General features: G+C 42.4%; 88 protein-coding genes, 3 tRNA genes, 2 rRNA genes and 2 pseudogenes (1 of these 95 running past the window's edge). 58 read left to right on the top strand and 37 right to left on the bottom strand.

Annotated elements, in window-relative coordinates; genetic code table 11:
- Positions 1 to 130: 130 nt before the first annotated feature.
- The 3 genes from E4N65_RS11465 to E4N65_RS11455 form a co-directional block, all read right to left on the bottom strand.
- Positions 131 to 703, bottom strand: a complete 573-nt coding sequence (locus tag E4N65_RS11465; protein ID WP_044014487.1) for a hypothetical protein — start codon at positions 701 to 703, stop codon at positions 131 to 133.
- Positions 704 to 1086: 383 nt separating this feature from the next.
- A complete protein-coding gene (gene efp / locus E4N65_RS11460) occupies positions 1087 to 1650 on the bottom strand; it encodes an elongation factor P (RefSeq protein ID WP_044014490.1) in 564 nt (187 codons plus the stop codon).
- Between the two features lie 290 nt (positions 1651 to 1940).
- Complete coding sequence (locus tag E4N65_RS11455; protein ID WP_044014492.1) at positions 1941 to 2375, bottom strand: hypothetical protein; 435 nt, start codon at positions 2373 to 2375, stop codon at positions 1941 to 1943.
- Positions 2376 to 2468: 93 nt separating this feature from the next.
- On the opposite strand from E4N65_RS11455, the gene E4N65_RS11450 reads away from it, so the two are divergent.
- The 4 genes and pseudogenes from E4N65_RS11450 (at position 2469) to E4N65_RS11430 (ending at position 6126) form a co-directional block, all read left to right on the top strand.
- Positions 2469 to 3233: a BamJ family beta-barrel-assembly machinery protein gene (locus E4N65_RS11450; protein ID WP_044014494.1), complete on the top strand. Its 765-nt coding sequence runs from the start codon at positions 2469 to 2471 to the stop codon at positions 3231 to 3233.
- A 160-nt stretch (positions 3234 to 3393) separates the two neighbouring features.
- Complete coding sequence (gene pgsA, locus E4N65_RS11445) at positions 3394 to 3990, top strand: CDP-diacylglycerol--glycerol-3-phosphate 3-phosphatidyltransferase (RefSeq protein WP_044014497.1); 597 nt, start codon at positions 3394 to 3396, stop codon at positions 3988 to 3990.
- Between the two features lie 415 nt (positions 3991 to 4405).
- Positions 4406 to 4969, top strand: a pseudogene (locus E4N65_RS12320) (YbhB/YbcL family Raf kinase inhibitor-like protein).
- A 206-nt stretch (positions 4970 to 5175) separates the two neighbouring features.
- Positions 5176 to 6126 carry a radical SAM mobile pair protein B gene (locus E4N65_RS11430; RefSeq protein ID WP_235619793.1) on the top strand — a complete coding sequence of 317 codons (951 nt, stop codon included), beginning with the start codon at positions 5176 to 5178 and terminating at the stop codon, positions 6124 to 6126.
- Positions 6127 to 6144: 18 nt separating this feature from the next.
- On the opposite strand, the gene E4N65_RS11425 is transcribed toward E4N65_RS11430, so the two are convergent.
- The 4 genes and pseudogenes from E4N65_RS11425 to E4N65_RS11410 form a co-directional block, all read right to left on the bottom strand.
- The gene (locus tag E4N65_RS11425; RefSeq protein WP_200877770.1) at positions 6145 to 6819 is read right to left on the bottom strand and encodes a restriction endonuclease subunit S; all 675 of its coding nucleotides are present in this window, start codon (positions 6817 to 6819) and stop codon (positions 6145 to 6147) included.
- A gap of 71 nt (positions 6820 to 6890) precedes the next feature.
- Positions 6891 to 8258: a restriction endonuclease subunit S gene (locus E4N65_RS11420; protein WP_253673334.1), complete on the bottom strand. Its 1368-nt coding sequence runs from the start codon at positions 8256 to 8258 to the stop codon at positions 6891 to 6893.
- A 170-nt stretch (positions 8259 to 8428) separates the two neighbouring features.
- Positions 8429 to 10441, bottom strand: a complete 2013-nt coding sequence (locus E4N65_RS11415) for a type I restriction-modification system subunit M (RefSeq protein ID WP_044014500.1) — start codon at positions 10439 to 10441, stop codon at positions 8429 to 8431.
- Positions 10442 to 10603: 162 nt separating this feature from the next.
- Positions 10604 to 10861 (bottom strand): annotated as a pseudogene (locus E4N65_RS11410) (uridine phosphorylase); the annotation flags it as partial.
- Between the two features lie 362 nt (positions 10862 to 11223).
- Between E4N65_RS11410 and E4N65_RS11405 the strand changes: the two are divergent.
- From E4N65_RS11405 to pbp4b, 6 genes are all read left to right on the top strand, one after another.
- On the top strand, positions 11224 to 12126 hold the full coding sequence (locus E4N65_RS11405; protein WP_044014504.1) for a peptidoglycan DD-metalloendopeptidase family protein: 903 nt from the start codon (positions 11224 to 11226) through the stop codon (positions 12124 to 12126).
- 43 nt (positions 12127 to 12169) lie between these two features.
- Complete coding sequence (locus E4N65_RS11400; protein ID WP_044014506.1) at positions 12170 to 13585, top strand: D-alanyl-D-alanine carboxypeptidase family protein; 1416 nt, start codon at positions 12170 to 12172, stop codon at positions 13583 to 13585.
- Positions 13586 to 13676: 91 nt separating this feature from the next.
- Positions 13677 to 15047 (top strand): tRNA (N6-isopentenyl adenosine(37)-C2)-methylthiotransferase MiaB, encoded by a 1371-nt coding sequence (gene miaB, locus E4N65_RS11395; protein ID WP_044014508.1) that lies wholly within the window; start codon positions 13677 to 13679, stop codon positions 15045 to 15047.
- 21 nt (positions 15048 to 15068) lie between these two features.
- Complete coding sequence (locus E4N65_RS11390) at positions 15069 to 15398, top strand: hypothetical protein (protein ID WP_044014510.1); 330 nt, start codon at positions 15069 to 15071, stop codon at positions 15396 to 15398.
- Positions 15391 to 16503 (top strand): SPOR domain-containing protein, encoded by a 1113-nt coding sequence (locus E4N65_RS11385; protein ID WP_044014512.1) that lies wholly within the window; start codon positions 15391 to 15393, stop codon positions 16501 to 16503. The genes E4N65_RS11390 and E4N65_RS11385 overlap by 8 nt, the downstream gene beginning before the upstream one ends.
- A complete protein-coding gene (gene pbp4b / locus E4N65_RS11380) occupies positions 16478 to 18460 on the top strand; it encodes a penicillin binding protein PBP4B (protein WP_044014514.1) in 1983 nt (660 codons plus the stop codon). The genes E4N65_RS11385 and pbp4b overlap by 26 nt, the downstream gene beginning before the upstream one ends.
- A 14-nt stretch (positions 18461 to 18474) precedes the next feature.
- Here the strand turns inward: pbp4b and E4N65_RS11375 are convergent, their stop codons facing one another.
- Positions 18475 to 19131, bottom strand: coding sequence for an MBL fold metallo-hydrolase (locus tag E4N65_RS11375; RefSeq protein WP_044014516.1), 657 nt, complete (start codon positions 19129 to 19131; stop codon positions 18475 to 18477).
- 314 nt (positions 19132 to 19445) lie between these two features.
- Between E4N65_RS11375 and E4N65_RS11370 the strand changes: the two genes are divergently transcribed.
- The 11 genes from E4N65_RS11370 (at position 19446) to E4N65_RS11320 (ending at position 38164) form a co-directional block, all read left to right on the top strand.
- Complete coding sequence (locus tag E4N65_RS11370; protein WP_044014518.1) at positions 19446 to 20066, top strand: TM1812 family CRISPR-associated protein; 621 nt, start codon at positions 19446 to 19448, stop codon at positions 20064 to 20066.
- An 8-nt stretch (positions 20067 to 20074) separates the two neighbouring features.
- A complete protein-coding gene (locus E4N65_RS11365; RefSeq protein ID WP_253673333.1) occupies positions 20075 to 20983 on the top strand; it encodes a hypothetical protein in 909 nt (302 codons plus the stop codon).
- Between the two features lie 66 nt (positions 20984 to 21049).
- A complete protein-coding gene (locus E4N65_RS11360) occupies positions 21050 to 21754 on the top strand; it encodes a vWA domain-containing protein (RefSeq protein ID WP_253673332.1) in 705 nt (234 codons plus the stop codon).
- Positions 21755 to 21781: 27 nt separating this feature from the next.
- Positions 21782 to 23530 carry a Card1-like endonuclease domain-containing protein gene (locus tag E4N65_RS11355; RefSeq protein WP_253673331.1) on the top strand — a complete coding sequence of 583 codons (1749 nt, stop codon included), beginning with the start codon at positions 21782 to 21784 and terminating at the stop codon, positions 23528 to 23530.
- Positions 23523 to 23993, top strand: a complete 471-nt coding sequence (locus tag E4N65_RS11350) for a VWA domain-containing protein (RefSeq protein WP_044014524.1) — start codon at positions 23523 to 23525, stop codon at positions 23991 to 23993. The genes E4N65_RS11355 and E4N65_RS11350 overlap by 8 nt, the downstream gene beginning before the upstream one ends.
- An 18-nt stretch (positions 23994 to 24011) precedes the next feature.
- Positions 24012 to 24737: a PP2C family serine/threonine-protein phosphatase gene (locus tag E4N65_RS11345; RefSeq protein ID WP_253673329.1), complete on the top strand. Its 726-nt coding sequence runs from the start codon at positions 24012 to 24014 to the stop codon at positions 24735 to 24737.
- A gap of 3 nt (positions 24738 to 24740) precedes the next feature.
- Positions 24741 to 26210: a protein kinase domain-containing protein gene (locus E4N65_RS11340; protein ID WP_253673327.1), complete on the top strand. Its 1470-nt coding sequence runs from the start codon at positions 24741 to 24743 to the stop codon at positions 26208 to 26210.
- A complete protein-coding gene (locus E4N65_RS11335) occupies positions 26207 to 29662 on the top strand; it encodes a DEAD/DEAH box helicase (protein ID WP_044014530.1) in 3456 nt (1151 codons plus the stop codon). Before E4N65_RS11340 ends, E4N65_RS11335 begins: the two co-directional genes overlap by 4 nt.
- A gap of 12 nt (positions 29663 to 29674) precedes the next feature.
- Positions 29675 to 31870 carry a hypothetical protein gene (locus E4N65_RS11330; protein WP_253673325.1) on the top strand — a complete coding sequence of 732 codons (2196 nt, stop codon included), beginning with the start codon at positions 29675 to 29677 and terminating at the stop codon, positions 31868 to 31870.
- A gap of 13 nt (positions 31871 to 31883) precedes the next feature.
- A complete protein-coding gene (locus E4N65_RS11325; protein WP_253673324.1) occupies positions 31884 to 34418 on the top strand; it encodes a hypothetical protein in 2535 nt (844 codons plus the stop codon).
- The gene (locus E4N65_RS11320) at positions 34418 to 38164 is read left to right on the top strand and encodes a DUF2357 domain-containing protein (RefSeq protein WP_253673322.1); all 3747 of its coding nucleotides are present in this window, start codon (positions 34418 to 34420) and stop codon (positions 38162 to 38164) included. The genes E4N65_RS11325 and E4N65_RS11320 overlap by 1 nt, the downstream gene beginning before the upstream one ends.
- 137 nt (positions 38165 to 38301) lie before the next feature.
- Here E4N65_RS11320 and rpsU read toward each other — a convergent pair whose 3' ends face one another.
- From rpsU to E4N65_RS11280, 9 genes are all read right to left on the bottom strand, one after another.
- On the bottom strand, positions 38302 to 38511 hold the full coding sequence (rpsU, locus tag E4N65_RS11315; RefSeq protein WP_006188264.1) for a 30S ribosomal protein S21: 210 nt from the start codon (positions 38509 to 38511) through the stop codon (positions 38302 to 38304).
- Positions 38512 to 38606: 95 nt separating this feature from the next.
- Positions 38607 to 39476 (bottom strand): 1-acyl-sn-glycerol-3-phosphate acyltransferase, encoded by an 870-nt coding sequence (locus E4N65_RS11310; RefSeq protein WP_253673321.1) that lies wholly within the window; start codon positions 39474 to 39476, stop codon positions 38607 to 38609.
- 111 nt (positions 39477 to 39587) lie between these two features.
- The gene (locus E4N65_RS11305; protein ID WP_371921818.1) at positions 39588 to 40241 is read right to left on the bottom strand and encodes an HAD-IA family hydrolase; all 654 of its coding nucleotides are present in this window, start codon (positions 40239 to 40241) and stop codon (positions 39588 to 39590) included.
- A 24-nt stretch (positions 40242 to 40265) separates the two neighbouring features.
- Entirely contained in the window at positions 40266 to 41333 is a 1068-nt protein-coding gene (locus E4N65_RS11300) for a DUF7954 domain-containing protein (protein ID WP_253673319.1), read from the bottom strand.
- A 92-nt stretch (positions 41334 to 41425) separates the two neighbouring features.
- Positions 41426 to 41560, bottom strand: a complete 135-nt coding sequence (locus E4N65_RS12195) for a hypothetical protein (RefSeq protein ID WP_016522790.1) — start codon at positions 41558 to 41560, stop codon at positions 41426 to 41428.
- Positions 41560 to 42879, bottom strand: a complete 1320-nt coding sequence (locus tag E4N65_RS11295) for a pyridoxal-phosphate dependent enzyme (RefSeq protein WP_253673318.1) — start codon at positions 42877 to 42879, stop codon at positions 41560 to 41562. Before E4N65_RS11295 ends, E4N65_RS12195 begins: the two co-directional genes overlap by 1 nt.
- Positions 42880 to 42883: 4 nt before the next feature.
- Complete coding sequence (locus E4N65_RS11290) at positions 42884 to 43774, bottom strand: DUF2156 domain-containing protein (RefSeq protein ID WP_253673317.1); 891 nt, start codon at positions 43772 to 43774, stop codon at positions 42884 to 42886.
- 103 nt (positions 43775 to 43877) lie between these two features.
- Positions 43878 to 44267, bottom strand: a complete 390-nt coding sequence (locus E4N65_RS11285) for a hypothetical protein (RefSeq protein WP_044014545.1) — start codon at positions 44265 to 44267, stop codon at positions 43878 to 43880.
- Positions 44268 to 44332: 65 nt separating this feature from the next.
- Positions 44333 to 45916, bottom strand: coding sequence for a hypothetical protein (locus tag E4N65_RS11280; RefSeq protein ID WP_253673316.1), 1584 nt, complete (start codon positions 45914 to 45916; stop codon positions 44333 to 44335).
- Between the two features lie 159 nt (positions 45917 to 46075).
- Here E4N65_RS11280 and E4N65_RS11275 point away from each other — a divergent pair, with 159 nt between their 5' ends.
- Positions 46076 to 46750, top strand: a complete 675-nt coding sequence (locus E4N65_RS11275; protein WP_253673314.1) for a B3/B4 domain-containing protein — start codon at positions 46076 to 46078, stop codon at positions 46748 to 46750.
- 71 nt (positions 46751 to 46821) lie between these two features.
- On the opposite strand, the gene E4N65_RS11270 is transcribed toward E4N65_RS11275, so the two are convergent.
- The gene (locus E4N65_RS11270; RefSeq protein ID WP_371921843.1) at positions 46822 to 49077 is read right to left on the bottom strand and encodes an MFS transporter; all 2256 of its coding nucleotides are present in this window, start codon (positions 49075 to 49077) and stop codon (positions 46822 to 46824) included.
- A gap of 23 nt (positions 49078 to 49100) precedes the next feature.
- Between E4N65_RS11270 and pepF the strand changes: the two genes are divergently transcribed.
- Both pepF and E4N65_RS11260 read left to right on the top strand, forming a co-directional pair.
- On the top strand, positions 49101 to 50933 hold the full coding sequence (gene pepF / locus E4N65_RS11265) for an oligoendopeptidase F (protein WP_253673311.1): 1833 nt from the start codon (positions 49101 to 49103) through the stop codon (positions 50931 to 50933).
- 18 nt (positions 50934 to 50951) lie between these two features.
- Positions 50952 to 51935, top strand: a complete 984-nt coding sequence (locus tag E4N65_RS11260) for a M28 family peptidase (RefSeq protein WP_253673309.1) — start codon at positions 50952 to 50954, stop codon at positions 51933 to 51935.
- A gap of 23 nt (positions 51936 to 51958) precedes the next feature.
- Here the strand turns inward: E4N65_RS11260 and E4N65_RS11255 are convergent, their stop codons facing one another.
- From E4N65_RS11255 to E4N65_RS11245, 3 genes are all read right to left on the bottom strand, one after another.
- Positions 51959 to 52300 carry a type II toxin-antitoxin system HicB family antitoxin gene (locus tag E4N65_RS11255; RefSeq protein WP_044014553.1) on the bottom strand — a complete coding sequence of 114 codons (342 nt, stop codon included), beginning with the start codon at positions 52298 to 52300 and terminating at the stop codon, positions 51959 to 51961.
- Positions 52297 to 52551, bottom strand: coding sequence for a type II toxin-antitoxin system HicA family toxin (locus tag E4N65_RS11250; protein ID WP_253673307.1), 255 nt, complete (start codon positions 52549 to 52551; stop codon positions 52297 to 52299). Before E4N65_RS11250 ends, E4N65_RS11255 begins: the two co-directional genes overlap by 4 nt.
- A 61-nt stretch (positions 52552 to 52612) precedes the next feature.
- Complete coding sequence (locus E4N65_RS11245; RefSeq protein ID WP_253673305.1) at positions 52613 to 53464, bottom strand: Fic family protein; 852 nt, start codon at positions 53462 to 53464, stop codon at positions 52613 to 52615.
- Between the two features lie 333 nt (positions 53465 to 53797).
- Between E4N65_RS11245 and E4N65_RS11240 the strand changes: the two genes are divergently transcribed.
- Positions 53798 to 53886: transfer RNA gene (locus E4N65_RS11240), tRNA-Sec, on the top strand.
- A 16-nt stretch (positions 53887 to 53902) separates the two neighbouring features.
- A complete protein-coding gene (locus E4N65_RS11235; RefSeq protein WP_253673304.1) occupies positions 53903 to 55042 on the top strand; it encodes a sigma 54-interacting transcriptional regulator in 1140 nt (379 codons plus the stop codon).
- Here the strand turns inward: E4N65_RS11235 and E4N65_RS11230 are convergent.
- Positions 54999 to 55769: an RNA methyltransferase gene (locus E4N65_RS11230; RefSeq protein ID WP_253673303.1), complete on the bottom strand. Its 771-nt coding sequence runs from the start codon at positions 55767 to 55769 to the stop codon at positions 54999 to 55001. The two genes, E4N65_RS11235 and E4N65_RS11230, sit on opposite strands and share 44 nt — an antisense overlap.
- Positions 55770 to 55875: 106 nt before the next feature.
- On the opposite strand from E4N65_RS11230, the gene E4N65_RS11225 reads away from it, so the two are divergent.
- From E4N65_RS11225 to E4N65_RS11215, 3 genes are all read left to right on the top strand, one after another.
- Positions 55876 to 56592 carry an SDR family NAD(P)-dependent oxidoreductase gene (locus tag E4N65_RS11225; RefSeq protein ID WP_044014559.1) on the top strand — a complete coding sequence of 239 codons (717 nt, stop codon included), beginning with the start codon at positions 55876 to 55878 and terminating at the stop codon, positions 56590 to 56592.
- Between the two features lie 79 nt (positions 56593 to 56671).
- Positions 56672 to 57229 carry an STAS domain-containing protein gene (locus E4N65_RS11220; protein ID WP_044014561.1) on the top strand — a complete coding sequence of 186 codons (558 nt, stop codon included), beginning with the start codon at positions 56672 to 56674 and terminating at the stop codon, positions 57227 to 57229.
- Positions 57230 to 57542: 313 nt separating this feature from the next.
- The gene (locus tag E4N65_RS11215; protein ID WP_253673302.1) at positions 57543 to 59048 is read left to right on the top strand and encodes an IMP dehydrogenase; all 1506 of its coding nucleotides are present in this window, start codon (positions 57543 to 57545) and stop codon (positions 59046 to 59048) included.
- 62 nt (positions 59049 to 59110) lie between these two features.
- On the opposite strand, the gene E4N65_RS11210 is transcribed toward E4N65_RS11215, so the two are convergent.
- Complete coding sequence (locus E4N65_RS11210) at positions 59111 to 60478, bottom strand: ATP-dependent 6-phosphofructokinase (protein ID WP_253673301.1); 1368 nt, start codon at positions 60476 to 60478, stop codon at positions 59111 to 59113.
- A gap of 180 nt (positions 60479 to 60658) precedes the next feature.
- Here E4N65_RS11210 and E4N65_RS11205 point away from each other — a divergent pair, with 180 nt between their 5' ends.
- From E4N65_RS11205 to E4N65_RS11180, 6 genes are all read left to right on the top strand, one after another.
- Positions 60659 to 62194 (top strand): DUF5312 family protein, encoded by a 1536-nt coding sequence (locus E4N65_RS11205; RefSeq protein ID WP_253673300.1) that lies wholly within the window; start codon positions 60659 to 60661, stop codon positions 62192 to 62194.
- 245 nt (positions 62195 to 62439) lie between these two features.
- Entirely contained in the window at positions 62440 to 63609 is a 1170-nt protein-coding gene (locus tag E4N65_RS11200) for an ABC transporter ATP-binding protein (RefSeq protein WP_253673299.1), read from the top strand.
- Positions 63610 to 63623: 14 nt separating this feature from the next.
- Positions 63624 to 64481 (top strand): ABC transporter permease, encoded by an 858-nt coding sequence (locus E4N65_RS11195; protein WP_253673297.1) that lies wholly within the window; start codon positions 63624 to 63626, stop codon positions 64479 to 64481.
- Between the two features lie 18 nt (positions 64482 to 64499).
- Positions 64500 to 65435, top strand: a complete 936-nt coding sequence (locus E4N65_RS11190; protein ID WP_253673295.1) for an ABC transporter permease — start codon at positions 64500 to 64502, stop codon at positions 65433 to 65435.
- 16 nt (positions 65436 to 65451) lie between these two features.
- Positions 65452 to 66339 (top strand): hypothetical protein, encoded by an 888-nt coding sequence (locus tag E4N65_RS11185; RefSeq protein ID WP_253673293.1) that lies wholly within the window; start codon positions 65452 to 65454, stop codon positions 66337 to 66339.
- Complete coding sequence (locus E4N65_RS11180; RefSeq protein ID WP_253673291.1) at positions 66336 to 67085, top strand: YfcE family phosphodiesterase; 750 nt, start codon at positions 66336 to 66338, stop codon at positions 67083 to 67085. The genes E4N65_RS11185 and E4N65_RS11180 overlap by 4 nt, the downstream gene beginning before the upstream one ends.
- Before the next feature lie 172 nt (positions 67086 to 67257).
- Here the strand turns inward: E4N65_RS11180 and E4N65_RS11175 are convergent, their stop codons facing one another.
- On the bottom strand, positions 67258 to 68988 hold the full coding sequence (locus tag E4N65_RS11175; RefSeq protein WP_253673289.1) for a malolactic enzyme: 1731 nt from the start codon (positions 68986 to 68988) through the stop codon (positions 67258 to 67260).
- A gap of 362 nt (positions 68989 to 69350) precedes the next feature.
- Here E4N65_RS11175 and E4N65_RS11170 point away from each other — a divergent pair, with 362 nt between their 5' ends.
- Entirely contained in the window at positions 69351 to 70382 is a 1032-nt protein-coding gene (locus E4N65_RS11170; RefSeq protein ID WP_253673287.1) for a PTS sugar transporter subunit IIC, read from the top strand.
- Between the two features lie 8 nt (positions 70383 to 70390).
- On the opposite strand, the gene E4N65_RS11165 is transcribed toward E4N65_RS11170, so the two are convergent.
- The 5 genes from E4N65_RS11165 to E4N65_RS11145 form a co-directional block, all read right to left on the bottom strand.
- Positions 70391 to 71425, bottom strand: coding sequence for a hypothetical protein (locus E4N65_RS11165; RefSeq protein WP_253673285.1), 1035 nt, complete (start codon positions 71423 to 71425; stop codon positions 70391 to 70393).
- Between the two features lie 93 nt (positions 71426 to 71518).
- Entirely contained in the window at positions 71519 to 72313 is a 795-nt protein-coding gene (locus E4N65_RS11160) for an ABC transporter ATP-binding protein (RefSeq protein WP_253673284.1), read from the bottom strand.
- Positions 72310 to 73284 (bottom strand): FecCD family ABC transporter permease, encoded by a 975-nt coding sequence (locus E4N65_RS11155; RefSeq protein WP_253673283.1) that lies wholly within the window; start codon positions 73282 to 73284, stop codon positions 72310 to 72312. The genes E4N65_RS11160 and E4N65_RS11155 overlap by 4 nt, the downstream gene beginning before the upstream one ends.
- 62 nt (positions 73285 to 73346) lie before the next feature.
- Positions 73347 to 74369: an ABC transporter substrate-binding protein gene (locus E4N65_RS11150; protein WP_253673282.1), complete on the bottom strand. Its 1023-nt coding sequence runs from the start codon at positions 74367 to 74369 to the stop codon at positions 73347 to 73349.
- Between the two features lie 19 nt (positions 74370 to 74388).
- The gene (locus E4N65_RS11145; RefSeq protein ID WP_044014589.1) at positions 74389 to 74847 is read right to left on the bottom strand and encodes a flavodoxin domain-containing protein; all 459 of its coding nucleotides are present in this window, start codon (positions 74845 to 74847) and stop codon (positions 74389 to 74391) included.
- Positions 74848 to 75415: 568 nt separating this feature from the next.
- On the opposite strand from E4N65_RS11145, the gene E4N65_RS11140 reads away from it, so the two are divergent.
- Both E4N65_RS11140 and E4N65_RS11135 read left to right on the top strand, forming a co-directional pair.
- Positions 75416 to 76840: an AlbA family DNA-binding domain-containing protein gene (locus tag E4N65_RS11140; RefSeq protein WP_044017105.1), complete on the top strand. Its 1425-nt coding sequence runs from the start codon at positions 75416 to 75418 to the stop codon at positions 76838 to 76840.
- 39 nt (positions 76841 to 76879) lie between these two features.
- A complete protein-coding gene (locus E4N65_RS11135) occupies positions 76880 to 77725 on the top strand; it encodes a hypothetical protein (protein WP_044014592.1) in 846 nt (281 codons plus the stop codon).
- A gap of 51 nt (positions 77726 to 77776) precedes the next feature.
- Here E4N65_RS11135 and E4N65_RS11130 read toward each other — a convergent pair whose 3' ends face one another.
- From E4N65_RS11130 to E4N65_RS11110, 5 genes are all read right to left on the bottom strand, one after another.
- The gene (locus E4N65_RS11130) at positions 77777 to 78703 is read right to left on the bottom strand and encodes an NAD(+)/NADH kinase (RefSeq protein WP_044014593.1); all 927 of its coding nucleotides are present in this window, start codon (positions 78701 to 78703) and stop codon (positions 77777 to 77779) included.
- Positions 78703 to 79713, bottom strand: a complete 1011-nt coding sequence (locus tag E4N65_RS11125; RefSeq protein ID WP_044014595.1) for an SPFH domain-containing protein — start codon at positions 79711 to 79713, stop codon at positions 78703 to 78705. Before E4N65_RS11125 ends, E4N65_RS11130 begins: the two co-directional genes overlap by 1 nt.
- 51 nt (positions 79714 to 79764) lie before the next feature.
- The gene (locus E4N65_RS11120) at positions 79765 to 80703 is read right to left on the bottom strand and encodes a hypothetical protein (RefSeq protein ID WP_044014597.1); all 939 of its coding nucleotides are present in this window, start codon (positions 80701 to 80703) and stop codon (positions 79765 to 79767) included.
- A gap of 201 nt (positions 80704 to 80904) precedes the next feature.
- Positions 80905 to 82095, bottom strand: coding sequence for a glycine C-acetyltransferase (locus tag E4N65_RS11115; RefSeq protein ID WP_044014599.1), 1191 nt, complete (start codon positions 82093 to 82095; stop codon positions 80905 to 80907).
- A 46-nt stretch (positions 82096 to 82141) separates the two neighbouring features.
- Entirely contained in the window at positions 82142 to 83116 is a 975-nt protein-coding gene (locus E4N65_RS11110; RefSeq protein ID WP_044014601.1) for an L-threonine 3-dehydrogenase, read from the bottom strand.
- 78 nt (positions 83117 to 83194) lie between these two features.
- Between E4N65_RS11110 and E4N65_RS11105 the strand changes: the two genes are divergently transcribed.
- From E4N65_RS11105 to E4N65_RS11040, 14 genes are all read left to right on the top strand, one after another.
- The gene (locus E4N65_RS11105; RefSeq protein ID WP_253673281.1) at positions 83195 to 83896 is read left to right on the top strand and encodes a queuosine precursor transporter; all 702 of its coding nucleotides are present in this window, start codon (positions 83195 to 83197) and stop codon (positions 83894 to 83896) included.
- Between the two features lie 306 nt (positions 83897 to 84202).
- Positions 84203 to 84688: a pantetheine-phosphate adenylyltransferase gene (gene coaD / locus E4N65_RS11100; RefSeq protein WP_253673280.1), complete on the top strand. Its 486-nt coding sequence runs from the start codon at positions 84203 to 84205 to the stop codon at positions 84686 to 84688.
- Between the two features lie 231 nt (positions 84689 to 84919).
- On the top strand, positions 84920 to 86584 hold the full coding sequence (locus E4N65_RS11095) for a formate--tetrahydrofolate ligase (protein ID WP_253673279.1): 1665 nt from the start codon (positions 84920 to 84922) through the stop codon (positions 86582 to 86584).
- A 22-nt stretch (positions 86585 to 86606) separates the two neighbouring features.
- Entirely contained in the window at positions 86607 to 87947 is a 1341-nt protein-coding gene (gene brnQ / locus E4N65_RS11090) for a branched-chain amino acid transport system II carrier protein (protein ID WP_253673278.1), read from the top strand.
- A 346-nt stretch (positions 87948 to 88293) separates the two neighbouring features.
- Positions 88294 to 90144, top strand: coding sequence for a methyl-accepting chemotaxis protein (locus tag E4N65_RS11085; protein WP_253673276.1), 1851 nt, complete (start codon positions 88294 to 88296; stop codon positions 90142 to 90144).
- A gap of 37 nt (positions 90145 to 90181) precedes the next feature.
- Positions 90182 to 91345 (top strand): peptidoglycan DD-metalloendopeptidase family protein, encoded by a 1164-nt coding sequence (locus E4N65_RS11080; protein ID WP_253673275.1) that lies wholly within the window; start codon positions 90182 to 90184, stop codon positions 91343 to 91345.
- Positions 91346 to 91420: 75 nt separating this feature from the next.
- Complete coding sequence (locus E4N65_RS11075) at positions 91421 to 95488, top strand: FlgD immunoglobulin-like domain containing protein (protein WP_253673274.1); 4068 nt, start codon at positions 91421 to 91423, stop codon at positions 95486 to 95488.
- 129 nt (positions 95489 to 95617) lie between these two features.
- Positions 95618 to 96250, top strand: coding sequence for a dephospho-CoA kinase (coaE, locus tag E4N65_RS11070; RefSeq protein WP_253673273.1), 633 nt, complete (start codon positions 95618 to 95620; stop codon positions 96248 to 96250).
- 8 nt (positions 96251 to 96258) lie between these two features.
- Positions 96259 to 97095, top strand: coding sequence for an SPOR domain-containing protein (locus tag E4N65_RS11065; protein WP_253673272.1), 837 nt, complete (start codon positions 96259 to 96261; stop codon positions 97093 to 97095).
- A gap of 220 nt (positions 97096 to 97315) precedes the next feature.
- Positions 97316 to 99856, top strand: a complete 2541-nt coding sequence (locus E4N65_RS11060) for a hypothetical protein (RefSeq protein WP_253673271.1) — start codon at positions 97316 to 97318, stop codon at positions 99854 to 99856.
- A 27-nt stretch (positions 99857 to 99883) separates the two neighbouring features.
- The gene (locus tag E4N65_RS11055; RefSeq protein WP_253673270.1) at positions 99884 to 101497 is read left to right on the top strand and encodes a hypothetical protein; all 1614 of its coding nucleotides are present in this window, start codon (positions 99884 to 99886) and stop codon (positions 101495 to 101497) included.
- 80 nt (positions 101498 to 101577) lie between these two features.
- Positions 101578 to 102855, top strand: coding sequence for a ribose-phosphate diphosphokinase (prs, locus tag E4N65_RS11050; RefSeq protein WP_253673268.1), 1278 nt, complete (start codon positions 101578 to 101580; stop codon positions 102853 to 102855).
- Positions 102856 to 102872: 17 nt separating this feature from the next.
- On the top strand, positions 102873 to 104387 hold the full coding sequence (creD, locus tag E4N65_RS11045) for a cell envelope integrity protein CreD (RefSeq protein WP_253673266.1): 1515 nt from the start codon (positions 102873 to 102875) through the stop codon (positions 104385 to 104387).
- Between the two features lie 4 nt (positions 104388 to 104391).
- Positions 104392 to 105828, top strand: a complete 1437-nt coding sequence (locus E4N65_RS11040) for a xylulokinase (protein ID WP_253673264.1) — start codon at positions 104392 to 104394, stop codon at positions 105826 to 105828.
- Here E4N65_RS11040 and E4N65_RS11035 read toward each other — a convergent pair.
- Positions 105825 to 107789 (bottom strand): fructose-1,6-bisphosphatase, encoded by a 1965-nt coding sequence (locus E4N65_RS11035; protein ID WP_253673262.1) that lies wholly within the window; start codon positions 107787 to 107789, stop codon positions 105825 to 105827. The genes E4N65_RS11040 and E4N65_RS11035 overlap by 4 nt on opposite strands.
- 193 nt (positions 107790 to 107982) lie before the next feature.
- On the opposite strand from E4N65_RS11035, the gene E4N65_RS11030 reads away from it, so the two are divergent.
- A complete protein-coding gene (locus E4N65_RS11030; protein ID WP_253673260.1) occupies positions 107983 to 110040 on the top strand; it encodes a 4-alpha-glucanotransferase in 2058 nt (685 codons plus the stop codon).
- Between the two features lie 56 nt (positions 110041 to 110096).
- The gene (gene galE, locus E4N65_RS11025; protein ID WP_253673259.1) at positions 110097 to 111065 is read left to right on the top strand and encodes a UDP-glucose 4-epimerase GalE; all 969 of its coding nucleotides are present in this window, start codon (positions 110097 to 110099) and stop codon (positions 111063 to 111065) included.
- A 111-nt stretch (positions 111066 to 111176) separates the two neighbouring features.
- On the opposite strand, the gene E4N65_RS11020 is transcribed toward galE, so the two are convergent.
- Both E4N65_RS11020 and E4N65_RS11015 read right to left on the bottom strand, forming a co-directional pair.
- Positions 111177 to 111410: a thioredoxin domain-containing protein gene (locus tag E4N65_RS11020; RefSeq protein WP_253673258.1), complete on the bottom strand. Its 234-nt coding sequence runs from the start codon at positions 111408 to 111410 to the stop codon at positions 111177 to 111179.
- 52 nt (positions 111411 to 111462) lie between these two features.
- The gene (locus E4N65_RS11015) at positions 111463 to 111909 is read right to left on the bottom strand and encodes a PTS sugar transporter subunit IIA (protein ID WP_006188512.1); all 447 of its coding nucleotides are present in this window, start codon (positions 111907 to 111909) and stop codon (positions 111463 to 111465) included.
- A gap of 136 nt (positions 111910 to 112045) precedes the next feature.
- On the opposite strand from E4N65_RS11015, the gene E4N65_RS11010 reads away from it, so the two are divergent.
- The 4 genes from E4N65_RS11010 to E4N65_RS10995 all read left to right on the top strand — a co-directional run.
- Positions 112046 to 112118: transfer RNA gene (locus E4N65_RS11010), tRNA-Ala, on the top strand.
- A gap of 748 nt (positions 112119 to 112866) precedes the next feature.
- Positions 112867 to 114416 (top strand): 16S ribosomal RNA (locus E4N65_RS11005).
- A gap of 104 nt (positions 114417 to 114520) precedes the next feature.
- Positions 114521 to 114594 (top strand) — tRNA-Ala (locus tag E4N65_RS11000).
- Between the two features lie 194 nt (positions 114595 to 114788).
- Positions 114789 to 115343, top strand: a 23S ribosomal RNA gene (locus tag E4N65_RS10995) (it continues 2410 nt past the right edge of the window).
- Together the 16S and 23S rRNA genes with 1 tRNA gene alongside form the textbook arrangement of a ribosomal RNA operon.

Genomic DNA, 115343 nt, shown 5'->3' with positions numbered 1-115343 from the left:
TATTAGTATAGTACGTCAAGATATCAATTTAATAATTTTAATGAAGAAATGGTAAAAGAAGTAAAAAATTTAATGGGGATGTCCCGAAAGTAACCAACTTTGGGAACATCCCCATGGTAATTTAAGTTTTTTACTTTTTACCTGGAATACGGTATCTTAAACCAATACCGAAGCGAGTAGCATACCATACAGAAGTGTGTATCCTACCATCATAATAATCCGGATGGAAATTAATGGAAACACCGACCGGAGCCCAATCAAGGAATATATTAAAATCAGGGATATTTCCAAAATTTAATTCCCATCTAACCGGTAATAAAACGTATATTGAGCCACCTTTGTAGGTTCCCCCATAATATGGTACGGTGTAGAAGTCAAAACTACCTCCAATAACCGGACCTAATGATAATGGACAGTGTTGATTGCCAAGACCTGATAATACCGGATCCCATACCGTAAAAAGAGCTCCAAGTTGAATATCAATATGATTCCAGCTAAAAAGACCGCTATAACCGGCAACTAAATCGAATTCAACCAAATCATTAAATTCATGTGAATAAGATAAACCGAACGGAGAACCGATATATCCGCCTATTTTATCCTTTCCTCCGTTACCATTACCGCCGCCGGTACCCTTTGCCGCAGCGAAGGTGAATGAGCTCGCTAAAAGTGCAAACATACTAATAAAAAGTAGCTTTTTCATATATCCTCCTGATATATATTTTTTTTAGATTATCTTCTCTTTATCGAAATGTCAAGTAAAAAAAGAGATTCAAAAATTAGCAAGATAAACTTTTTAACAATAATGACTTATATTGTTACTATTATAGTTAAATTGACGAAAAGCGTGCTAAAAAATAAAATAATTAATGAATAGATATTTTATTACAATCTTTTATCAAATGTTTCACGTGAAACATTAAAGAAAACTGTTTGTGAAACTTATAAAAACAAATAAACTTTGATACAGAGTGTATATTGTATAGTGACGGGAAATTAAATTTTCCACATGAATAAAAAAGCCCTTCAATCGTTTGAAGGGCTTTTTGTTAAGATTTCAGTTAAACTTAGAGTTCTTGAGGATAACTATGAATTGATACGTTCTTGGTATTCATTCGATTCGGTGTTAACCAGTATCTTTTCACCCTGTTTGATAAAGAGAGGAACACGAACTACAAGGCCTGTTTCAGTAGTGATGGGCTTTGTTGCTCCTGAAACGGTATCGCCTTTTACATAGTTTTCGCTTTCTGCAACTTCAAACACCATTTTTGCAGGAATTTTTACATCGATAGGGTTACCTTCCCAAATAAGGATTTCGTATTCATCACCTTCCCGCAGATAGTATTTTTTATCGTTGATAATATCTGACGGAACTGAAATCTGATCATAACTTTCCGTATCCATAAAAAGATAGTTTTCCCCATCTTCATACTGATACTGTCCTTTGTGAGTGTCTACTGTTGCATCTTCTACCGTATCAGCTGTTTTAATGGTTTGAGTTAAAACGGATCCGTCTTTTAAATTCTTCATTTTAACACGAGCAAATGCAGCTCCCTTTCCGGGATTTACAAATTCCCGTTCGACTACCAAATACGGACTACCTTTGTGTAATAATACTGTGCCTTTTGCAATATCGCCGCCTCTAATCATATTTCACCTCATATAAAATAAATTAGTATTTCAAAAACTGCGTGAAGGAAAGTTCAAAAAGTGATAATTTAAAAGGATTTTCTTTTCTGAACCATCTGTGAATTTTATAAATCATTATTGCATAACAATTTATTTAATAAACAGGCTTATTTCACAAATAATCTTTTTGAATATACCGAATAAAAAATAATATCAGTTTTTTTTAACTTATACAAGTTGGGTAAATTTTCTTTCTTTTTTTCTTTTTAGATAGCTATATGTCCTAATTTTATACAATAAACCCGTAAACATTACCAAATCAATTTTAGCACTGCGATTATTCCGATCAGAATTATAGCAACAGCAATGGCTAATTTTCGGCGTCTGCGGTATTCTTGCTCGGTTTTTGATCTTCGTTTGAGGAAGAACCGATCAAATAAGATGATTGCTGCTATTCCAAGGATCATTAAGATGATAAAGCCTATAAGACCATAGCCGGTTTTATCTGAATATCCTATAAAGATATCCGAGCCTGATCCGTCACCGATAAATATATCTCTTTTCAGCTTTAGAAGAATTGCAATAAAAGATATGATAAGGATGATTAAAAAAATAAGCGCAGTAAAAAAGTATTGTCGGTGTAGCGGGTCGTCTTTTGCCTTCATATTTAAAAAGTTTTTGACGGTAATTGAGCCGAGAACTGTAAGCACTAGAGCATATATAATGCAAATAATGATAAACTGCATTTTTTCTCCATTTCTACTATAAAAGATTGACTTTTTTAGTCATTGTTAGTATCGTCATAAAACTTAATTTTATTATTTTTATGGATGTGAAAAATGAACAAAAAGATTTTATCGATTATTGCCGCAGCACTTCTTGTGTTTTCTTTTACAATAAGCTGTAAGAAGCAATCAGCAACCGAAACTACTACTCCGGCGGAAGGCGCTAATGCTGCAGAAACAAAAACAGAGGAAGAAAAAGAGCTTCCTCCTCCGACGAAAAAAGAAGTCGGCTATGCGTTCGGCGTTATGATGGGTACATCGCTTAAGGACTTTAAACTGGATGTTGATTACGGTGAATTGGTAAAAGGTTTAAAGGATGTCGAAAAGAATAAAGAAGTAGATATTGCTGCTGCGCAGAAGGTATTGCAACGGGCAAGCGAAGCTTCTTATAAAAAAGAGGCTGCAGAAAATTTGGCGAAAGAAACCGAATTTTTGGAAAAAAATGGAAAAAAAGATGGTGTAAAGACAACCGAAAGCGGTTTACAATACGAGGTCGTAACTGAAGGAACCGGTGCTGCGCCGCTTATTACCGATACGGTAAAAGTACATTACAAAGGAACCTTGCTTGATGGTACGGTTTTTGACAGTTCCTATGACCGCGGGAACCCCGTTGAATTTCCGTTAAATGCAGTTATTCCCGGTTGGACGGAAGGCTTACAGCTGATGAAAGTCGGTTCAAAATATAAGCTTTATATCCCCTCTAAGAGTGCTTATGGAGAACGCGGTGTTTCACAGGTTATCCCTCCGAATTCAACATTAGTTTTTGAAGTTGAATTATTGGAAATCCTCCCGCCGGAAGCAGGAAAACCGGCAGAGTAAGCATAAAAACTGACAGAAAAAGCCGTCTGATATCAACAGGTGCCTCTTGATATCAGACGGCTTTTTTTTTGTGAATTACTGCCGATAATCAATAACAGAAAGGCTCGGTATAACAAGTAAATAATGTGATAAAGCCGTGTCGATATTGGATAGTCAAATTATGAATATTGCAAATTTTTTTACCGCAACAAGAATGGTTGCTGCGCCTCTTTTTATTTGTATTTATTATCTTCCGCGTTATGTAGGAATATCGGAACAAACGGTAATGCTTATTCTTATACCGCTGTTTATTTATATGGAGTTTACCGATTTTTTAGACGGATATTATGCCCGTAAATTGAAACAAGTAAGCAATTTCGGTAAGTTGTTCGATCCTTTTGCAGATGTGTTTGCCAATCTGACTGTGTTGCTTGCGTTTATGTTGTCAGGTTATGTGCCGCTGCCTGTGTTTATCATTATTTTATATCGTGAGTTAAATATTTTATTTTTACGGATGCTTGCACGGGGCAACGGTATTACCATCGGTGCGAAAAAGGGAGGTAAGACTAAAACGGTATGCTATATTCTTGCCGAAGGTTTTACGCTGCTTATTGAACTGCTAATTGCATTTTCGCTTGCAGAAAAAACCGTTACCGATATGATGATTATTATTAACAAAGGTATTTACTGGATTGCTGCCTTATTATCGGTTGGCTCGTTTATCGATTACCTTGTATCATATAGGAAGAGTATCCGTGCCTTACGGAAGGATAAATAAAGAATATAAGAGCGTTGGCGGGATACTTTCCTAACTTTTTCGGAACTAAACTCCCTATAACTCACCATTCTTTTTTGGTAGAATGTCTGCATGATTCACAATATCATTCTTTGCGATGACCACGCGCTGTTGCGGAACGGAATAAAAAGCTGGATAGAAACGCATTCACCCTACAAGGTTACGCACGAAGCCGGCTTATGAGCCCTCGAGCTTTATCATACTGTCCCGTATTAAACTGCACAGGGGACGTTTCCCACGCTGCGCTGCCTTCCTGTACGGCGTGCTCTTCTTTGCGGAACTCAGTTTTTGCCTAACACTGATCAATGTGTAAGACTATTAAAAACAGCCTGATGCGTGTACCCGAAGCAGCCATCGGACTTATTGACTTAAAATGCCTTTGTCATAAAATATCGGTATGAAACATATCTATACGAAAATGCTGCCATTTATGGCGGCGCTGATTGTTATTTCCTGCGGAAGCTGCTCAAGTAAAGACGAAATCAAACCGCTTACCGAAGGAGGTTCTATGAAGTTGACAAGCACGGCTTTTGCCGACGGCGAAAAAATGCCTCAAGAATTTGCAAAACTTGGAGCGAATCACATTCCTCCGCTCGAAATCGACGGTGTACCGGAGGGTACAAAGAGCCTTGCGATTATCGTGCACGATCCGGATGCGCCGCTTCCCGGCGGATTTTATCATTGGACGCTGTGGAACATTCCGCCGCAAACAACGTCGATCGGATAAGGTAATGTGCCATCGGATGCCGTCGAAGGCGAAACAAGCTGGGGTACGAGCGGCTACAACGGACCTCAACCGCCGTTCGGGACGCACCGCTATATTTTTTATCTGTATGCGCTCGATATGAATCTGAGTCTTCCGGCGGGCAGCAGCGTAAAAGAGCTTAAGGCCGCGATTAAAGGGCACGCAATCGAAGCTGCTTCACTTACGGGTATGTTCGGTGCTAAGAATAACCCCTGACCAAAGCAGGCCGCACTATCTTACCGCACCATTCAAAAAAGTTACCGCAGACATTATGCAGTCATTCGCAAATATCGAACTATGCGCTATCAATAATGCACAAGCTCTTAGTGTTAAAGACGGAGTACGGAAGCTGGTAAGTGTAGATAAAGTGTAGATAAAGCGTAAGGCAGTCTAGTGGCTATGGACAAGTAACGGAGTAACCGATGGGCGATATGCAAAATGCAAAGATGGAATTTGATGAGATGAACACTGCCCCTGTTATCAAACACATTGCAGTGCGCAGCGCTATAACGAAATCAAATTTACCCGTAGCGGATTATTCTGTTAATCCATACACCGGATGTACCTATGCGTGCAAATATTGTTATGCTTCTTTTATGAAGCGCTTTACCGGACATACCGAACCGTGGGGAACGTTCTTGGATATTAAAGATTGGCCGGAGATCAAGCATCCTGAAAAATATGCAGGGAAAGAATTATTCTTCGGTTCCGTTACCGATCCGTATAATCCGGAAGAGGCACTCTATGAGCGCACCCGCTCTTTGCTTTTACAGTTGAATGGATGCGCGGCAAAAGTCAGTATTGCAACAAAAAGCGATTTAGTGCTGCGCGATCTGGATATCATTCGGAGCTTCCCTAATGCCCGCGTTTCATGGTCAATTAACACACTTGATAACCGCTTTCAACAAGATATGGATAAAGCCGTTTCAATTGACCGGCGACTTACCGCAATGGAAACTTTTTACCGAGCGGGGGTACGTACCACGTGTTTTATCTCTCCGATATTCCCCGGTATTACCGATGTTGAAGCGATTATCAACCGGGTACAAAATCAGTGTCATTTAATCTGGCTTGAAAATCTCAATTTACGCGGCAGCTATAAACCGGTGATCCTGGACTACATAGAAACGAACTACCCTGATTTGTTGCCGCTCTATCAAAGCATATACGTTGACGGAGACCGCAGTTATTGGAAACAGCTTGATGTGAAACTGCAAGCCTTTACTGCGGACATCGGACTTGACTATGTAACAAATGATGACAGTATGAACCGTCCCTTTGATGCACCGCCTGTTGTTGTCAATTATTTCTATCATGAGCAAATTAAAAAATCGGCGTGGAGAAAACACCTTACAATCGGCTCTACTGTTTGAATAGCAGAATACGCTTCTTTATCCAATTGCCGCTTCTACCGACTTAACAGCCTTTTCTAAAATAGACTTGCTTTCATTCCGTAAAGTCTCGCTTTCAATTAGCAGCTTGCTTATTTGCTCCTGCTTTTCTTTTGCGATAATCGGAATTATCACATTTTCTATTTCGCTCTTTTTCCAATGGTTAATAATTGAACCGCCTGCGTCCTTTTCTGCTTGCATTTTTACCGCTACGGAATTTAGCACCAATGCCAGATAATCAGGTAGCACTCTCTTATCTTTAATATCCATGTGTAGTATGGCAGATGATGTAATAATATCTTCGCTTTTATTCATCTTGTAGGCTATGCCGACAGTTCCATCTTTAGATAAAAGTATCGTGTCTTTCTTCGGTCTAATACAATCTTTGAATTCATTCTCTGACAGGTAAATACTCGTATCTGTCAAACCGAATTTAGTTAAATCCTGTACTCTTATAAATGGTGTTCCTTTTGTCTGATAGCTTTCGCTTCCTGGCTCAATCGACTTTTTGATCGTAACAAGATTAGATAATTTATCACAGTTGTTGTCCGACAGTTTTTCAAATAGCCTGTCATATTTTTCTTGATAGTATTCGCTATCCAATCTTCCGCTCACGGCGAATGTATCTTTAAGATTTTTAACAGTATAATTTGCAGATTTCAGATTATCAAACAAGCCGATTTCTTCATAAAGTTTGAAGATTGCAAGATTAATATAATAGCTTGCTTGCTCTTCATAGTAGGCAATTAGTGGCTGCTGGCTGCTGGCTGCTGGCTGCTGGCTGCTGGCTGCTGGCTGCTGGCTGCTGGCTGCTGGCTGCTGGCTAGAAAATTATGTGCTGCCTGTTCATTTTTGTCAATAGCTATTTCAACACTTTTTGTAGAAATTTCAAGTAATTCTTTTGCTTTTTTTGAGTACTCCATACTCTGCTTGATATAGCTTGCGATTTCATCTTGAACTTCTTTTTTCACAAGTGGAATTGGCATATTTTTTATAGTTGGTAAATCTGTATTTTGTCTAACACTTGCTTGGGCAATATTTCTGTACAAGTAAAAATCCTTTGCTACATTTTGAATATATGCTCCTACAAAATATGGATTAAATCTTTCATCATTTAACCTTGCTCTAATTGTAAATGAAGCGAATAAATAATTTTCTTGTTCTTTTGTCACCACTCCAATATCACCAACAGTTCCCATCTGAGAAATGATAATATCGTTTTCTTTTGTAAAAAACTTATCCTGCAAGTCTTCTGTATTTTCTATTTCATCGAAGTCTCCTACAATAAAACAATTTTTTAAATTCATTCCTTTAATGTAGGGAATGCTTTTGTTATTTTTGACATATGGACTTGTCGGAACAGTTCCATAGTTAATTAAGCTACAAATATTTTCTAATTTTTCAACGCCTATGTTGTTTATTTTTTCGTCAAATATCTCATATTTAGGCTGGTAATACTCGCTGTCAATTCTTCCTGTTCTTAAAAAGCTTTCTTTCAAAGTTTTGATAGATACTTTTTCATTCGACGGATTGAAATTTTTAAGTCCCAGTTCGGAAATGAGAAGATTTTCGGCTTGGGTGTATTTTGTATTTGCCTCTTTTGAAGCATTATTTAAGTCGCTCATTAAATAATTTAGTCTTTTTCTAAATTCATGCGAAAACACAGGAACATATAAAGACCGTATAGCTTTCTTATCAATCGTCAAAGGCACAGTCCCATTTACTTTTCTCTGAATGATATTTTTCCCTACTGTAGAATTCAAAAATAGATATAGTGTATTTTCATCTATGACATCACCTTTCAACCTAAGCAGAAATAAATTCATTCCCAAAGATACAGGCATATCAAGTTTTGGCATTAAATATGTTCTTCCCGGAGAACCAATTTTGTTGATTAGAACCTCTCCTCCATGCACTTTGCTTTTTGATAAAAATTCATATGAAGATTTAGAAATATATTTCACATTGTCTGAAAAACTATTGGTTTCTAAATCAGTTGTTCTAACCATATAAGCATAATCTTTTTCATCTAATAATTTGAAATTTTGTGCGATGGTTTCATAACTTCCGTTAGAATGAAAATCTGTCAGTACTTTTAATTCTTTCTCAAGCACAGTATGGTTAGTTTTCTTTATTTTCAGATATGAGTTCAGGAATTTTTTAGCAAAAAACTCACTATCTAATCTGTATTTTTCATTATCCTGTGTAAGATTTGATAGTTTTATCTCACTTATCTCTAGCCCGTTTAATAGCTTTGTATACTTTGCACTATCAAACGGGCTTGTCAGAAAAAACTTAAATGCTCTTTTTTTGCAAATTCTGTAAAGGCTTCGGCTATGCCGTCTTCAGTCATTCCATCGTGGTTATATAAATCGTGCTTGACGATTAAGTGTCCGTGCGTATCAAGGATTGGTAATCCGTCTTTATCTTTGACAAAGATTTTATCGCCTGAGTTATCCTTGCTCGGCTCTTGCATTGTGGCAAAAAAGATAGGGTAATCCTCCTTTTTAGGGCAAAGTTTATCGTCCCATTTCTGAACGAAAAGAACCGAGGTTTTCGTTCCCGTATGAGGTTTAAAAACATTTCCGTGTAAGCCGACAACAGCAAGTATTCTGCAACGCTCCGTTATAAAATCTCTAATGTATTTATCAGATGAATTGTTAAACCTTCCCTGCGGAAGCACAATTGCCATTCTTCCACCCGGTTTTAAGAAATTAAGGTTTCTTTCTATAAAAAGAATATCTCTGCCGACTTTTGATTGATATTTTCCATTTGCATTTTTACCGAGTTCATATTTAGCAATTATTCTTGACTCTTTAATATCTCCTGCAAAAGGCGGATTAGCCATAAGAATATCAAACTCAAAAGAATAGTCGCTATTCTTAGTTTTTCTTAGTTTTTTAAGCTTCTTCCATCCCTCGTTATAAGTATCTGTCCAATCTTCGGTTTTTGTTGTATCTTCCCAGCGTTCATAATCCAAGGTGTTTAAATGCAGTACATTTGTCTGTCCGTCCCCTGCAATTAAGTTTAGCGTTCTTGCTACCCGCACAGCTTTTTCATCAAAGTCAATCGCAAATACTTTATCATTAACATAATCGGTACATTCAGCCGGCTTTTTCTGACTGGTGAAAAGATGACTTTGCTCTATTCCTTTTTCTTTTAATATTTGTTTCCATACATAAAATATTGTGTGAACAGGAAATCCGCAAGACCCGCTTGCCGGGTCTATCATCGTTTCATCTGCCTTTGGATTGAGCATTTTAACGCACATATCTATTACATATCTTGGAGTAAAGTATTGCCCTTTTTCTCCCTTAGAAGATTTGCTCATCAAATATTCAAAAGCGTCGTCGACAACATCGAGATTGGAATTAAAAAGCTTTACATCTTGAAGAGAAGATACACACACAGACAAATGAGAGGGACTAAGTAAAATTTTAGCGTCTTGTGAAAATACACCGTCCCACTTATTCTTTGCCTTGTCAAACAGCTTTTGTATCTTGTCTTTCAGTTCCGTTTCCGTATCTCCGTAATTTCTAAATTCAAGATGGCGTACCTGATTTCTTCCGCTTTCCATTTCATCATAAAGCTTTGTAAAAATCAGTTTGAAAACTTCTTCAAATACATCGACACCTGCGTTAGCAAGCACCTCGTCTTCCATTTCCAAAATAAGGTCTTTTAGGCTCTTCTTTTCTGTAAGCAACTTATCTTTTGAGATAAGGTCATCTATCGTCCAACGCTCACTTAAAATATCTGACAGTTTCTCATTAAAGGTCGGGATATTCGGTAAATCTTCAAAAAAATTAGGATCTTTCCTGTGATAAAAAGAAATCTGTCCGCCGTTTGTCCATACGCCAATAGGAGCTCCTGTCGCATTGCAGTAGCTCTTTAACTGTTCCTTTCCGTCCTTCAGCTTTGGCTTTTTAAGTTCAACAATAATGTAAGGGCTTGTTGTTGCAAGTTTATCAAAGATAACGATATCCGCTCTTTTCTTCTCCCTCCCAAAAGAAACACTGTATTCGAGTTCCATTTTTTCTTTTGGATAGTTGTATTTATTGATAAGTTTATTGATATAAAGCTGACGGACAAGTTCCTCATCAGTAAGCTTAATATCTTTATCTCTTATCTGGCATTTTACATAATAGACATCATTTCCTTTTTTATCCGTTTTAGTAGTGATTAAGTTTTCTACACTATCTATCTCTGTTTGATTAAACTGCTCAATTTTATAATTGGAATCCGCTACGATTTTTGAAATTATGCCGCTCGTATTACTTTTCTTATCCTTTTTTAACATATTTATCACCTTTTTGATTTAATGTTATAAACTTTAGGGCATCTTCTATTTCGAAGGATGCAAAGCAAATCTATACCTGAGTTTTTTCAGATGTCCATCAATGTATCACAATTACTGAACACCATCAATATTTCTTTATTCGTGCAGGGTTAATGCTCACAGGCCGCATCGTACCAGTTCTTCTATTGCAATCGATGCAGATGGACCACCGATCCCTGTCGAAGTAACACTCACCTTTACTCCGCCTAACATACCAGTGTAGGTAATATATTCACGGTTGTCTGCAATCAGTTGTGCATCTTCAAAATATGCAGCAATTTTCTTACACCGTTTGGGGTCTCCCGGCATAATGACATATCGTCCTACCTCATCGGGACATATTTGTATATGATGCTGCCGGTGTTTGTCTGTTGCTTCCATATTCATATCCGCACCTCTCTTATAGAATTTTGATTCAAAATAGCTTCATCCTGTACTTACTTCTTATTCTAAACAATAACCCAATCCTCTACAATGTACGGCAACAATCGATGAAATTCCGATGGTGATTAATCCGGTTGTTATTGTCGAGGCAACAACTGCATAAATAACGATGTATCAAATACAATCAATATCTCCGATTAAAACGGCGTTTGCAATGCTGAATCTAAAAGTTTCTCGATACGTATGCTCCACAATCAGATGCTTTCGCTCCAGCGTGATTTTGTACAAAAGCAAAAGCTCGCTTGATTTTTTCCCAATACGTGGTATAATTATACTAATAGGCCTAAGTGATTATTACAATGAAAGTAACGCGTATTTTTATTTTTGGTATTATATGTTTCGCTTCCGTATTTTTCGTTTTATGGTTATCCGATAGCGGCAAAAATGATGTTTTTGACCATGGTGTAGGAGGCGGAACTTCTCTCCCTGCTGAACTGCCGGAAGAGCAAGACTCACCTTCCACCCCTCAGTCGCTGTATTATCGGGCGTATTCGGTAAAACAAGGCGATATGGTCGGCACCATTGCTGCTGAATATGGGGTGAGTCAGGATGCAATTATCAGCCTTAATAAACTGAAAAACACGCGGGCATTACAAATTGATCAGATATTAAAGATTCCGTCGATAGACGGTATTTCTTACACGGTAAAAAAAGGCGATACGCCCGAATCTATTGCCGATAAATACAAAATCTCCTTGGAAAAACTCGCGACAGTCAATACTCTGACTGATAATACAATAGAAGCAGCCTCGGTTATCTTTTTGCCTGATGCAAAGCTTGATTGGGCTACCTTGCAGGAAATTAACGGCGACCTTTTCCGAAGGCCGTTGCATAGCAGTTACTATATCACTTCCCGTTACGGCTGGCGTGATAATCCGTTCCTAAACGGTCAGCGGAGCTTCCATAACGGTATGGATATGGCTGCTCCTAAGGGGACTGCCGTTTATGCGGCATTGAACGGACACGTTATTGCGACCGGATACAGCACCGTATATGGAAATTATGTAATGATTCGTCATCATTCGGGATATCAAACATTGTACGGACATCTTAATACGATTCTCACTTCCAAAGGTAGTTTTGTCTCTGTTTCTTCAAAGATTGGGACGGTTGGAAACACCGGAATGAGTACGGGCCCGCACCTTCATTTTACCGTTTATCGAAACGGAGCGACGCTTAACCCTGCCGGCCTGTTAAATTAGCCTCACGCTATTGAAAGATTGCAACTTCAATAATTATTGACACATGACTAATACAAAATCCCATAAAATCGGTTTTTATATTCTCATAGCCGTTGCCGTAGCGGCCGGTTGGATCGCTGCTTCGGGTATTGCACTGTATATTCGAGGCACGCAATTACTGACTATACAGCTGGAGGGACAAGTACGGCAGGGCGTTGTTTTCGACTCTGTTCATACCCCTGCTCTATTACAGGCTGCGTCTTGTACGCAAGGTATCCCGCAGCCGGCCGCAATAAGCGCCCGTTCCGCTGTTGTGATGGATGCGGCAAGCGGAGCTCTTTTATTCGAAAAAAATCCCGATCAAAGTATTCCGCCGGCCTCATTAACAAAGCTTGTTGCGATGTACACGGTGATGCAGGCTGTTGAGCGGAGAGAAATCAGCTTGACCGACACTCTTACACCGCCTGCAGAATCGTGGGCGGTAAATATTCCATCAGGCTCGTCCCTAATGTTTTTGGGAAAAAATCAACGAGTAACCGTTGAGGAGCTGATGAGGGGTATGGCGGTTGTTTCCGGTAATGACGCGGCGGTGGCACTTGCAATGCATACCGCAGGTTCTGTGGAGACCTTTGTTCGGCAGATGAATGAGGCTGTCGCGGCGCTCGGTTTACAAAATACGCACTTCGAGGATGCAAACGGCTTGAGCGAATATAACCGCACAACGGCTCGCGATTTTGCCCGCTTTTGTGCGGTGTATGTGCGGAAATATCCCGACCACCTTGCACAGTTTCATTCGCTGCGGGAGCTCAGCTATCCGCAACCGCATAATATGCTGAAACCGCAAGCAATTATCCGTCAGCCGGCGACAAATACGCTGTTGGGTAAACTGGACGGCTGCGACGGCATTAAGACGGGGTTTATTTATGAGTCCGGTTTTAATATTGCGCTTACCGCACAGCGGAACGGTGTCCGGTTTATTGCGGTTATTTTAGGCGGCGCCGGTAAAAGTATGGAGGAAGGAAAAGCTCTCCGGGAAGAGAACGGTTCAATACTGATGGAATGGGCTTTTTCTCATTTTTCCACAAGATATGCACAGAACTTTCCGTTAGATATTCCGGCTATTCCCGTTGTTGGGGCAAAAGAGCCGGCTCACCGAACGGCTTTGCTGCCGCTGGTGAACGATCCGAGTGGAAATAACGGAGCTTTTACCGTTCCGCTTTCCGATGCGAAGTCAGGCGAAACCGTACCGAATACCGCTGAAATTCATTCGCGTATACTCGTGCCCGGTGCGCTCGCCGCACCCATTGCAGCAGGAGAAAAAATCGGAAAGGTGCAATTCTTTACGGAAGATGAGGGAAAACCGCTGGTACTTGCCGAATTTCCGCTTATTGCAAACAAAACACTTGAAAAGGGTAGTACCCTGCGCTGGAAATATGATAATCTTGCGTTAAAATTGCATCGTGTTTTAAATCGTCGGTAAGGTGGAAAACTTTTTATATTAGGCATCGCTAAAAAACTCAGTGTTTAGAGCTGCCTTATTTATTTTATAGATAATTTTAGGAATACACATTTTGAAATACTTTATTGAAACGTATGGATGTCAAATGAACTTTGCCGAGTCTGCGGCATTGGAACAGCTCTTGCGGGAACGCGGCTGGGAGGCTGCCGAAGATATACAGCACTGCAATTTGCTGATTGTGAATACCTGTTCGGTGCGAATAACCGCTGAAACCCGTGTATTCGGGCGGCTTGGTCTTTTTTCCGCGATGAAAAAGAAGCGGAATTTTACTATTGTCTTGATGGGCTGTATGGCACAGCGGTTACATGATCAGATAAAGGAAAAATTCCCGCTGCTTGATTATGTCGTCGGGATGTTTGAACGGGATCAATTTACGGCAATCTTTGATGCGGTTGAAAGGGAAACGCTTTGGGAAGGCACGGAGGAAGGTGTCGCTGAGCTTATGGCGCTTAACCCGCAGTCCAGTAATGAACAGCGCTATCATTTTTCCAAATGTTCGTATACCGAAGGCGCTTTTCAAAGCTTTGTGCCGATTATGAACGGCTGTAATAATTTTTGTACGTACTGCATTGTGCCCTATATCCGCGGAAGGGAAATTTCTCGTCCGGTTGAAAGTATTTTGGATGAGATTCGATTTTTAAGCGGGAAAAATGTGCGGGAAATCACGTTGTTGGGGCAGAATGTCAATTCGTACCATGGAGTTGACCCTGTTACGGGAGCAGCCGTGAGTTTTCCGTCTTTGCTTCGTGCCGTTTCAGCCGCGTGTGCAGAGCAGGATGTTATTAAATGGGTACGCTTTATTTCAAACCATCCTAAGGATTTGTCTGATGAGCTAATTGATGTAATGGCGGAGGATTCACGGGTATGTAAATCGCTCCATTTGCCGGTACAAAACGGCTCCAATGAAATTCTTGCGCGGATGAATCGGCGGTATACTGTTGAGCAATACCTCAACATTGTTGAAAAGCTCCGTAAGCGGATACCGAACATTGCACTGACAACCGATATTTTAATCGGTTTTCCGGGAGAAACACAAGCAGAGTTTGAAAAAACACTCGACTTGATGAGGACGGTACAGTTTGATTCGGCTTTTATGTATCATTATAATCCGCGTGAAGGGACAAAAGCATACGATTTCCCCGACCGGATTCCCGATACCGAGCGGATTAACCGGCTGCAGCAGGTTATTGACTTGCAGCAGCGTATTACCGATTTTAAAATGCAGCAACGGGTTGGTTCAACCGTTATGATGTTGGTTGAATCGCAGTCAAGAAATAATCCGGATGAATTATTCGGACATACCGAACAGGGTGAGATGGCTGTGCTTGCGGAAAAATGCGACCCGAAACATATTGGACATTTTATGAAAGTTCAATTACAATCCATAAAAGGGAAAACGTTTAGGGCTGTCCCTGTCGTGTAAGGATTTCCAGGGGAGGATATAATGCCGGGAAAGTTATTGTATTTTATTATTGTAATGCTGATGCTTGCGCTGTTCATGGGCTTTAATCTACCGAATCGTTGTGATATTTCTGTAATTTTTCACGTATTCAAAGATGTGCCGATTTTTTTAAGTATGCTGTTTGCATTTTTGCTTGGGAATATTGCGGTTTTGCCCTTTCTTATCAGCAGCCGTCATAAGATGAAGAAGGCTGAAAAGCAAGCGGCCGTATATCACGATGTTGCAAAAGTTGAGTTAAAGCCTGAAAAACGCCGTTGGTTCGGGAAAAAGAAGAATTCCGAAGAGAGCGGAGCGGCAAAGCAGGATGCGTAGCGGCTGTTCCGAATTCAGAAAAATATATTTTTCTTTTATTGTCGCCGGCGTGATGCTGATTATAAATGCCGGTACCGGAGCCTTTGCAGAACCTTCAGAACCGGCCTTACAGTCCAGCGTACATGCTTTGGCGCAAAAAGCCTTTGCACAAAAGACGGAGGCAGCGGTTCGACAGTTCTTTGAAAAGAATTTGGCAACACTCCCGAATGCACAGGCAAAAGTTCAAGCGCTGACGCTGTTGGCAGACTATGAAGAGCATAACGGGAATTATTCCAATGCAGCGGAGTGTTATCGGCAGGCGGCGGGGTTCGATACTTCCGATAAAAAGACTGCGCTTTTATTGGATGCGGTTCGTGCGTTGCTCTGCGGCGGCAGCCTGGATTCTGCCCGCAGCCTGTTAAGTGAAATTGCTGCCGCGCTACCGGTGAGTGACGAAGATCCCTATTACCGGAGAGCCGCCGTGTACGACACGTGGAGGCTGCTCGCTGAAGATCGTGCTGATCGGGCTGTACCGCTTATTACTGCCTATACCAAGAAAAAATCTTTTTCGGAATATCATTCTGCATTGCTGTTTACTCTCTGGTGGATCAATGATGATGAGGACGCAAAGCAGCGGCTGCTCAAGGAATACCCTTCCTGTATGGAAGCGGCGGCCGTCAATGGAACCGTTACAGTGCAGCCGTCAACTTTTTGGTATTTAATGCCGAGAAGCGGACTTGCTCAACAAGCGATAGCCGGCGGTTCAGCTGCTAAAACAAGCACACCCTCTAAAACAAGCGCCTCATCGGAAGCGACAAAAGCTTCAGTTCAATCGAGCGCTGCATCAAAAACCGAGGCCGCTTCTGCACAATTTTCTAAAACAGCAGCAGTTTCCGAAACGCCGCTTAAGCCTTCCTATTATCAGCTTGGATTTTATAAGACAAAAAAATATGCAGAAGCGCTTGCCGCCGATTTGCAAAAAAAACATTTTACCCCCATTATAAAAGAAGAAACGCGTCCCAGCGGTACCGTTTATTTTGCCGTACTTGTTAAAGAGAACGCTGCCGGAGATATGGGGCTCCGATTAAAGGATGCCGGATATGAAGCCTTTCCGATTTTCCCATAGAGTTTCTTTTGGACTATTTAGTACAGCTGTTATCATTTTTTGGATTCTCTTCAACCTTTTAGGATGCGCTTCTACTTCTGCCCGTAAAACCAATAGTTTATTACCTGTCGATATGGCAAGAATGATTGAAGCAGTATTTTCTGCTGATGCACAGATGCAAGTTGAGCAGACTTTTCCGATACCGATGAAGGACTACGATGATTCTATTTTGCCGAATAATTATCTTGCATTTACCGCATATAAGGGACAGGCTTACATTTATTTTTGGGCGCGCGGGCTTACTTCTTTCGATTTATATATCAATAATAGAAAAGTTCCGACAAAATCCATTTGTACGGATAAACCCGTGTGTTTTGATGCATCGCCATATATTAAAAACGGTAGGAATATGCTCTATATTGCGGCGCTTACTCCTACCGAAAACGGTACGGTTCAAAGGCCGCATTCATTACAGGTAAAGATCCCCTACCCTGTTATTTTGCCGCTTTCAAATTCGCCGGAGGCTTTAAAAGTACAGTTAAAAGATGTGCCCTATTCATCTGATACGCTGGAAATAGTTGATCAACTGTTGACCACGGAAACGGAAACGGGATTCCCCGGAGCACAACTCGTTATTATTAAAGACGGCATGATGATTAAAAACAGCGCTTATGGCGCCATCAGCAAGGTTGACAGCGCAGGCAATCTGCTGGATGAGGTTACTCCGGTAACGGAAAAGACTTTATTTGACCTTGCAAGCAATACAAAGATGTATGCGGTTAATTTTGCCGTTCAAAAGTTGATTTCAGAACAGCAGCTTGCATTAACCGATACCGTTCATCACTTTTTTCCGCAATTTACTGATGCTAAGAAAAGCAAAATTAAAGGCAAGACAGATATTACGGTGTTTGATCTTCTAACCCATCAGTCGGGATTTCCTGCCGGAAGACCCTATTCGCTGAAAATAGAGAAACTTAAAAATGCTTCAGAAAAAAACAATCGTGAACATACCTTTGACTTGATTATGGAGACTCCGCTTGTGTACTCGCCGCGGACGGCAATGATCTATTCCGATATCAATTATATGCTGCTCACCTATATTATCGAAAAGATAACGGGGATGGGGCTTGCAGAATATGTTGTCAACAATTTTTATCATCCACTTGGGTTAGATAGGATTTGTTTTACACCGCTCCGTCAAGGTTTCACTCTTGACGAGATTGCTGCAACGGAAATCCGTGCAAAACCGCGTACTCAAGCTGCTATTGATGGTGTGCAAACAACGGAACTCATTCATGGAACCGTACATGACTCTGAAGCATATACGGCAATGGAAGAGATCAGCGGTCATGCAGGATTATTTGCAAATGCGGAAAGTATTGCGGTATTGGCACAAGTTATGCTGAATAACGGCGGATATGGCGTCAAGCGGTTTTTCGATCCGGCCGTTGCAGGGTATTTTACGGCGCAGCAATCCCTTGTTTCAAGTATCGGGCTTGGGTGGCGACGGCAGGGCGTGCAGGAATACAGCTGGGCGTTTTCTCCTTTTGCCTCTGCCGGAACCTTCGGACATACCGGCTGGACGGGAACACTGACGGTTATCGACCCCGCCGAACATCTTATTATTATTTTATTAACCAATGCAAAAAATACCGTTCCGGCGCATAACACCCGTAACAGCCGATTCGAGGGCGATTATTATTTGGCAAAACGGTATGGGGCAATCACTGCGCTTATTTATGAGGCGTTTCGCCAACCAACGCTTGCGCAGCTGGAGAGTATGCTCATCGAACTTGCCGAAAAGAAATATGAAATGCTGCAGCAGATTTCTGCTTTTGATAATCAAGGCTATATTAATGATCTTGCTGCAATTATGAAAACCGTTCAACAGCGTTCTCAAAAGTCTGCCGGATTGCGAGCATTTCTCAAAACCGAGAAGGCTGCGCAGATTCTCAAAATTGTTGACGGCCGGATGTAGAAACGGGAGCGCGTTTACACGTACGCACCTTGATATTTCTTTTCAAATTCAATCGTTGTATTGGAGCCGTGTCCCGGATACACTTGTGTGTTTTCCGGTAATTCGATAAAAAGCCTCTTGAGCGACTGGCATATTTGCATCTCATTGCCGCCAAGTAAATCGGTTCTGCCGCGAGAGCCGTAGAAAAGGGTATCCCCGCTAAAAAGGATGCCGGCTTCCTTGTTCCACAGACAAACAGACCCTTGGGTGTGACCGGGCGTATGAAGCACGGTAAAGCCGTTTACGCTGTCTCCTTCTTTATAAAAATCCGTCGGTTCAGGTAGTGGATTTTTTTCCAGCGGCTCAATTAATTTTTCGGCATGAAGCGGTCTAAAGCTCTTTAAATGGGTTTGCGTACTGGCTGTTCCAAGATACGCGGCATCATTTTCGTGAATCCATAAGCGGTAATCGGGATATTTTCTTACTAAGGCCGGTAGACCGCCGACATGATCAAAATGTCCGTGCGTCAGCATAATTTCAAGGTGAGTTGGATTAAGTTTATTTAAATACTGGGATAATTCGGGGCTCAAACCGCCCGGATCGATTACGGCAATGCTTTCTTTGCTCAACGGGAACACCCATGTATTGACCATAAGGTAGCCGGTTTCAAACTTTTCTATTGAATAGTGCATGGTGGAGTCCTTTTACAAGCTTTGAGGATAGTTGAGAATAGTATAGGCGATTTTATGGATTAAAACAATATTGAGTCCTTTTGAAATATACGGCACATCTGCGACGTTTTTGCTTTGCAAAAACTCGCCGCCAGCAAATGTGCACGGATGTAAATTTGCTGGCAAGGTATCAGTACCGCCACGGATGGCGAGTGTTTTTTGTACGCTCCTAGCATCTACCTACATCTTTTCAAAAGAAAGATAAATAAAAGTATCAACTATATCTTTTTTGGGCACTAAAATAGAGTAACTAATGTTTAGAGGAGAAATGTGATATGAAAAGAATTATTTTTTGTGATATTCCAATGAAAAAAGACCTTGATGCAATGGTCTATGCCGGAACGGGAAATATCAATTCAGGCTATTCAAAGCCTGTTATTTTTCCAATCAATGCAATTATTGCTGAAACTCTTAAAAAAAATGATGATATTAAGGTTGTCTTACTTCGAACCATTGATAAAGCAGGAAACAGTGGTAAGAATTGCAGACTGTTTATGCAAGAGTTGGATACAATAAACGAAGATATTGGTGCAAAGATATCATACGAAACATTGGATTTAGAATTCAAAGAAACAAAAGCTAATCACGAGATCAGATTAAAAGCGATGTTGGATAAGGTCGAAGAAAACAGTCAAATATTTGCTGACATTACTTTTGGTCCAAAACCGTTGCCGATGATTCTTATTTGTGTACTTTCATTTGCTGAAAAATTTCTTAATTGTGATGTTAAAAGTGTCGTATATGGAAAAGTAAGTTTTGGTCAAGATAATAAAGCTTGTTCACCGGAACTGTTTGATGTAACATCGTTGTATTATTTGAATAATCTTACAAATTCTATGGTTGCCAGTGATGGAAAAGAAGCTAGAAAAAATTTAGATGAATTCTTTTCTTTATAGGATGTTTTATGACGAATAATGAAAGAAAAATAAAGAAAGAGGCAGAGATTCAGAATCTTCTTACTTGTTTAAGTAATATTGAGGATAAAAAATCGTGTGAGTATGAAAAACTACTGCAAAAAATATATACACCAATATGGGATTGGATCCTTCTTCGTTTTAATGAAACAGATGTCCGCAATGCCGGTGTTGAAATCTTTCACTGTATAAAAAGAACTCTTTTAAAATACGATGATGGCTTAGGTTCATCTTATATGGGATATTTATATTCCAGTTTAGAAAATGAAATACACCATAAAAAAGAAAAAGGGGAAGGAAAAAAATTTCGAATGTGTACAAGAGATGATTATAATCGTGCAATTCGGCTTATAAAAACGGCAAAGGAGATCGGTAAAAATCCTTTTAATGAAAAGGTTCAAATATGGCTGTCGAAACAATGCGAACTGGATTTGGATAAAGTAAAGGATTTAATTCTTAAATATTATCAATCTCAGATAGTTGCAGAACAAATAACGAACAATGCAGGCGAAGAAGATTCTTTATTCAATACAGATGCAGTTCAAAATAATTATCTTACACCTGAGGAAAGGGTTTTTAAAACAGAATATGCGCTTGATGATTTGAAAAAGATCGAGAGGGCATTTGATGAATGTCAAGAAAGACAGAAAATTTATTTATCTTCATTTATTACCCTCAAGGTACTTCAGGCTTTGGAACATACTTTTCTGATAGGTCAAATAGTAGACTTGCTGCAAAAAAGAAATTTTATAGACCTTGAATTACTTAATATTTTTACCTTACAAGCGGAAATGCCGACACAAAGTCAATTAGCCGTAAAATTCGGCAAAGATGAAGGATATATCAGTAATAGAATTTCAGATTTTTTTGAGAAAGTTCAACAAAAAAGTATCAACTAAGTAAATTACAATTACTAATTATAGTAACAAATTATACAAGGGAATACCCTATAAGGAGAAAACGATATGGCATTCGATCCGTCAAAGTACACAGTAGCAAAAGCAAAACCTCTTCCGGTGGTTTTATTATTGGATACCAGTTCCAGTATGAGCATCGGTGGAGAACAAACAAAAATTGCAGAACTTGAAAAAGCCGTTCAGGAGATGATTAAAGATTTTGCCCATGAAGAACAACTGGAAACGGAAATCCTTGTTTCTGTTATTACTTTCGGGAATAATGGTGTACAATTGGCGCTTCCGTACACAAATGCCTCAAAAGTTGAATTAATAAAACTTGAGGCCGGAGGCAACACTCCTATGGGAACTGCTTTACAAATGGCGAAAGACATGATTGAAGATAAAGAAACGACCCCCGGCCGTGCATATAGGCCTCTTGTTATTCTGTGTTCGGATGGAGCGCCGACTGATGATTGGAAGATACCTATGGAAAACTTTATCAAAAACGGACGTTCTTCAAAATGTGATCGTATGGCAATGGCTATTGGTTCTGATGCAAACGAAGATATTCTGAAAAATTTTATTGTCGGTACTGGAAATCCGCTTTTTTATGCTAAGGATGCATCAGCTATGCATAAATTCTTTAAGTTTGTAACAATGAGTGTGACAAGCAGAAGCCATTCTCAGAATCCAAACCAAGTTTTCAAACTGGAAGCGCCTAAGGAAATCTTAAAATCCGTAAGTGTTGAACCTTCCGGCGGTAGTTATTGGTAATAATAGATTTTAAGGGCGGTAAACTTTATGAAAGAATGTTTACTTTCGTGGTACGGCATAACAGATTTTAAAGCATCTCTTGGGATCGAAAAAAGTGGACCGCTCTTAGGAGCAATTTTATCAACTCATTACACTGAGATTCAGCTGTTAGGTTATACGAATAACGCGGCTGAATCTTACTCAGATGAAGTTTTTGATAGTGAGCTTGCATCTTTAAATAGAAATGATACGGCAGAAGCAAATAATTTTGTTTATAAATGGGCAAATACACAACCGGCACATCATCATTTTATAAAGTGGTTGCAAAATAAAGTAGCAGAAAATACTAAAAGTATTACTATTGGATTCACACCGGTAAAATTGAGAAAACTAAATGATACCGAGGGTATATATGCAGCAGCTGTCCGATTGTTGGAATCAATTGCAGAGAATAGCAATAAGGAAGATATATACGTGACTTTGTTTTTAAGTCCCGGAACTCCGGTTATGGCTTTCTGTTGGGCAATGGCGGCTTTGAAATTTCCGCAGTTTCGGAAACGGCTTATAGCATCACCGGATCCGAGAAAAGGGCCGGAAAATATCGGTTTACCGCAAGAATGGATGGAATGGTATGGAAAACAAATGCCGTTAGAACATCGGAATGGTAAATATTTTGACATGATATTTCATCTTTATGGTGATCAAAGAATACCGACATACTTAGGTCTAAAACAATTTAACTGCAAAAGTCATGTTTTTATTACATCCGCAGGATACCATGCCGTTGATATTATGAAACAATTTGTTAAGGAAGATATTGAATTATTAGAATTAAATGTAGACGCATACAATCCTAAGGATGTTCAAGATAAATTACTTAAATTTATTGAAGAAAAGGATGGGGTTCAAAATCAAAAAATAGGATTCAATCTAACGGGTGGAACAAAATTAATGTATGCCGGTTCATTAAATGTTTGCAGACAACTCGGTGGGATCCCCTTTTATTTTAACACGAGAGATAAAAAGGTTATTTTTCTTAATGATTTCAGTTCTAAACCTATAGTTAAGATAGAAAAAGTCGAATTCTTTATAAAATTGAATGGTAACGGTTTATCAATCGGTGATTCACGAGGAAGAATGCTTCAGCAAGCAGATATGATTTCTTTAACAAATTATTTATGGAAAAGAAGAGCGATTATAAATGATATTGCAGGCGAAATCAAAAAACGATATTTTAAGTTACTAAAACCTTTTGTAAAAGAAGAAATTACCGTTTTTACCGATAACAACCGCAATTCTTATATTAAAATTAAAGACAGGCAATATGTGTTTGAAGATGCTTCACAGTTCAAGGTTTATCTAACCGGAGGATGGTTTGAAGAATATGTTTATAATAACTTAAAGAACTTGGTTAAAACAAAAAAAATAACCGATTTGCATCATAGTTTAAAAATCTCTTATGAAACAAATAATGCAACTACATTAGAGAAATTTTTAGGATTAACTAAGTCGGAAAACAATCAGTTATACCAAGAGCTTGATGTTGTTTTTACCGACGGCAATAGACTGTATGTCATAGAATGTAAATCGGGTAGAGCCGAAGTAGAGCATATTATGAAACTGGAAAATATTGTGAGATATTATGGCGGTTTGGAAGGAAAGGGAATTTTACTGTATATAAATAAAGTCGATAACCCTATTGTAGTGAAAAAGGCAGCGGAATCAAAAAATGTCAGAGTTTTTGACGGTGATAATATCATATCGAAAATAGAGGAGTTCGTAGGTTTATATGACTAAAGTCTTAGTTGTTATTGATAATTCGGGCAGTATGTTTTGTTTGTCGAAATCCGATATTTTGGAATCTATCTGTAGAAGTATTTATCTTCATGAGGATATTGAGGCAGATTATTATAGATGGGATACGTCTATAACCAGAATTGATTATCAAAATGAAGAATTAATAAAAGATGTTAAGGGAACAGCAAATTTGGGAGCGCTGGTTGATTTTATTGAACAGCAGGTAGTTGGAAATATTATTCTCCTGACGGATGGGTATATTGATGGTGATAAGACGGATTTAAACAGAATCTTAAAAGAAAATAAAGAAATAAAAGTGAGATTGGTGGGAGTTGGTGCTGATTGGAATTCAGTAGTAAGTTCACAGTTATTTCCGCCAAGTTTTATTGCCGAGAATAAAACTTGGTATATCTTTAATACGCTTGAATTGGATGCTGCCTTAGATTCGTTCTTAGAAGTATAACAAAAAGGCAATGCTAATATGAAAAATAAATATTGGAAAGGAGCTGCTGTCGAAAATATAGGACCAGCTCATATTCGACAAAATATTTCTATGCAGGATGCAAACCGACTCTGTTTTTTTAAGAGCGGTTTTATTGCTGTAGTTTCTGATGGTCTGGGAAGTAAAACTCATTCTGATTTCGGTTCAAATGTGGCCTGTAAAATATTTATAAAATATTCAAAAAAATGGATTAGAAAAACAAAAAAATCACCCGATAGATTTATAAATAATTTTCATAAATATTGGGTACATTTAATTGAAAAATCAGGGTATAAAATTAAGGATTGTTCGGCAACATTATTGGGGGTCGTATGCAATGGGAAAGAAATGTTTTTATTCCGTTTAGGCGATGGGATGATCGTGTGCCTTTCAGATAATCAAAATATTTTAGTTTCGGATAAAAAAAACGGATCATTTTCTAATATTACGAAATGTTTAGGTAATGTTAATAGCCGTGAAGACTGGCAATATTTAAAGATAAATATAAAATTTATTAAGAGCGTTTTTTTATGTACTGATGGAATTTCCGATGATTTAGAAAACAGCTGTGAGATAGATTTTGTACAGGATATGTCAGATCGATATAGAGATTATTCATGCAAACAAATAAAACTGGATATGAAACAGTGGATTTCAAACTGGCCTGTACCCCGACATACGGATGATAAGACTGCTATATTTATAACTAAGAGAGGTAATGTTTAATTTATGGATGTAAAAATAACAGAAATAAAAGTTGTTGATGTAGAAAACCGTGTATATATTTTAGGTGAAAAGATTGGGCAAGGAGGGCAAGGCGCCGTTTTTCATGTTAAAGATGATGCCGATATTGCAATAAAGCTTTCTACCGATAAAGAAGGAAATCCCTTACAGGATGATACTGCAATAAAAAATATTTCCTACAAGCTTAATATTATTCGAAAACTTCCTCTGCCGCAAAATATTAATCTTTCCAAACCTCTTAGTATTTTAAAAAGTCATGCCGGATATGTCATGACTTTTATGAATGAAATGAAAAGTTTTGAAAGCTTTCTGAAGTTGCATCAAAAAATTGAAGATAATGATATCCCTAGATGGTTAAAAAATGAAGCTGGGGATCCGATTCAAGATGCTGAAGTTTGGATAAACTTTTGTAAAACAGGAAGTATAAGAACAAGGTTGCTTGCTCTGTACAAAGTTTCAGAGTTACTGGCAAATCTTCATGCAAGGGGGCTTGTATACGGTGATATTTCCGGCGGTAATCTTATGTATAAAGAATTAGCCGCAGGAATAATAGCCGGACTAATTGATACTGATAATATTAATTTTGCCGGAAAGAGTAAAACTTATTTCACTCCCGGGTTTGGGGCTCCGGAAATAACAAACGGTAAAAGCCCTGCCACTGTTTATTCCGATTCCTATGCTTTTGCGGTTGCCGCTTTTTATATTTTAACAATGCTGCATCCATTTAAAGGTAAAAAAGTTCTGGGATCGGATGATAATGATGATGATGACTGGGCGAATAGTGTTACGGTACAACAAAAAGCTGATCCCGGAAATTTTAATGATACCGGTATGTATCCATGGATATTTAATCAAAATGACGACTCAAATTCTTATGGAGATTTAGAACAAGTCAATTCATTATTCCTTACTCCGTTATTGTTTGCATTATTTGATAATACGTTTTCAACAGGACATAATAACCCTAAGTTACGGACTCCATTAATCAGATGGCCAAAAGCTTTTGCTCAAGCAGCAGATTTAACTATTAGATGCTTATCATGCAGAATGACTTATTATTATGATTATACGGAAGATGATAAATATTGTTGTCCGTACTGTTCAACGGAACGATGTCCTTTCGTTCTAGTAAAAACTTATATAATTAATAACGATGAGCCTGTTTATTCTTTTGCTCATGAGATAGACAAGGAAGAGTTTTATATACCTTCAAGATGCTTTGAAGCATTTAAAATAAATGAGAGTGATAATTCCGTAGTTGGAATTTCTTTGAAAAATGGTTTTATTGCACTACGATTGATTGAATCTGAGTATACTATTTATATTGAAAAGAACAATCTTAGAGAAAGATTTACCGGTGTTTATAAATTTAAAGTTTCGGATATTCAAAACTTCTCAATCACTTTATTCACAAAGTATCGCAAAGTAATTATTTCCGGAGGAGAATTACAATGAAATTAAGCGAACTAAGATACGGAGAACACTTTTCCTGCAGAATCGAGCCGTATTCAAATCCTGCTGATAATCTTATTGATAAACAAAATCCACTTGGAATAATACTTCAAAAGAATACTCATTTGTCTGATGCTTATATCTTACAAATAGGGGCGGCTGCTAAAATGGTTAGGATGATAAAGTGTTCCGATATTTCTTCATTAGAAAATAGGATTCTTGCAGGTCAAACAAATCTTTATGAAGTAATAAATATCCTTTCTAACAATCAATTGGATATCGAGGTTGTATTTTTTAGAGAATATAAAACATTTCCGCAACCCTTTATTGTTAATGTAACGGAAGATTTTATTACGGCCTGTGGAACTTCTCATTTTTGTTCTAAAGGTAAAGATGGCGACCAGTTATGCGGTATTTTAAAATCTCAATTTATGTTAGGTTCATCGTCAAATTCCTATTTTCTTTATATAGGAAAAACTCCCGGAGATGATGATCCTGCGGCTTCTTGTACATTAGTCAATAAAGATTGGCAATTAGTCATAAAATCAAGGGAAATAAGGGATGAAATTTCGTTATATTCATCTGATATCAAAAGACATATACCCAGAAACAATGATAATTCCGTGTGTTTGGCAAAAGGTGAATTGCGATTTGCGTATTTAAGTACAGAAACGATTTCAAAATTGAATGAACTGGAAATGAAAAAGAATTTAGATGACGGTAGCAGTTATATCGGGGAATGGGATAAATATAACACGGAAATAGGAAAAAGACTTCTTGAAGCTGCTCGCAAAGTAGGGTATATCGTGTTATCCGGAAAGCCTGAAAAACTTAGTAATCATGAAATACTTTTTAACTACTCATATAATGGTGAAAATAAACTTGGCGACTTTAATAATTTAACTATAGAAACGGATACTGTAGATATCGTTCAAGAATTACCGGATTACTTACTAAATCCGAATATGACTTACGAAGAATGGATTGGTGAAATTGATAAAAATCTTGAGCAGGAAGCTTTGTTTCAAAATAAAAAAAAGAAAAAACAAGAACAAGAAGAAAAGCACTGGAGCAATCTTAATATTATTGACTATACACAAGATACGATTACTATAGAATCAAAGCATAAAGGATTACCTAAAAGAGGAAAAAATGGAGAATTATTTATGATTCTTTCCATTACCGGCGAAAAAATACAGGTTGAAAGAAGACGGCGTGCACGACAGAATATCCTTAAAGGATGCAGCCAGATAAGTAATCTGGGGCTTATCCTTGATGGAAAATCGAATCTTAGCTCAAATATTCCAAGTGTATCCGGTACTAAAAGAAAGTTATCCGATAAGGAACAAAAAAAAGTATATGAAAAGATCTTTGAATTTGAACCGACGGAAAATCAAAAGAAAGCTATAAACATTGCTCTAACAACTTCGGATATTGCAGTTATTCAAGGTCCTCCGGGAACAGGAAAATCTACCGTTATTTGTGGAATTATTGAATCTTTAAATCAAGATTTTCAGAAAGACAATAATCTGGCAGGAAAAATATTGGTAACAAGTCTTCAACATGATGCGGTAGATAATGTTACCAATAGACTTTTAACGAATGGATTGCCGACGGTAAAATCCGGCCGCTCAAGTTCTGAAGATGAGCTGAGTATTTCTACAACGCAAGCTGAAATTAAATCTTGGTGCCAAACGGTAGTCAAAAATATTGAGAAAAATATTCCTGCCGTAATAGAATCGGCTGAATTTCAAAATCTGCGTTCTTTATTTTTAGATTATCATAAAGCTCCGTCAACTGCGATGGAGATTGCACTTTTAAATGGTATTAAAAACTTAAGCTCACGATTTACAACTCCTGAAATTATAGAAAAAATAGATTCAATTTTAGTAAGTTTAGATCAAGACCCTTCCTCGGATGATATGGATATGATCAATTGCCTTTATGCCTTACGAACCGATGAGGTCTCTTTTCAAGATGATGGTACAAAACGAGCTATGGAATTGGCTGCTCGTTTACGAGAGGCGCAGATTCCTATTCCTTCATGTTTAAGTAAAGCTTGTAGTTACGAATTGAAATCTGACTTGTCGTTTTTAAGCGATTTGGAAAATTTACAAAATGAGCTGCTTGAACAATATCTTCCGCATGAAGAGTTCAGACGCAATAAAGAAAATGCCGTTATTGCTGAGATTGTTAATGAAGTATCTCAAAGAATCCAAAAATATCCTTTTGACCCGAGCGAAAAAAAGAATATGGCGCTTGCCGACTTTATTTATGAGTTAAAAAATAATCCCGATGGGATACTGAATACGCTATTAAGTTATAATCCTGTTTTGGCAGCCACCGTACAACAAAGCGAAGGACAAGAAATTAATGAGGCACGCCGAAAACTTGGCCTTGATACCGATAAGCAGAAATTACCGTATGAATATGTGATAGTAGATGAAGCTGCTCGTGTTGCTCCTCCGGATTTATTAATTCCTATGGCGAAAGGAAAACATATTATTTTGGTAGGGGATCATCGTCAGTTGCCTCAACAAGTTGACCAAGATATTGAGAAAAAAATGGAAATATCGGCAGCAAGCAGAGAAGAAATTGCTTTCTTGAATGAAAGTACTTTTGAAAGATTATTCGCTCAATTAGACGCTTCAAAAAAAATAACGCTTGATAAACAATATCGTATGCATCCTCTTTTAGGAACTTTTATCAGTAAGGAGTTTTATGAAGTTCATAATCCTGATGAAAGATTTGAATCTCCGCTAAAAGCAGAAATATTCAGCCATAATTTGCCTATAATCACTAATAAAGCAGCAATTTGGTGCAATGTTGAAAATGAACGAAATGGGGGTGGTGCGGAAAATAGAGATGCTTCAAAAAGCAGGTATAGAAGAGGAGAGGCGATTGTTGCAGCAAAACTCTTGAAGAAATGGTTGGATTTTGATACGGAGAAAAAATTGACATTCGGTGTAATAAGTTTTTATTCGGCGCAATGTCGTGAAATAAAAAAGCAATTATCTTCTCTGGGTATTTGTACTCAAAAATTGCAAATAAATGAAGATTATCAATATACCTTATCTGATGAAAAGAAGAACATTAAAGAAAGGCTTCGAATCGGTACTGTTGATGCATTTCAGGGCATGGAATTTGATGTAGTTATTTTATGTACGGTACGTACGGCAACAGAAGACAGAATAAGAAATGCATATTCTGAAATGCAAAAGGATGCCGAAGAAGGTTTACGGAAACAACAGGGGCTTTTTGGGTTTTTAATGTCAAAGAATCGGCTTTGTGTAAGTATGAGCCGCCAGAAGAAAGTACTTGTTGTAATCGGTGATAAAAATTTGTTTACAAGCAATATCGCAGAAAGCACAGTTCCTGAACTTAATCATTACATCACCATGTGTGAAAATAATATCGATTTCGGACTTGTATTTGATGCTAAATCAATTGATTAAAGGAGAATAATAATGACGGACGCACAAAAATCGGAATTGGTAATTCTCCGAAAAAAAAATAGAGGTATTATTTCAAACAAACCATGCTTTGAAGGTTTTGCACCTATCAAAAACAGTCAGACAAATTTGTTCTGGCCTTGCATTATGTATCAAGTGGAAATACAAGTAGATAAAAGCGAACTTGATATTTTTGAAAGAACAATATTAAAGTTTGCAGATTGTAATATCACAAAGGCAAAGGATGTTGCAGATTTAATGAATATGGAAGTTGAAACGATAGCGTTTATTCAGAATAGGCTCGTTATAAAAGGTTATTTAAAAGACAAACTTTGTTCGATTACCGATAAAGGCCATGCATACTTAGATGAATATATAAACGGTAATCATACGGAGGCACAAGTTATTTGTTTGTTTAAAGATATAAACTCCGGAGAATTTATAGATTTAGTGGAAGTTTATCCTGCAAAAAATACATTGACTATTTATTCAGAAAAAAACGGTACTCTAGAAGGATCATTTAACCTGCCGGGAAATGGACGGAAAAAAGGTTTTGTAGTTATCTCTACTAACTATGAAAAAGCCATTGCATCTGAACCGGAAGCGTATCTCCTCTTAAGAGCTATCAGAAAATATAACAAGGCTGTTGAGAAAGAATTAAAAATATCTCTTAGTAAAATTTCTAATTCCGTTAAAGTAAAAAGTAAAGAGGTTGTATTTGTTCATACAGTCGGTTTTGCTACTGCTAATGGAGAAATCCATTCTACCGATGCTGCCGGAATTGGAATTTCCGATATTTTTACGGATTTTATCCGAAATGCAAACGATAACGAGCATCCGTGGATTCGATCGATTTTTGAAAAGGGAAATGCTAAAATAAACAATGAAGAAAAAGAGGCTGATAATAAGTACGAGAAACCTCGTTTTAGCTATCCGGCAGTATCCAATCCGATTTTCAATGCAGTAAAGACTTTTAATGAAATAAAATCGGTTAAGGTAGAAAACCATATTGCGCGAGAAGATATGAAGCGATCGGGAGAAATCATTTATTATAATATATTCACAGCCTTGGAATATGCTTTGAAGATGTATTATGCTGATTTTAAGTCTAGGGAAAAAGAAGATGTTACAATACAATTGGCAGATCAGGAAGCGCGACAAATAAACAAAACTAAAATAAAAGAAGTTGGAATAGCGGAAGATAATATTTTCTTGTTCTATATTCTTGCACAAAATCTTTCCATAAATCTGCCGCACAACTATCTAACATTATTAAAGGTATATCCCGGTAAAATCAAATCAATGAGGGATGATAATCAACCTGAACTTATACCGTTATTGTGTTTATGTCTGGCAAATGCTATTGATGATCCCGAAGTTCCGTTGAGTTTTTTGGCAAAAAATTATCCGGACTTTATGATTGATTTTTTTAAATTAAAAGAATTACGTGATAAAACCTCAATGGCGCATGGTCCAGGATTAACATTCTCAGATGTCTCTGCAAGTAAGTGTAAAGAGATAATCGAGAAGATTCTCTTTTACGTAGAATATTTGAATGAAAAACTAAAAGCCGATAATAAGTTACTTACTGATTATTTTAAAGATGATATTCATAACAGTAAGTATCAATACTCCTCTTATATTCAGAAGATATATGAAAAGAAATTAGAGTTATACAAAGATTATGGCTATGTAACTATTAATAAACTTCCTGCAAATCTTATTAAACAAATGATCAATTCTCTGATTACGTTTGGAGATCGCAAATATGTTGCAGGAAGTGCCTGTTCGGTATTACAACAGTTCTTTGAATATTCAATTACGGCTATGTTAAAATATATGATGCCACCTTCTAAAGAACAAAGAAACTGCAATTTTGTAGCGGAAAAATGTAGAAATGTATATTTTGAACTCAAAAATAACAAATTGCCTGATTCTATAGGTACGGTAAGTTATAAAAAGATAGGTAAGGCTGTATGCGGGGGAGGATGCGATAGTTTAGGAGCCGGTATTGTAAGTTTTTTGATACTTGTACCGGAGGAGCAACTAATGGATATTTCTCAACAATATCCTCGGTTTATTCTTGATTTAGATTTTTTGTTAAAATCACGCGGGCATAGTGATGTTCGAGAATATTCTGAACGGGAAGTATCAATTTATAAAAAAATTGTTACTAATATAATAAAGATACTGATAAAATACATTGACTAAAGGAGTGAATAAAATGTGGCCTTTTACAAATAATAAAAGAGAAAAACAGCTTGTTGAGAGAGAGCACTCGATTAAATCAAAAGAAGAACGCCTTGAAGATGAGAAAGATTTGCTTGAGCAAAGAAAAATCGAATTTGAGCAATATAGGGACAAAGAAAACACCGCGATAAAAGATGAATTTTCAAAGTTGGATGACGCTCGTACCGTATTCGAAATGAAAAGAACCGAATATGAACCTAAATTTCAAGAAGCTATAAAAGGATTTTCAGCAAGGATCAAAGAAAATGAAGCGGATATTCAAAAACGTAATTCTGAAATTACTGTAGAACGGCAGGAAGAACAGAAAAAGTTTGCTGAGCGGCTCCATGAAGCTCACCAAAAAAGTGAAAGAGAACACGAAGAAACTCTTTTTGTACAAACCACAAAAAGAATTCAAGAAACGGATACGGAATTAAGTAGTAGACGCGATGCAATTGCTCAAAAAGAAGCAGAACTGCGTCAACGAGAAATCATTTTAGAACAAGATCGTGATAAGCTTATACAAGACAGAAAAGATTATGAACAAAAAGATTCTCAGTTAGCGGCAGAAAGAACAATCGTTTCTTCAAAAATGGCGTCTTTAGATGAACAAGCAAAAGAATTAGCCGATGCAAAAATTAAAGAGTTAAATGCGAGACTTGAAAACTACAAAGAACATCAAGAAAGATTAAGTCAAGAACGAGCAAACCTTGAAATACGGCTCATTGCCTATGAAGAGATTAAGCACAGACTTAATGGCCAAGAACCGGAATCCATATTAGTTGAAATTCAATCTCTAACCAGACAGTTAGCGGAAGCTAGAAAGACGTTACAGAATTACCCTGATAATGTTGAAGAAGAACTCAACCGTAAACAGGAAGAAATAGACAGTCTCTCGGAACAATTAGAAGACTCAAGATATAAACTCGTAGCGCTTCAAAAGCTTGCTAACAGCGGTGAATTAAATGCGGTACATAATACTTCATTAGAGACACAAAAAAACATACTTGAACAGGATAAGCTTAGATTAGAAACGCTTAATGCAGAGCAAAATGAAACGATTAAGCATTACAGAGAATTATATGATAAAGAGGCGACGCTTGAAGAGAAATTAAATTCTATTATGGCTCCGCATGAAAATTTTACAGAAGATAAAATTCGTAAAGAGCCGCTGATATTAGTAACAAAAAAAGAAGTTGAAGATTCTGTAGAGTCCGTTCCCGAAACTGATTCAGATATAAATCAAAACAGTGACAATGCCGCTAATACTGACAACGCAGATAATACCTCAGAACAGAATCAGGAAAGAGCGGTATCAGGGGAAGAGGCAATTAATGATGAGCTTTTATGGTTAGATCAAGTATGCAGAAAGATCGCCGATTATGGTCTTGCTTTTTCACCGAGAATTATTAAGGCTTTCCATACGGCATTAAAAACCGCTGAATGGTCTCCATTGGCTGTTCTTGCCGGTGTCAGCGGGACCGGTAAATCAGAATTACCACAATTATATGCAAAGTTTGGCGGCATTAATTTTGTAAATATTCCCGTTCAGCCTAATTGGGATAGTCAAGAGGCCTTGCTCGGTTACTACAATACAATTTCCGGTAAGTTTGAAGCTCAGCCTCTTCTAAAATATTTAATTCAATCTCAAAAAGAGAATTCAGAAAATTACTCTGTCAGCTTAAAAAATCAACTGAATATTATTTTACTGGATGAAATGAATCTTGCACACATTGAACAGTATTTTGCAGAATTTTTAAGTAAACTCGAAGAACGCCGCGGGAAAGATGAAGGAACCCCGCAATATCCTACATTAGCTGTCAAATTAGGAGGAACGGATTCTTATCCGCTTGCACTTGGAAGAAATGTTCTTTGGGTGGGAACTATGAATCAGGATGAAACAACGAAAAATCTGTCCGATAAAGTTCTTGATAGAGGCATTGTTATTAACTTCCCTCGCCCAAATGAATTTAAACGTCGTATAAAGATTAATAAAGAGGTAAAACCGGAAGAAAGGTATCTTCCGATTGAGACATGGGAAGGATGGAAGGTAAACTTTACAGACGAACAAACGGCTGCCTCTGAAAAAGTAATTGCACCATATAAACAATTAGTCGAAGAGATTAATAAAGAAATCTCAAATATCGGACGTGCGATTGGACACAGAGTTTGGCAATCAATTGAAAATTATATCTGGAATTATCCGGATGTACGGCAATTGCTTATCTCTAAATCGGCAGATATGAATGACAAAGAATTTATTGCCGAATTAAACAAGAGGATTGATCCCGCATTTGAAGATCAGTTAGTCCAGAAAATTATGCCGAAGCTGCGTGGAATCGAAACGGGAGGCGAATCTAAAAAAGTTCTTGAAAAAATTTCAAGTATAATTACAAGTTTTACGAATGAAGGTCATAACATAAATATCTCTAAAGACTTCTTGAATGCAATTACATTTGGAGACGGACAATTCCTCTGGGTTACTTCCGAATATTTAAGTATGGAACAAGATAAACAAGAGGGGCGATAATGGATAAAGAAACACCGGATTATTCAACACTCTTGAAATCTTTAACTGTAGAAGATTCTAAAGAGAAATTATTACTTTCTTTACGGGATTGGTACTATAGAATTATCGAAACGGATCCTGAAACGGGAGAGCCTCTCGATACGGATCTAACTGCCTTGCTTGATAAACTTATAGAAATAAAGTCATACACAGACGATAAAAATGTTTACGATTGGATATTTAATATTTTTTCATACAGTAAAAGAGGGCTTTTTCATATTTTTGAAGCTCCTCGAAAAGAAATTCTCCGTTTTCATGAACAAATGCCGGTTTATCAGGCAAAAGAAATTGATTCGATGGGGATTATAGATATTTCCAGAAGGCCAGGTAGAACAGTTAGAGAAAAAATAGCTGCCAAACCTTCCGTTATAGCTGTAAAAAGGCAACAAAGCGTAGATACTTTGGAAAATCGCTTATTAAAAAAATTAATAATAAGAGCAACATGTATTCTGGAAGAAAGATTGAATATATTCACTGCCGAACCGCTTCAAATAGAAAACGAAGATTCAGAGCTTTCTATTTTATATTCAAAATTATGTAAATGGCTTAAGAGTGATGAGGCGCAAGAAATCGGTGTATGGCAAAATTTACCGCCAAATAATATTCTTTTATGTGATAAATATTATAAAAAAGTCTGGGCTACATGGCGATATATTCTTGAACTGACTGATATTATCGAAAATGATATGAATAACGTAGATAATTATTTAGCAGTCTATATATTCTGGAAAACAAGCGCATTATTACAGCAACGGAAATGCAAGATTAAGCAACTTCCTGTAAAATTTTCTATAAAAAATGAAATTTTAATAGAAACTATCGGTTATGGAGAAAATGCAGGGGTTGTTATTGAGGCTGATGATTTTAAATTAAAGATTAAAGGTAATATCATTACTTTTACATCGGAGGCCGGAGAAGAACATTCAATTAATATTGCTTATAATTTTTTTCAAATTGATGGAAAAAAATACCCTGATAAATTATTAAATCTGTTTGATGCTAATGAAATTGCCGGTAAACTTGCAAATTCAATTTCTCACTCTCCCGATAGAAGAATAGTTTATTCGAATAATACGGAAGAACAAATTTTTACGGTTATGGATTTTTCGTCAGAATGCTATTACGGCATTTCAAATACGGAATTTATTGATAGTAAAACTGAATCAGCCGCACCTTATCCGTTGAAATTATTACGCCAATTCTGGAAGGCTGATGATTCTTCGGAATTAATTAATGTTGATTGCGCCGCATCGCCATCAATTCATAAAGATAGATTGAATAATTATAAGATTGATTCAATATCTTTTGATGATATTTTATATGATAGCATTATACGTAAAGAAGTTTCTATAGAATTAAAAACGGAAGCGGCATATAATTTTATGAATTCGATGAGAGATTATTACAATACAAATAATTTCTACTATATCCTGCCGGACTATCTTGAAGACTTTTCATTAGGGCTTATACGTTCTACAGCAAGCTCTGTTTTTACCAATGCGAATCCCATTCCTAGTAGTATCGGGGCGGTTTTTGCTTTTCAACATAGTAATGAATTTCCTCATTATGCCATCAAAGATAATGATTTTGTATTTGTAATTGAAAAAAAAGAATTTACAGCTGATAAAAAACTTTTATCAATTACACCGATTACTGCGAAAACAACATATAAGCAAAATGAGAAGACTGAAGAGATTAATCTAAAATCAATAAGGGAAATACCGGGAGGCGTTCGCTGGGAGCATCATCCGCCTGTTGTTATTAGTGATTATAAACCTTCAAAAATAATGGAGTATATTCTTGCGGCCGTAAAAAATACGGAAGATAAGCTTGACTCTTCATGTATCTATATTATTTCTGGTCAAGACTCAATAAAAGATGCGCGACTTAAAATGCCTAATCCCAATTGGACATTCATAAATATCCCATTTAAGCCGATACACGGGATTGCCTCTTTTGTAAAACTTCAACATCGAATTTCCGATATCCCTTTGTGGAGTGAGCATCTGCCGAATGTACAGATGACTGTTATTAAGAAAGGCCGAAGGCACTATATTAACTTAACTAACGAGAAAACCGTTCTTCCGATACGTGGAAAAGCTCAAGAAATACCTATTTCGGAAACTTTTATTCTTAATAAAAATATAAAAGAATATCATTTCAGATTGGTCAGAGGTATCGGTAAAGATACCTCTGCTTTGAAATATGAGGCTTGCTTAACAAATTTGGCATTCCCATTAAAAGTAGACACTTCTTGCGAATTAAAAATGTATTATACATACGGACAAGAGCAACCCTTTGACTTGTACTTTGTATCAATCGACTCACCAAGTTTTGTACGTGCAAAAGTTCAATGGAAAGAAATTGATGAAACTAAATTCCCAATACCGAATTTTCCCCCTGAAAGAACTTGGGACGAATATACAAATTGGAAAGATAGTCGTAGTAATACGACTCGTAATTTAATTGAATGGGAAGAAAATAATTTTAACAGTATTATTGATTTAACTCATTTTTATGCAAAAGAAAAGAATGAATTAAAAAGATATACATATGATATTCCCCTAAATTTTGCTCCAACTTGTAAAAAGGATATTCATGGTTACTATTTTCTTATCAAACTTGATGAAACCGAATACATAAAAATATATAAAAACCAATTTAAGGCAGTCGAAAACGGTAATAGTTTTTCTTTCTCTGTCAATACAAAGCATAAACCCGAATATTATAATAACATAAGATTATACTCTGCTATAGGACTCACGAAAGGTATAAGTTTATCCACAAAAGTAATTTCATCGCTCGCAAGGCGATATAGATTCCCAACAATGCAAATATGGAATTTCGGTCATTCAATTATTACAAATGCCCAAGTACCTACAGCTTTTAAGGAGAAAATTAATTCTATAAAACAAGCTCTTAAATCGCTGTTATATAATCAGGCAGTTCAAGAGCAAGAAATCTTATGGAACGAATTATTCTTGTACGCATGTATACTTCATAAAGATTGTCTCGATATATCATCAGATTTAATGAAAATAAAGTTACACGAGATGATTGATTTTGAACAACATTGGAAAATCATAGAGCAAAAAGTCTTCCAATTCGGATATTTCATAGGAGATACGAATACTCCTATTCAAAAAGCAGTTTTTGATTGGGCTTTAGATTTGTCAGATCATGATTCGAAACTAAATCATTTTAAGCTTCAAATTCTTACAATTGCGTTGTGGCGATGTGAAAATCTCTTGAATACAATTTCTATTACTCAAATGGAAACCGTATTTAATCAGGTAATTGAGGGAATAAAGAATGAGTATAAAAAACTAGTAGATCAAGAAGAACCGCTGTCCAATAGAAAGCTGAACCTCTTGCGCTCTCATTTAGAGCTATTATGTGCATTAATCCGCTCAAGATCCTGTGGAGCAGGATATCGGCAGCTTTTTTCCCCGTTTAATTCAAGAATTCAGCAACTGATTTCCGATATAGAACATATCTATGCATGGTTAAATAAAAATAGTAAAGAACTATTTGCAAAACAAATTAAGTTCACCTTATCGGATTCCAAATCTAATAATAACTTTATTGATTATTTATTACTATGGTTAGATGGCGAAAATTCGACGGAAATGCCGAAGATTGAGAGTGCAACAGATGATGACTCAATAGGAGAAGATGAGGAACTTTCTTCGGATGATGATGAATAATAATACCATTGTATCTGTGAGGATGGCCGGTTTGAATGAGGCAATAAAGGCACTGAAAGCTGACAAAGCCGATGGATAATTCTTTATTAATAAGGATTAGGAATTATCACATCGGCTTTGCTGGTGATTGTTAGAAATTAATATGATTTTGAATCATATGACTTGCGGTTTTTTTTCATTAACTTGCGCTGAAGAGCTTTCTTCTTTCTATTTAAAATAGTAGACGGCTTTTCATAGTATTCGCGCTTTTTCCACTCGCGGATAATTCCCTCTTTTTCAACTTGGCGCTTAAAACGCTTAATCGCTTTTTCAAGGTTTTCGGAATCATCGATAACGATACTTGCCACTTACAGAATCACCTCCAATGGATTATATCCTTAGTATCTTCTTGTACGATAACGATTTTCTATCCCTCTGTCAAGGTAACGGAAAATCAGTAAGTCTATGCGTTTCGGTTGTGCATAATCTCCAGTTCTTCCATGACGAGATCGACAACAGCCTGTTTTTTGTCATCGCCTTCATGGCATCGTTGCTTGGCTCGCTCGCGGAATTCGGTACAGTCGATAACGGGACTTACCTCTATGACGACCTTGTCTTGACATACGATGTCGCCGAGCATATTGGAAGGATCGTCAGAAATACGTAAACAGTTGCCGTTAATAGACACCAGCATCATTACATCGGAGGTTCTGATGTAGGAGTCGATTTCGCGGACTCCTCGTTTTGTTTCCGGTTTGCCGGGGCGGTAGCGGGTTCCAGCCGGATATACGATAACGGCTTTTCCTTCTTTTCGCACTTCTTCCAGCGTCCGCATTGAGGCAATATTGATGCTGCGGCTCCGTTTTTTCTCTTCTTCCAGCTGTACGGGGTCGGTAATACCGGCGAGTGTTCTGCTTGGATAAATGACAATGCGTTCATAGCCTTCGGTAAGAGCTGCTATCAGCGGGTCTTCTTCGGTAAGTTTCATGCCGGCCATTGCGATAGAGCGATGGGCAAGCTCTTCTCCAGCCGGTCCTGTTTGTTCCATTAAATATAAGAAAATCGGTAAATCGAGGTTGCTGTAGTGTTCGGAAAGGATAATGCCCTTCTTTCCTGCTTTAATTGCTTGCAAAAATTCGGTAATGTGTTTTTCAGGGTATAGTTTTGAACCGTCTAACAAAAGTTTTTTTACGGCGGATTCCAAGATTGTACGAATCTGAGGATTTTCCATTTTGTGTACATTTTCTTCAGTGATAACATTATCCTTACTTGCATACTGCTCAAATAGCGGCCTGAGTTCTTCAAGCATATTTTTTAGTACAAGACCGTCCATGTTTTCCTCCTAAAAATAATTGGGAGCATATCTAACAAGTGAATCTTTTAGAGATGCCCCATCATCACTTTATCTAAAAAAGACCGGATAGTACCGGCCGATAATATCATCCTATACGGAAAGGCGCTCCAGTAACGGCGGTAGGTCGTAAATCGATTTAATCGATGGAATTCCGGACGTTTTGGTAAAATCCGTACATCGTTCTTTTTCGTCGACTAGTATGCTCCTGCCACCAATTTTGACAAACCCCTGAACGTATGCAGGGCAATCATCTAAAAATAAAGTTTCTTCAATCGTTTTATGTACGGCGGCAAGCGGTTTGGTAAAGGCTGTCAGTTGCGGTTTCCCTTTTCCCTGGTTGTAGGAAATATCAAAAATGCCGAGGAATAAGTCACTGATATTAAAGAAGTTCAAAACCCGTTCTGCGTGTGCCATTGGTGCATTGGTTAATACCGTCATCGGCATTTGTAACGAAATGAGAAAGTCGCGTAAATGGGGATCCGGCTGTAATTCTGAAATTTCCGAAGCAGGATGTACTGCGGCAAAATAAGTGTCTCTGTCGTTAAAATGATATTCACACTCAAGCCATTCGAGCGTTGTGCCGTAGTTGTGCCGCCGCGCACGTTGCAGCCTGATAACTTCTTCCAACGGAACCGATAGAAAATCGGCAATAAATTGAAACATCCGCTCGGAGATTCTCCGTTCCATCAGATTCGATGCAGAATAAAGTGTATTATCAATGTCGAAAAGTAAATGCCCTATCATCTCTGTTGCAGTATAGCACAAAAACTAAAAAAGTCCATTAAAATAGGCTTGTTCGGCGCTATAAGCATGACTATTAACCGTTAGGCTGACAATGGTAAAGCTGCCGTCTTTATTTTTAATACACCGTTTTATATCTTTTGAAATTTTTTTTGATTCGACATCGTATATGGATTGCTTTAGTGTAAAGGCGGTCTGCTTTCCTTCAATAGTCGTATATGGCAGCAGGGTTTTTGCATAAGGGCTTGAAGCGGTTAATAATCGAAGTAATTGTTCGGGTACGGATAACTTATTTCCGTTTTCTGCCTGCGGTGCATTGACCGTACTTACCGTTAAAAAGGCCGTATTTCCGCAAAGAAAAGAGTTATCTGCAATTTTTTTCCACTGGCTATCCAAATGGAGCCGCGTGCCCGATACGGTTACCGTTTCTTTTTTTGCCGCCTTATTGAGGGTAAATACGTTTGTGTCCTGCTGAGGTTCTACCGGATCGTAGCCGTAGAATACCGATTCTCCATTGCCGTTAATAGAGCCTATTTCGGTTAATTCCAAAACAGTTTCTTTTTTTGCACCGGTTATTGTTTTCAGGTGAAAGAGGGGTATAAAAGATTGAAAGTCCAGGGTTACCGAACCGCCGAATTCTTCCATTTGCTTGCGTATTGTTGCCGTACCGAACGGTGCTTTTCCGGCACGGGGAAAGGTTTTAAGTTCATAAAGCTTCGGCAAAAGTCCCATCAAATAATTGACTCCAAAGGTGTCGTCCGATGTGATAGAAGAGATAATTTGCTGGCCGGTTAGGACTAACTGCCCCTTCTCAATTTGAGTGCTGAATATGATGGATACGGTATGGGGATTCTCCGGATCATCGGTACGGATAAATGCTCCGTAGGTTTCGTCATTATAGTACAAAAAGCCTATCCACGTAGGGGATTTCCATGAATAATCGCGGTAAATAACGTAATCGCCGGAAAAAGTGCCTTGCGTGGATTCGGTTGTGGGTTTCTGCGCTGCAAAAAGGAAGGCAGGAGCAAGTATCGCAATACAGCACAGGATGAACCGTGCGGTACTTCTCTTTAAAAGTCCGTGATGATAATCCATTATAATCTCCAAAAACTGAGCTTAATAGTCCTTCGTGAAAGAAGGAGTCAGACAATTTTTAAAAAAGCTGTAAGGTTTGTAACAGACATCGGTTAACTTTTTTCCGCGTGTTCTTCCGCATATTTCTTGAATTCTTCTTCGCTCATTTTATCGGCATAGAGCGGATAGAGCGCTTCGACTAAATCTTCCAATGTAGGGAATTTTGCACCGTCTAATTTGTATGGCATTATTGTACCTCGCTTACTGTATTTAAGATTTTGATGAGCTCTTCTTTTGTTCCGCTGATGAGCGGTACATTTGAGAGAGGCGTATCAATACCTCGGAGATATTCGGGCATTATCGGAGATTCGCCGCATATCCGAGTAAGAATTTCGCTTTCAAAAGCGGGGTGATCCTTCGACACCAACACGAGGGATTCCCCGCCACGCCGCCGGAAGATGTTTCGGGTTTGCGCCGCGGCATACGCATGGGCGGTTGCCGTATCAAACATGATGCCGTAATGCCGGTACGAATCGCTGATCAGCGTTTCCGCTTCGGCATCCGAAACCTTGGCAGGAAAAATAATCGATTTCATGATAGCAGGACTGAGTGTAAAAATTTGTTCAAGCCGTTCAATACTGGAGGGAACGGCAGGGTCGGCAGGGCCGCGTTCCGCAAGAGGAACGGAAGAGTTAATGCAGCGGCAGTATCCTGTTTCGTCGCAGTTCAGTGCATCTGTTGCATCCGTAATAAAACCGTTTACCGGTAAACGAAACTTCCATGCGTATAAGCCTGCCGCAAGATTGCCGTAATTTCCGGAAGGAACTGCATAGAATATTTCTCCTGCCGTTCGTGTTTTTATACGGGTAAAGGCAAACATATAAAAGAACACCTGCGGTAGGATGCGCCCGATGTTGACGGTATTTGCCAGCGTCAAGTTATAATCTTTTACAAGCTGCCGTTCCTGGTAAACCGATCTGATGAGGTTTTCGACTACAGCAATATCTCCATCAACCTCTACAGGGTATACGGAGCCGCCGTTCTGAAATAAATCCTCCGGTTTTAGCCCCTTTGCGTAGCCTTTCGGATATAAGATAACCAATTTAAGATGTTTTTTGTTTCCAAATGCTACTGCCATACTTCTGCCGCCCGCCCCGGTACTGGGGGCAACGACGATGGCATTTTTTTCATCTATTGTCAACAGATATTCCAAGGCGGAGGCTAGCCATAAAAAGCCGAAATCCCGATGATTACCGGTCGGGCCGTGGAACAGTTCCAGCAAAAAGAGGCGGTCATCAAGCTGGCGGAGCCGCGGGCTATAGGATTGAAACGCGGTTGCTGCGATACGTTCGGAGATAACCGGACTAATTTCTTCTTTAAGCAGAGCAGAGGTTAGTGAGCCTGCTATAGTCGAAAAGGCTGTCTGCTCATTCATGTGCAATATCCACGATCGTAAATCGTGTTCGGAGTAGGGAACATATAAACCGCCGTCGGCAGGCATACAATCAAAGATTGCATGTTTAAAGGAAACCGCATGTGTGCTGTTTCGAGTGCTGACTAACTTCATAGTTTCAAAGTGCTCCTTTATCAAGTCGGTATTTTTTAACAAAACCTTCCGGCTTGTAGCTCATTTTTGCATGGCGCAGCCCTTCGTCTCCCAAATCTTGCTCACGGTTGATGTATACGACGTGTTCGGGAAGTGATTGTGCAAAGGCATAGTTGATGTATTGATAGCTGCCTCGAAAATCGGTTCGTGCTTTTTCAAAATGGACAACAGCGGTAGCTCCCTGTGCTGCTAACTCGGCTAAACACCATGCGACCGGCACACCCTGTACATAGAGGATAAGGCTGAGAAAATCTGCTATTTGCGGCAATGCCAAGGCCTGCTGCGCAGCTTCGTAGTCGGTTTCTTGGAGATTGGTTTGCTCTGTTGCCCAGATGTCTAAAATTTTAGATGCGTCTTTTTTTGTATCTGAATCAAGCTTTTTTAACGTAAAATCAGGGTAATTACTTAAAAATCCGTTTACATGGTTCTTTTTTTTATGTAATTGCTTTCCTGATAACGTACTTAATGAAAGACGTGTATAGAGGTAATCGAAATTATCTCTATCTTCGGTAGGGGGCTCTTTTAAATTTTGGAAAAAAGCTGCATTATCGGTTAAATATGATTCTGAGATCAACTTCCAGTAAGCACAATCGTTGTACAGTTCTTTAAGTGTTGCGAGCGGAAGTGGGTCTCCTATAATGAAGAAAAACGCTTTTTTCTGTTCTTCCCCTAAAAAGATCAAGGTGCGCTCATTAAATCTGCTTATTTTATATTTATACGTATTTCTAAAAAAATACAAACTTCCGAAGGTTAACTCTGACATACCGTCTTTCTGCTGCTGCAAATCGGCTTTAATGGCCTGTACAGCTTCAAGAGATAGCAGAGAAAATTCAGGATACCGCGCAATGACGTCCATGGCCGCTATGTTACTCTTTTATCAAAAAAATCGCAAGTTCTTTAGAAAAGATAAAATATGCGGACGAGGCGTTTAAAAATATTTATGAAAAACGCCTCTCTATCTAGGCTGTCAGATCCAATAGATAAGCCGATTCCGGCAAGGAAGAAGCATACCCGATGCTTTTTGAAAGCGTTATTTCCGTATGAATTTTAGTATTGACGTATTCAATCATCGCATCCAACGTTTTTTCATCAGGTTTTGCTGTTAATAGCTTATTTTCCCGTTCGTTTTCGCGCATTTTAACCAGCTGATCGATAAGCGTATTTAAAATCTTCAGCTTACCGATGCTGACGCCGTTTTGATCCTTAGTACGCGGCACTCCGGAAACATATTGAAAATGAGAATAAACAACTTGTTTGGTATCGACCGGAAGATATGCACGCCCTCCGGCCGAAATGTTCGTCATTGCCGCATAAGACAATGATGACAACGGTACATAATTCGATACCATACCGATCCCTCCACTATTCCAATAATCGGCATTTTCTTTATGTACTTTAGAATAATCTTATCATTTCAATGTAGCGACAGCTTGGCCGGTGTCTTTTTGATATAAGCATCGAAGGTAACGCGCGCGGATCGATTTTCGTAGTAAGAAGCATATTGAATAATGATTTTCATCTTTTGATCTTCGTAGATGAAAGGCGTCTCGTCTGATATCTTTTCGGATTCTGCGCTCTCGGTTTTTAGCCGTGTATAAAAATCAAGCATTACTATCTGGCCGTCTGTTTCATCGCTTATTTTTACCGATTTTCCGTCCGGGGTCATTGAAAATAAGAATGAACGATACCGGCATCGTGCATTACGGGGAATAAAAGGTCCTGGTATTGCATCTAAATTTAAATCAACTTTTACAAGAACTGCTTCGTATTCAGTGGTTTCGATAATTCGATCAATATTTTCAGGAGGCTGATTTTCTAACGGATAGTATCGATACAAGTATTCAGGACGGGGTACGCTATCACTATTCCGATTTCTTTCGTGTATAAACTCTGCCAAATCATTACGAGGTCTGGTTATATTTTCCCTTTCAAAATAAGCATAATTATAGAATCCGATGACCGGAAAAAAGAGAATGATTGTGATAATTGCCGTTACGGTACGAAGCTTTGCAGTTATGTTTTTCCTGCTGAATACCGCAGCAAAAAAGTAAAGCGCCAAAAGGCCGTTTATTGCTATTTCGTGCAGCGGTAGTTTGTCGGACACACTAAAACCGATTCTATAACTCCTTGCAGTGATTGTTCGTTCGTGCAGCAAAGCGGCAATAAACAGGAGCGATGCGGTACCGAGGATGCCGAGCATAAGCCGTACAATATTTTGCCGGTCTGTAAAATGCTGAATCATCAACAGACAGAGTACAATAGTGCCCAGCACAAGATAATATAACGGAAAATACATTACTTCAGTTAAACGTGGGAGTAGTGCATACTTTGCTAAGTACACAAGGCCGAGGATACCAAGCGGCAGCAGTAAAATAGGCAGCAGCTTTTGAAACATAAGGGTAAAAAATTTTGAGTGTACGAGCGGTTTTGAGTGGTATACGGCAAACACGGTCAGAGCTGTAACGGTTGCTGCCGTGTTGGTTATGCGGAAAATGATACTTTCGGTAAACACAATATTAAGATAAAAAATGGCATTAATCAAAGAGACGGTGATAAACAGTGTGCAGTATACAGCGCCGAAAAAGAGCAGCGAAACCAGAACATGAATAAACCGCAATTTAAATTCTTTCAGAAAGTCTTCCGCAGGGAAAAAGAAGATAAAAGCGCAGATGCAATATAAGTATATTAACGATACATAAGCCAATTCAACGTTTTTATTGAGGGTTAAAAGACCGGTAAGATACATTGCTGTAAGTGCGGCTGTTTGACCGCTGAAGATTATCACTTTAGTGCGGACTGCGGCTGCTCTTATCTTGTCGTTACATAGTAAAACGACCGAAAACGAAAACAAAAAATTCAAATGTATCGCATTCGGAATATATTTATAAAAGAGCTGCGATATACCTGCTGCTAATACAAAAAAGAATATAGACGGAGAACTTATTGCTGCTATCCGTATACTCTGCATAATCTCGTTTATTCTTTCTTTGAATGTCATAATCATTCTCCCTGAAAGTTTGTCCCTTTATCATATAGTAGTATTTAGAGTCTGTAAAAGAATATGTACAAAACAATATCTGATTCTTTAAAAATTTTAAAGCCAATGGTATAATCAATATTATTTATACCGAATAAAATAGTATGGAGGTTCTCTGCTATGAAATTGATTATGGACGAAAGTATTGCCGCGCTAGGGATTAAAAGCATTGTGATCGGGATTGCAAAAAATGTAGATCCACAAGCTCCCTTATCAGAGGCTTTTTTAAAGAAGCAAAAAGAGATGGAAGAATGGGCATTGAAATGCGATGTTGATGAAGTATTCAATCATCCGGTTATTCAGGGATACACTGATATGCTGCAAAGTGTGGGGCGCAGTATCAAAAAATATATGCCGACCGTTCCGGCTCTTATCCGAAACATTCAGCACCGCGGTTCTATTCCGCACATCAATAGTGTTATCGATATTTATAACGTCGAGTCGTTACGTTCGCTTTTGGCAATAGGCGGACATGACCTTGCTAAAGTAGACGGGCAGATAGAGTTTACCGTCAATAAAGAAGAAGGCATTTTCTTTCCCATCCTATCCACGGAAAAGCATGTCGCTAAAACCGATTACGTGTACCGCGATTCAAAAGGTATTATGGCATGGCTGGATGTCCGCGATGGGGAACATTATAAATTTGATGACGGGACAAAAAATGCAATCTTTATCATTCAGGGAAATGCCAATACTTCCGCCGATATGCGTGTAGACGCGCTCAAACGGATTCAAAGCGATTTAGCGGAATGTATGCCCCAGTTGGAGTTTGAGATACAGGTTATCGAGAGGTAATTCATAATGAGAAATTGAGCTTCTTCGTTTCCTGTACGGTTAAGCTGAATTTCAGAAATCGAAGGAGAGTTCTACCGTTCCGCAAGTTCCGGTTTTTTGAATAACGAGATAGCCCAAAACGACAAGAAGAAGCGGAATGCTTCCCGATGAATTAAGCCGATATCAAGGGCGACGGCGACCAGAAGAGCCGACCGTATGCCCAATTTGTTTTTGCCGAATCCGATGAGCCAGTGTACAAAGGCTTCATCGTATTGGTAGTCTTGGATAAAATCAATGACGGTCTTTTTCAGCACGGGATCGCTCGTTTTTTTCGTTTCAAAAATTTCATCGAGTATATCGATAAACAAAATGGACGGCGATTGTTTTTCGTTCCGGTATTTTTCAAACATATAATAAAAGTCGTTTTGGATGCCCATTAACGATGCGAGTGCAAGCAGCGCTTCGTTTTCGATATAGGACGGAACGGTGTCCCTGCGGAGAATATCCAGAATAAACATAGGGGAATTATCTGCATTAAAAAGCTCCAGCGCGCGTATTCCTTTCAGTATCAGCGCGGGGTTTTCCGCTTGGGAAAGAATGGTGCCGATTTTAGGCTGGCTATAACTGTCGTTCAGCCGGGCAAGGGCGACCATCGCTTCTCCGGCAAGATAGTAGTCGTCGCTGTCGAGTGCTGCCCGTAAGGGGGTAACCGCCTGCTGCACATTGAATTTGGCGAGTATCCGCGCAGCGAGTGGCGCTGTGGTAAACGCACCCTGTTCAAGCTCTTTTAACACCACATCGCGTACTTTTGCATTGATAGTATTCATCGAATAGAGCGCCCGTAATGCGTTCATCCGAATCGTAAAACGCGGAGATTCAAGGTAGTGCAGCAGCTGATCGCAGGATACCGATGAAGCAATTTCGCCGAGTTCGTTGAGGATTTTCTCCTCGGTTTCGATAGTCTCGCTCCGGTCTAATTTGTGCAGCAGGTTGAGCGCCTTCATATCGCGGGGAGAAAAGAGTACGGCAAGCGTTTCAAACACGCGGTAACTGCCGAGGTTCAAGAGCTTGCGCTGAAATACGATACCGATTGCGATAATGGCGATAACTATCAAGAAAAATATTTGATACGATTGCAGGTAGGAAAAACCTTGCACCCGCAAAAGGTCGAGTATCGTTCCACCAAGGATGGAACCAGCGCCGCCGGTAATCGCAAGGATAAAGTAATAGAGCATACTTAAATCCATCAGCGCCTCTTCCGGCACCATCGCGAAGAAATATGCTTGCGACGAATTATCCTGCCCGACAAAACCGACATTGCTGATCATTGTAAATAAAATGAGGAAAACGGTACTGACTATTCCGGCGCTTGCAAGTCCCGGCGCAAAGAAAGCCGGTATCAACGAAAGGGCGCTGATTGCACTGAAAATGATAAAGATCGGTTTAGCGCCGATGCGGTCGATAATCAGATGCATTAAAAGCCCGACGCTGAGTGCACCTACAAGTGAGTACACGGATAAGATGGTCGCTGCGCTGTCTCGTCTACTGTAAACCTCTTTTGCATACACAATGATAAACGGGCGGATCATCGCAATACCGAGACTGATAATAAAGAACGCCAACACGAACCGTCTGAAGTTTGCATCTTTAAAGGCATCACGAATGTGCCTCAAAAAAGTAGAGCCTTGGCGCGGGGTCGTATTGTCTTTCCGCTTTTGACGGTTCGGCTTTGCGGACTCCGGTTCCGGTATTCTAAACAGCAGGATAGAGGCGATAAAGCCGAGCAGTATGCCGATCATGCTGGCAAGGTTATAGCTTTGTACCGAAGGATCCCGCCGTAAAAGCCACGCGAGCAAAACGGTAGCGAGTAACGCTGCAAGATTGTTGATTAAGGATAGACGCACGATATACGAGCTGCGGTCTTTCCCGGGCGCAAGGATTCTGATAACGGGATTATTGGCAATCATTCCGACGCCGCGGAAAAAATTGAACAGCCCTACCGCAAGCAATAGGCAATAGAGCGCATACTGATCGTGTCCTGCAGAGACAAGAAACGGGATGGCAAGCAGCGGCAGCAGCGAGGCGGTACGCAAAAGCCATGTACTGCCGAATGTCTGCATAATGCTGAAACGCATCACCATCAATTTACCAAGCGGAATGGCAAAAAACGAAAGATACATAAACGCAGTCAGTAAACCGACTACCGTTGTATTGGCTTTTAAAAAGAGCGCATAAAGAGTAACCGTATTGCCGGTAACAAGCGCAAAAGAAAAAGAATTGAAGATATTGTAAATGTCGTAGATTCGCCGCCCTTGTTTAATTTTATAGGCCGACAGTTGCTCATTCATCGGCCATATTGTATAGTGAACGTATGAAAAACTCAACGGTACCCCTCCGCTCGGAGGTCGCAAAAAGCGACCAATGGGATTTAAGCAAACTTTTTACAAATGATGCAGACTGGAATGCCTCACTGAAAGACATTACCGCCGCAAAAGACCGCGTATTAACCTACAAAACCGCCTTTGCCGCACCTGAAAAACTGACTGCCGAAACGGTGCTCGGCTGTTTACAGGCTGTGGAAGCGGCGTCCCGTATTTCGGAAAAGACAAGCCATTATGCCTTTTTGATGAAGTCGGTAGATGAAAGCGATCCTAAAAACATCGAACGGGTTTCCCTCGCGATGATGGCAGACACGGAACTTTCTTCCGAAACAAGCTGGTTTATCCCCGCTTTGCTGGATATTCCCGAACAGACTATCCGCGGCTGGATCGATCCTGCCGGAAAGACCGGAGCCGCTTTTGCTCCGTACAAAGTCTTTATCGAAAAACTGATCAGACTAAAAGCTCATACATTGAGCGAGAAAGAAGAAAAGCTTCTGTCGCTTTTAGCCGAATCGCAGGATGTCGAGCGCCGCAGCTTCTCGACGCTTACGAATGTAGACTTCCGTTTCGGTTCGATTGAAACTTCCGACGGAGCGAAAGAACTTACGCAATCTTCATATTCACAGTTCTTAATCAATCCCGACCGGAATATCCGTAAGCAAGCGTATATGCAATTTTACGGCACGTTCGACACGTACAAAAATACGATAGCGTCCTTATACACCGGTCAGGTACAGCAAAATATCGCGCTTGCCCGTATCCGCGGATATGGCTCCGCCCGTGAACAGGCGCTCTATCCTGATAAGGTTCCGACGGAAGTATATGACAACCTTATCAGCACAATCCGAAAAAACTTGGAGCCGCTGCATCATTTTTATGCACTTATGCAAAAATCGCTCAAACTTGATGAGCTGCGGCACTACGATGTGTATGTTCCATTGGTAGGCGAAGTGCGGCGGCACACTCCGTATAACGAAGCCGTTGATATGATTACCGAAGCGTTACAGCCGCTCGGCGATGAATATGTCACCACGCTGCGGAACGGACTGCTCGGCGGCTGGGTTGACCGGTACGAAAATAAGGGCAAGCGTTCAGGCGCTTTTTCGTGGGGCTGCTTTGAAGGCGATCCGTATATCATGGTTAACTACAAAGAGGATGTTATCCGGGATGTGTTCACCCTTGTGCACGAAGGCGGGCATTCCATGCACTCGTGGTATTCAGTACGGAACAATCCGTTTTTAAGCTACAACTACACGATTTTTGAAGCAGAGGTTGCCTCAACCTTCAACGAGGAGCTGTTGTTCCGCTCCATGCTGAAAAACACGAGCGACCCCAAAATGCGGGCATACCTCCTGAGTATTCGTGTAAGCGATATTCTTGCAACGCTCTACCGCCAGACGATGTTTGCCGAATATGAACATATTACGCATAAACTTGTTGAAGAGGGTACGCCGCTCACCATCGAGAACCTCCGCAGCGAGTACCGCAAACTGTTGACCGCTTACTTCGGCCCCGCGATGCACTTTGAGGAATGCAGCGATCTTGAAGGTTTGCGTATCCCGCATTTTTACAATTCATTCTATGTGTACAAATACGCGACCGGTATTTCGGCATCGCTTGCCCTTGCCGAACGGGTATGTTCGGGCGGAAAAACGGAGCGGGAGGATTACTTTAAGTTTTTAACCTCCGGCGGTTCCCGCTATCCCATCGAGTCGCTGCGGATTGCCGGTGTCGATATGGCTTCTCCCGAACCGGTTGAGGCAGCCTGTAAGCACTTTGCGCACTTAGTAAGCGAGCTTGAAAAAGCCTTAGCCGCTTTATAACCCGATTGCTCTGCCGCCGTGACTCTTGAACAAGCTCAAGCGATTATCGCTTCGCCTTTTTTCAGCGCTTTTTTAGAACCGGCGGCAGACCGGCGCGCCTTTATAACGGAACGGTTGGCGGCGCAAGGAATTCCCTACTGTACCGTTACCCTTCAAGATAAAACACACATTGTTATTACCTACCGGCAATCCGCGTACAATCCCCGTTTTAAGATGAAAACGCTGATAGCGCACTATGACCGCGCCGCCGGTACACAGGGCGCAAATGATAATTCCGCCGCCTGCATACAGCTGCTGCTGTTTGCTCAAACGCTGCTGCATAAACGGGATGCGCATAACATCCGCATCATCTTTACCGACGGCGAGGAAGCCGGAGCGGATGGCATTAAAAACCAAGGCGCGTACCGCTTGGGGCAAGGCCTGCGTGCGCTTTCAATGCAGCAGGATGATATCTTTGTGTTTGATATGTGCGGCGGCGGGGATACGCTCATCCTTTCCGAGTCCGGAATATACGGCAGGGATACACGGAAAACGGCGGCGCTTACGGCTCTGCATCGGCGCTGCCGCATCTATGCCGACGCCGCGTGCAGGGGACGCTGGCTTTCGCTGCCGACTGCCTACAGCGACAACGCGGGGCTCATTTCTGCCGGATTAACCGCACAGGTTATCACCGTATTGCCGAGGACGGAAGCGGAGCTGTTAATGCGGTATATGCCCCACCCGGCTGGGAAATACTTATCGGGTAATGTGCATTCCGCCGAATGTAATAAGTCGGCCGGTATGGAAATATCTGCCAACGAAAGCGCCGCTCAAGCGCTTCAACGGTGCATTATCACCAATGCACATGTTCCGCCTGATTCGCCCCTTGCCGCTATTATTCCCCAAACATGGCAGCGGATGCACACGCCGCAGGATAGTCTCGAAACACTGACGCCGCAAGCCTTTATCCTAGTAGATAAAATGCTTCGGTATCTGGCGGGGGTGAAAGAAGCAGCCGGATAAAAAGCGAGTATTAGGTTTTATTTCTAATAAGTTAATCGCATTGTAGAAATTTCATCTTTTAATGACTTTTCTACAAAACTATTCAATGACATATCCATTTTCTTTGCTGCAATTGCAACCTGACTATGAAATAATGGCGAAATACGAACATTAAATTTTCCGGAATAAGGTTTTTCAGGTTCAACGCCGTCTTCCTTACACCATTCAAGATAATCATCAACAGATGCATGAAATTCCTGTTCAATCTCATCTACTGTTGTTCCTTGAAATGTAATTACAGTACGAGTATTTATAACTTCCCCGGAAAATATACGAGCATTTTCATCATATTCAACGACACCAATAAATCCTTTATAGTTCATCATATTTTTATCCCCGCATTTTCCAAAAATTTTCTCATAGATTTTATTGCACCTTTATCGGTAACTTTTTCAGGATGCGGCCTATGAAAAACGGCACGTTCCCCTTTCAATTCAATACGGATCCTCGAACCATTCCCTTCGGATATTTTTGCTCCCAGCGAATGTAAAAGATTTTCTATTTCCTGCCACTCAATATCTGATTGCACAGGATTTTTAAAAATAGCCTCATAAACTTTCTTTTGTTTTGAGTTCATATTGATATGATACTATACAATAGTACTATAAGCAAGCAAAATGCTGCATCAAAAAGGGTGTCTAGCTATACATAATACCGAAATAATCCAACCATTGCTTCATTACATCCTGTGCGGTAAGACACGTATCTCTTAAAAATCCGCGTTCATTTTTCCAATTTTTAATTCCGCTGTAGTAGTAAAGCTTTAGTTCTTCAGTGATGATAAAAGGAACAATGGTATGTTTAAGACATTCCTTGAACAGTATCAATCTTCCGATACGGCCATTACCATCTTGGAACGGATGAATCGCTTCAAATCGGACATGAAAATCCAATATATCATCAAGAGAGATTTCCGATTTTGCATTGTATTCCATTAATAATGATTTCATCTCTGCTGCAACATCCGCAGGTTTTGTAGTTGCCTCTCCGCCCACTTCATTTTTCAGCATTTTGTAGTCCCCAACTTTAAACCATGGTTTTTGACCGTCGGTTGTTCCGGATTTTAGGATATAATGAAGCTGTTTTATGAAACTTTCCGAAAGTTTCGTATGCGCACCTTCTATGATTACATCAATACAATGGAAATGATTTACCGTTTCAATAATATCATCAACTTTCACGACTTTATTGGTAACGCCAAGCGTTTTTGTTTCAAAAATGAAGCGAGTTTGGTCGTGTGTCAGTTTTGAACCTTCGATGTGATTTGAATTATACGTAAGGTCAATCTGAATTTTGTGATAAATTCCGCCTTTCAATCCGGTTTCTTTTTCACGTTTAAGGAATGATAAGAGCGTATCCTGTTTTGCCGTATGGCGAATTTTTCGATGAGGCTTTTTTGCATCGGAAGGGATAATCCATGTTTTTCCTTCTAAAAGCACCCCCACAATTCTACCCTGCAAGCAGTAATTTCTTACACTCCGTTCACTCATGTGCCAGCATTTTGCAGTTTCTTTAACGGATAGGTATGTTATCTTGCTCATTGGTACTATTTTAACATAGTATCGGCAATATATAAAGCGGATTTATGGGGTTTGATTTAATTATATTTTGCCGTTAATCACCCAAGTTTATTCATGCGGCTCTTCTAATATCCCTTTGCGGGGCGTGAACTATTTGTCATGTTTAAGATGGAACACTAGAGATCAAATAAGTGAAGTTGTAGGCTTGCTTAAAAAAAAATTTCATTTTATACTAAATTATAATGAGAAAACCTCTAAAAATCTCAGTTTTTTAGAGGTTTTTGATTACTCACTCTTATCAATGGAAGCTGATGGGATCTGGTGGTCTTCGCGGTCTTCAAAACCGTTGGTTGCATAATCCGCAACGGCAGGTTCGATTCCTGCCTCTTCCGGTTTTCTGTTGTAGGTGTGGCTTTGTTGACCGTCTTGTTTGTTGCAGCATTTTCGACAGATGCCGAAAAACTCGCGTATGAATCTCGTAAAGTTTGGTCTGTAGACTGCATATTCGATAATCGAGCTGTTTTATCGTGTTTAGAAGAAAAAGCCTACGATTTTCTTTTATTTGATTTTGAGGCAGGAGGTGGATATCCTCCGAATGTACTTACAGAAATTTACGCTCAGTATCCTATTTTGCCCATCTTTTTATTATCACATCAGCATTGTACTTTTATCGAAAAAACAGTTTTTGCAACGGATATGATATTGGGCTGTTTTTCAATTCCGTATGAGTTCAGTATATTATCCAGCACTATTCAAAATATGCTTGAGGGAAAAATTGTTCCGATAATGGATACGTATACTATTGATCCGTTGACAGCTCCGCTTTATACAAAGCTGCAGGGGCAGAGTATCGAGATACAAATAGTACGGAATTTTATTTTACAGGCAGCTCAGAAAAATACCCATGTGCTTCTGTACGGTGAAAGCGGTTCCGGTAAAGAAGTCGTAGCTTCGCTTATCCATCAGTATTCTAAAAACCGTTCAGGTAAATATGTGCCGGTTAATATCACTTGCATTGCGGAAAACCTTGCAGAAAGTTTATTGTTCGGCTCATGTAAGGGAGCGTATACCGGAGCGATTGATAAAGAAGGTCTTTTTTCGGAGGCGGATCAAGGAACATTGTTCTTTGATGAAATAGAGAATCTTACATTGAATTTACAGGCAAAGCTTTTAAGGGTTATCGAAACACGCGAATATTATAAACTGGGAGGAACACAAAAGTATTCTTCCGATTTTAGATTGATTTGTGCTACAAATTGTGATCTCGAAGAGATGGTTGATCAAGGTCTTTTCCGTTTGGATCTTTTTTACCGGCTTGATGTATCGCATCTTGTTATTCCTCCGCTGCGGCAGCATAAAGAGGATATTAGGGTACTGGCGTACAATTATTTAAAACGATCGAGAAAGCATTTATCAGGGGATGCGCTGCGGCTGCTTTATAACTACAATTGGCCGGGGAATGTCCGGGAATTGTTTAACTGTCTGGAACGGGCTGTGTTTGCAGCTAAGGCCTCTCCGGTTCTTTTTCCGCAGCATTTCGACATTTAACATAGCACAGCTTTTGAAAAAGCTCTTCCAAATACCGTGCTTCCCGGGCGGATAATCCCGCTCTTGCAATTATTTCTTGGAAAAATCGGATGTTGTCTTCTTTTCCTGTATGTTTAAAAAGTCCCATTTTACATAAACAATCGTTGATATGTTCCGATGTCGAGGTAACCCTCGTATACGGGATACGTTCGTATCCATACTTTCGTGGGCTATAGGCGCGGAACAGGGTATAACAGACAATTTGTACCGCATGCGAAAGGTTAAGCGATGGAAAATCGGGCGCTGACGGGATATTAACCGCTGTCGAACAAACATTTAATTCTTCATCGGTGAGTCCTGTTCGCTCATTCCCGAATACGATGCCGGTAAGTCCTTCTGCCGTATTAAATGAAAACGAAGCAAAATCCTCCGGAGTCATTCCCCATGATTTGCGTTTTTCTCCTACACGCCGTGTCGTTCCGGCGACGATACAGCAATCGGCAACCGACGCTTTTAATCCGTCGATCGAGGGTTCAAAAAAACGTGCCTGTTGCCATATTGCTCCGGCATGGATAGCTAACCGGAGGATTTCTTCTTCGTCATAATCTTTTTTGTTACCTATAATACGTAAATCGGAACAATTATTGTTGGCCATTGATCTGCAAACAGCACCGATGTTACGGCTTATTTCAGGGCGGCAGAGAATAACCGCAACCGGAAGCCGTTCTTGAGAGGTTGAAGTACCCATAGCAATATTTTGTGTAGAGAACGCTTGCTATGTCAAGTGCTTCGGAGTATAATAAAAGACATAAGCGTGAGAACTGCCTCATAAACCGTATAATAAGGAATACGCTATGGATAATGTGCTGCAAGGTAAAAGCGCATTGGTCGTTGGCGGAACAAGTGGAATTGGTTACTGCTTAGTACAATCGCTTTTACAAGAGTCTGTTTCTGTCGTGGTGCAGGGGCGGATGAATTCAAAACGTGTTACAAATCTTTGCTGCCAAGGAAATGTAGCCTGTTTTATCTGTGATTTGCAAAATGACTCCTATGTGGAGGAACTGTGTAAATATGCCAATGCTGCTGATATTCTGTGTGTTGTTTATGGTCCGTTTTTGCAAAAGCCGCTTGATATGACGACTGTTCAGGAATGGAACACAACCGTATACGCAAACCTTACATTGCCGGGAATATTGGTTTCATCTGCTTTAACCGGTATGAAAGAGCGGAAATGGGGGCGTATTTTGTTATTCGGGGGTACGGAAACGCAGGTTTTACGCGGTTTTCGGACAAATGCTGTATACGGAGCTGCAAAAACGGGGATTATGTCGCTTGTAAAATCCGTGAGCATGGAATATGCTCGATATGGTATTACGGCAAATGCCGTTTGCCCGGGGTTTACCGATAGCGGTTTATTGTCGGAAGAGACGCGGGCTATGTGGGAGAAAAAAAACCCCGACGGTAAGCTTGTTGATCCGTCTGCGATTACGGATGCAGCGCTCTTTTTATTAAAAGATAGCGCCTATAATGGAGTTGTAATGCCGGTTGATAAAGGATGGTCATCGTTTTAAATAAACCTCTTGAATAGGGATATGAATACAAGTATAATTTTTATTTTATAAAATAATAGACTGAATAAAGGATTGTCATATGAATGATGCAGAAATAATTCAGAGTTTCGACAACGAAAAAGACAAAAGCCTTAAAATACAACTCCAAAAGGTGGAAGGGCTTGAAAAATGTATCGTAATTATTCTGTCGGGATATGTCGATACATATAATTCAACATTCTTTCAAAAAAGAGTTACAACCCTTATTGATGCGGGGTATATTCAGATTATTTTTAACTGTGCTCATTTGGATTATGTTTCTTCTACAGGAATCGGCTCTTTTACTGCTTTCCTAAAGGCGGTAAAAGGAAAAGGCGGTGATATTGTATTATTAAGCCTCCAGCCGAAAGTATATGAAGTGTTCCAATTGCTCGGGTTTGCTACTTTCTTTACTATCCATGACTCCTTAGAAACGTCTATTGAATTCTTTAAAAATAAAGGGGCCAATACTACTTCTCAGGTTACTCTTTTCCCTAAAATCTTTTCGTGTCCTATCTGTGCAAAAAAATTAAAAGCGCCTCGTGCAGGTCGTTTCCGCTGTTCCGAATGTAAGACCATTCTGGCGGTTGATAATAATGCGCAGGTTTCGCTCGGTTGATATTAGATAACAGTATTACTTGTGCGGAAGTTGTGGATATCTTGTAAACAGTATATCTGTACTTTCTGCATTTTACTATATCATCTATATCGTTTTGCTTTTCTAAAGCTATATATAAAAAGGTTTTACGCTGTTTTAATATAAAATGAAGTCTGTTTATATCGGTTAAAAAAGAGAGAAAACAATAGAACCGTATTGCTAATAACTTGTGGATAATCTGTTATGTCGGTGAGTAAGTTGTGAATAATCGGTGTTGAATTAACACTTGATAAAAAAAGCTTCCTAAAATATGATGTAACCGTGAGGAGAAATTATGGCATACTATTATGAAGAACCATCGCATACTTTTAATGAATATCTATTAATTCCGCGTTATACCGGCGTTGAACATAGCCCTCAAAATATTGATTTGCATACGCCGCTTACTCGTTTTTCTACCGGCGAAAAACCGTTGTATACGCTCAATATTCCGTTAGTTTCGGCAATTATGCAGTCGGTTTCTAATGACGGTATGGCTATTTCCCTTGCAAAAGAGGGCGGTTTGTCCTTTATTTTCTGTTCGCAAAGTATAGAAAAGCAGGCAGCAATGGTTGCTGCCGTTAAAGATTATAAAGCAGGCTTCGTAGAAAGCGATTCAAACTTAAAACCTGAAAATACTTTGGAAGACGTATTGCGTTTAAAAGAAAAAACAGGGCATACGACTGTCGCCGTAACCGATGACGGTACCGCACATGGAAAATTACTTGGTGTTATTACCGGTCGTGATTATCGTCCAAGCAGAATGGCACGGGATTTAACCGTTGCAAAATTTATGACGCCGATTGAAAAGATTCATTATGCCGGCGAAGGTGTTACCTTAAAAGAAGCAAATGATATTATTTGGGAGTATAAGCTCAACTCCCTTCCAGTACTTGATTCCGAAGGAAAACTTGTGGCTTTTGTATTCCGCAAAGACTATGAAAGTAAAAAAGAGCATCCGAATGAGCTGCTCGACGAAAAAAAACGTTATTTAGTAGGGGCCGGGCTTAATACCCGTGACTATGAGCAGCGTGTTCCTGCTCTGGTAGCAGCCGGTGCTGATGTTTTATGTATTGACTCCTCCGACGGCTTTTCGGAGTGGCAAAAACGGACAATCAAGTTTGTAAAAAAACAGTATGGGAATAAAATTCCTATCGGAGCCGGCAATGTCGTTGACGAAGACGGTTTTATCTTTTTAGCGGAGGCCGGTGCCGATTTTATTAAAGTGGGGATTGGTGGAGGTTCCATCTGTATTACTCGCGAAACTAAGGGGATAGGACGAGGGCAGGCAACAGCTCTTATTGAGGTTGCAAAAGCCCGCGATGTTTACTTTAAAAAGACTGGGATTTATATTCCCATTTGCTCCGACGGTGGTATTGTGTATGACCATCATATTACGATGGCGCTTGCGATGGGCAGCGACTTTTGTATGCTGGGGCGTTACTTTGCCCGCTTTGATGAAAGCCCGACAAACAAAATATTGGTCAACGGCAGTTATATGAAAGAATATTGGGGCGAAGGCTCGTCACGGGCGCGGAACTGGCAGCGTTACGATTCCGGTGGAGACAGTAAACTCGCATTTGAAGAGGGCGTCGATTCCTATGTACCCTATGCCGGTTCTTTGCATGACGGTGTTAAAACAACTCTTTATAAGGTTCGTTCTACGATGTGTAATTGCGGTGTTTTAACCATTCCGGAGCTGCAAAAGAATGCAAAAATAACACTGGTGTCTCCGTCCAGCATTGTAGAAGGTGGTTCTCACGATGTTATGCTGAAGGACGTGCGCTCCTCGATACGTTAAAAAAATGCCGCCCTCTTTATAGAAGGCGGCAATACGTTTTCATGTTTGGTTGTTCAGGTAATCTAATGAGCGGCCGGAGTTTCGCGGCGGCCTTCGTGAATCTTGTTTTTCATTAAGGTCGGCTGTCCGGTTGCATCTAGGGCATCGCGCCAGAGCGAGCCATCCGGTTCAACATAGTTGCGCGAACGGACAACGACATGTATCGGTAAGTGAACAAACTTGTTATACATCAACCCCACAATCAGTTTTGTCTTACCTGCCATAGCGGCATGAACTGCATTGTTTCCGAGCCGTTCGCAGTAAATAGAGTCAACCGGTGCTGCCGGTGCCGAACGTATTTGGTAGCTGGGATCAATATACTTTAAATTGATATGGATGGATTTTGCCTTAAAATAAGCGTCGATTTGTTCTTTTAAGAACACGCCGATATCTGAAAGGCGCTTGTTCCCCGAATCGTCGGTTTCATTTTTGCTCTGCATCAAGTCTTGTCCTGCCCCTTCCGCAACAACAATGACCGTATAATGGCTTTGTGCTAAACGGTCTTCCAAATGCTTTAAAAAACCGTTTTCGCCTTGCATGTCGAAAGGAATCTCGGGGATGAGTACAAAGTCAACTTCATGACTTGCGATAGCGGTATGCGTGGCAATAAAGCCTGATTCCCGTCCCATCAGTTTGACTAAACCGATGCCGTTAATCTGGGACTGTGCTTCCATGCGAGCCGCTGCTACTGCCTCCGAAGCTTTTACAACAGCCGTATCGAAGCCGAAAGATTTTTGGATAAACGACAAATCGTTATCAACGGTTTTCGGAATGCCGACAACGGAGATACAAAGGTTTCGCCGTTCGATCTCTTTTGCAATCTCCAATGCGCCTTTTTGTGTTCCATCCCCTCCGATGACAAAAAGGATGTTTAAATTAAGGCGTTCGATTCCGTCTACGATTTCGACTACGCGGGTACCGCCGCCGCGTGAAGTACCGAGAATGGTTCCTCCCGTTTTATGGCAGGCATCGACAACAGTCGGGTTTAGGGGCATAACATCAAAATGATAATCCGGTAAAAGGCCTTTGAATCCGAAACGGATACCGCTAATCCGTTTAACGCCATACCGTCCCCATAAACAGCGTACTATCGAACGGATAACGTCATTAAGTCCCGGACACAGTCCTCCACAGGTGATAATACCTGCATGGACATGGCTCGGATTAAAAAATATTTTTTCCCGCGGGCCCGCTTTTTCGATTAGTTGTTCACGCTTAAAGGGGCCATACTGCTCTCCGACTTTGGATTCCAGTCGAAAGCGGATAAAATCTTCATTCGTAACATAATTAGCGATACGGTCTCCGACTACGTTTGAAAGGTGAATGGGAGACGGTATTTTACAGGGGCCGAGTGTCTCAATGGTAAAATCAAATTCTTCATCACGGCGCATAATGAACCTCCGTTATATCGAAAGTATCAAGCTCCAAGATTCGGGAGCTATAATTTGGGATTTTCCATAATTATCGATGATAACTGATGTTACAGTATCATAAAATCGCAGGGCTTGAAAGAGAGAAAAATATTTTTTTGATTGACAGATTTGCGGATTTTCTTCATTATATCTTTATCTATGGCACAGAAAAAAGAATCTTTTCTTACACGTATTTTACAGATTTTTTTACCCCGGGATGATGCAGAAGCGATAAAGAAGCGGCATTTAAAGGCACTGGCAAAGGAAATTTCAAAAAATAAATTCAGTAAGTGGTATAAGCCCGCTTCAGAGGAATTTCAACCGCAAATGGCACGTTTCTTTTTTGAACTATATAAAATTGTCGGGCCTGCACGGGCTCTCCTTGCAAGTGCTGCTTCATCAAAGGTTCTTAAAGCTATTACCGTAGAACAAAACTTGTCAAAACAACAGCATCAAATACGAGAAAAGCTTACGCCGGAGGCTATTAAAGAACGAGCAAAAACGACGAACCAAAAAGAGCTTAGTATTCAGGTGCAGAAAGAATTTGATGCGTTTATGCGAGAGTTCGACGGGAAGAAGATAGAAGAAATTGATACGCTGTATCGGCAGCTTAATGAATTTATTCACTTTGTATTGTTTGATTTTTATTTCTTCTTAAAGAAATTCGACCCTGCTTTACCGGAAGATAAATTTTCTTATACGCCGAATTTTTCGACTGTTAACGGCGAATATCTTAAAGATGAATTAAAAGATTTTATTGTTGTGCTCAATGGCCTTTCGCTCGATTCAAACTGGGAAAAGCTATTTGCTGTCATTACTGCATACAAGAATGTTCAACCGGTTAATGCCCCCCAATGGAAAAAACATCTCGGTCTTTTGAATGATGTTCGCCGCTCACGAATCTTAGAAAAAATTATCCAGCACATTACAAAGGATCCTACCTATGTGGTGGAAATAAGTCCTTTCACCGAAAAGGTAACAGACGACTATCTTAAACAAATAGAACGGTCTATTGATAGTACCTTGAAAGACATACTTACCGAACAAAAAAATTCGCAAGTAGCAGTGTTGGTGCAGCGTGTATTCGGCAATACCATTCCTTCCGGCACCAAATACTATAATCCCCGTTCAAATGCAGCGTTTGAAAAACGAGGAATCGAAGGCTATATCTACGCTGATGCAATGAATTATCTTAAATCGTTTTTAGTCGAGTACTTTAAAAGCGATATAAGGGCTCTTTCCGATTTAATTTTAGTACGAGGTCAATGGACGCAGCAGGTTCTTTCTGCCGAATATTCGGAGAGCTATCATAATTTGATGCATATTTCGGCCAAACTTTTGGAGTTTGATGAAAAACTTTCCGAAGTTTCCGAGATGGGAGTAAAATTCCGCACGCTGCTGTCCCGAATGGAGCGGGAAAAAGAAGCCGGCCGTCAAGTACAAAAACACCTGAACGATGTTAACGAAGCAGCGCTTAAACTGCTTAAAGTTTCCATTAAAAATATTATGACGCTCGGAAATGCCGTTAAAAACTGTATTGCGGATTACGATAAACCCCATCGAGATTTATTGCAAAACTGGAAGGAAATCGAACAGCATTCCGATAAACCGATACGGGAATGGATGACTGCTGTTTATACAAAAATTTATAATTTTATCATGCTGGAACAGGTCGTTTTAAAGAAAGAAGAATAGGGCATCGCTAAAAAGTTCAGTTTTTTGGATTGTTCCCTTAGATTTAGATGCGAGTTTAAAACCAAGTCATTACTGTATAAAATTTGAACATCCGTGTTTGAGTTTCGCTTGCGGTAAACATCGTGTGTCGGAAGATAAAGGAAATCAAGTATATTTACGCGTATCTCATAAAAACGGCATATTGACATAAACCGTTAAATGTTTCAAATATAGTAAGTCTCCTCTAAAGTCCGGTTATGGGTTAAATGCTTTTAGAGCGGGCTATAACAAGTGGAAGGGGGCGCGATGCGTCAGTGAAAGGGTGCGAAATTTCAATCGAAAATGTGTCAAAAACATTTGGTGATTTTCATGCGGTGGATAATGCCGTTATTCACATTAAGCGCGGGGAGTTTTTCTCGCTGTTGGGGCCGTCCGGTTGCGGTAAAACAACGTTGTTGCGTATTATTGCCGGGTTTGAACAACCGGATTCGGGGGTTATTACCTTTGACGGGCAAAATATTGTCGGCATAGAAGCCCATAAACGGCAATCGAATACCGTCTTTCAAACCTACGCGCTTTTTCCGCACCTGTCCGTGTATGAAAACATCGCCTTTCCGCTCAGGATTCGCAAGCGTCCGCAGGACGAAATTGACCGGCGGGTTAAAGAATATCTGCATTTGGTGCAGCTCGATGCACATATCTACAAAAAGCCGTCCCAGCTTTCCGGCGGGCAGAAGCAGCGGGTTGCAATTGCCCGTGCCTTGATTAACGAACCGCGGGTACTGCTGCTGGATGAACCTCTTTCCGCACTCGACGCAAAGCTGCGGGCAAATCTTTTAATCGAACTTGATAAGCTGCACGACCAAATCGGCATTACGTTTATCTTTGTTACTCACGACCAAAGCGAGGCGCTTTCCGTATCCGACCGCATTGCGGTGATGAATCAGGGAAAGGTGCTGCAAATCGGCAGTCCGTATGAAATTTACGAACAGCCTGCGACTGCTTTTGTCGCTAAGTTTATCGGCGAAACGAATCTCTTTGATGCAACCGTTGCCGCCTGTGAACCTCATACGGACGGCTTTATGGTTACGCTCGACACACCGGCGCTGGGAACTTCGGTTAAGATTACCGACTATGATAAAACCGAAGTGGGGCAACCGGTGTGCTTTACCGTGCGGCCGGAAAAAATCCGCATTTCGTTGGAAAAGCCGTCCTCACAGACAAAGGAATTGAATGTTTTCCGCGGTGAGGTAGAAGAGCCTATTTATTCGGGATTCCAATCAAAGTTTTTTGTAAAGCTGGAATGCGGCACCGTGGTACAGGTTTTTAAACAGCATCAAAACTATCTTGAGGACGGGCCTGAAATTGAATGGAAGGATACGGTATATGTTTCGTGGGCAGCCAATGACGGCTACATCGTCGAAGATTTAACATAAAGGTATAACAGACTATGGTGCAAGATCATTCCCGGCGGCGGTACGCCTTTTTGTATACCTTTCCGATGGCAGCATGGTTTACCGTCTTTTTTGTGCTGCCGCTGCTCATCATCGGCGTGTATGGTTTTCTGCAAAAGGGGCTGTACGGCGGAGTTGTGCGGCATTTCACGTTCAGCGCATATATACAGCTTTTTACCGCAAGCTACGGGCTATTATTTGTGCGGACACTCTGTGTCAGTATTGCCGTAACGCTCATTTGTATTCTGCTTGCGCTTCCTGCCGGATATGCAATTGCGCGTAGTAAGCATCAGCTGTTCTTTTTGTTTTTGATTATCATTCCTTTTTGGACAAACTCTCTGATTAGAATCAATGCGTGGATTTCGATACTCGGTACTCAAGGGTTCCTTAACGGGCTTTTGAAAAAGCTGCACCTTATCACCGAAAGTATTCCGTTTTTGTATAACCAACAGGCGGTGATACTCGTGCTGGTATACATGTTTATCCCATATGCGATTTTTCCGATTTTTTCGGCAATCGACAAGTTTGACTTTTCGCTGTTGGAAGCCGCACGAGATCTTGGCGCTACCAAAACGGAGGCTATCGTTAAGGTTATGCTGCCTAATATCCGTGCCGGAATCCTGACCGCGGTCATCTTTACCTTTATTCCGGTATTCGGCTCTTATACCGTACCGCTCCTTGTCGGCGGAAAGGACTCTTATATGTTCGGTAATTTGATTGTCGATCAGGTAACGAAGATCCGCAACTGGCCGCTCGCCTCAGCCTTTTCGGTACTTATCACCGTCGTTAGCGCTGCCGGTGTCCTCTGGATGATGTACGCCAGCTTTAAGCAAGAAAAGCAAGCCGCAAAATAGTGATGATAAGGAGTGAGCATGTCTGATATACCGCAAGATATACAACAGCAAGCGTTGCCGGTTCCGTACCGGCACAGTTCGGTAAAAAGCCCGTACCGGCGGTTAATTCAGAAATTTGAGAAACGCAAACGGGAATCCGAACCGGCGCGTCATGCACGGCGTGCATATAAGAACCTTAACTGTTCTTGGTTTTCTTCTACAGTGCTGGTGTTTGTGCTGTTGTTCTTGTTTTTACCTCTTGCGATTATCGCAGTGTTTTCTTTTAACGAAGGCAAGGCGATTGTATGGTCGGGCTTTTCGCTCAAGTGGTATGCCGCGCTGTTCTTGGAATCCGAAAAATTGTGGACTTCCTTTTGGAACAGCGTATTCATTGCGTTTGTTTCCGCGTTTTGTTCCGTTGTCATCGGAACCTTTGCGGGGCTTGGTGTGCAATGGTACCGGTTCCGGGGCCGGGGGTATGTACAGGTTGTGAGTATTCTACCGATGGTATTGCCGGAGGTTGTTATCGGGATGTCTACGCTGATTTTCTTTTCGGCGATAAACATACCGCTCGGCTTTCTTTCCATTATTATCGCACATATTACGTTCTGTTTGCCCTTTGCGTTTTTATTGGTATTGGCTCGTTTGGAAGAATTCGATTTTTCGATTGTAGAGGCTGCGCACGACCTCGGTGCAACGGAGCGGCAGACCTTATTCAAGGTGGTAATTCCCGCAATTTTTTCTGCAATTTTATCCGGCTTTTTTATGTCGGTTACGCTGTCGCTTGAAGACTTTGTGATAACTTTTTTTGTGTCCGGCCCCGGTTCCACGACGCTGCCGCTCTATGTGTTTTCGATGGTGCGGTACGGTATTTCTCCGGTAATCAACGCACTTTCCCTCATTATGATTTTAGGAACCATGCTGATTGCTTTTATGTTACGTAATTTTTTAAAAGGAATTGCGGCCTCAAATTAAACGCGCCGCGGATTTGATGATGAAAAAAAATACTGATACCGCCTCCCCGGTTGCAGCGCATCCCGTATATCTGAGTAGTGGGGGGGCATTGCGTCGCTTCTTGAGGCAAACTATTATCCGTGCCGGTTTCATAATTTTAATTGTCGGTTTCATTGCCGGAGCTGCTTCTTGCGATGGGAAAAGCGGTTCAGGCAAGCAATCTCATCAAAAGAAAGAACTTACGCATTCTCTCCTGTTTGTGCTGGGAAAGGATTTTTATCAGTATTCCGATTTATTTACCTATCTTTCGAATGTCTATGATTCGGAGAGTCTAAAAGCGAACCTGCATATTTTGAGCTATAGCGATATGACCGCTAAGACAAAGCAGCCGCGGCTTTCGATAATCTCTGAACGGCTTGCGGCACAGCCTGTTGAGGCGCTTATTTCTATCGGTATTCCCGAAGGCGGCGCTCGCGTACTCCGTACCGCTCAAGAGAAATACCCTGACTTACATATTTTTTCCTTGCTTCCGGTAGAAGAGATTTTGCCGCTCGAAGCCTACAGCGATGTTGTTGTAGACTTTGAACTGCCCGACTCGTTTGCAAAGGCCGACAGGGCGGTGGATATCCCCGCGCATGATGTACAGACGCTGGTTCTCTGTGCCGTAACCGCTGTAGAGCAAATCAATGAATTGCCGGAACAGGAGCCGTTTCCGCGGTTTGCGCGGGCAGTTGCAACAACAATCGATATATTAAAAGAGCAGGGAATAGCGGCATGGGGCGGTACACCGTATACGCTGCATCCGTATAAAGACCCTGAACTGAATATCCGTTCGTACAATTATCTTATTTTATCACCGCCTTCGACCGGCGGGCGGGCAGATAGCGAGGAACCGGAAATGAGCGCCGCAGGGGAAAAACAATGAACCGTTTTACTCGCTGCGAAAACGGTATTATTGCCGATGCCGCTTTCTATAACCGGCTGCAGTATGCGGATACCGCTTCCGTCTTGCTGCTTTCCGACACGCACGGAGCAGTGGATGCAGTGCGGTGGATTTTAGCAGCGTTTAGCGAGGAATGCCAAGCTTGCCTTTTTGCCGGAGACGGTGCTCAAGATATAATGACTGTTGTGCGCGAAGCTGCTGCCGGCAAGCTCACCATTCCGCCGGTGATTATTATGGCGCAGGGGAACTGCGACTGCCGGCTCTGTCCGCCGGTTTTTCCAGATAGCGAAAACCCGAAACCGTTCGGGCTGCCGGTATATCAACAAAAGATGATAGCCGGACAGCAGATTTTATTGGCGCACGGGCATCTGCACCATGTTGAACTTGACGGGCGTAAATTGAGCATGACGGCCGAAAACCTCGGTTGTACAATCGCCGTATACGGGCATACGCATATTCAAAGTATCGAATGTTTCGGCGGCGTTACGGCTGTCAATCCCGGTAGCCCCTTGCGTCCCCGCGGTAAATCCTACGGAGGCTTTGCGCTTTTATCGCTCCGCACAGGGCAAGCGGGAAGCCCTGAAGATACAGCCACCGGAGACAGTTCAGTGACGGGGTTATTCAGCAAGGTGCAATTTTATCAGCTGATACGGGAATCCGACGGTGCTTTTTCTGCCTCCGCACACGCGGTCTATCCTATCCCGATACGCCAGAGTGCAGGGGATTAGTCCTTGGGCATGAATCAACACGGAGCTGTTCCAAAAAAGGAACCTCGATGGAGAGTGTCAGAGATTATCTTCTCCGCACGGATCAACATACCCCGACGCAAGCGTCGGGGTATTAACCGCTCCCGTGTGCTCGTATAAGCCGCACTTGTATCAGCCTTGCCTTTCTCCTATTTTAATATTCCGGTTTCCAGATACAGTCTTTGACCGTTTTTTCTACATTATCCGTTGCAACACGGTTTAATTTTTGACGAACGGCACACGAAGCAACCGCGACGGCAACCGCTTCGGAAAATTCCGTTAGCCGTGCTACCGGTGGCAAAACCGCCGCGCCCGGTTTACCGGTTTCGATAAATGCACCAAGCGAGTGGGCGGCTGCAGAAATCATTTCATCGGTTACGAGTTTTGAATTTACCGCGATACTGCCTAAGCCCAATCCCGGATAAATCAGTGCATTGTTGGCCTGTCCGATTGTGTATGTAACGCCCTTGTATTCTACCGGATCGGCAGGAATTCCGGTTGCCACCATGGCGCGGCCGTCCGACCAATGAATCAAATCCGAAGCCGTAGCTTCCGCCAGTTCCGTTGGGTTACTGAGCGGGAAAATAATCGGGTGTTCGCACCATGATGCCATAGCGCGGACAATCTCTTCCGTAAAGGTTCCCGGTGTTGTTGATGTTCCTACTAGAATCGTCGGACGAATTGCCATCACCGCTTTTGTAAGCGAGGTGAGACTTGCCGCATCGGAAAATTCGCGACGTTTTCGCGCAAACGGTTTTTGCTCTGGCGTTAGATCGTCCATATCATCGAACAAAAGTCCTTGCTTATCAACCATATAAAAATGACTGCGAGCTTCGTCTTCAGAAAGCCCTTGGGCAACCATTTCTCTAAAAATACGATCGGTAATTCCGGCTCCGGCAGTTCCTGCTCCAAAGCACAGATATACCTGATCCGTAAGCTTTTGCCCGTTGATTTTCATAGCGCCGAGGATTCCCGCAAGCGTAATGATACCGGTTCCTTGGCAGTCATCATTGAATACGGGAAAAGTCTTCTGGTATGTTTGCAAAACCTTTGCGGCGTTCGATCTGCCGAAATCTTCAAAGTGGAGATATAAATCAGGAAACAATTTTTCCGCCGCTGTTACAAATCGATCGATGAAGCGGTAATATCTGTCGCCGTATATTCTCTTGTGGTGATTTCCGAGATAGAGCGGGTCATCAAGCAGTGTTTGCCTGTTTGTTCCGCAATCCAGTACAACCGGCAATACCGTTTGCGGATCAATTCCTGCGGCCGCAGTATAGACCATCAGTTTACCCACGGAGATGTCAACGCCATTTGTCCCCCAGTCGCCGATACCGAGAATTCCTTCCGCATCCGTCGCAACGATAAGTCTGATGTGTCTTCCGCCTGCGGCATGCCGAAGCGTCTCTTCGATTTGCTCCGGAGCATCAATCGACAAAAACGCTGCACCTTGTGTATCGCTAAACTGTTCGCTGTACTGCTCAATACTTTCTGCAATAACCGGATCATAAACAATCGGCATTAGTTCAACAATGTGTTCATGAAATACATAATAGAAAAGTCGTCGGTTGTGATTGAAGACATCCATAAGAAATCTTCTTTTTTCTATGCCGGAATTTTTTCGTTCCATCTGCCGGTAAATTCTATTTGCCTGTGTTTCAATATCGTCAATACACGGCGGAAGCAGCCCTTCCAGATGATATTTTTTTCTTTCTTCGACAGAAAATGCTGTTCCCTTGTTCAAAAACGCATCATGGATAATGTCATACCCATATTTTTCCATAAAGGTTCCTCCATACTGTTCGTTTGCAGGATTGCGGATATCCTTCCAAATCTCAATGGAAACTCTCAAATGTACTTTTAGTACCGATACACAGTTTATCATGTTTTTATAAATTTTCTAGCTTAATCAATCAATTTTTTGTCTATTGTCTCAACTTTTTTATTTTTGTATTATTATGCTTAATTTTTTCTTCTGTAATAAGTTTCGTTATAATCGATCTATTCGATAACTGCGTTTCCGAATAGGTCTACGAGTTCTAAATCGTACAAATAGCACGATGTGTGAACATCGCATTTATTGAACGGATATACATTCTGAATGCTTTCACTTCAGAGTAAGAAGCATCAGCATTTTTGAGTTTTGGGTATCTCTAAAAACTCGGTTAGATTTTTAGAGGTTCCCTCTTGTAAAAAATAGTGCAGGGGATTAAACTCTCCGCACGAATATAAGGAGATTTGTCTCATATGAACAAATTACAGCTTTTCTTAAAAAGAAAAGATATAGAGATTTCCGGTAAGCGGTATTTTATTGATGCGATGAGCGCCATGGCGATGGGGCTTTTTTCATCCTTGCTTGTCGGAACAATTCTGAGAACCGTAGGGCAGCAGCTGCATATTACCTTTTTGACCGATACCATCTGGCCGATATGCCGTGATATGACGGGCGCCGCCATCGGTATTGCGGTTGCGCACTCGCTTAAAGCGCACACCTTTGTCTTGTTCTCCGCCTCTATTGTCGGGTATGCTGGTAATATGTTCGGCGGTGCCGTGGGCGCCTTTATTTCCGCCATTGTCGGTACCGAACTGGGGAAGCTGGTTTCAAAAGAAACAAAGATTGACCTGATTGTGACGCCGACGGTAACTATTCTTTCCGGCAGCGTAATAGCCGTCTTTTTCGGGCCATATATGTCTGCGTGTATGAATTGGCTCGGAGAGGTTATTATGACGGCGACAACTCTGCGCCCGTTCCTGATGGGGATTTGCCTTGCGGTATTGGTTGGGATAATTCTCACGCTGCCGATTAGCAGTGCGGCGCTCTGTATGATGCTTTCTCTTTCGGGGCTTGCAGGAGGCGCGGCAGCGGCGGGGTGCTGCGCTCAGATGATCGGCTTTGCAGTGATGAGCTATCGGGATAACGGATTCGGCGGCAGCTTTGCAGTCGGCATCGGCACCAGTATGCTCCACATGCCGAATATTATTAAAAATCCCCGAATATGGATACCACCGATTGCCGCATCCGCCGTATTGGGGCCGGTTTCGACGATGCTATTAAAAATGGAAAATACCCCCATCGGCTCAGGAATGGGAACTTGCGGGTTGGTCGGTCAAATCGGTGCGCTGACGGCGATGAGTGGAACCGGGCGCAGCACCGCAAGCATCAACCTTTCTATCTTGTTGCTGCACATTATCGCTCCCGCCGTACTCACAATTCTTTTTACCGTGCCGTTGCGGAAAATCGGATGGATTAAAGACGGCGATTTAAAACTCGCGCTGTAACAGCCGTATTATGTATCGCTTAAGCCTTCTTCAAAAATAAATTGGATGTAGAGGTCTTCGAGTGTTCGCTTGGGGCCGGGGACTTGGAGTCTCCGGCGCGATTCGGCGTTGTTTTTCCGGTCAATAAAAGAAGCATAGAAGCCGCGCGGATCATCACTCGGAAATTCTCTTTTGAAGCCGAGTAGATTATATGCTTCGTCTCTGCTGAGGGCAGAAACTTTTCTTTCCTTCAAAATATTGCGGATAAAATTGATCTTTTCATAAGAGATACCGAATAAGAATTCTTCCAGTGCTTGGCCGATTTCAGGGTCTGCCAATTTTGCAATCATAAACCGTTCCCACGATTCATCAAGCTCCATTGAAAGAAGAAAGAGTTCACTGACGCCAAGCATACTACCGAAGTTCGGTGCAAGTTTGTTCCGCGCTGTCCAAACCTTGTGTAAAACAAGTGCAAAAGATGAGGAGTGTTCATCCAGCCGATGCTCCCATAGTTCGGTTAATAATTCTGCTATATCTTTTCGTGTTTCATGCTGAAGATCGGCATTATCAAGAAGCATCGTATATACATCTTCCGCCATGAGTGCGAACATAGCGCGAAGGGTAATCCGCCGCAGCGCTTGGATATCTTTTTCTTCAAAAAAAGCATTCATCGCTATTTTGGTGAGTGCGGAAAAAGTTTGAAATTTGGCAATCAGAAAGCTTTTGCCGAGGATAACCTTTGTCGGTAATGTCAGTAAACGTGAAGAAGGATCACTGCTGCAGAGTGTGTCGATCAATGTTTCTGCCGATCGATGTTCACCTGCAAGGACGGTGCTGCGTTGTATTGAGGGATAGCGGGAGACAGCTACCGCCACTTGTTCTAATGTTGTAATACAGTTTGCAATGTTGCTCAGTACCCCTGGAGCATAAGCTTGTAAGCTTTTTAAAATCTGTTCGATTACCGCGTGTTCGTCTTTATCAAACACCACAATATCGGATGAAGTGCTTCCATCTTCAGTTGTGTATGGCATTGAGAGCGTTGCAGACAAAGATGCATAAGTCATACCTTATCAGTATACCACAAAATCCGGATTTTGCCAAATATTTTCTTGCGGATACATATCGTGAAAAAGGTTGTCCCGCAACTGTAGCTGCCGTTACTTCAAATACACAAACGGGATATCATCGATGCGTTGAAGCCGGATAGCACCGCATCCTTTTTCTGCGTACATAACATTCAGCATTGCGGTAATATTGCGTTCAAAATCGGGATTAGTTTTTTCTTCCACGGCAGCGATACCTCCGCCGTAAATGCAGTAGACAAGGTCGGCGTATTGCAAGGCAAGCGCGGGGTTATGAATAGAAACGAGCACCGTCTTGTGCACTTTTGTACAAAGCTTACGGGTAATCTGCATAATCTTATGCTCGTTGTAAAAGTCGAGATTGGCGGTCGGTTCATCCAAGAGGATGATGGGCGCATCCTGTACCATGCCGCGGGCAAGCATCACAAGCCGCGATTCCCCGGAACTGAGCTGACTGTAATAGCGGTCGGCGAATTGCGTTAAACCGAATATATCGAGCGCATGGTCGACATATTCCCAATCTTTTTGCGAAGGGGCTTGCAGCGCGGTTTGATGGGGATTACGTCCCATCACGACAAAGTCGCGTACCGTGTAGGTAAATACGCCGGAATGTCCCTGCGGAATGTAGCATACTTTTTGGGCAAATCGCTTTCGTGTAAGCTGCGCCGCATTTTCTCCTAATACGGAGAGCGTACCGGACGCGGGCGTATCCAATCCGGCGAGCAGCCGCAAAAGTGTTGTTTTGCCCGCGCCGTTAGGGCCTATCAGCGCAATAACCTGTTGCTGCGGAATATCCAGCCGGAGGTCTTTCAGAATAGGCTGGGTTCCCCGCACCGCCGTAACGCCGTCAAGCTCAAAAGCCGCGTTCATATTCCAATCCAAATATCGTTGTTCCGGCGGAGCATCAACTGCGCAAGAATCGGCGCGCCTATGACAGCCGTGATAATACTGACCGGTATCTCATTGCCGGACAGGGAGCGGGCAACGGTATCCGCAAACAGCAGCAGGGCGGCGCCGCACATAAAGGAAAGCGGGGCAACTTTGTAATTGTTATTGCCGAACAGCAGCCGGATAACATGCGGCGCAATAAGCCCGATCCAACTGATGATACCCGCAGCGGACACGACGCTTGCAACCAACAATGTCGAGGTGATAATAAACAGCAGCCGCATCTTTTTAACCGGCGTACCGAGCGCCGCCGCTTCTTCATCACCGAGCGAGAGAATATTGAGCTGCCTGCGGAACAGGATAATAAAGCTGCATCCCGCAACGGCAATCGGCAAAAAGGCGGCGAGCTTTTTCCACGTGATAACGTTAAAACAGCCCATCAGCCAGAACTCCAGAGCAGGCAGCTCATTGAGCGGATCCGCCATGTATTTGATAAGGGATACGCCTGCTCCGGCAAGCGCATTGATAATGACGCCTGCAAGCACGAGGCGTATCAGGCTGTGTTCTCCGCCGATGTTCGAAAGCTGCAACACAAGCAACGTCGCCCCGATGCCGCCCGCAAAGGCGCAAAGCTGGATGCCTGCCGCACTTGTATGGAGCAGCACGATACCGATTGCCGCGCCGAGGGAAGCGCCGGTAGAAACCCCGATAATGTCGGGCGCTACCAGCGGATTACGGAACAGGCTTTGCAGGCTTACCCCGCTTAACCCGATTGCGCCCCCCGAAAGAAAGACAAAGAGGGTGCGCGGCAGCCTAATGTTCATAAAGATATTGTAATCGGCTGTAGTTACCGCCGCAAATGCATCGGTGCGGAACAGGATGGAAAGTATTTTAATAAAAGAGAGCGGATAACGCCCCCAGCTCAGCGAGAATATCAGCGCCGCCAGAGGCATTATACAAGCTGCACATATCAGTTTAGTCCGGTACCGCATCTGCATTGAAAGGTTTTATCTTTTTATTTTACATTAAGAGAGGCGAGGTCTTTTTCTTTACCGAAGAAGTCCCGATAAAAGGCCTTGGTTTTTTCCGCTAAATAACCGGCAGGAACTTTTCCCGGATGCAGTTTATCGGCAAGCCAGATAACACCGAGGCATGAGCACGGAATGGGGGAATCCCACTCGTCAACACTTGACGGGAATACATAGACCTTGCCGTTATCGACTGCAGGAATGCCCTTCCATTCAGCCTTTCCGGCGAGTTCTGCCGGAGTTACCTTCGAGCCCGTTGCGGCAACGATAACCTGCGGGGCGTATTTCTGGACTTGCTCCAGCGATACTTTTGTCCAATAGACATCGGTAATGTCATCGCTTACCAATTTTCCGCCTGCTGCCGCAACGAGTTCCGCTTGGAACATCTTGGGGCTGAGCGCGTTCAGAGGATCGGAGCGGCTAGCCACATAAACGGATACCGCCGGTTCGCCTTTTACGAAACCTGCGACATCATTTAAGATTGTCGTATAAAAAGTGAGCAGCTTTTGCGCTTGTTCGCGATTACCGGAAGCGGCGCCGAGCATTTCAACATAGCTGAAAAAATTCTTCATCGTTTCAGGCTCAATCACCAATGCAGGAACACCGAGCGCTTCGATTTGGGGAAGCTGCTGTGCGGCTTTAAACGGCACTAAAATGAGATCGGGAGACAGAGAAGCAACTGCTTCAAGGTTCAAGTTCTTTGCGCCGCCGCATGCGGGTTTATCCGCCAGTTCGGGAGCGAATTCTTTAATAAACGGCCGACCGCTTTTTCCGTCGTCGCCCGACACGATATAGTCCCGACAGCCGATTGCCAATGCCGTGTTGCTGAGAATATAAAACGGCGCGACAATCCGCTCCGGCTTTTTGGGGATAACAACGGTTCTGCCCTGATGATCGGTTACGGTTGCAAAACCTTCCGATGCTTTTTTGTCCTGCTTTCCGCCTGCCCATACAGGCAAAGCTGCAAGCATCACAACCAAGATTGCTAATGAACAAAGTTTTTTACACATAGAGTTCTCCTTTATAAACTTAGATAGACGTTAACATAATCTTCTGAATAAACGCAACCCCGTCTGCAAGTTCTTTATCGTCAGGGTGGCCTTTCCCTAAGCCGCCGAACAGCTTGAATGGTCCGAAGGTATCAAATCCTTTACATTCAAATTCACCCAATACGGTAAAGCCGTTCGCCTGTAAATAGCCGGCAAATTTTTTTGCATATCGACCTTTTCCCACTCCGCTCGTACATACGGCGAAAGCATATTTCGGAAGTTCAGTCCGGTGCTGTTTCAAAAATGCATATATCGATTTGTGAAATCTTCCTGCATATATTCCCGAAGCGAAGCCGACACAATCGTATTCCGAAAAATCGATATTTTGAGCTTGCTCTACTTTAAACAGCGTTACCGGCATGTCGTGCGCCATTGCCGTAACTACTTTTTCCGTATTTCCATGATGAACCGACGCATAGATAATAGCCGCTTTTTTCATAAAATCTCCCGATAAAAATGTTAAAACTCCATGTCGAGCAATATGCTTACATTATCCGACAGTGTCTTATTTTTAACGGTGCGATTGTACTACTTTTCCGATACCGATGCAAATGATAAATCAGGGTAAACGCATCAGGTCGTTTTTTAACATTCCCGCGGAAAAATCGATACTATTCGACCAGAGTTGAACCTCTTCGCGGTTCAAATGGTCTCACAGTCTCAATTTTTCTGCGGTTTTTATTTACTCTACCTGATGCGTTTACCCGCCTGTTGAAAAAAATGTGCGAAATTTTATTTCCTTAAAATGCAACAGTTGAACAAAATATGAATTTTGGAAACTGTTGCATTCGTGCGCGAAAAGCGCACACATCAATACGCAAGTTTTCGAAAGAAAACTTGACGGTTAAGGTGAGCGGCGTCATTGTAGACGCTCACCTTATACCTATGAAATTTCGCACAGAAGGAAGGCAACCGCTAAAAATATTTTTAATGCGGTTGCCCTGCCGATAAATATTCCGGTATGGAAAATAAGCTCTTGGCGTGATAAAATCAGCATAAGGAGAATTATGACACCAGAAGAAATAAAGAAACTCATTCAAAACGGTGAAAAAATTGATGTTGAATTTAAAGAATCAAAGAATGCCTTATCAAAAGACGTATATGATTCCGTTTGTTCTTTTAACAATAGAAACGGCGGTCATATAGTATTAGGAGTTAACGACAAAAGAGAAATTACCGGCGTTAATCCTGACATGGTTGATAAAATAACAAGGGAATTTACAACAGCTATTAATAATTCGCAAAAAATATATCCGCCTTTATACTTAACACCTGTTTCAATAGATATGGAAGGCAAGAAACTTATTTATATTAGAGTGCCAAAAGGCTGTCAGGTGTGCAGGCACAATGGGCGCATTTGGGATAGATCTTACGAGGGTGATATAAATATTACCGATAATGCGGAACTGGTATATAAGCTTTATGCGCGGAAACAAAGCACCTATTTTGTAAATAAGGTCTATCCTAATTTGGGAATAGATTGTTTAAACTCAGCGGTAATTGAAAAAGCACGAAAAATGGCTATTGCAAGGAATCAAAATCATTTATGGATGAGTATGAATGATGAAGAACTTCTGAGAACGGCTAATTTAATTTTAATTGATCCGGAAACAAATAGAGAAGGTATTACCTTAGCAGCCATTTTATTATTTGGAAAAGACAACGCCATTATGTCCGTTTTATCACAGCATAAAACGGATGCACTATTTAGAGTAGAGAACAAAGACCGATATGATGACAGAGATGTCGTCATTACCAATCTGATTGACAGTTATGATAGGCTTATCAACTTTGGCAGAAAGCATTTGAATGACTTGTTTGTTTTAGAGGGCATTGTTAATGTCAATGCAAGAGATAGGATACTCCGAGAAGTAGTTTCCAACACATTAGCCCACAGGGATTATTCAAGCGGCTTTCCTGCGAAAATGATTATTGATGATGAAAAAATTACTATCGAAAATAGCAATGTAGCACATGGGATAGGCGCATTGGATTTGCAAAAATTCGAACCGTTTCCTAAAAATCCGTCAATATCTAAAGTTTTTAGGGAAATTGGAATTGCCGATGAGCTTGGTTCCGGTATGCGTAACACCTATAAGTACACACAGCTGTATTCGGGAAAAAATCCTATTTTTGAAGAAGGAGATATATTCAGAACGATTATTCCACTCAAGAAGATTGCGACAGAAAAAGTCGGCGAAAAAAATGTCCCTCACAATGTCTCTCACAATGTCCCTCACAATGTCCCTCAGAATAAGAAGGAGCTGATTGAATTTATAAAGGCAAAGGTGAGGTCAAATAATAAAATTACAAGACAAGCTATTGCAGATAGTGCCGGCGTAAGTGTAAAAACTATCCAGAGAACCATAAAAGAGATAGAGAATCTACGATATGTCGGTACCGGGAATAACGGACACTGGGAACTTAATTAGAAACGTAAAAAATTTGAACAGGAATAAAACGATCGGCGTATGGAATTAGATTTTAAGCATGCTTCATTACAGGAAATAATTGACTATGCTCCCGACCTCCGCAGAGAGGCGTATGTAGATGCAACACTGCGGATGCAGGCGGATGATAATATCGTTGGGGTATTCGGCTCTGCGTATTCGGAAGCTCAGTCTCCCGTTATCGACGAAGCGCTCATCTACGGCTGCGGTCTTGTGCCGGTGCCGATTGTCGGAGTGGATGCCTTTATTTTTAAACACGGTGATTATCCTGCCTGCGATGCAATCAAGAGTACGATGGTATATTTAACGACGCAAAAGTGTCCGCTTCTGTATTCTTCCAAGATGTATGTGCTTGACGGTTGTTGCCCTGCTGTCGAAACCGCATTCCGGCAGTGTACGCAAAAACCTGTGCATATATACAACGATGCGGAAACACTCAAGACAGTGCTGCAACAGGTGTATGGCTGCGAGTATTCCGCTGCCCGCTATCAAGAATCGAAGTCTGCCTTTCTAATGCTGAATTGCTTGCTGCAGCAGCTTGAGCAGAGCGCACTTTCCGGCAATGACTTTGGGGTGCTCGCTTTTTATTCCCGTTTTATCTTTGAGCTTGAAGAACGAATTGCTTTCTTGACGCGGGTATGCGAATTGCTTTCTTCCGCAGCAACCTGCGAATATTCATCTCATTCACCGGAAAAACGAGTGCCTGTTTCCATTTATTGTCCCGACGGCATCATACAAAAAATCAAACCGGCTGCCGGAAATTATTTTAAGCCGGTATGGGTGCAGGCAGGGCGTTCCGCCGATATTGCATGCGCAGGATGTATCTATCCCGCGGCTGAGTATGTGGGGTATAGGGAACGTCCATAAATTTCCTCGGCGGAACGCGTGGTTCCTAAGGTTCGAAAGGAAACAGCCTCTCTATTTCACTACGATATTGCCCTTGGAATCCGCGATGGAAATACGCGCCACAACCGAATAATTAAAATCAAGATAATCATCTTGAATGCCATCGGAAAAGATGATGCCGTTTTCGCCCATCCTCGATTCAACGCAGAAATCCGTACCGGGGGTGATAGAACCGAAAATAATCTTTGTACCGGTGTTGACGCTCGGGAACGGTTCCCTCACGGCAAAGGTGAGCTGTTCTTTGCCCCAATCGATGACGGACTTTGCTTTAATTGCGAGCGATTGTTTTGATAAGCGGCCGGTAATTCCCGAAGCGCCTGCCAATACGCTTTTCATCCAACCGGAACGTCCAAGAGGCGTAGAAACGATAATGCCGCTTGAAGATTGATTTTCTACAGCTCCGTCAACCGTAATAGCATACCGTGCCGACGCATGATTTTTAACACCGATAAAAAAATCGTTGACGGCATACAGCACCTGATTATCGGAAAGCTGTACTTTCGCTTTGGTAACCTGCTTTACGGTTGCCTCGTCATTCAACGCCTGCCTGATAACCGTTCCGGCCTCATCTACCGAAAACTGAGACAGGACGCCGTCCCACCTGCTTGAATCGGGATTGATGCCGATCAGTTTTTGCGCTTCCAGATATTTCAGAGTATTGGCGATAAGACCGTCCTGTCCGACGGTGATAATCGTATCATTTTTGCCGAATATAAAATTCGGTAAAAATTTCCAGTCGATAACTTGTACGTTGCCGATACCTTGCGCGGTTTTTACCAGCTTATCCAGTACCGCATAGTACGTTTCGTGTTCCGCTTCATAATCCTTAAAATCCGCATTCAGATGCTCGATGTAAAATTGAGCCTGCTGCTTTGTATTAAACCGCGCGACAAGCGCATCTAAACGAGTCGGACGGCGGATAATAATCAGCCTGTCCATTATTTTTTCATCAACTGCTGTAACAGTTCCGAACTGATATTCAGCTCGCCGATTTTACCGGCGTTTTCCGCGAGTCCGGTAAACGCATTTGCGATCAGCTTTTCGGGCGCCATACCGATTGAAGAAAGCGCTTTGATAATTTCGGGATTGATCTTGGACATCGGCTCCAGAACGGCGTTTAGCGAATAGGCTTTAATATCCGCCTCGGTCTTCTTGTTCTTAACGGAAATTTCAATAAGCTTCGTATTTTCCTGCTCCTGCTTAATTTTGAATGCCATATCTTCCTGTAAAATAACCCGCTTCTTTTCTTGAACCGCCCGTTTTCCCTCCATGTGCGCTTCCATAATTTGCCGCTGTTTTTCTTCAACTGCAATCTGCGTGTTCAATTCGTTTTCTTTTATTTTTCGCTCCTGCTCTACCGCTGCATTACGCCGCTTGTACACCGCATCATCCGCTTCGCGCAGAATATTTTCTCGCGTTTCCGCTTCCAACGCCCGCGCTGTTTCTTTGTTCGGCAAGATTGAAAGAATATTGATATTTGTGATTGTAATTCCCAAATTTTGCAGATATTCGTTGTGCTGCACCGCTTCTTTTAATGCCCCTGCAATTCGATCAATTGATTGTATCGCTTCCCGCAAAGGCAGCTTGGAAACTTCGGTTTTGGTCATCGTATTTACCAAATTGATAATAATCCGGCTCAATTTTTCAGGATCGTCCGACAGGTACGCATAATTTTTAAGATCAACGGAGAAATTAACTTGATCGATAATTTTTTCGGTATCGGTTATTTTATAGATCAAATCACCTTGTATGGTCAGCGTTTGATAATCACTCGAAAGCTCTTCAAACATGAACGGTACGTTTTTTGTTTCAAGCGGAACGGTAATAATCGAAGTCGAAGGTTTATAAAACCAAAACGAAAGCCCGCGGCCTTTTTTTACCACACGTCCTTTTTTAATTACGTGAATATATTCATTTGGTTCAAATTTTACAAATCGCAATCCGAACATATCGGCTCTCCTCTGATAACTGATACAGCATAATGCAATGACTCTTTATACTTAATCCAGTTTTTTTATTTCGATAAACCGTACTTCTTGCCTGTAAGCGCTTACTATCGTAATAATTGAGGCCAATATTAAAATTCCACCGTTTACCAATAAATCTCTTTTAACCAGCTTTGCGATATCCGGTTCGGTGATGATAAGCTCCGGCGTTTCTTTTAAAACATCGAAAAAGCCGATATGCTCAATATCCGGCGCTTCATTTACGGCATCGTATATACGCCAGCCGTATTCCAAGACGGTTGCCGCTGCGAGCGCTATGCTCAGTACAATCAAAATCATAACGATGGCTTTTACAGTTAATTTTTTTCCCAGTCGTTTGTATACAGTATAGGATATTGCGCTGAGTAAGACTGGAATCGCCCAAACATAGAGGTTCATTTTTCCGACGATAACATACAGTAAGATTCCCGCTAATGCAACGCCGATAACGCCCAATGTACCGAGTAAAAAATTTTCTTGAGTGTTTTTGTCTTTTTCTTTTTGAGCGGTAAGATCGGCTTCTTTTTCTGCCCGCTCAGCTTCGGTTAGATACAGGTATTGCGATCCTATTTGAAATAACCGTATTGTTCCGTCATTTTTACCATAGATAAATCCGCCGGATTTATACTTATTTTCTACAAGGAACGGGATTACGGTATCATTCAGTAAATTGAATGTTTTCTTATAGTTACCTAATGCCGGTATAGGATATTCAAGGATTAATGTTGCGTTATCGATACGCGTTTTTACCTTTTTTATTTCGCAAAGCCGCGGTTGCAAAAGAGCGAGCATGTCTTCTCCATCAGCCTCTTTAGAGGCGCCGATGGTAAGGATACATTTTTTCGCATTGGTATCCACGCGAAAAATCGTATAAAACCCTTGCAGCATTCCTGCATATACATTCTTATATTTTTTAAATTGATAATCTTTAGATAAAAAGTCTAAACTTCCCATGAGTGTTCCTCTTTGAGTAAATAAGCTGCGCCGCAAATAATGAGGTGCTTTTGAAAATGAATTTTTCTGTGACTATAGGGCATCTCTAAAAAGATAAAGAGACGAAAGGCTATACGAACCGTATCTGCCCCTGGCTGTACGGCTCAGTCCGTATCACCGGAACCGTATCATAGCTTCCGTCTCTTCTCATTTAGGATCTGCTTATGCGATAATGCCCATCTCTTTTCCGACTTTTTCGAAGATGGCAATAGCGCGGTCGAGCTGTTCGGTGGTGTGTCCTGCCGTTACCATACAGCGGACGCGTCCGGTGCCTTTGGGTACGGTGGGGAACACGATCGGTCCGATGAATAAGCCGTTATCGAACAGCTTTTTGGAGAACTCAAGGGTCTTCGCTTCTTCCCCGATGATGACCGGCGTAATGGGGGTTTCGCTATGTCCGGTGTTAAAGCCGAGGCGAGCGAGCTTTTCTTTAAAGTAGCGGGCGTTTTTCCACAGCCGGTCAGTGTATTCGGTTGATTCCATCAGCATTTTGATGGCTTCGATACATGCGCCGATAGCGGCGGGGGGGAGTCCGGTGGAGAACAGGAAGGGACGTCCGCGGTTTTTCAGCCAGTCGATAGTAACCTGCTTACCGGCAACGTAACCGCCGACAACGCCGATTGCCTTGGACAGGGTGCCGATTGCAAAGTCTACTCTGCCGTGCAGGTGGAAGTGGTCAACGGAGCCGCGTCCGCTCTCGCCTAATACACCGCTTGCGTGAGCGTCATCCACGTAGGTTAGGCACTCGTATTTTTCCGCAAGCGCAACGATTTCCGGTAGCTTGGCAATGTCGCCGTCCATGGAGAACACGCCGTCGGTGATGATGAGGATGTTGCGGTAGTTGGGGCGCTTTTCTTTTAAAACCCGCTCTAAGTCTGCCATGTCGGAGTGCTTAAACACTGCCTTATCGGCTTTTGAAAGGCGGGAGCCGTCGATGATGGACGCATGGTTTAATTCATCGGATAGGATGAGGTCGCCCTTGTCGGTAACCGCTTGGATAACCCCGGCGTTGCAGTTAAAGCCTGACTGGAAGGTGAGCACCGCTTCTTCCCGCTTGAATGTAGCAAGCAGAGTTTCGAGTTCATCGTGAATCTTCATGTTTCCGATGATAGGGCGGACGGCGCCCGCTCCCGCGCCGTAGGTTTCGATCGCTGCGATTGCCGCCTTCTTTAAACGGGGATGGTTTGCAAAGCCCAGATAGTTATTTGATGAAAGGTTGATAACTTTCTTTCCATTAATAACGCATTCTGCTTCGTTTGGCCCGTCAAGGGTTACCGGTACCTTATACAAGCCTTGATCTTTTAATTCCTGTACTTTTTCTTTTAAAAAAGCCATTTCGTGAATATTGCTCATTGTTTTCTCCTCTTCAATGAAATTTAATGCTCATTGCAACGTTTCTTTATTTTTGTGCCGAGTGATATGCAACACCGAGCCGCTTGCTCAGTTTTTCCAGCATATCGACGGTCATCGTTTCCAGTGTGTACTCGGGTTTCCAGTTCCATTCATTCCGTGCACAAGTGTCGTCGATGGAGTTCGGCCATGAATCGGCAATGGCTTGCCGCATGGGATCTACCTTGTAGTTCATCTTGAACTCGGGAATGTGCTTTTTAATTTCCGCAGCGATAATTTCCGGAGAGAAACTCATCGAACCGATATTAAAGGCGTTGCGATGGATCAGTTTGGATTCATCGGTTTCCAAAAGCTGCTGAACCGCTTTAAGGGCATCGGGCATATACATCATGTCCATATAGGTGCCTTCTTTAATAAAGCAGTCGTATTTTTTGTTTTTCAGTGCTTCGTAATAAATGTCAACGGCATAGTCGGTAGTGCCGCCGCCCGGAGGAGTTGTATACGAGATGAGGCCGGGGAAGCGCACGCCGCGGGTATCGACGCCGAAGCGCTTGTGGTAGTAGTCACACAGCAGTTCGCCTGAAACTTTGGTTACGCCGTACATCGATGTCGGGCGCTGGATGGTGTCCTGAGGCGTTTTGTCTTTCGGGGTTCCCGGCCCAAAGGCTGCGATAGAGCTGGGGACAAAGAATCGGTATTTATTCTCCCGGGCGATTTCCAGCATATTGTATAATCCGTGGATATTGATATTGAACGCCATTTGCGGATCGCGTTCCGCAACAGCGGAAAGAAGCGCTGCTAAGTGAATAACGGTGTCTACTTTATATTTTTTACATACATCGGCAACTTTCTGCGGTTCCAACACGTTTAATTGTTCAAAAGGCCCGGATTCAAGCACTTCCGGCATGTCTTTTTTAACTACATCACTTGCAATTACATTGCTGCCGCCGTAGGTCTTGCGCAGATGCATAACCAATTCACTGCCGATCTGACCGAGGGCTCCTGTTACCAGTATTGTTTTCATATTACCTCCTCAGATAATACATTTTTAATCGATATATTTAGTATATCACCGTTTTTGCGATTTTGCTATAATAAAATAATGAATGACACTATTTTGACAGATGAAGCCGCAGGCTTCATGAAGAAAAAGAATTTCTTGCCGGTTCTTTCCGGACTCTTTATCGGTGTATTGGTACTGTCGAATATTTTGGCAGTAAAAATGGTGCAGATCGGTCCCTTCGTATTTGACGGCGGTACGCTGCTTTTTCCGTTTTCGTATATCTTCGGCGATGTGCTGACTGAGGTGTACGGCTATCGGGATACGCGGAAAGTCATTTGGACGGGCTTTGTCGTTCTCATTTTTATGGCGTTCAATGTCTGGCTGGTGAGTATTTTGCCGGCAGAGGGCGGCTGGAATCTGCAAAGCGATTTTAATAATATTTTGCTGCAAATGCCTCGCATCAGCGCAGGTAGTATCTGCGGTTACTTTATCGGCGAGTATAGCAATTCTACCGTTCTTTCTAGAATGAAGATACTTACCAACGGCAAACACCTGTGGATGCGCACCATCGGCTCCACCTTGATTGGAGAGCTGCTTGACAGTATCATTTTTGTGATGATTGCGTTTTCAGGGCTATACGCATCTTCTGTTTTAATGGTGATGGCTCTTTCCAATTATCTTTTTAAGACAACGATAGAAGTAGTTTTTACCCCTTTTACCTATCTGGTTGTTAATTTCTTTAAAAAACACGAACAGCTTGACACCTACGACTATGGTGAGCGGTATAGTCCGCTGCCGTAGTTTAACCGGTAATATTTCTCGTAAGAATTAATTCACCGCAGAGCTTACGGGCTTTGCGGCTTACTTTTCCAAAACTTTTATTTTCCAGTCTTTAATCGTTCGCGTTTCTTAATGCTACACATCAGAGTATGCAGGTAAAATATCCAATCATAAATCCTAAAGATGCCGCGGCTCCCTAAAAAAACTATTTGCGGTTTAGCCTTTTATGCGATACAATAGACACTATCGGTCACCGTTAAAAATCGATTTTGAGCTTTTAGCGGTGTTCTATTGGTATCGTAATAGAATAAAGGAATATGCTGCATTATGGTAAAAGCTGTCTTTGCGGGTTCATTTGATCCTCCGACTTTCGGACATTTGAATATTATCGAGCGCGCCCAAAAACTCTTTTCCGAAATCCATGTCGTCATTGCCGTAAATAGAAACAAGAGTTATTGTTTTTCCGGCGAGGAACGGCTGGAGGTCATACAACAACTGGTTTCCCGCTGGAATAATGTTTCGGTACATCTATGGGATTCACTGATCGTTGATTATGCAAAAAAAATTAAAGCGGATGTGCTTATCCGCGGTGTCCGGAATGATAATGATTTTTTATATGAATTTGATTTGGCGATGATGAACAAGAGTTTGAACCCGCAGATTGAGACGTTATTCTTAGTTCCTGATCCTAAATTTTTTGTACTGCGTTCCAGTTCAATTAAGGAGCTGGCGGCATTCGGCGGTGATGTATCGACGATGGTGCCGCCCATCGTTGAAGCTATGCTGAAAAAGAAGTTTTCTCCGAAAAAATAGCTGCTTATAACCCCGGACATCCCTGTCCGTTCTGAAACGTTGAGGATTTTCAGTAGCGGCAAGGATGCCGCTGGTTTAAACAGAAGCGATGTTTCAGCGTCAGCTGAAACTCGCCATCAAAAGTGTACATGGAGGTACACTTTTGATGATGCGACAATGCAGTAGATATACCGTATATTTTAAAAGGACGTTACCTTGTTTTTTTTATATGATTATAGTAAACTCGCCCGCATGAAAACCGATATTCAGATCGCACGCGAGACTTCGCTTAAACCGATACAAAAAATCGCAGCGGAACTTCATATAGATGCATCCTCAGTAATCCCCTACGGGTTTTATACGGCAAAAATTCCGTATACATCTATTGTTCCGTCCTGCGTAGAAGAGCATAAACTCATCCTTGTTACTTCCATGACGCCGACCAAGGCGGGAATCGGGAAGACGACGGTTTCCATCGGTTTAGCACTCGGCTTACAGAAAATAGGGAAAAATGCGGTTTTGGCCCTGCGCGAGCCTTCGCTCGGGCCCTGCTTCGGAATGAAAGGCGGGGCTGCGGGCGGCGGTTATGCACAAGTGCTCCCTATGGAAGAAATCAATTTACATTTTACCGGCGACTTCCACGCCGTTACCTCCGCACACAATATGATTAGCGCGTTGCTGGACAACTATGTGTTTAGGACGCAGAATACACCGCAGGGTTTAAAAAAAGTAGTTTGGAAACGGGTACTGGATGTTAATGACCGCGCACTCCGTTCAATTGTTACCGGACTCGGCGAAGGGAACGGTGTACCTGCAGAATCGGGATTTGATATAACCGCCGCTTCGGAAATTATGGCGATTTTGTGCCTCTCTTCCGATATCGACGATTTACGCCGCCGTATAGAAAAGATTATCCTCGGTTACCGTCCGGACAACACGCCCTTTACGGTTAAAGACCTCGGCGTTGCGGGAGCCATTACCGTACTGCTTAAAAATGCGATTAATCCGAATTTGGTGCAGACAACCGAAAATACCCCCGCATTTGTACACGGCGGTCCGTTTGCAAATATCGCGCACGGGTGCAATTCCATTATTGCGACTAAAACCGCCCTTACGTACGGCGATTACGTTATTACCGAAGCGGGATTCGGAGCCGATTTAGGCGCTGAAAAATTCTTTGACATTAAATGCCGCAAGGCGGGGCTTGCACCTGCCTTAACCGTACTTGTCGTTACCACCGGTGGGCTTAAATTGCATGGTGGCGTTCAAGAAGCGGAGCTGTCAAAGCCCAATAAAGAGGCGCTTAGCCGCGGGTTTAAAAATATGGATAAGCATGTTGAAAACATGCGTACATTTGGGCAGACGGTATTGGTGGTGTTGAATAAATACGGCTACGATACGGATGAAGAAATCGAGTGTCTCCGCACCTATTGCCGGAATACCGGTGTGCCGTTTGCCGTAAACAGCGCCTTTTCCGACGGAGGGGTCGGTGCAACGGATTTTGCCCGTACCGTTTCCGGTTTGATTGAAGCCGAACCCTCAAAGCCGCTTGTGTTTACCTATCAGGATAGTGATAGCATCAAGACAAAAATTGAGAAAATATGCAAACAGGTATACGGCGCAAAAACCGTTACCTATCATGCCGATGCGGAAAAAATGCTGAAGCGTATCAGTACGTGGGGAGTAGACTCCTATCCGGTATGTATCGCAAAAACTCAGTATTCTTTTTCCGACGACCCCAAAAAACTCGGCGTTCCGGAACAGTTTGATATGACTGTCCGCGAAATTATCGTGAACAATGGCGCCGAGATGATCGTTGCGGTTATGGGCGACATGATGCGGATGCCGGGGCTGCCGAAAGAACCTCAGGCGCTTCGCATAGACCTTGTAAACGGTTATATCGACGGATTAGCGTAAATTATATATTAGGAGACTCGCTATGAAGAAAGGCCTTCGAGATTGTATCATTGTCGGCTTTGCACTCTTTGCAATGTTTTTCGGCGCAGGAAATCTTATTTTTCCGCCGCTGCTCGGTTTTATGACCGGCAGTAAATGGTTTATTACGTTTATCGCATTCTCTATTACCGGTATTTGTATTCCTATTTTAGGCATTTTTGCAATGGGGAAAGCGGGCGGCGATGTACAGCACTTTGCCGGTAAGGTTCATCCTATTTTTGCTAATGTGTTCGGTACCGTTATTATGCTGGGTATCGGGCCGCTATTAGCGCTGCCGCGCACAGCCGCAACCACGTATGAAATTGGCGTACTTCCCTTTAGTACATCGACAAGCCCTGTCGTCAGTTCGATTATATTCTTTACCATTGTATTGATCTTTTCGATTAAACCCTCGAAAGTAATCGATACTATCGGCAAGTATTTAACACCGGTACTGATTGTCGTGCTTGCCGCTATCGTTATCCGCGCTTTTATTGTTCCGCTCGGGCCGCTTGAGAATCCTCCTCCGCAGAACTTTTTCTTAAAAGGCTTTTTGGAAGGATATCAGACGATGGATGCGCTGGCAGCCATGTTGTTTGCGACAATCATTATCAATAATATTAAGGAACGCGGATATTCCGATCGGAAATCGCTGTTAAAGATCAACCTTTCTGCCGGATTAATTGCTGCGGCAGGATTGCTGCTGGTGTACGGCGGGTTGCTGCATGCAGGCGCCTCTGCTTCGCAGGTGTTTCCTAAAAACATCAGCCGTACGGCTCTGTTGATCAATATCTGTGCAAGTTTATGGGGAAATGTCGGAACGGTGATTTTGTCGCTTTCGATTGCGTTTGCTTGTATTACGACTGCAATCGGTTTAACGGCAACCGCTGGGCATTTCTTTAAGAAATTGTTCAATAATAAGGTCTCTTATGAAGCAATCGTTATTGTCGTATCGGTATTCAGCTGCTGGCTTGCCAACTATGGGGTAGAAAATATCATCCGGTATTCGGTTCCGCTTTTGGAAGCCTTGTATCCGGTTTGTATCTTATTAACCGTTATGAACCTTTTAGATGACTATATCCCCAACCGGTACTACTATGTAGGGGGAACCATTGGTACGCTTTTAGTGAGCTGCTTGCAGGCATTTGCCTCAACCGAAGGTATTGTCAACGATTTTCTCGGGCTTTTCGGCGCACAGCCTGTGTCATTCGGCGGCTTGGCTGCGCTGCTGCAAAAACTCCCTCTTTCGAGCATCGGTGTTGCATGGCTGATTCCGGCCGTTATCGGTGCGTTATTGTTCGGACTGCTTGGCGGAAAGGGCAAGGCAGCAAAACAGATTGCTTAAAAAATTGGTAGAAACAAAAGCGGTATCGCTGAATATGTCTATCAATTTAGATGCGATGTTTAAGATTAAGTTATTACTATATAAAGGCTTAATTTAAAACCCGCTATCAGCCACGCTGATGGTGATGTCTAAAAAGTAACCAACTTTTGAGACATCACCAAGCCGGTTATCATACTTTTCTCGGCGCTTCCGCGCCCTCCTGTAATTCAAATAGTATTTTTTAAAGTAAAGTTCATTTAAGTTCGGTTGAAGATTTGATTTTAGGGAACCTCTAAAACCCTCAGTTTTTTAGAGATGTCCTTTAGATGGTTACGACAAATAACTCTATTAACAGGAGGCTCAATTCATGGAGCATTCAGTTTCTAAAGCGCCAAAATCGCTTTTTGTATTAAACTTTTTAATTTTTAACGGCGTTTTCGGCTTAACATTCTTGTATGCATGGTTTACAAAAATAGTACCGGATGCCGTGCTGTTGCGTATGTTTATGAATCCTGCAGCGTTATTAGGACTCTGCGCAACCCTATCGGTTCCGGTACTGTTATATCGAAATTGTATGCCGATTATTCAAAACTGGCGTTCGGAAGATAACGGTCTTGATAGGGCAAATAAAGCCTTAGCCGTATACTCACTGGTAAGTGTTTTTGTGCCGTTCTTTCTTTCAAGTGTTGTACCGGTACTAGCCCTTTGGTTAATAGGGGAGAGGAATTGGGCAATGTTTGTTGCAACAGTGCTGGCAGCCATCGGGTGTATGTTTTTTGTGTCCCTGTTCTTCTATGTTGTTTGGCTGCAGCGGATCGAACGATATACAAATTTTTTGGCGCTTGAAAAAAAACATATTAGTCTGTCATATACACAGCGCGGTGCGGCGGTAGGCTTTGCTCTTTTTATAGGGATTTCCTTTCTTTGTGTGGCTCCTTTTGTCGCAACACTTTATAACGGCAGGGATGTTGCTTTTACATTAACGTATGCTATGCTCCCTTTATTGATCGTGACGGTTGGAGGAGCTATTTTTATTAATCTTACGCTCTATAAGGGCGTGAATGACGAAATAGAGTCTATTCTCCGATTTACGGATAAACTTGCGGTAGGGAACTTTATTACCGAGCCGCTTGAAATGAACCGCCGTGATATATTCGGTTTGCTTGTTACACGGTTGAATAGTTTTTATGCCAATACCGTTGAACTTCTCAGGGGAGTAAAGACGAATACGCAGACAATGGGCGAAGCTATCGGCGTGTTGTCGATGAATACAACTGAGAGTGCCAATTCCGTTCATGAAATCAGTGCAAATATTGAAGGAATACAGCAGCAAATACTATCACAGGCTGCGAATGTGAGTGAAACGGCCGCTACTGTCGAAGAAATTGTCCGAACTATTAAACAGCTGAACTCCAGTATTGAAATACAGTCCGGAAGTGTGGCTCAATCTTCATCTTCTATAGAACAGATGGCGGCAAATATCGTGTCGATTACTCAAACCCTCGAAAAGACGGATGATGTGATTAAACGGCTTTCCTCTGCGACAGCCGACGGCAAGAGTACTATTGTAAGTTCGAATAAGGTAACACAGAAAATCGCGGAGGCTTCCGGTGGGCTTATCGATGCAAGTAATGTTATACAAAATATTGCCAGCCAGACCAACCTTCTTGCAATGAACGCTGCCATTGAAGCGGCACATGCCGGAGAGTCAGGTAAGGGATTCGCGGTTGTTGCAGACGAAATTAGAAAACTCGCAGAGGAATCCTCGGCTCAGGGTAAAAATATTACGACAACGCTGAAAGCCCTTAGTATCGAAATCGAAAGCTTAACGGGGTCTTCAAAGAGCGTTGAAGATAAGTTTAGTATTATTTTTGATCTTTCCAAACAAGTTAATACGATGAGCGCGGCTCTTATGGATGCAATGCAAGAGCAGGAAAATGGCAGTAGGGAAGTTCTATCGGCGATTAAGGATATCAATGCAGTTACTGCAGAGGTTAGAAACGGTTCTGTGGAGATGCTCAAAGGAGGCGAGCAGGTCGCCGAAGAGATGTATAAATTGGATAACTTCACGCGGTTTATTACTGACAATATGAATGAAATGGCGAGCGGTGCGATAGAGATAAACCGTTCGGTGCAGGAAGTTAATACGGTTGCACAGCAGGGAAAGGGTTTGGTTGAAAATTTGTCAAATGCAGTAAATAAGTTCAAGATCGACTAGGTCTTTGGTCTTACGGTTTTTTGCCGATAGTGTAACTATGGATATAATAACGTATCATGCGTCCGATATGGACATATTTCAAAGTGATTCCATGCCGTTTTCGGCTCAGATAACACATAAAAGCGGATATACGGGCGGACAGGCGCGGCAAGCGGCTGTCGCAGCCGATATGCGTTTTTTTTCCGGCTTTGATGATGTTCGTTCAGCGTATACCCATACCAAGCCGTCGGCGGCTGTTAATCGTACTATGCCGCTGATGCGGCTGAACCCTTTGCCTTTTTTACTGGGTTTCAGTATCCTCTATGCATTATTGGCACTCCCGTTGCTGCGTACCGGTGCAGGTTCTTATTCCATACGGAAAATGACCTTTAACGAGGAGCCTTTATCCGGACGTGCACTGCATTCATATATTTTCCCCGAAGCGGAAAATTTTATCGATCAAGAGGCAGTAACTGCTGCGGAAGGGTATGTTTCGACGGTAACATTTAAAGATTACACCGTTAGAAAGGGGGATACTATCAGCGGTATTGCTTCCCGGGCAGGATTGCGGAATTTCGGAACGTTGTTATCGGTTAATAATATCGATAATGCGCGCCGCATCAGTACGGGGCAGGTACTGCGTATACCATCGGCAGACGGCCTTTTGTATACGGTTAAAAAGAACGAAACCCTTGCGGGCATCGCGGCAGCTCATAATGTACCCGTTACGGCTTTGCTTGATGCAAACGATTTAACGCACGAAACGCTTGCCGTCGGACAAAAGCTTTTTATTCCCGGCGCATCGCTTTCGTCTTTTGAGCTGCGGAAGGCTCTCGGTGAATTATTTATCTATCCGATACACGGTAGACTTACCTCACCATTCGGGTACCGGAGCGATCCTTTTACGGGGGTACGAAGTTTTCATTCAGGTGTTGATTTGGCTGCGCCGACAGGGACATCCGTTAAGGCAACGCTCGACGGAAAAATTGCCGAAACAGGATTTAACCGTGTTTTTGGGAATTATATCATTATTACTCATGATCGGGGTTATCAGTCCCTTTACGGTCATTTATCGGCGATTTATGTCAAGCGGGGGCAGTATGTCACGCAAGGCGCGGTCGTGGGTGCGGTCGGTAATACCGGATATTCTACCGGCCCACATTTACATTTGTCTATTTATAAAAACGGGAGATTGATTAATCCGTTTTCCGTTCTAAAATAGGTCATTATTACAAAGCAATATGCGGATATCTCTAACAGTTGAGGCTTTTGAAGGTATCCTATTGAGGAGGATTTTGTGAAACGAATTGTATTCACTTTATGCGCATTATTCAGCGCATGTACATTCTTATTTGCTTATAACCCGCCCATCGGAGGGGAATCTGCCAATACGTTCTTTTCTCCCGACTTATTGGGCGGTCAGGCAAGTGCTACCGGCGGGCCGTTCGGGGATGGGAATCCTGCTGAATTGGCAACCAACCCTGCCCTTTCTGCGTACGAGCAGCGGATTATTTTCGACCTTTCCTATGCCGCCGTTATCGGGTTTAACAAAAGTACCCCAAACGACTTCGGATTGAAAGGACATTTGGCAAACATCGATTTCTTATATCCTGCCCGGTGGGGTGTTATCTCAACCGATGTGCATCTTTTAAATTCATCGTTTGAGTCGCTGCCATGGGGTACCGCCGGTTCAATACGGCTTGCGTATTCAAAAGATTTAACCGATAACTTGGCACTCGGTGTCGGTTTATACGGCATTTTCGGTACCGGTTGGGGTGTCGGGGCTGACATCGGCGTACTGTATCGGTTCGGGGATCTCGGATTTGCAAAAGATTCAAAAATCGGCGCTTCGATTACCGGAATGGGTAAACCGTATAACGCCAACAGGGGCGGTGTGAGGGGAATGACGAATACGAGCGGTTTTACCGGTATGTTTACTCCCCGTGTCGGTTTTGCGACCACCTTTATTTCGGTGAAAAACTTTAAGCTTGGTATGGCTTTTGATCTATCTTTTCCGACATTCCAAAACCTTGTTTTTGATGCCGGATTGCACATGAAGTTTGCCGATATGGTTACCTTTAAAACCGGTTGGAATTTCAATCTTGTCGAAACACTGAATCACCGGCAAACCTATATTCCGTCATTTGCTTTGGCTTGTTCAATCAAAATTAAATCAAAAAATGCGAATGAAGCAAATGCATGGGAACAAAGCGACATTACGCCGCAGGTTGCCGTTAAACCTTTCTATAATAATATCTGGGCAATCGGTGCAGGGGTAAATGTGAAGGTTGGTAAAAATGATACGGCAGCGCCTGTTATCAGTGTTAATTACCCTGAAACTAAATATATTTCTCCCAATAGTGACGGCGTACAGGATGTACTCGAAATTCCGTTATCCATAACTGATGAACGCTATGTGATGTCATGGGAGTGTGCGTTTGAGAACGAAAAAGGGGAACGTGTCCGTACAATCACGAACAAAGAAGCACGTCCTCAGTTGAGTGGAAAATCTTTTTGGAAACTTTTAACAAAAGCAAAATCCGGAGTTGAACTGCCGGAGACGCTGCGCTGGGATGGTATGCTTGATTCCGGTTCGGTAGCACCCGACGGAACCTACTATTTTACTATTACCGCCGCGGACGATAACAATAACACGGCGAAGAGCGAACGGTACGCCGTAGTGGTCGATAATACGCCTCCGGTGATTAGCGTTACACCTCCAACCGGTCAAAATGCATTGATTTTCAGTCCCGACGGGGATGGAAACAAGGATACGTTCCTTATCAAACAGAGCGGTTCCGTTGAAGATAAATGGACGGCAACCTTTACCGACACCGATAACCGTGTTGTACGTACTGCTGAGACCGTAAAAGCTGCTCCCTCCGACTTTGTTTGGGATGGCAAGAACAATGCAGGGGAATTTGTCCCTGACGGCATTTACACCTATAAAATTGCCGCTACCGACCGTGCAGGAAACAGCGCATCGCAATCGGTTCCCAATATTATTGTAGACACTATTAAGCCTTCGGTCGGTATTTCGATTAGTACCAATGCCTTTTCTCCGAATGGGGACGGCGTGAAGGATACTATTACACTGTCGCCTACAATTCCGGTACAGACCGGCTTGCAGGAATGGAAAATCGATATACAAAATGCAAAAGGCGCAACAGTACACACGATAACCGATAGCCGTATCGGGGCAATCATCTTTGACGGGAAGGATAAAAACGGAAAAGTATTACCGGAAGGTGATTACAAAGCAAAGCTTTCCGCCCGTTATATAAACGGATATGCACCGGCTGAAACCTCTCCGGTTTTTACCCTTAATGTTACCGCCCCTAAGGCAACGGTAAAAGCTTCGACTGATATTTTCTCGCCGGACGGAGACGGAAAGCTTGATACGGTTACCTTTACTCAGCAAGTGAATGCAGGCGATTCTTGGACTGCCGAAATTTATGCCCTTGACGATACGGGAAATATGACCGGTAAGCCGGTACGCAGCTTTGCGATTACAAAAGATAATGCTGCGAATTTTGCGTGGGACGGACGGAATAACACCGGCGCTTTACTTGCGGACGGAAAATACGCCTATCGCCTAGTAGGTAAAAACGATGCCGGTAATACCGGATATTCGGTACCCGTTCCGGTTGAGCTGAATACCGAAAAAGCCAATATCATTTTGTCTGCAAATATGCTGGCATTTTCTCCCAACAAAGACGGCGTGCAGGATACCATCGTATTTTCACCTAAACTGAGATCGAATACCGCTGCCGCTTCCTACATCTTCGGCATTTACGATAAAACAGGCGTTGCCGTAAAAACACTTTCAGGAAATGGAATGCCGCCTGCTTCAATCAGCTGGGATGGTATCGCAGATGCAGGAGATGCAAAAGGCCGGCTTTGTGCAGACGGTTCGTACTCCGCTGCTATCGATGTGACGCTTACGAACGGACAGACGACTAAATCGGCGATCCCTGAAATTATCCTCGATACAAAGCATCCTGAAGTGGAGATTTCTGCGCCTTATTTGGCGTTCTCGACTGATAGCGCGGCAAAACGCCCGAATTTACCCATAACACAAAAAGCTTCTGCAGAAAATCTTTGGACAGGCAGTTTGACCGCTTCCGGAGATAGGGAAGTGCGGAACTTTACCTGGGAAGGGCAGGCAGCCGATTTTGTATGGGATGGAACCGATGCTTCGGGAAATAAAGTTCCCGATGGGACATACCGCTATACTATTTTTGCACAAGACCCGGCCGGTAACAGAACAATCAAGTCGCTTGACAATATCGTGGTTGACTCGCGTGTTCCGAAGGCCTATATCACTGCGGAATTACCCGCATTCTCACCCAATGGTGACGGAGTAAAGGATACCCAGAATTTAACCCTTCATACAACGTTGAAAGACGGGCTTGCTTCATGGTCGGTTGTAGTAAAACCGGCGGATAACAGCACCTCCGTGCCGGTAAAGACGTGGGCATCGGAAAAGGGCGATACGCTTACTTCTTCCATTCAATGGGACGGTAAATCCGACGCAGGCAGGGTTGCATCCGGTACCTTTGTTGCAGAGCTTTCTCTCCGGTATACGAAAGGCGATGAGCTGGTAGTCAGCACCGCTCCGTTTGTTTCTTCGACAAAAGCCCCAGAGCTTGGGGTTACCATGGCGCCCAAGTATTTCAGTCCGGACAATGACGGTAACGAAGATGAGCTTTTTATTAACTTGTCTGCAAAGTCGGATACGCCGTTAAAACAGTGGTCATTTGAAATCCGCGAACCGGAAGATACCGGCAATAAGCTGTTCTGGAGTACCGGCGGAAAGAATAAGATAACCGAGCAAATTATCTGGGACGGCCGTTCGTTACGAGGTGAAACCGTACAATCAGCTACCGACTACCCGTATACCTTTGCCGTAACCGATGAAGTCGGACTAACCTCCGTTATAAAAGGCTATATTCCGATTGATGTGTTGGTTATCCGCGATGGCGATAAATTAAAGATTGCAGTTCCTTCTATTATCTTTAGAAAAAATGCTGCCGATTTTAATGAGCTTGAGCAAAATGTCGTTGATCGGAACGTTAAGGTATTAACCCGTATCGCGGAAATTTTGAATAAATTCCCCGAATATAAGGTACAGATCGAAGGGCATGCAAATAATACGAGCGGAACCGAACGGGAAGAAAGAGAAGATCTTATCCCGCTTTCAGGTGCCCGCGCTGATGCCGTCCGTAGATTCCTGATAGAAAAAGGTGTGGCGCGGGGCAGATTGTCGTCAGTCGGTATTGGCGGTACAAAACCGGTTGCATCGCTTTCGGATCGGGATAACTGGTGGAAAAACCGCCGCGTTGAATTTATTCTGATTAAGTAATACGTCAACAGCAGCCTCTAAAAACTACGGTTTTTAGAGGCCTTGAAATGCAGTTTCTGTTGGGGATGGCGAAAAAGCGAGCGGCTTTTGAGCTTTTCCCGGCAGCTTGAGAAATCCGCAGGCGCAATAATGATGCAAAAAACACCTAACCTTATCGGACTGGTTGGGCAGTCCTGTGCGGGGAAAAACATGGTTGCCGATTTCCTTGAAGAAAAAGGCTATGCTGTTATCGATGCTGATAAGGTTGCACATACGGTTCTGCAAGAACAAAGCGATGCGGTGATAGCACGGTTTTCTCCTTATGCCGAAAAACAAGGGCTACGGTTACGGGCGCAGGACGGGGCATTGGATAGAAAGGCGTTGAGCGTTCTGCTTTTCTCGGATTCTGCTTTATTAGCGGAACATGAGGCTTTTATTCTCCCGAAAATTGAAGCGCGTATCCGAAGTCTTATTAACACAGCTGTAATCGAACAGCCGAACCGGCCGATTGTTCTTAACGCACCGACACTACATAAAACCTCCCTAACACCGGAGTGCTCGTTTATTCTGTATATTAAGGCTCCATTTTTTATTAGGCTTATCCGGGGCAAAAAACGGGATAATATTCCGCTTGGCCGGTTGATTGCCCGTTTTTTACAGCAAAAAGATTTCTTTGCTCAATACCTTTTGCAAAATGCCGATATTGTAAGCGTGGTAAACGCTCGTTCCGTGCAGTCTTTACGGAAAAAGATCGAGCGCGTACTGCGCGAAAAGGGTTTTTGAGGACAGCTATGGAACAAAAGAAAATTTTATGGGTCATCCTTTCGGTAAGCTTATTCGTATTGATTATTTTTGGTATTGCACTATTTTTATATTCACCGTCACGAAACAGCGCAACAGCACAGGCCGGCGGGGAAACTATTCCTTATGAAACATCGGGAACTGCGCTCAATGTGGATCCGGATGCATGGGCACGCAACCCCGATAGGGTTTCCGGGCTGGATAGAAATGCACCCGCTGCTGCCGGAAATATTATCAATTTGAATAATTTGAATATCATTTCGACCGATGGACAGAACGGCCAAACAAACGGGATTGACGTTTCCGATTTAACCGTACAGGCAGGTGATGCCGATGTCTCCGGATTGCCGAAAGACTTGGCGGCACAAATCGGTATAGATACTGCGCTGGAACAGCGGGAAGAACAACCTGCCGCTGCAAAAAAAGAAGAAGCCCCCATCCAGCCGCAGACAGCTGCCGCGGTGCAAACTCAACCGAAACCGGCAGTAGAAAAAAAGCCCGCGCAAGCAAGCGCTTCGGTTACCGTTAAACCTAAGGCAAAAACGCCGGCTAAGCCTGCTGCGCCGCAGGTTCAAACCCTCTATTGGGTTCAGACCGCTTCGCTTGCAAGCAGGATTAACGCCGAACGTGCACGGGATAAACTTGCTGCGCAGCACATGAAGGTAGAGATTTTTACCAAAGAGACCTCTTCCGGATTAACGCATCGTGTAAGAGTTGGCCCCTTTACCAATAACACCGAAGCAAAGTATTGGCTGAATAGCATCAAAAAAATTGAAGGCTTTGAAAAAAGCTATGTTACGGAAGAAAAGGTAAAGACGAATAATTAAACATCTAAATCTAAGGAAACTGTCCGAAAATTGAAGTTTTTGGATAGCCTCTAAGCCAGAAAAGGGAGCCGCTTTTTTACCGGCTCCCTTTTTTATATCAAAACTACTTCTTGTTTTTGCATAGATAACATGGTATATTCTATAAACTATTAAATAGCACCATCGTTCTAAACCGTCATGATTTTTGGCAGCATCCTGCCTGTAAAGTAAGGGGGAAAAGATGTCTTATCATAAATATAGCAAATATCCTATGTGTATCAGTATACTTATTGCTTTGGCTTTTACCGCTGCCTGTAGTTTACAGCCTTTTTCAAGCGTTAGAATAAAGGCAAAACCGACGGTTTATGTACCGCTGGGCGAAAAAAGTATTACTGAAGCTGAAGTATTCACAAAACTTGAAGAAACGCTGCAAAAGAACAATAAAAACATTCGTCTGTACCGGTATCAGCCTTCCGGAGGGGATGATAAACTCCGTTATTTAGTGCATTATCCGCTCCAAACCTTAGAGCTTGATATAAGCAAGTATTTCAATGGGGATCCGCTGGGAAACGGCGGTTCGGGAGACTCCAATCTTCTTTCAAGAAAGTTTGATACGGAAATTTCCATCCCTAAAGTAAATGAAAGTAAAAGTTTTAAAATAAATGCAGCGGATATTAACCAAAAACTTTTGGAAAAGTTTAATACCGATACGGCTTCGTCCGTTCCAGTGCCCGCAATTTCAGGTGAGCATACTCTTCCGCCTGTTAATATTGAGTTTCATGGTTTCGAAACAATAACGTTCGGTTCCGGATCGTATTTGGAAATTTCAACATCACCAAACTCGGGATCTTATACTATTACAAAAGCCAAAATGGAAAGTAACGGATATTCCATTCCCGGAGATATAACAGGATACAATGTACGGTTCCTGTTGGATAATAAAATAATAGGCAAGAACATAAGGCTTACATTGACGGTAAAAGATGTGTCGGGCGTGGGGAATCTTACAGTTAATCGTACCTTGCATGGAAGGATCGTACGAGCGACCGGAGTAACTGCTAATCCGGAGATCACACCGGCGCCGGGATCGGTTGATATTCCGCTGCCGGAAGATTTCCGCAGTGCAACTATCGGAGAGGGGAAATTCAAACTGTCGATGGATATGCCTGCCGATTGGACGGGTATAACGATAGAAGAACAAACCAAAATAACACAGGCGGGTTCCGGTGGACTCGCGATTAATCCGGCCAGCTTTCAGCCGTTAAACACTCCCGTTTCTCTTGACGGAAAAACATTGAATAATCAACGGACATTGACCTATGAACCTAAGCTTAAAGTAAAGTTTGATAATGCAACCTATACATATCAGGAGCATCTGTCTGTTAAATTTAATTTTTCCATAGATAAATTTTCTGCAATTACGATGAAAAATAAAGCCGATTTTAAGAAACTGCAATCAGAACCTGTTCCGGATGGAATAAAAGGTTGGGTTAAGAACATACACTTTAAGACGGCTTCTGTCAAAATAAAACTTAAGAACGGTTTACCTTCAGGAAATGATATAAAGATTAAGCTTTCTTCAACATGCTTTCAAATAAGTCCCGCAGAGGAAGCAACATTCAATCCTGGAGAACAAGAACACGAATATAAAGGTAATAACGGAAATGCTTTTGTTTTGGATATTGAGACTCTGGATAATTTTGATTTAACAACAGCTGTACTTTTACCGGGGTATAATGAACACGATAACACCTTTACCTTGAATAATATACGTACGGATAGCAAAATAGAATTTTCCGGTGCCGTTCAGTTTAACTTTGATTGGAAAAAAATTATTTTAAAGGCAAAAGCTGATCAAAACATTTCTTTCCCACAGACGGGAAAGATGGACTTATCCGAGCTGACTTCAAAATTGAAAACAGCAGGTATACAACTGGAAGAAATCCCTGCGTATTTTTATGCGGGCTCCGATTCGGGGCTGCTTGGAAGTACAAAAATGAGTGTAAAATTAACGGCAACGTATATTAAGACGGGAGAGACGACTGATACACCGGCAGTCTTGGTAGACAAGAGTAATATTACCTTGAAAGCACTTCCTGCCGGTACATTCCCTTCGGATAAAATATTTACGGGCGTTATTCCGGATGCTATGCTTTCTATAAAGCAGGGAGAGTCCGGTATTACAAAAACCTTGGCGGGTATTATGAACGACTATCCGAAGGATTTGCAACTTACCTGTACGCTTAATATGGATGAAATCGTTATTAAGCGTGAAGATTATGATAAACCTGAAAATAAAAAGCCAAAGGTAAGTATTGATCTTGTTTTGGATGTGCCGGTAGGTTTTAAAGTAGAGACGAAACATACACTTTCAGTGATGGATATGCTCGGTATAAATATGTCCGGCACCGATTTGTTCGGCAGGCGTAGTGCTCATGATCAATCTTCCGAAATCGGTCAAATTTTAAATTCATTACGGTCAATTCAGGTACGTATTAACTTAAAAAAAGATTTGAGCGGTACTGACCCTAAATGTATATTGCGATTCAAAGACGGTTCCGGCAAACTTATTGAAAAAGAGATAACAGCGGCTGCAGGAGAGCAGACGGTAACGCTCACTTCTTCAGAATTGAAAAAGCTTCTCAAAAAGTATCCCGTCTCACCGGACTTGGTGTTGGAACTACCGCAAGGCTCATATTCGTTGAAGCGTGATTTTAAACTGGGTGCATCGATTACTGTTTCAGCCGAAACGGATATCGATTATTCGATGAAAGTGAACTAATTACCGGAAGATCCTGAGGAAAGTAAAATGAAAAAAAAATGGTTTATTGTATTATATATCGTACTAGGTCTTGTTACAGCGTTCGGGCAGGATGCGGTAGGTGCTAGTGCCGATTCTGAAATAGTAACCGAACAGGCAGCCCCAGCCGGCAGTGTTAAAACCGATGAGATAGCGGCAGGGTCTGCCCAAGAAAATGCGGCTGCTCTACCCGAAAGCGAAGCGTCCGCTTCCGTTTTTGCTGCTGATGACGGCAGTACCGCAGTGCCTGCGGCTGCCGAAAACGTTTCTGCCGAGCCTGCCGCTCATACGGATGCCGGAGTGGCTGAATCCCCGGATTCGCCGGCTCCAAACGCAAATGCTAAAAATGAATCTTCCGGCACCGGAACGGGAATTGCTCCGGAACAGAACAATAAAGCTCAAGAGCAGAAAGATGTATCACAGTCGGTTGAAATGAATGAACCGACACAGCGGACGAAGAATGCCCGCCCGTTCTCTTTGCATACGGGATTTGTTGTTTCGGCTACCGCTGCTAATAATATGGTCTCTGCGTTGGATTTTTTTCGGCCTGAATTGGTTATCGACCTTAATCAACTTTCAGAAGATACGATGAAATCGGGCATACATGTAGGTGCTCTTTTGGATGTTGACACATTTTTCCGGTTTACTGTATTGGAAAAACATACGGTAAAGTTTTCTATTACCGCTAATGGGGACGTATGGGGAAATTTGCCGAAGAGTTTGCTTGATCTTGCGGCTAAGGGTAACACGGCGATTGCAACCGGTCAGACAATTAATGGTACTTTGAATGCAAAGATCAATGTGTTCGCTGATGCCGGACTAATGTATCAGTTTAATAATCCGACTTACGGTTTTTCAGCACGGGTTGCATATTTTGCACCTGTCGCATATATGGAAAATCCCAGAGGAACATATAGTCTGTCTCCGCATATAACAGGCGGTGTGGTTGATGGTATTACACTGAAAGCTCAAGGTACTGCAAATATTTATGGGTATCTACCGGATTATTTAGCCAATAGAAATTTTTCTATACTTGAGGTTTTAAAAAACGGCGGTGTTGATTTAAGTTTAACCGGTGTATTCCGTCCAACAGGTTGGGTTGCGATTACGGGCGGTATCGACTACTTACCGATTATGCCGATCGTAACGACGAAAGGTATGCAGGCTGCATTTAACTATGACGGTTCTGTGACTAACCTTTTAGACGGTATTACGAGTGGGGGTACTTCCTTTTTCAACCAAACTACAACGACGAGCTTTTCCGGTACCTTGGCTGAAAAGAAAATTATGCGCCCGTGTAAGGTAAGTATCGGTGCCGATTTTAAGCCGTTCCAAAATGATTACTTGATTCTATCGCCGTTCCTTGCTTTTCCGATTCTTAATGCAAATCCGTATTATGTAGACGGAGGGCTTAAAATTGAAAGCCGTTTTGCAAAGGTTCTCGGCGTATATTTGGATAGCCGATATGTCGAACGGATGTGGAAGCATGAGTTTTGTCTTTTTATAGATTCGCGCTGGTTTACGTTTAACCTTGCTGCATCCGTTGCCTCGCAGGATTTCAAGCGGGTATTTACAACGCTGTCCGGTCTGGGGATAAAGCTTGGTATTGGTTTCGGTTTCTAAGCATTGCCCGATACCGATTGAATTTTTTTTAAAAATATGTAAACTATTGCTCAAATTTATTCCGACATGAGGGGGCGGGTATGATATACTCCGGGTCTGCGAATTTGGCAATTCTGGCGTGTCCGGGCGGCGAGCACTTTGCCGATGCGGTAATACAACATTTAAAGCATATTTATATAGAAAAATTTAATAGAAAAATAGATAAGTTAATAAAACGGTATAATTTACAAAAAGAAAACCTTATCCGAGACCTCAATTTTTATAACGATCTTATTTCTTCCGGTTTACATGAAAATAACGAGATTGAAAAAATCCGTATTCCTCGATTTAAAGTGAATGCCCGTTTTACCTATTTTATGAACGGCGAATTTAAAACGGAAATACTGGAATGTATCCGCGGAAAGAACGTCTTTATTTTTCAGGACGTAGAAAATCATTATCCGCTCTGGGTGAATGAAGGTAAAAATCAGCATGTTTTTTCGGTGAATGATCACCTTATGTCGATGATGGTTAGTATCGATGCTGTTCGGTATGCCGGAGCTGCACATATTACGCTTGTAGTTCCTGTGTATCCGTATAGCCGCCAGCATAAAAAGAAGGGGCGCGAAGGATTAACTGCCAGTATGTTGGGGCATTTTTACGAAACGCTCGGTGTTGACCAAATTATTACGTTGGATATCCATTCCCGCGAGATTGAAAATGCCTTTCATACTGCCCGTATCGAAAATCTCCACGCAAGTTATCAGATTATTCGCGAGCTGATAAAAATTGAAAACCTTGCCGATCCCAATGCCGAGTTTGTTATTGTTGCTCCGGATAGCGGGGCGGTAGACCGGAATAAATTCTATTCCAGCGGCCTAAAAAAACCGCTCGCGATGATTTACAAAGAGCGCGATTATTCCGTCGTTACGCAGAATGCAAAGCAATCCAATATTGTCAATATCAATTTATTAGGTGATGTAAACGGTAAAACCGCTTTCCTTGCCGATGATATGCTCGGTACAGGCGGAACCCTGTTAAAGGCAATGGAATTCCTGAAAAGCAAGGGGGCAAAAAAAGTTATTGCCGCTGTGAGTCTGCCGTTTTTTACCGGCGATGCAATTCAGCTTTTTGATGAAGCATATAAAAAAGGACATTTTTATCGCATCATCGGTACCAATGCAGTATACCACGAAGAGTTGCTCAAGAAGGAATGGTATATTTCAACTGACGTTTCAAGATTATTTGCGCAGGCTATTTCGCGGCTGCATCATAATCAGTCTTTGAGCGGTTTATTGGATAATAGAGATATTATCGAACGGATGCTGCACGCAGCAGATCCGAATGCACAGAGTAAAACGGATAACAAACAAGATTAAGCAAAATCGGGGTTGATATGGATGTAAAACAATCAGCAGAGATGAGTGCTGTTATGCCCAAGAGATCGTTATTTTCTCATCAGGCGGCATGGATAAAGCCCGTTATTATTTTTATTATGATGCTGATACTGCTTATCCCTCTCGCGTTTATCCGTTCACTTGTCAACGATCGGGAAGGGTACCGGCGGACTGCCGAAGCGTCTATTATGGAACCGGCCGGTGGCGAGCCTGTTATTGAGGGACTCGTGCTTGCTGTGCCGTATGACGAATTTATCGAATATACGGATTCTTCCGGAAAGGTTGTTCAAAAGGGAAAAAAAACAGATTATATTCTCACGGTTCCGGAAACATATAATCTGGTAACGCAGATTAATCCTTATCGACTTTCGCGGGGGATATTTACCGTCCCTGTTTTTAACGGCGATCTTGCAGTAACCGCCTCATTCTCAGGTTTTCAATTCCGCCAATTCAATATCGCGGAAAAAAACATCCGCTATAAAGATGCGGTACTTATCCTTGGAATAAAAGATAAAAAGACATTAACTGCCTATCCTGCGCTTTACGGGAACGGTAAACCGCTGCTCGAAGCGTTGACGGCTCCTACCGGGGCATCTCCGTTCCGCAATGCCGTGTATTACATGGTGCCGGAAGATATTGTGCGTTCCGGTTTTGCGATAGAAGGTTCTGTTTCCATACAAGGGGGTAAAAGCCTTTGTATCGTACCGCTTGCTGCGGACAACAGTTTCGCCGTACAGTCAACATGGTCTGCTCCCAGCTTTGCGGGGGGATGGCTGCCAAAAAATCGTACACTCGACAATTCGGGCTTTTCCGCCGACTGGCGTATTTCCGGTTTAAGTACGGTGTTCCCCCGCAGCTGGAAAGCACAGGATTTCAGTATATCCAAAGATACGGATGTGTATGATGAATATGACGGTTATGCGGCGAAAGCTTCTTCAAGCCTCCGCAGTTCACCCGAAACGGTAAAAATCGGTTTTATTACTCCCGTTAACCATTATTCGCAAGTAAAGCGCTGTATTACTTATGCACTGCTTTTTTTGGCGGTCCCGTTTCTAGCGATATTTGTATGTGAATTATGGAGCGCAGCGCGGATTCATCCCATCCAGTATTTTCTTATCGGGATTGCTGACGTTTTATTTTACTTGCTGTTATTGTCTTTTTCCGAACACGTTTCGTTTAATCTCAGCTATTTGATTGCGACGGCAGGGGTGTGTGCCGTTGTCGGATTTTATACTGCGGCAATTTTTAAGCAAATCCGTTGGGGTGTCTTGTTAACGGCGGTGCAAGCCGTATCCTATTTTTTATTGTTCGGCATATTGCAATCGGAAGATTATGCACTGCTTATCGGCAGTATCGGTATTTTCTGTGTTGTTGCACTGTTGATGTTCCTTACTCGGCGGGTTGATTGGTATAGTACTCGCTTTGCCTCTGTGCATACTCGTTCGGAAGTTGTTGACAGCGATATAAACCAAATACTTGCAAACGACGAATCTTTCTCCGGCGGCGTTCAATAGGTTCATGCATCACGGCATTTTCTGTGCCGATATCGGCACGTCGTCGCTAAAGGCGGCGTTTATTACCGAGGACGGAACAGTACTCAAGTTTATACGCTTGTTGTTCCCTCAACCTGTTCAGGCGGTAGACTGGGTACAGGCCTTTTTTGCTGCATGGCATACCTTACCCGCTGAGTATGTGATAGAAGCTATTTGTGTTTCCGGAAATGGTCCTTCGCTTGTTGCCGTACCTCAAAACCGCCGTATGCCGGAAGCAAGCATAAACTCTCCCGGACGCGTACCCAAGATACATATCAACGCCGCTACACCTTTGTCCGCCGCATCTTTATCCTCAGCTGTTTTCCCCGATGATGTTAACGGTATTATTGACGCGGCTAAAAACGATACCCTGTTTTTATGGAATGAACCGGTACCGCAAGGGCTTACCGTATCGGGGCAGCGGGGGGCTACCGTACCGGAGCCGCAAAAGGGAACTGCATCTATCCCAGCGGCGGGGCTATCCCTTTTTTTGCCGCGGATTGCGGCCTTCCGTGTAAAATATCCCGATATATTCGCCGGCACTGCCCTGCTTTTCTCCGGGCCGGAATATGTTTCCTACCTTTTAACCGGCACGGCGGTAACCAGCCTCCCTGATCCGCGTTACGAGGCGGCGTATTGGAGCAAAGAAGAGCTTTTCCGGTTTTCGGAAGCGCTGCATATCGATACGGAAAGGCTTGCCGGTTTGCTGCCGCCTTTCACAGCCGCCGGTACGGTAATCGGTCGCTTTTGCGGTATTCCGGTTATTGCAGGGGTACCTGATTTTATCGCGGCGCTTATCGGGACGGGAACACTGACGGCTGGTACGGCTTGCGACCGTGCCGGTTCAAGCGAAGGCATTAACGTCTGTATCTCACAGCCGCGCCGTGCCGAAAAAACGCTGCTGTTGCCGTCGGTTATGCCCGATTTGTGGAATCTGTCATCCGTTATTCCATCTTCCGGTGCAGCGTTTTCCTCGTTTCTGGTGTCCCACGGTTTTTTGGGTAATGATTATATCGCCGCAATGGAACGGATTGCGGAAGAGCCGCTCGTTGCTTTCGGTGCATATCCTGCGACCTTTGCGGGACAAGGGCGTGCCTTTGTAGAGGCGCTTGCTTTCCGTATTCGGCACGGCTGTGATTTACTGGAACAGGCTTCCTGCTTTCATCCCGTCTATACGTTATCCGGCGGGCAGGCGCATAATGCTATCTGGTGCCAAATGAAGGCCGATATGACCGGCAGAACTTTTGCACTCCCCGCTTTTGCCGACGGAGAATTGATCGGTGATGCGGCGCTGGGTCTCTTCGGTCTCGGCAGGGGAGACAACCTTGCCGCTATCGCACAGCGGCTTATCCGCATCAAACGGTACTACGAACCGGAACCGGCTGTTGCTCATCGGTATACGGAAAAATACTCGCGGTGTTAATCTTGCTGTTTTAAAATACCCTTGTTGTAGGCGCTGATCAGCATTTCCAAGTTTTGGATTTTTTCCTTCATGTCAGCGCCGGTGTCGGTATCTGCAACCCGCTTTCGTTCAACTAAGGTCTCAATCACCTCTTTGGTTGATTCGATGTCGAAGCCTTCGCGTAAAACTTTGTCAACGGACTCAAACGGATGGTGGCTTATCAGCGTCATTCCATAAGAGTTATATGTCAGCGTGTAGCCTGCAATGCCGGTAGTCTTTTGGTAGGCTTTGGAAAATCCGCCGTCAATAACCAAGAGCTTGCCGCCCGCTTTAATCGGGCTTTCCCCTTTCGCAACCTTGACCGGCGTGTGCCCATTCACAATGTGCGCATTGCCGCTTAATCCGAACTCCTTGAGTATCCGTGCGGCAAGCGTACCGTCATCCCGTTCCATCAGCTTATAATACGGCGAGGACGGCTCCTTATGCGTTGCCTTATCATCGATAAAGTAGCGTTCAAAGGTCGTCATCTTCGTCTTACCGAACAGCGTTGAATCCTGATTGCACCATAAGAACCAGAGAAAATCCGCATTCTGTCCGGAGAAATAGGCTTCTCGCGCCATCTGGTCGTATTTATCCATCAGGCTTTTGCCGTAATATACGGCGCCGTCTATCTCTTTCTCCTTAAAGCTGCCGTCCTCGTTTAGCAACAGGCAGGCATGAAAGAGCAGATTGTTGTTGTAGCGCCGGTACATACTCCCCTTTGCATACAAAAACCGCACATGCTGCTTGAGTTTTTCACTTCCGACAAATGTATTGGTGAGCGTATCGATGAGGTACTGTTCTTCATCGGTGAGCGCTGTTTGATGTGCGGGATCTATGGTCGGGAACGAGGTGTCGTTCAGGGGATAGGTCTTCCCTTCAATTTCGATGGTGCCTGCCGCAGGATTAAGAGTCCGCAAAAGTTTCCGGTGTTCCATATTATACGATGGATGCTGCTCGATGATGTTTTCTTCAAGTTTGAATTGTATGATGCTGATTGCCTTATGCATTTTTGCCAGCAGTTCCGCATCGACATCGAAGGGCTTTTTCTCGTTTACTTTCGGCATAAACCGTATACATGGATCATCTTTATACACGTGCTGGGCAAAACTCACCAGCGGCAAGAGGCTAATTCCGTATCCGTCCTCAATGGAATCGATGTTGGAATAGCGGAGCGCAATCCGTATCGCTGTTGCAACACACGCACGGCATCCCGCAGCAGCCCCCATCCAGAGGATATCGTGGTTGCCCCACTGGATATCAAGACTGTTCTGCGCCATCAGCGTATCCATCACCTTATGCGGGGACGGGCCGCGGTCAAAAATATCGCCGATAATATGCAGGTGGTCGATCGTGCATTTTTTTATCACTTCGGACAGTTCGATGATGAACAAATCCGCGCGTCCGTATTCTACGAGGCTTTTGATAATTTCGCTGTAATAGTCTTTTTTGTTAAAGCGGTGTTCATCTTCCTGCAGCAGCTCTTCCATTATGTAGGCAAAACTCTTCGGCAGCAGTTTCCTCACCTTTGACCGCGTATACTTTGATGCTGTTGCCCTCGCCACCCGTACCAGCCGGTAAATGGTTAATTCGTACCAGTTTGTAATATTGGCCTTTTTTTCCGCTTTGATCAGTTCGAGTTTTTCTTTGGGATAGTAGATGAGCGTAGTTAATTCTTCCAGATCGTTGGTACTGACCGTTGAGCTGAGTTCTTCAGACACTTTCCGCCGGATAGCGCCCGAAGCATTTTGCATCACATGATTAAACGCTTCCGCTTCTCCGTGAATATCCGTCAAAAAATGCTCGGTTCCTTTCGGCAAATTAAGAATAGCTTTCAAGTTGACCACTTCTTCAACTGCGGCGGTAACATTGGGGAACAAGCGGGAGAGTAAATCCAAATACTTTATATTTTGCTGTAAGGTTTCTGCGGGTACGTTTTTCATATATTTTTCCTTATGGATCACTTTATGGGAAGCCTCTAAAAAGATGGTAAATTTTAAAAGCTTCATTATATACGGTAATACGCATACGTCGTTTTGTCAAATGAAATGATATTAATTGTATTGATTGCTATTCCCCTCTATCTAACTTTACGTTTTTGGTCTATGATAGCCTCAGTTGACTAGGAGGATTGAGATGAAATGTTCACCGCTTAATCAGGCTTTATGCGGAACTGCCGTACCGGTTTCCGCTTTGTACAGTCAAAAAAGTTGCGGCGTCGGCGAATTTTCCGACCTCATTCCTTTTGCAGACTTTTGCAAAAAAGTAGGGCTGCGCATTATTCAACTTTTACCCGTCAATGATACAGGCACCGACAGTTCCCCATATAATGCTCTTTCGGCTTTTGCATTGCATCCGCTCTACATCTGCTTGGATGATATACCGGAAGCACATAGCTTCAAGGCTGAGATTAAAAAAATATGCACTGCTTTTGACCCGCACACTCCAGCGGAGCATTTTCGGTACCGGGATATACTTCATGAAAAGAATGTACTGCTGCACGCCGTATTTAATAAGGCTGAATCACAGATTATTGCGGATTCTCAGACCGGTGAGCTTGCGGAATGGATAAAAACAAATCCGTGGATAATCGAATACGCGGTGTTTAAGAATATTAAGCGGCAAAACTATTATGCTTCGTGGAAGGATTGGAAAGAATGTGCCGGTATGCGTTCTCCTTCAACGGCAAAAATCACTGCTGCATGGAACGATCCTGTTTTGAAGCGGGAGCATCTGTTCTATGCATGGGTACAAATGCATCTGCATAAGCAACTGTTAAAAGCCGTTACCTATTGTGCCGATAACGGGATTTCGGTAAAAGGCGATATCCCGATTTTGATGAACGAGGATTCGGTAGAGGTGTGGGCGCACCCCGAATATTTCCGCAGTGATCTTCGTGCCGGCAGTCCTCCTGATGGGGATAATCCTACGGGACAAAATTGGGGGTTCCCCATTTACAACTGGGTAAATTTGAAAGCAACCGGCTACCGTTGGTGGAAAGAACGGCTTCGCCATGCATCGCAGTATTACCATGCGTACCGGCTTGATCATATCTTAGGCTTTTTTAGAATTTGGGCTATCACCGAAGGTGAAACGACAGGGCTTTTAGGTAAGCCTATTCCTTATGCGGAAATAACGATAGAGGATTTGAAAAAGGCTGGCTTTTCGGAAAGCCGTATCCGCTGGATGGCAGAGCCGCATATCAATACGGATATCGTTCAAGATGCAGTCAACGGCGACTATCTGTATTCGCACGGTCTGTTGCGTAAAGTTGCGGATAGAATCGGTTCTGAGGAGCTATGGCTTTTTAAAGCAGAAATACAAAGCGAGGCAGATATTCATCGGTGTGGCCTTCCTCCAAAAGCAGAAACAGCTTTGAGGCAAAAATGGGCTGACCGTATGTTGGTAAAAGCCGGAAAAGATTTACATGGCGCTGCCGTGTATACTGCGGCATATCTGTACCGGAACAGCACCGCGTGGAGAACGTTGTCCGATGATGAACAGCGGTTATTTTCATTATTGCTGGATGAAAAAGAGGCGCTGCAGAATCAACTGTGGGCTGCGCAGGCAGGAGATATTTTGTCGGAATTGTGCGGTTCTGTTGATATGCAGCCTTGTGCTGAAGATTTGGGTGCGAAACCTGCCGCGTTGCCGGAGGTTCTTGAAAAATTGCATATCTTGAGCTTGCGGGTATTTCGCTGGGAACGTGAATGGAAAAAAAATGGAGCACCTTTTATCCCGCTGCAAGATTATCCGAAAGCAGCGGTTGCGGTAACTTCCGTGCACGATTCTTCCACACTGCGGGAATGGTGGGAGCAAGAATTGTCTTATGCTGATATGCTTTCGTTCTTTGACGCATTGCATATTGACGGTAAGATGCGGAAAGCGCTTTGTCCTATTGAAGGGGAAAAACCTGTCTACACGGCGGACTTAGCTGTGGCGTTATTGAGCGCCTTTGTTAAAGTTCCCTCAGTGTTTGCCGTCTTTCCTATACAAGATTGGTTGGGAGTCATAATCGACGAATTGCCGGAAAGTAAGGCGCGTGAGGAGCGGATTAACGTACCGGGTACTGTCAGCAAGTCAAACTGGACATATCGATTACCGCTTCCCATAGAAGCTTTGAGCAAGAATAAAGAATTGATAAAACGATTACGGAATATCGCCTCATTACGGCATACCGAACTGACCGATTAAATTTAACGGTTTGATGATTCGGCAATGCTGAAAAAGAGGTTTATGAGAGGTTTACTATGCGTGTATTAGTTATCGGCGGGGCTGGGTATATCGGCAGTCATGTAGTAAAAGCAATGCTCGAAGCCGGTCATTCGGTTACGGTATTCGACAATTTATCGACGGGACAATTGTGCAATATTTTTCCGGGTACGGAGTTTATTGCAGGCGATACTCGCCACAGTGATGACATTGACGCGGCTTTTGCCCGCGGTTTTGACGGGACTGTGTATCTTGCTGCATTTAAGGCAGTAGGGGAGTCGATGGCTGCCCCTGAAAAATATTCTATTAATAATATTTCGGCGACGATGAATATTTTAAATGCGGCGGTTAAACACGGGTGTCTCCGTTTTGTCTTTTCGTCCTCGGCAGCCGTTTACGGTTCCCCTGAATATCTGCCGATTGACGAAAAGCACCCGAAGAATCCCGAAAGCTATTATGGGTTTACCAAGCTTAAAACCGAAGAATTTTTGCAATGGTACGACCGGTTAAAAGGACTCAAATTTGCATCGCTGCGGTATTTTAATGCAGCGGGCTACGATCCGAAGGGGGCTGTTAAGGGGGTTGAGCGAAATCCGCAGAACCTCCTGCCGATTATTATGGAGGTCGCTGCCGGTATGCGGAAGGAACTTCAGATTTTTGGAAATGATTATCCTACACGCGACGGTACCTGTATCCGTGACTATGTCCATGTCAGCGACCTTGCGAAAGCTCATACCGATGCGCTGCATTATATCGATAAGAAAAACAGTAGTCTTATCGTAAATCTCGGCAGCGAAGTTGGAATTACCGTCAGCGAAATGCTTACCGCCGCCCGCACTATTACCGGAAAGGCGATACCTGCGCGCTTTGTCGGCCGCCGTGCCGGAGACCCTGCCGAGCTTTATGCAACATCTCAGCATGCCCGCGAAACGATAGGCTGGAATCCTCAGTATTCTGATGTAAAAATTTTGATTGAATCAACGTGGAATATGTATAAAAATCTTTAAATACGGGGCGGCTCTTTTGCTTGTAAAGCAGAGAAAAATATAGCCATATATGAAAAGAAAACCTCTCGGAATAATGTTTCCGAGAGGTTTTTAAATTAAGTTTGCAGAAAATTAAGAAAAGAACTTTTCAAGTTCGTTCATATCGGTAGTCTTTAACAAATCCTTCCCGTCTTCATCAAGTACGACAACCATCGGAGCTGCAGATACGCCATGTGCGCCCATAAAGCTTTTTCCTTCATCAGATGCAGCATCCATAACCTTCTTATCGACATCAGGCAGCCCATTGCAGTATGTCTTTAGTTTTTCACTTACATCGTCTCCTGCTGTTAATACATTTACAAGCATAAAACCTCCTCATGCTTTGTTAGTTTAAGTGCATTTGCTCCAGTCGTGTACACTATTCGGTTAAAATACGGATAATATCGGACTTGTCAGTTGCATTCAGTATTTCTTGCCGTTTTTCAGCACTCTTGAACAGCAGACTGACTTCTGCCAAGAATTGCAAGTGCGGTCCTGTTTTGTCAATCGGGGAAAGTGTCATAATAAAAATACGGCATGGCTCTTGATCCAGCGAATCAAAATCGACCGGATGATCCGAAATACCAATACAGGCAACAAGATCGCTAACCGAATCGGTTTTTCCGTGCGGGATTGCAATACCATGCTTCATTCCCGTAGACATTTTTCGTTCACGATCTAACACGCAGGCTCGGGCAACGGCTTTATCTTTTACTTTTCCTGCCTGAACAAGCATGTCAAGTAATTCATCAATAATTTCCTCTTTAGAGGTTCCTTTTAAATGGAGATTGACAGTTTCAGGTGTCAAAACGGTTTTCAAGTTCATATATTTAGTGTACGGGACTTTGTCGGAAAAGTCAAGGATTTTGTTTTGTATTTTTATATCTTGGCTCGCATCTAAAACATTCTCTTAAAAAGCACTTGCCCAATTTATCTAAAAACTATATACTCATACCGTTTTTGGGGAATTAGCTCAGTTGGTAGAGCGATTGGTTCGCAATCAATAGGTCAGGGGTTCGAATCCCCTATTCTCCATAGATTTTAATCCTTTTTGTATATAGACTTGTCAAACTATTGTTTTTTTAGAGCCATGTTAAAGTCCTATGCGTGCAGTGTTGTCTTTTTAACAAGTTGAGAATTATAAATAAATATGAAAGCAAAAAATAAAGAAAAGATGCTTGACAGGAAGAAGTGATTTGTGCTAGTATCGCTGCCGTTGCATTTAATCCCTGCCGGGAGGTGGGTGAGGAGCAGCAAAGAATAAAAACGTTTAGATTTATCAATTTCTTCTATATATATTAGTTATTAGTAAATAATTCATGTAGGAGTTTTTCCCAAGACGGCATGCGGCTTGGTATGTCGGTTGTGTGTCTATACGGCATGGCTTTGCGTGCCTGCTGAAATGTTGTTATTCTTTTGTGTTTTTTTTGGCTCAATTACAGCTAAAAAATAAATAAAAAAAAGAAAAAGGTGCTTGACAAGACTGAGTGTTTTGTGATACATTCTTTTTCGCTTGCGGCGCTCTAAAGCAGGGTTCCGATTAAGCAAACTGGTCTTTGAAATTAAAGGGAAGGGAAAGAAGAAAAAGCCAAAGAGCAAAATCTTTGGTAAGGAAATAAGCGTAGAACAAAGAATCAAGAGAAAGAGAGTGTGCGGGGTGATGAATAATTGCTTTGCATTATTATTTTCTTTCTCTTAAAGGTCAACGTTCCTAAAATAAAAGAAACGGGACTTGCTTTCAAAATTATGAATATCAGACGCCCTTCGGGGTGTTTGAAATAAAATAATGGAGAGTTTGATCCTGGCTCAGAACGAACGCTGGCGGCGCGTCTTAAGCATGCAAGTCGAACGGCAAGAGAGAAGCTTGCTTCTCTCCTAGAGTGGCGGACTGGTGAGGAACACGTGGGTAATCTACCCTTAAGATGGGGATAGCTGCTAGAAATAGCAGGTAATACCGAATACACTCGGCATTTCACAAGAGATGTTGAGGAAAGGAAGCTACGGCTTCGCTTGAGGATGAGCTTGCGTCCCATTAGCTAGTTGGTGAGGTAAAGGCCCACCAAGGCGACGATGGGTATCCGGCCTGAGAGGGTGATCGGACACATTGGGACTGAGATACGGCCCAAACTCCTACGGGAGGCAGCAGCTAAGAATATTCCGCAATGGACGGAAGTCTGACGGAGCGACGCCGCGTGGATGAAGAAGGCTGAAAAGTTGTAAAATCCTTTTGTTGATGAAGAATAAGGGTGAGAGGGAATGCTCATCTGATGACGGTAATCGACGAATAAGCCCCGGCTAATTACGTGCCAGCAGCCGCGGTAACACGTAAGGGGCGAGCGTTGTTCGGAATTATTGGGCGTAAAGGGCATGTAGGCGGTTGTGTAAGCCTGGTGTGAAATCCTGGGGCTTAACCCCAGAATAGCATTGGGTACTGCACAACTTGAATTACGGAAGGGAAACTGGAATTCCAAGTGTAGGGGTGGAATCTGTAGATATTTGGAAGAACACCGGTGGCGAAGGCGGGTTTCTGGCCGATAATTGACGCTGAGATGCGAAAGTGTGGGGATCGAACAGGATTAGATACCCTGGTAGTCCACACTGTAAACGATGTACACTAGGTGTTGGGGCAAGAGCTTCAGTGCCAAAGCAAACGCGATAAGTGTACCGCCTGGGGAGTATGCCCGCAAGGGTGAAACTCAAAGGAATTGACGGGGGCCCGCACAAGCGGTGGAGCATGTGGTTTAATTCGATGGTACGCGAGGAACCTTACCTGGGTTTGACATCTAGTAGAAGGTCTTAGAGATAAGGCCGGGTAGCAATACCCTGCTAGACAGGTGCTGCATGGCTGTCGTCAGCTCGTGCCGTGAGGTGTTGGGTTAAGTCCCGCAACGAGCGCAACCCCTACTGCCAGTTACTAACAGGTAAAGCTTGAGGACTCTGGCGGAACTGCCGATGACAAATCGGAGGAAGGTGGGGATGACGTCAAGTCATCATGGCCCTTATGTCCAGGGCTACACACGTGCTACAATGGTTGCTACAAAGCGAAGCGAGACCGTAAGGTGGAGCAAACCGCAAAAAAGCAATCGTAGTTCGGATTGAAGTCTGAAACTCGACTTCATGAAGTTGGAATCGCTAGTAATCGCGCATCAGCACGGCGCGGTGAATACGTTCCCGGGCCTTGTACACACCGCCCGTCACACCATCCGAGTTGGGGGTACCCGAAGTCGCTTGTCTAACCTGCAAAGGAGGACGGTGCCGAAGGTACGCTTGGTAAGGAGGGTGAAGTCGTAACAAGGTAGCCGTACCGGAAGGTGCGGCTGGATCACCTCCTTTCTTAGAGAAAGGTATAATACTAAATGCTTTGTTGGTTGTACACAAAGCTTCCGCTTATCTCCTCTTCTTTCCCTCTCTTTTTTTATATTATTGGTTTGTAGTAAGGGGATATAGCTCAGCTGGCTAGAGCGGCGGCTTTGCAAGCCGTAGGTCAGGGGTTCGAATCCCCTTATCTCCAAAAATCGTACAGTATAAATAATTTTACTGTATGAAGAGATCTTTGAAAAGCTAGGGAAGGGAAAGAAAGACTACTTAAAGGTGAGTTGCTTTGTTAGAAAAGTGATTAACTGGAGAGTAGGAGAAAATAAGGTGAAGAGAAAAGTTCTTGACGGTTGTCGAATAGACGATTGTTTTAAGAAGAGAACATAATATGGTCAAGCGAAGAATAGGTTTATGGTGGATGTCTTGGAGCCAACCGGCGAAGAAGGCCGTGATAAGCTGCGAAAAGCTTCGGGGAGGAGCACATATCCTTTGATCCGGAGATTGCCGAATGGGGTAACCCGATAGGAGAGATTCTATCATTACGCTCTTGAATAAAATAGAGAGGTAAAGCGATACTGAGTGAACTGAACCATCTAAGTAACTCAAGGAAAAGACATCAAAAGAGATTCCGAAAGTAGTGGCGAGCGAAATTGGAAGAGCCCAAACCCGTTAAACGGGGGTTGTAGGGCTGCACGGGCTTACGTACAGCAAGTGATAAAGTGAATGTATAGTAGAAAGGTTTTGGGAAAGCCTGACAGAGAGGGTGAAATCCCCGTATACGAAATGCATTCATCTTGCCGGTGCAGTACCTGAGTACGGCGGGACACGAGAAATCCTGTCGGAATCCGGGTCGACCACGATCCAAGGCTAAATACGAGTTGGCTACCGATAGCGGACAAGTACCGTGAGGGAAAGATGAAAAGAACCCCGGTGAGGGGAGTGAAA

Source organism: Treponema sp. OMZ 855 (assembly GCF_024181145.1).
In the GTDB taxonomy this organism is placed as follows: Bacteria; Spirochaetota; Spirochaetia; order Treponematales; family Treponemataceae; genus Treponema.
Note: the sequence above shows the minus strand (reverse complement) of the source record. Positions and strands in the feature narration are given on the sequence as shown.

Bases quoted from the DNA above. Each gene is read 5' to 3' on its own strand.
- E4N65_RS11465 (WP_044014487.1), bottom strand. From the start codon at position 703: ATGAAAAAGCTACTTTTTATTAGTATGTTTGCACTTTTAGCGAGCTCA.
- efp (WP_044014490.1), bottom strand. From the start codon at position 1,650: ATGATTAGAGGCGGCGATATTGCAAAAGGCACAGTATTATTACACAAA.
- E4N65_RS11455 (WP_044014492.1), bottom strand. From the start codon at position 2,375: ATGCAGTTTATCATTATTTGCATTATATATGCTCTAGTGCTTACAGTT.
- E4N65_RS11450 (WP_044014494.1), top strand. From the start codon at position 2,469: ATGAACAAAAAGATTTTATCGATTATTGCCGCAGCACTTCTTGTGTTT.
- pgsA (WP_044014497.1), top strand. From the start codon at position 3,394: ATGAATATTGCAAATTTTTTTACCGCAACAAGAATGGTTGCTGCGCCT.
- E4N65_RS11430 (WP_235619793.1), top strand. From the start codon at position 5,176: ATGGGCGATATGCAAAATGCAAAGATGGAATTTGATGAGATGAACACT.
- E4N65_RS11415 (WP_044014500.1), bottom strand. From the start codon at position 10,441: ATGTTAAAAAAGGATAAGAAAAGTAATACGAGCGGCATAATTTCAAAA.
- E4N65_RS11405 (WP_044014504.1), top strand. From the start codon at position 11,224: ATGAAAGTAACGCGTATTTTTATTTTTGGTATTATATGTTTCGCTTCC.
- E4N65_RS11400 (WP_044014506.1), top strand. From the start codon at position 12,170: ATGACTAATACAAAATCCCATAAAATCGGTTTTTATATTCTCATAGCC.
- E4N65_RS11390 (WP_044014510.1), top strand. From the start codon at position 15,069: ATGCCGGGAAAGTTATTGTATTTTATTATTGTAATGCTGATGCTTGCG.
- E4N65_RS11385 (WP_044014512.1), top strand. From the start codon at position 15,391: ATGCGTAGCGGCTGTTCCGAATTCAGAAAAATATATTTTTCTTTTATT.
- pbp4b (WP_044014514.1), top strand. From the start codon at position 16,478: ATGAAGCCTTTCCGATTTTCCCATAGAGTTTCTTTTGGACTATTTAGT.
- E4N65_RS11375 (WP_044014516.1), bottom strand. From the start codon at position 19,131: ATGCACTATTCAATAGAAAAGTTTGAAACCGGCTACCTTATGGTCAAT.
- E4N65_RS11370 (WP_044014518.1), top strand. From the start codon at position 19,446: ATGAAAAGAATTATTTTTTGTGATATTCCAATGAAAAAAGACCTTGAT.
- E4N65_RS11365 (WP_253673333.1), top strand. From the start codon at position 20,075: ATGACGAATAATGAAAGAAAAATAAAGAAAGAGGCAGAGATTCAGAAT.
- E4N65_RS11360 (WP_253673332.1), top strand. From the start codon at position 21,050: ATGGCATTCGATCCGTCAAAGTACACAGTAGCAAAAGCAAAACCTCTT.
- E4N65_RS11355 (WP_253673331.1), top strand. From the start codon at position 21,782: ATGAAAGAATGTTTACTTTCGTGGTACGGCATAACAGATTTTAAAGCA.
- E4N65_RS11350 (WP_044014524.1), top strand. From the start codon at position 23,523: ATGACTAAAGTCTTAGTTGTTATTGATAATTCGGGCAGTATGTTTTGT.
- E4N65_RS11345 (WP_253673329.1), top strand. From the start codon at position 24,012: ATGAAAAATAAATATTGGAAAGGAGCTGCTGTCGAAAATATAGGACCA.
- E4N65_RS11340 (WP_253673327.1), top strand. From the start codon at position 24,741: ATGGATGTAAAAATAACAGAAATAAAAGTTGTTGATGTAGAAAACCGT.
- E4N65_RS11335 (WP_044014530.1), top strand. From the start codon at position 26,207: ATGAAATTAAGCGAACTAAGATACGGAGAACACTTTTCCTGCAGAATC.
- E4N65_RS11330 (WP_253673325.1), top strand. From the start codon at position 29,675: ATGACGGACGCACAAAAATCGGAATTGGTAATTCTCCGAAAAAAAAAT.
- E4N65_RS11325 (WP_253673324.1), top strand. From the start codon at position 31,884: ATGTGGCCTTTTACAAATAATAAAAGAGAAAAACAGCTTGTTGAGAGA.
- E4N65_RS11320 (WP_253673322.1), top strand. From the start codon at position 34,418: ATGGATAAAGAAACACCGGATTATTCAACACTCTTGAAATCTTTAACT.
- E4N65_RS11310 (WP_253673321.1), bottom strand. From the start codon at position 39,476: ATGGACGGTCTTGTACTAAAAAATATGCTTGAAGAACTCAGGCCGCTA.
- E4N65_RS11305 (WP_371921818.1), bottom strand. From the start codon at position 40,241: ATGATAGGGCATTTACTTTTCGACATTGATAATACACTTTATTCTGCA.
- E4N65_RS11300 (WP_253673319.1), bottom strand. From the start codon at position 41,333: ATGGATTATCATCACGGACTTTTAAAGAGAAGTACCGCACGGTTCATC.
- E4N65_RS12195 (WP_016522790.1), bottom strand. From the start codon at position 41,560: ATGCCATACAAATTAGACGGTGCAAAATTCCCTACATTGGAAGATTTA.
- E4N65_RS11295 (WP_253673318.1), bottom strand. From the start codon at position 42,879: ATGAAGTTAGTCAGCACTCGAAACAGCACACATGCGGTTTCCTTTAAA.
- E4N65_RS11290 (WP_253673317.1), bottom strand. From the start codon at position 43,774: ATGGACGTCATTGCGCGGTATCCTGAATTTTCTCTGCTATCTCTTGAA.
- E4N65_RS11285 (WP_044014545.1), bottom strand. From the start codon at position 44,267: ATGGTATCGAATTATGTACCGTTGTCATCATTGTCTTATGCGGCAATG.
- E4N65_RS11280 (WP_253673316.1), bottom strand. From the start codon at position 45,916: ATGACATTCAAAGAAAGAATAAACGAGATTATGCAGAGTATACGGATA.
- E4N65_RS11275 (WP_253673314.1), top strand. From the start codon at position 46,076: ATGAAATTGATTATGGACGAAAGTATTGCCGCGCTAGGGATTAAAAGC.
- E4N65_RS11270 (WP_371921843.1), bottom strand. From the start codon at position 49,077: ATGAATGAGCAACTGTCGGCCTATAAAATTAAACAAGGGCGGCGAATC.
- pepF (WP_253673311.1), top strand. From the start codon at position 49,101: ATGAAAAACTCAACGGTACCCCTCCGCTCGGAGGTCGCAAAAAGCGAC.
- E4N65_RS11255 (WP_044014553.1), bottom strand. From the start codon at position 52,300: ATGATGAACTATAAAGGATTTATTGGTGTCGTTGAATATGATGAAAAT.
- E4N65_RS11250 (WP_253673307.1), bottom strand. From the start codon at position 52,551: ATGAACTCAAAACAAAAGAAAGTTTATGAGGCTATTTTTAAAAATCCT.
- E4N65_RS11245 (WP_253673305.1), bottom strand. From the start codon at position 53,464: ATGAGTGAACGGAGTGTAAGAAATTACTGCTTGCAGGGTAGAATTGTG.
- E4N65_RS11230 (WP_253673303.1), bottom strand. From the start codon at position 55,769: ATGGGTACTTCAACCTCTCAAGAACGGCTTCCGGTTGCGGTTATTCTC.
- E4N65_RS11225 (WP_044014559.1), top strand. From the start codon at position 55,876: ATGGATAATGTGCTGCAAGGTAAAAGCGCATTGGTCGTTGGCGGAACA.
- E4N65_RS11220 (WP_044014561.1), top strand. From the start codon at position 56,672: ATGAATGATGCAGAAATAATTCAGAGTTTCGACAACGAAAAAGACAAA.
- E4N65_RS11215 (WP_253673302.1), top strand. From the start codon at position 57,543: ATGGCATACTATTATGAAGAACCATCGCATACTTTTAATGAATATCTA.
- E4N65_RS11210 (WP_253673301.1), bottom strand. From the start codon at position 60,478: ATGCGCCGTGATGAAGAATTTGATTTTACCATTGAGACACTCGGCCCC.
- E4N65_RS11205 (WP_253673300.1), top strand. From the start codon at position 60,659: ATGGCACAGAAAAAAGAATCTTTTCTTACACGTATTTTACAGATTTTT.
- E4N65_RS11200 (WP_253673299.1), top strand. From the start codon at position 62,440: ATGCTTTTAGAGCGGGCTATAACAAGTGGAAGGGGGCGCGATGCGTCA.
- E4N65_RS11195 (WP_253673297.1), top strand. From the start codon at position 63,624: ATGGTGCAAGATCATTCCCGGCGGCGGTACGCCTTTTTGTATACCTTT.
- E4N65_RS11190 (WP_253673295.1), top strand. From the start codon at position 64,500: ATGTCTGATATACCGCAAGATATACAACAGCAAGCGTTGCCGGTTCCG.
- E4N65_RS11185 (WP_253673293.1), top strand. From the start codon at position 65,452: ATGATGAAAAAAAATACTGATACCGCCTCCCCGGTTGCAGCGCATCCC.
- E4N65_RS11180 (WP_253673291.1), top strand. From the start codon at position 66,336: ATGAACCGTTTTACTCGCTGCGAAAACGGTATTATTGCCGATGCCGCT.
- E4N65_RS11175 (WP_253673289.1), bottom strand. From the start codon at position 68,988: ATGATAAACTGTGTATCGGTACTAAAAGTACATTTGAGAGTTTCCATT.
- E4N65_RS11170 (WP_253673287.1), top strand. From the start codon at position 69,351: ATGAACAAATTACAGCTTTTCTTAAAAAGAAAAGATATAGAGATTTCC.
- E4N65_RS11165 (WP_253673285.1), bottom strand. From the start codon at position 71,425: ATGACTTATGCATCTTTGTCTGCAACGCTCTCAATGCCATACACAACT.
- E4N65_RS11160 (WP_253673284.1), bottom strand. From the start codon at position 72,313: ATGAACGCGGCTTTTGAGCTTGACGGCGTTACGGCGGTGCGGGGAACC.
- E4N65_RS11155 (WP_253673283.1), bottom strand. From the start codon at position 73,284: ATGCCTCTGGCGGCGCTGATATTCTCGCTGAGCTGGGGGCGTTATCCG.
- E4N65_RS11150 (WP_253673282.1), bottom strand. From the start codon at position 74,369: ATGTGTAAAAAACTTTGTTCATTAGCAATCTTGGTTGTGATGCTTGCA.
- E4N65_RS11145 (WP_044014589.1), bottom strand. From the start codon at position 74,847: ATGAAAAAAGCGGCTATTATCTATGCGTCGGTTCATCATGGAAATACG.
- E4N65_RS11140 (WP_044017105.1), top strand. From the start codon at position 75,416: ATGACACCAGAAGAAATAAAGAAACTCATTCAAAACGGTGAAAAAATT.
- E4N65_RS11135 (WP_044014592.1), top strand. From the start codon at position 76,880: ATGGAATTAGATTTTAAGCATGCTTCATTACAGGAAATAATTGACTAT.
- E4N65_RS11130 (WP_044014593.1), bottom strand. From the start codon at position 78,703: ATGGACAGGCTGATTATTATCCGCCGTCCGACTCGTTTAGATGCGCTT.
- E4N65_RS11125 (WP_044014595.1), bottom strand. From the start codon at position 79,713: ATGTTCGGATTGCGATTTGTAAAATTTGAACCAAATGAATATATTCAC.
- E4N65_RS11120 (WP_044014597.1), bottom strand. From the start codon at position 80,703: ATGGGAAGTTTAGACTTTTTATCTAAAGATTATCAATTTAAAAAATAT.
- E4N65_RS11115 (WP_044014599.1), bottom strand. From the start codon at position 82,095: ATGAGCAATATTCACGAAATGGCTTTTTTAAAAGAAAAAGTACAGGAA.
- E4N65_RS11110 (WP_044014601.1), bottom strand. From the start codon at position 83,116: ATGAAAACAATACTGGTAACAGGAGCCCTCGGTCAGATCGGCAGTGAA.
- E4N65_RS11105 (WP_253673281.1), top strand. From the start codon at position 83,195: ATGAATGACACTATTTTGACAGATGAAGCCGCAGGCTTCATGAAGAAA.
- coaD (WP_253673280.1), top strand. From the start codon at position 84,203: ATGGTAAAAGCTGTCTTTGCGGGTTCATTTGATCCTCCGACTTTCGGA.
- E4N65_RS11095 (WP_253673279.1), top strand. From the start codon at position 84,920: ATGAAAACCGATATTCAGATCGCACGCGAGACTTCGCTTAAACCGATA.
- brnQ (WP_253673278.1), top strand. From the start codon at position 86,607: ATGAAGAAAGGCCTTCGAGATTGTATCATTGTCGGCTTTGCACTCTTT.
- E4N65_RS11085 (WP_253673276.1), top strand. From the start codon at position 88,294: ATGGAGCATTCAGTTTCTAAAGCGCCAAAATCGCTTTTTGTATTAAAC.
- E4N65_RS11080 (WP_253673275.1), top strand. From the start codon at position 90,182: ATGGATATAATAACGTATCATGCGTCCGATATGGACATATTTCAAAGT.
- coaE (WP_253673273.1), top strand. From the start codon at position 95,618: ATGATGCAAAAAACACCTAACCTTATCGGACTGGTTGGGCAGTCCTGT.
- E4N65_RS11065 (WP_253673272.1), top strand. From the start codon at position 96,259: ATGGAACAAAAGAAAATTTTATGGGTCATCCTTTCGGTAAGCTTATTC.
- E4N65_RS11060 (WP_253673271.1), top strand. From the start codon at position 97,316: ATGTCTTATCATAAATATAGCAAATATCCTATGTGTATCAGTATACTT.
- E4N65_RS11055 (WP_253673270.1), top strand. From the start codon at position 99,884: ATGAAAAAAAAATGGTTTATTGTATTATATATCGTACTAGGTCTTGTT.
- prs (WP_253673268.1), top strand. From the start codon at position 101,578: ATGATATACTCCGGGTCTGCGAATTTGGCAATTCTGGCGTGTCCGGGC.
- creD (WP_253673266.1), top strand. From the start codon at position 102,873: ATGGATGTAAAACAATCAGCAGAGATGAGTGCTGTTATGCCCAAGAGA.
- E4N65_RS11040 (WP_253673264.1), top strand. From the start codon at position 104,392: ATGCATCACGGCATTTTCTGTGCCGATATCGGCACGTCGTCGCTAAAG.
- E4N65_RS11035 (WP_253673262.1), bottom strand. From the start codon at position 107,789: ATGAAAAACGTACCCGCAGAAACCTTACAGCAAAATATAAAGTATTTG.
- E4N65_RS11030 (WP_253673260.1), top strand. From the start codon at position 107,983: ATGAAATGTTCACCGCTTAATCAGGCTTTATGCGGAACTGCCGTACCG.
- galE (WP_253673259.1), top strand. From the start codon at position 110,097: ATGCGTGTATTAGTTATCGGCGGGGCTGGGTATATCGGCAGTCATGTA.
- E4N65_RS11020 (WP_253673258.1), bottom strand. From the start codon at position 111,410: ATGCTTGTAAATGTATTAACAGCAGGAGACGATGTAAGTGAAAAACTA.
- E4N65_RS11015 (WP_006188512.1), bottom strand. From the start codon at position 111,909: ATGAACTTGAAAACCGTTTTGACACCTGAAACTGTCAATCTCCATTTA.